A 111,512-nucleotide genomic window follows, 5' to 3' on the forward strand; every position below is an offset into this window, starting at 1 on the left:
GCGGCAGATCACCACCCTGGTGGCGGCCGTGCCGCAGGCGCAGGCGTGGCTGATGCAGAAGGGCATTCCCTGGTTCGAGCAGAAGACCGGCCTGGAAGTGATGCAGTGGATGGACCCGGACCGCCTGATCGAATGGGTGCGCAGCCATTGGCAGCAGGCCGGCGGCTTTGCCACCACGTTCATGGGCTACGTCTCGCGCTCGGGCTTCACCGTGGTGACCTGGGTGGTGAACCTGGCACTGCTGCCGATCCTGGCGTTCTACTTCCTGCGTGACTGGGACAAGCTGGTCGAGCGCGTTGCTTCGGTCATTCCGCGCAACCACATCGGCACCATCAGCAACCTGGCGCGCGAATCCAACGACGTGCTGGGGGCGTTCATCCGCGGCCAGTTCCTGGTGATGGTGGCGCTGGGCGTGATCTACGCCGCCGGCCTGTCGCTGGTCGGGCTGAAGCTGGGCCTGCTGATCGGCCTGGTGGCGGGCCTGATCAGCTTCATTCCCTACCTGGGCGCGACCACCGGCATCGTGATGGCGGTGGTGGCCGCGCTGGTGCAGGCGCAGGGCATCGACCTGAAGCTGTTGCTGCTGGTGGGCGTGGTGTTCACCGTGGGCCAGCTGCTGGAAAGCTACGTGCTGACCCCGCGCATCGTGGGCGACAAGATCGGCCTGCACCCGGTGGCGGTGATCTTCGCGGTGATGGCCGGTGGCCAGCTGTTCGGCTTCCTGGGCATGCTGCTGGCACTGCCGGTGGCGGCGGTGAGCAACGTGCTGCTGCGCTATGCCCACCAGCGCTACCGCCAGAGCGAGCTGTACGCGGGCGAGAAGCCGTCCATCGTGCTTGATGGCGTGGTCGATGCGCCCCATATCATCGTCACCCCTTACGAGAACGGCCCGGACCCCAGGTGATTGGTGTGCCGCAACTTCCGCTGGCCCTGCATTACCCGCGGGACCAGCGTCTGGAAACCTTCATCGGCGCGCCGGATGGCGCGCTGGCGCAGCTGCGTGCGATCGCGCTGGGCGCCAGCCACGATTGGGTGTACCTGGAAGGCGCGGCCGGCACCGGCAAGACCCACCAGGCGCTGGCCATGTGTTCGACCGCCGAACAGGCGGGCCGGCTGCCGACCTACGTGCCGCTGGCCAGCGTGGCGGGGCGGGTGCGGGTGGCGCTGGAGGGGCTGGAACAGCGCGAGTTGATCGCCCTGGATGGCCTGGATGCGGTGGCCGGCGACCGCGAGGACGAGGTGGCGCTGTTCGATTTCCACAACCGTGCGCGCGCGGCCGGGGCGACGGTGCTGTACACCGCGCAGGCGGCGCCGGGTGAGCTGGGCTTGCTGCTGCCGGACCTGCGTTCGCGGTTGGGCCAGTGCGTGCGCGTGCTGCTGCAGCCGCTGGACGAAGAGGGCCGCGCGGCGGTGCTGCGCGAGCGCGCGCTGCGGCGCGGGCTGGCCATTGATGAGGCGGCCATCGAGTGGCTGCTGTCGCACACCGGGCGAGAGCTGGGTGGGTTGATTACCCTGCTGGACTGGCTGGACCGCGAATCGCTGGCGGCCAAGCGCAGGATCACGGTGCCGTTCCTGCGCCAGGTGCTGGAAGAAGGCCGCCCGCGGTACTGAGGTTGGGGGTTTTTTTGCAGGGCTGCTGCCCTGCACCCGCTGAAGATCAAGTGCAACAGCTGGCTTCCTGGGGGATGCGGGGCGGTGTGGGCTTGCAGGACACGCCGTAAACCCGTCCATGGCGCCTGCGGTCCTGCAAGCCCACACCGCCCCGCCTCTGACAGCTCCCGGCTGCTGTTGGTAGGTGTCGACCTTGGTCGACACAGACGAGCGAGCGCAGCAAAGCGACCCGCTTTTGCTTTTCTTTTTCTTTTCCGTGGCTGGACGCCCACGGGAATTGTCCGTGGCCGGGCGAATGGGTTGCGCAGGGGCGCAGGCGCCATGGATGGCGCCTACGAGCTTACAAGGACGTACTTGCAGCGTCCCCTGCGCAGCCCATCCGCCCGGCCAGACGTCAGTGATCCCAACGCACCAGGCGACCAGCCACGAGGGGCTCAGCCGTTGGCGACCAACTCCGCGTCCAGCGCGCGCAGGCGATCGACCGTACCGACGTCGGTCCAGCGCCCGCGATGGTGCTGCCCCGTCATCAGACCTTGGGCCATGAAATGCTTCTGCAGTGGAACCACCGAGAACTTCGGCGGCACCCGTTCGCTGCCCGGCGCGTCGCCGATCACCGCACGCCAGTCGGCCACGATTGATGGGCGGTACACACCGATGCCGGCATAGGTCAGGCACGGCCCGGCACGGTCGTGATGCAGCAGGCCCTGCGCATCCAGCCGGTAATCGCCCTGCGGGTGCTGCGCCGGGTTGTCCACCAGCACCAGGTGCGCCTGGCCCTGCGGCTCGCGCGGCAGCGCGGCGAAATCGAAATCGGTCCAGATATCCCCGTTCACTACCAGGAACGGTGCATCACCCAGCTGCGGCAGGGCATTGAGGATGCCGCCGCCGGTTTCCAGCGGCGTAGCGCCTTCGTGCACGAAGTGCAGGCGCAGGCCCCACTGGCTGCCATCGCCCAGCGTGGTCGGGAACTGCTCGGCCAGCCACGCGGTGTTGACCACCACCTCGCGTACGCCCAGCGCCGCCAGGCGTTCCAGGTGCCAGACGATCAGCGGTTTGCCGGCCACTGCCAGCAGCGGCTTGGGCGTGTGCAGGGTGAGCGGACGCATGCGCTCGCCCAGGCCGGCGGCAAAGATCAGGGCCTTCATCGCAGCGCCTTCAGCGGGCCACGCGCAGCGGCGCGGCGTGTTCGGCCAGTGCCGGCTTGATCCGGGCATCCAGCAGCTGCTGCAGCGGCGCCAGCTCGCGGTAGCGCGGCAGCACTTCGTCCAGATAGCCGATGAAGCGCGGCACGTCGTCCAGGTAGTGGCCCTTGTTGTCGCGGTAGCGCAAGCGGCTGAAGATGCCCAGGCACTTCAGGTGGCGCTGCACGCCCATCCAGTCGGCGTCGCGCAGGAAGGTGGCGCGGTCGGGCACCGGCAGGCCGACCGCCTGCGCGCGCTGGTGGTACAGCGCCAGCCAGCCGTCCACGCGCGGCAGCGGCCAGCTCAGGAAGGCATCCTTGAACAGACTGACCGCGTCGTAGGCGATCGGGCCACGTACCAGATCCTGGAAGTCGAGAATGGCCGGGCCGTCGTCCACCGGCATCAGGTTGCGCGGCATGTAGTCGCGATGAGTCATCAGCTGCGCCTGGCCCAGCGCGTTGTCCATCAGCCGGCGCTGCACCAGCTGCAGTGCTTCGGCTTCGCCGCAGTCCAGGGTGATGCCCAGGTGGCGCTGCAGGAACCATTCTTCGAACAGGCCGGCATCGCGCTGCAGCAGGGCCTCACCGAAGCTACCGAAATCCTCGGGTACGGCAATGGCCTGCAGGCGCAGCAGCTGGTCGATCGAGCGCTGGAACCATGCATCGGCATTGCGTTCGTCCAGCACCTTGGCCAGGGTCGGCCCCCCCAGGTCTTCCAGCAGCAGGAAGCCTGCGTCCAGGTCCTGGGCCAGCAGGCCAGGCACGCGCAGGCCGTGGTCGTGCAGCAGCCCGCGCATGCGCAGCCAGGGCTGCGGATCTTCCAGACCGGGCGGGGCATCCATCACGATGTGGCTGCCGCGCGTGCTGGTGGTGCGCCAGTAGCTGCGCAGGCCTGCATCGACCGAAGCACGTTCGACCACCGCGTGGGCGTCGTCCAGCTGGGTGCGGGCCCACTGCAGGCGCTGCGCGCTGCGCTGGGGATCGGAAGCAGGTTCGGTCATGCAGGCGGTTCCGGACGCGCCAGGCGCGCCACGCTCAGGAAAGAGAAAAGGGGGATCAGCGGCGTGGGCTGAACAGGCGCATCAGGGCCAGCACGGCCACCGCGCCGACCACGGCACCGAGGAAGCCGGCCGGTTCGCCGGGGCGGTACCAGCCCATGTACTGGCCGAACCACCCGGCCACCAGCGCACCGACAATGCCCAGCACGATGGTCAGCAGGCAGCCCATGCGGTTGTTGCCGGGCATGAAGAAGCGCCCGAGCAGGCCGACGAAGAAGCCGACCAGCAGGATGTACAACCAGCTGCTGCTGCCGAAAAGACCATTCATGCGCGTGGTTTCCGCTGGGGGTGGACGCAGCCTAGCAAGGCCAGGCTGCGTCCGTCACGGTGTGCCCGAATCAGCAGCAGCCGTGGTCGCCGTGGCGGGTGCCACTGTCGGCGGCCACCGGCGAACCGCTGGTCTCGCCGCGCAGGCTGGCAGCGTAGTGTTCGCTGATGACCTTGGACACGCAGGCGGTGACCTTCTTGCCCATCGGAATGTGCAGGAATTCGTTCGGGCCGTGGGCGTTGGAGTGCGGGCCGAGCACGCCGGTGATCATGAACTGGGCGCCCGGGAACTTCTCGCCCAGCATGCCCATGAACGGGATCGAGCCGCCTTCGCCCATGTACATGGCCGGCTTGCCGAAGAAGGCCTGGCTGGCATCGTCGATGGCCTGGGTCAGCCACGGCGCCATGGCCGGGGCGTTCCAGCCGGTCGAAGCCTTTTCCAGGTCCAGGGTGACCTGTGCGCCGTTCGGCGGGTCGCGCAGCAGCGCTTCCTTCAGCAGTTCGCCGCAGGTCTTGCCGTCGGCGGTGGGCGGCAGGCGCAGCGACAGCTTCACCGAGGTCTGCGGGCGCAGCACGTTGCCGGCCGATTCCAGCGGCGGCATGCCGCCAATGCCGGTGACCGACAGGGCCGGGCGCCAGGTGCGGTTGAGCACCAGTTCGGCCAGGTCGTCGTTCATCGGCCGCAGGCCGTCGACCATCGGGAACTTCTCGAAGATCTCGGTATCGACCACTTCGGCGGCGCGCTTGGCCTGTTCCTGGCGCTCGGCCGGGATCTCCACGTTCATGCCGTCGATCAGGATGCGGCCGGTGTCCTGGTCCTCGATGCGCGACAGGATCTGGCGCAGCAGGCGGAAGCTGGACGGGATCACGCCGGAGGCATCGCCGGAATGCACGCCTTCGTTGAGCACCTTCACGGTGAAGTTGCCGCCGGTCAGGCCGCGCAGCGAGGTGGTGCACCACAGCTGGTCGTAGTTGGCGCAGCCCGAATCCAGGCAGACCACCAGCGACGGCTTGCCGATGCGGTCGGCCAGATGGTCGACGTAGGCCGGCAGATCGTAGCTGCCCGATTCTTCGCAGGCTTCGATCAGCACCACGCAACGCGCGTGCGGCAGGCCCTGGGCCTGCAGGGCCAGCACGGCGGCCAGCGAGCCGAAGATGGCGTAGCCGTCATCGGCGCCACCGCGGCCGTACAGCTTGTCGCCGCGCAGCACCGGAGTCCACGGGCCCAGGTCGTCGTCCCAACCGGTCATTTCCGGCTGCTTGTCCAGGTGGCCGTAGAGCAGGATGGTGTCGTCGCCGGTTTCCGCGCCTGTGGCCGGAATTTCCAGGAAAATCAGCGGGGTACGGCCTTCCAGACGGACCACTTCGACCTTCAGGCCGGGCAGCTGCTGGGCCTTGGCCCAGTTTTCCATCAGGGTGACCGCCTGTTCCATGTAGCCGTTCTGCACCCAATTGGCGTCGAACATCGGCGACTTGTTGGGAATGCGAATGTAGTCGACCAACTGCGGGACGATTTCGCTGTCCCACTTTTCATTGACGAATTGGCCGAGCTTGGCGCTGTCCATCTGAAACTCCGGTTGCATGGCTGATCCGCGCATTCTACGCCTGTGGTGGGGGTAGGGTTTTTCCTACACGACGTCGGGTAGTTGGCTGGCTTTTAGAAATCTGTGAAACCGATAGGCTGTGCACATGTGGTGACGGACACTGTTTCGGCCGACGGGATTGCCGGTCGGGACGGCCAGAACCACAAGGAGATACACGTCGTGCCTTGGAGTGTCGTGTTAAGGGCGCTGGTGCTGGGAATGTGGATGCTGGGGGCGCAAGCCGCCGAGCCCATCGACATCAACCGGGCCGATGCCCAGGCGCTGCAGCAGGGACTGTCGATGGTCGGGGCCAGGAAGGCTGCGGCAATCGTCGAGCACCGGCGCACACACGGCCCGTTTCACCGCGTAGAGGATCTGGCGCAGGTGAAGGGGATAGGGACAGGAATCGTTGAACGGAATCGACAGCGGATCACCGTCGGCAACAGGCTGTTGCCCGCGGATCCGGTACCCGGATCGGTACCGGTGCGAACCGTACCCAGGCGATGACAACAGGATCGTCGGAACCGGCAGGAGGCTGGTTCACTGGTCGCGGACAGGAAGGCCGTGACCACCGACCGTCGCACGGAGGCGACACCAATCACCAGGATGGTGGCATCACAGACCTGTGGAAGGGGCTGAGATACAAACAGGACAGACGCGGCCGCGTGCAGGACGCACCATTCCCATACCGCAGGACGCGGGGAATGGCAGCAGGCCGACAGGGACGTGACGATTGCCCGGTACGACACATGGTGGTGTCGCCGGGCAATTTCTTTTTCTGCGCACAGCCACGACGTGGCGATGGTGTAGCGTGGGGGCTCCCCATGGAATGGAGCCACCGGATGTCCCTTCATCGTCTTGCATTGCCGTTGGCGCTTGCCCTGGCCTGCGCCACCAGTGCGGCCAGCGCGGCCACGCCCGCCGCTGCAACGGCCACCGGCCCTGCCAGCGCCGAGGTGCGCGGGCCGACCGATCTGAAGCCCGGCGAGTATCTGTGGCACCCGGAAATCTCGCCGTCCGGCCCGATCGTGCTGGTGGTCAGCCTGGATGAGCAGCGCGCCTATGTGTACCGCAACGGCATCGCGATCGGGCTGAGCACGATCAGCTCGGGCAAGACCGGGCACGAAACGCCCACCGGTGTGTTCACCATCCTGCAGAAGGACAAGGACCACCGCTCCAACCTCTACAACAGCGCGCCCATGCCCTACATGCAGCGGCTGACCTGGGACGGCATCGCCCTGCACGGCGGCAGCCTGCCCGGTCACCCGGCCTCGCACGGCTGCGTGCGCCTGCCGCAGGCCTTCGCGCAGAAACTGTTCAGTGCCACCCAGCGCGGCGACACGGTGGTGGTGGCCGATGCCAAGAGCGCGCCGATGACGCTGGCCTACCCGGCCGTGCTGGCGCCGGTGAATGCCAAGGGGCAGGCGCTGCCGGACGGTGAAGCAGGCAGCGCTGCCGCGGCGTGGTGGAACGATGCCGCCGCGCCCGCCGGCCAGGTCGGCATCCTGGTCAGCCTGCAGGACCAGCGGCTGTATGTGCTGCGCGACGGGGTGATGATCGGCGAATCGCCGCTGCGTGCCGACGCGTTGCCGGCGTTCCAGGGCACCACGCTGTTCGTGATGGGGCAGGGCTACAGCGATACGCCCAGCCCGCTGGATGCACAGCAGCGGTTGCACCAATGGACGGCGTATCCGCTGCTGGGCCAGGACAGCGCGCAGGCCACGCCGGACCTGCTGGCCACGCCCTCGCTGCCGATGGCGCTGCCGGCCGATTTCGCCCACCAGCTGTACCAGGTGCTGGTGCCCGGCACGACCCTGCTGGTGACCTCGCTGCCGGCGGTACGCCCAAGCGCGGCTGAATCGGGCATGCAGCCGGTGTTGGAATCGGAGCCGGCCGCGCCCACGTCGAAGAAGTCCTGAGCAGATTGCCGTCACCCATGAACGTTTCACGCACGTGCTGGCGGGCCGCTGGCGGCCTGCTGGCGATCCTGGCCGGTGCGGCCTCTGCCGCCGCCGCATCGCCCGCGGCGGCCACCGCCAGCACCGAAGACCTGACCGCACTGCTGGCACGCACCGCGCCCAATGCCGACCGCCATGTACTGAAGCTGGCGGCCACGGCGTTGCGTTGTTCGCTGCAACGCCCCGAGCTGGGCGTCAGCGGTGAACGGCTGGCGGTGATCGATTACTCGCGGCCATCCACTGAACAGCGGCTGTGGGTGTTCGACCTGGCACGCCAGCGCCTGCTGTTCGAGGAATGGGTGGCGCATGGACGCAACAGCGGTGGCAACCGCACCGAACATTTCTCCAACCGCGATGGCAGCTTCATGTCCAGCATCGGTGCCTTCACCGCGAAGGAGACCTACATGGGCGGCAACGGCTATTCGCTGCGCCTGGATGGGCTGGAGCCGGGCTACAACGACCTGGCACGCGATCGCGCGATCGTGATCCACGGTGCGCCCTACGTGAACCCGACCGTGGCCCGGCTGCAGGGGCGACTGGGCCGCAGCCTGGGCTGCCCGGCGGTGCGGCTGTCGGTTTCGCGGCCGCTGATCGATTCGCTGCGCGGTGGCGCCCTGGTCTTTGCCTACTACCCCGATCCGGACTGGCTGAAACATTCCAAGCTGCTGGACGGTGGCTGTGGCGGCGCGAGCTGACACACGCACCTACAATGCGGGCATGGACACCGATTCCCTGCTGCACACCCCGAGCCAGGTGATTTCCAGCCTGGACTACCGCCGCGAACGCTGGCGCAATGGTCTGGGCTGGACCCGCGAGATCCTGCGCCTGCCGGCGCACGGCGATGATTGGGCGTTGCGCCTGTCGGTGGCCGAGATCGAGCAGGATGCCGCGTTTTCGGAGTTCCCCGGGGTGGAGCGCGAACTGGTGCTGCTGCACGGCAACGGCGTGCGATTGCGCTTCGAAGATGGCCACGTGGCCGAGGTGCTGCCGCCGCACGGGCGCGTGCGCTTTGCAGGCGAGCAGACGTTGCAGGGGGAACTGGTGGACGGCCCCACCCACGATTTCAACCTGATGTGGCAGCGCGATGTGCTGCAGGCCGAGCTGCTGCACCGGCCGCTGGTGGGATCGATGTTCTTCTTCTGCGAACCGGGCGTGGCCTGGGCGCTGTACCTGCTGGCCGGGCATGCCGGGTTCGGCGCCGACAGTGGGCTGCCGCCGATGCAGGCCGGGGATACCGCGTGGTTGGCCGCCGGTGAGCGGCAGCGCCACGCATTGCAGGGCGGTGGTGAGTTGTTGGCGATACGGGTAACGAGCGCCGGGTAGCGCCGGGCCATGCGTGGATGGGGTCAGAGCCCTTTTCTGCGGAAAGGGATCCGACCCCGTTGCGGTGGTTCGTGGATGGGGTCAGAGGCCTTTCCTGCGGAAAGGGATCCGACCCCTCAATACACGTCGCGGCGGTAGCGGCCGGCCAGCAGCAGGGCTTCCTTGCCCTCGGGACCCAGCACCTGCTCGATCACTGCATCCACGGCCGGGGCCATGCCCTGCAGGCTGCCACAGACCAGGATCGTGGCACCTTCATCGACCCACTGCCGCAGCGTTGCCGCTTCGGCCAGCAACCGGTCCTGCACGTAACGGTGCGCGCCGCCATCGCGGCTGAATACCGCATCCAGCCGCTGCAGCGTGCCGTCGCCCAGCATCGCCTGCAGTTCCTTGCCGAAGTGGAAATCGTGGGCGGCCGAGCGTTCGCCGAAAAGCAGCCAGGTGCGCTGCGCGCCGGCATGGGCGCGTTCGTGCAGGTGCGCGCGCAGGCCGGCGATGCCGGTGCCGTTGCCGATCAGCAGCAGGGGCATGTCGGCGGCCACCCCATGGAAGTTGTCGTTGCGGCGCAGGCGCAGTTGCACCGGTTCGCCGATGCCGGCGTGGTCGCACAGCCAGCCACTGCCGATACCCGCTGTGCCGTCGGCTCGCAGCTGGCGGCGCAGCAGCAGTTCCAGCGCACCGTCGGCCATCACCGATGCGATGGAATACTCACGATGCGGCAGCGGCTGCAGTGCCGCCAGCAGGCCGGCAAGGTCGCCGCGTGCGACCAGGTTCGGCAGGTGCGAACGCGCGACGCGGTCGAGCAGGGTCTGTCCGTCGTCCAGCTCCAGGGCCGGATCGAAGCCGTGCGATTGCAGCCAGTCGCGCGTGCTGTGCGCGGCATGCTGCGGGCCGACTTCGGCGATGTCGCCGGCCTGCCATGGCGCATCGCTGCCCGCCGGGGGCTGCAGGCGCAACCAGTACACCGGCCCGCCCAGGCTGCCCGGATTGAGGTGCTCGCGCTGCAGAAGCGTCCACGGCTGATACTCGGCCGGGCTCCAGTCGGGCAGTTCGCTGGCACCGCCGCCGATCTGCCCCAGCAACTGCTGCCAGTGGCGCAGTGCGGCCGGGTCGGCATTGTCGACCTCGACCACATCGAACATCGGATGGGCACCGTGCTGGCGCAACCACGTATCAAGCTGGTGGCCGAAGGCGCAGAAGTGCCCATAGCTGCGGTCGCCCAGTGCCAGCACGCCGTAGTGCAGGTGGCCCAATGCAGGCGAGGCGCTCATCGCGCCGCGCAGGAAGGGCAGGGCATGGTCGGGCGCATCGCCTTCGCCGGTGGTGCTGGCAATGAACAGCACGCGGGTGCTGGCGGCCAGCAGCGTGCCATCCACTTCATGCAGACCGCGCAGGCGCACCGGCAGCCCGGCCGCGCGCAGGGCCTCGGCGCTGCGTTCGGCCAGCTCGCGGGCGAAGCCGGTCTGGCTGGACCAGACCAGCAGCAAGGGCGTGGCACCATCGGCGCTGCGGTCGTCGCGGCGGCGGCCGCGCCACCACACCGCGGTGCAGGCCAGTGCGTACAGCACCAAGGCAATCAGCGCGGCATGCCAATGGCGCGGCGTGGGGGCGCCCTGCCACCAGGTTTCCCCCAGGTGCAGGCGCAGCAGGGCGATGGCGGCCACGGCCAGCATCGCCAGCACCAACAGATTTCCCAGCAGTGCGCGCGAAGGGCGGCTCATGCGGCCTGCTCGTCCAGCAGGCGCTGGAAGGCGCTGCTTAGCTGTTCCTGCGGGCCGCCGGTACTGCGCAGCAGATAACGCACGGCCAGCCCCTCGCGCTCGGCCAGCGTCATGCCAGCGGCCTGGCCCAGCACGGTGAGCGCGGTGGCCCAGGCATCGGCATGCATGGCGTCGTCGGCCACCACGGTGACGGCCGCGGCGACCTGGCGTACCGGCATGCCGGTGCGCGGGTCCAGACTGTGGCTGTAGGCCTGGCCGTCGGCGCTGTACTGGTGCCAGCGGTCGCCCGAGGTGGCCACCGCCTTGCCGTGCAGCGCGAGCACGCGCGGTGGAAGGTCACTGGCGGCATCTTCTTCCGGCGCCGATTCCACCAGCACACGCCATGGCTGCCCATCCGGTTTGCGGCCGTAGCCGGCCAGCTCGCCGCCCACTTCGATCAGCGCTGCATCGATCTGCTGGCTGCGCAGCCACGCCGCGACATGATCCACACCGAAGCCCTTGGCAATCGCCGACAGGTCCAATTCCAGCCCGCCCGGTTGCAGCAGCGCGTCGCCCTGCCACTGCAGGCGCTGCCAGCCACAGCGTTCGCGCGTGGCCTGCAGCACGTCGGTATCGGGCAGCGAACGTGGCCCCGCGTGCGCGCCGAAGCCCCACAGCGCCACCAGCGGGCCCACCGTGGGATCAAAGGCGCCCTCGCTGGCGGCGGCGATGGCCTGCGCACACGCCAGCACATGGCGGGTTTCAGCTGGCAGCACGCAGTACTGGCCCGCCGGCGCGCGGTTGTAGCGGCTCAGGTCGGAACCGGGTTCCCACGTGCTCATCTGCGCGACCACCGCGTCCAGGCGCGCCTGGATGCCTGCATGCAACGGATGCAGGTCGCGCTGGCGCGGCGCCACCAGCGAAACGCTCCAGGTGGTGCCCATGGTGGTGCCACCCAGGCGGGCGATGTCGAGCGAGGTATCGGTCATGTCAGGCGGTGCAGGCGGCGGTGCCGGAAGCATCCCGGCACCGTCGCGTATGGATTACTGCGGCAGGACTTCCAGCGTAGCGACGTAGCTCAGGCGGCGCTTGGCGGCCTGCTTCACCGAGGTCTTGTTGTCCTCGGTGCCGGTTTCCAGCCAGTACATGCCGGCTTCCGGCCAGGTCACCTTGATCTCGCCCTTGGCGTCGCTGGTCACCTTCAGTTCGTCCTGCGCATTGCGGTAACGGGTGGCGCCGCGCACGATCTCGAAGTCCAGGCCGGCGGCCGGTTTGCCATCGACCAGTACGCGGAAGGTCGATTGCTCTCCGGCGAACAGGTCATTGGGGCAGCAGCGCGTCGCCCTGCCACTGCAGGCGCTGCCAGCCACAGCGTTCGCGCGTGGCCTGCAGCACGTCGGTATCGGGCAGCGAACGTGGCCCCGCGTGCGCGCCGAAGCCCCACAGCGCCACCAGCGGGCCCACCGTGGGATCAAAGGCGCCCTCGCTGGCGGCGGCGATGGCCTGCGCACACGCCAGCACATGGCGGGTTTCAGCTGGCAGCACGCAGTACTGGCCCGCCGGCGCGCGGTTGTAGCGGCTCAGGTCGGAACCGGGTTCCCACGTGCTCATCTGCGCGACCACCGCGTCCAGGCGCGCCTGGATGCCTGCATGCAACGGATGCAGGTCGCGCTGGCGCGGCGCCACCAGCGAAACGCTCCAGGTGGTGCCCATGGTGGTGCCACCCAGGCGGGCGATGTCGAGCGAGGTATCGGTCATGTCAGGCGGTGCAGGCGGCGGTGCCGGAAGCATCCCGGCACCGTCGCGTATGGATTACTGCGGCAGGACTTCCAGCGTAGCGACGTAGCTCAGGCGGCGCTTGGCGGCCTGCTTCACCGAGGTCTTGTTGTCCTCGGTGCCGGTTTCCAGCCAGTACATGCCGGCTTCCGGCCAGGTCACCTTGATCTCGCCCTTGGCGTCGCTGGTCACCTTCAGTTCGTCCTGCGCATTGCGGTAACGGGTGGCGCCGCGCACGATCTCGAAGTCCAGGCCGGCGGCCGGTTTGCCATCGACCAGTACGCGGAAGGTCGATTGCTCTCCGGCGAACAGGTCATTGGGGTGGCCGACGGCGACCAGTTCGATGCCGCGGTTGGTCGGCTTCAGCGCGGTGTCGTTCGGCGCGCCGTTGGTGACGAAGGTTTCCACCCGGCCCACCGATTGGCTTACTTCCAGCTTCTTCGCCTCCTTGGGCAGTTCGCCGAAGGTGGCGGCAGTACCGCGCCAGCGCTTGCGCTCGCCGTTCAGTTCGTAGGTGGCGAACAGGCCATCGTTCACCGAGGCGATGCGGTAGGTGCCCTGCTGCTTCAGTTCGATGTCGAACACGCTGCGGTACTTGCCGGTGGCCGCGTTCTGCGGCTGCACGGTGCTGCCGTCCGGCGCGGTGATCACCAGCGATTCCAGGCGAAGCGGCACGTGGTTGAAATAGAACAGGTCGTTGGACACGGCGCCATCGACGGTGATCCACGGCGCGTTGCCGGCGATCACGGTCTGCGAGGGCAGCAGCCAGGCCTTGTGGGCCAGGGCGGAGAACGGAAGAGCAGCGGCCAGGGCGGCGGCTAGGACGAGCGTGCGCTTCATGCGGAAGACTCCAGTTGGAAGGGGGCGGATCCCTTTCCAGCGGAAAGGGCTCTGACCCCGGGGCGGGGCGGTAGGGTCAGAGCCCTTCCTGCGGAAGGGATCCGACCCCGTGGCAGACAATCAGGGCTTCACGGCCAGGGTGACCAGGCCCAGTTCGGTGGCGCCCTGCGCCTTGCCGTTCTGGGCGGCGGTGGCCGGCCAGGTGAAGGGGATCTTCAGCAGTTCGCGGCCGCCGACTTCGCGCACCGCTTCCACCACCAGGGTGTAGTTGCCGGGGGCCAGCTGCTTCAGCGCCGGCTGCTTGTCGCTGAACGACAGCGCGTGCTTGCCGGCCGGGCGGGTGGGGCCGGTCACGCCGTCCACGGGAACCTGCAGGGTGCGGCCGCTCTTGCGCCACCACTGGCGCAGGTCGGGCAGCCACTTGGTGCCGTGACCTTCGCTGTTGCTGGTCTGCTGGTACCAGACCGACAGGTTGGCGGCGACCTTCTGGTCGGCCCCTTCCAGCCACACGGCCACGTACGGGCGGTGGTATTCGGCCACGTTGAGCTTGGGCACTTCAACGTTGATGTCCAGCGTGGTGGCGTAGGCGGGGCTGGTGGCCAGCAGGCCGCTGAGGGCGATGGTGAGGGTGACGCGCATGGGGCGGCTCCGAAGGGAACGGTTGGAAGTCAGTGGATCAGCAGCAGGGCGATCAGCAGCGGGATCATCAGGCCCAGGCCGACCAGCGGCCAGGTCATGCGCCGCTGCCGCGCATGCAGGTGCAGCAGGAACAGGCCGGTGATGCAGAACACCAGGCAGGCCACCGCGAACAGGTCCAGGAACCAGCCCCAGGCCGGGCCGGCGTTGCGGCCCTTGTGCAGGTCGTTGAGGTAGGACACCACGCCGCGCGAGGTGGATTCGTATTCCACGGCGCCGGTTTCGCGGTCGATGCTGAGCCAGGCATCGCCGCCGGGGCGTGGCAGCGATAGATAGATTTCTTCGGGCGACCATTCGGCCGGGCGGCCGCCGATGGCGATGCCCAGCTGCTGGTCCAGCCACTGTCGCGCCGGGCGCGGGATCGGCGCGTTGCCGTCTTCGCGCGTGCCCAGCTGGGCCAGCAGTGCCTGCGGTAGTTCCAGCTGCTGGTTCTGCACCTGCGGTTTGGCTTCGATCTTCGCCGCATGGTTCAGGGTCAGGCCGGTGGCCGCGAACAGCAGCATGCCGATCAGGCACACCGCCGAGCTGATCCAGTGCCACTGGTGCAGGGTACGCAGCCAGAAGCCACGGCTCTGTTGCTGCTGCACGGTGGACGAGGCAGGACGGCTCACGGTGTTTTTCGGGGCAGGTGAAGACCACCCATTACAGCATTAATGAGAATGGCTCGCAATTAGGTGTCGTTGTGTATCCCGCGCGGGTAGATCCACGCCATGCGTGGATGGAGCGGTGCCAACCAAGGTGGGCGCCCACCACGGCAGGGCGGTGGGCACCCACCACCGCAGGGCGGCGGGTGCCACCACTCAGAAGCGGAAGTTCAGGCTGACCCAGACGCTGCGGGCCTTGTCCTTGTTGTTGTAGTCGTCCTCGAACAGCACTTCGTTGGTGTCATCGGTGTAGATGCCGTCGCCGTCCAGATCGGTGAAGAAGGTCTGGTAGGTGGTGAAGTCGCGGTCCAGCAGGTTGTTGATGCGGGCGTTCACCGTCAGCCACTCGGTGGCCTCGAACGAAGCGCCCAGGTGCAGCACGGTGTAATCCTTGTAGTAGCGTTCCTGGCCGGTCACGGTGCTGATGCCGCCATAGCGCTTGGAGCGCGCTTCGGCGGTCAGGAACACGTTGAAGCGGTCGCTGGCGCGCCAGTCGAAGGTGGCGTTGGCCATGTGCCGGGCGCTGTTGCCCAGCGGCCGGCCCTTTTCGGCGCCGCTCTTCTGCTCGCTGTCGGTGAAGGTGTAGTTGGCGCGCAGGCTGAACTGATCGCTGATGTTCCAGCGCCCGGCCACTTCGGCACCCTGGATCACCACCTCGTCGATGTTCACCGTGCGGGTGCTGCTGGCATAGCCCAGGTCGGCATATTCACCGGTGGAGCTGCACGACAGGGTCAGCGCCGCACCACAGGGCTGCGAGGCGATCTTGTCGTCGAAGCGGTTGTGGAAGGCGGTGGCGTTGAAGCTGTGCCCGGCCGGGTGCTGCCAGTACACGGCAAGTTCGGTGCTGGTGCTGGTTTCCGGCTTCAGGTCGGGGTTGCCGAACATTGGCGAGGTGCCCTGGCCACCGAAACCGATCACGCCGTCGTACAGCTGGGTGGTCTTGGGTGTCTTGAAGCCGGTGCTGATGCCACCCTTCACCGTCCAGGCCTCGTTGACGGTGTACACGCCGTACAGGCGCGGGCTGAGCTGGTCGCCGAACACTTCATGGTCGTCGTAGCGCAGGCCGTAGGTGATCGCCAGCGGGGCCAGCACGGTCCAGGTGTCCTCGGCGAACAGCGAGTACATGTTGTGGTCCTGGCTCAGGCCCGGCGTACCACGTTCGGTACCGAACACACCGTCGGTCAGTTCACCGCGGATCACCTGCGCGCCGACCACGGCGATGTGCTGGCCTGCCGCCTGGAACGGGATGTCCAGCTTGGCATCCAGGGTGTACTGCTCGCTTTCCAGAGTGCGCGCCGGGCGCGGCAGGAAGGTCGATTCGGCCAGCGCGCGGCGTTCGGCCAGCGGCAGCCCGGCATACGGGCCGGTGGCATCGATCATCTGCAGCAGCTGCACGCGCTCGGCCACGGTGAAGGGCATGGTGCGCCCGTTGTTGTTGGTGGCCACGTGCGAAAGCGAAACCAGGCTGTTGCCAAAGCCCCAGCGGCCTTCATGGGTGATCGCCCAGGCATCGCGGGTGAATTCCTGGCTGGGACTGTAGCCCACGCGCGGATCGGCGCGGCGCGACCAGGTGCCGCCGTTGTTGCGGCAGGCGTTGGCATTGGCGCCGCTGGCACCGCGGCAGAAATTGCTGCTGCGCCAGATGCTGCTGATGCTGTCCACGGTGCCGACCGGGTATTCCTCTTCGCCGGCATCGTTGATCTTGATCGCGTTGTCGTACTCCTGGCGCGAGGTGTCGTAATCCAGGGTCAGGCGCTGGGCATCGCTGATGTTCCAGTCCAGGCTGATGCCGCCGGCCTTGTTGGTATTGTCCACGGTCTTGCCGCCGCCACCGAAGCCCAGCGAGCGGTCATGGGCCACGCCGCTGGGGTCGAGCACCGGGCTGTATACCGGGTTGGAGGCATCGCGGTCGTACCAGCTGGCACGCGCCGACAGGTTCAGCACGTTGGGCACCAGGGGGCCGGTCACGTAGACATCGGCGGTGCGGTCGTCGCCGAACTGGTCGTCGGTCTCAAAGGTGCCGCCCAGCGTGGCCGAGCCGCTCCAGCGGTCCAGCGAGCGCTTGGTGATGATGTTGATGACGCCGCCCATCGCATCGGCGCCGTACAGGGTGGAGGCCGGGCCACGGATCACTTCGATGCGCTCGATCGCATCCAGCGGCGGGATGTGGTTGAACTGGTTGCCGCCGAAGTTGTTCGGGTAGATGTCGCCGTGGTTGTTCTGGCGGCGGCCATTGACCAGGATCAGCGTGTAATCCGAGCCCATGCCACGCATGGAAATGGTGCCCTGGCCGGTCTTGTCGCGGGTTTCGCCCACGTCCACGCCTTCCAGGTCGCGCACCGCGTCCAGCAGGGTCATGTAGGGGCGGGTGGTCAGCTCTTCCTGCGTGATGACGGAAATGCTGGCCGGGGCGTCGGTGATCTTCTGTTCGAAGCCCGAGGCGGTGACCACCACGGTATCCAGGGTCTGCGGTGCGCCGGCGGCGGCACCGTTGGCGTAGGCAGGGGCGGCGAAGGCAGCCAGCACGGCGCTGGTCAGCAGGTGGCGGGACAGGGACGAACGAACACGATGGCACTGGGCCATGGCAGGAACCTCGAAGGATGCGAGCGCGCGCGGAACCGCGCGGCAGGCGCGGTGGCGGCAGGAATGCCCGGTCAGGGGCGGCAGGGAACGAACACGCAGCGGCGCGCCGGCTGTACCGCCGATGCGGTCAGCCAGGGCCGGGGATCAGGCCAGCGGCGGCGCCTGGCCGCGTTGCTGGCGACGCCCGGGCGCGTCGGCCCAGGGCGTGTCCGGAGCGGCCAGTGGCCAGTCCGTCTGCGCGACGGCATGCGCCGGCGCGGTGGGGATCAACTGCAGTTCGCTGTGCAGCCACTGCCGCGCCAGCAGCAGGGGCGGCGACGTGTCGGTAGTCTTCTGCGGGGTTGCAGCGCAACGGCGCAGCTTGGCCGGGGCCTCTTCGTGCGCGCCGCGCTCACCGCCACGCTCTTCCAGCGGCTGCTGCTGCGCCTGGGCCAGGCCCGCGTGGGCAACCGGCAACAGCGGCAGGGTGCCCAGCAGCAACGCCAGCATCGCGATCCACGCCAACAGGCTGGCCAGTGCAGGCCGGCGGCCGCGCATGGCGGTACCAAGCTGCACGTGGCGAAGCGGGCGAGGGCGAAGCGGGCCAAGCAAGATGGGCAACCCTGGGAACGGCCGGAACCGCCGGCGTCAACGGGGCGTGATTGTAATGAGAGCGGTTAGCAGTTGCAAATGAGAATGATTGTCAGGCGGCCTCGCGCGCCGGGTACATCGCTCAGACCTCGCTCCAGCGCCGCAACAGGTTGTGGTAGACGCCGGTCAACTGCAGCACGGCACCGGGGTCGGCGCTGGTCTGCCGCAGGCGCTCGATGGAAGTATCCATTTCCCACAGCAGGCGGCGCTGGGCATCGTCGCGGATCATGCTCTGCACCCAGAAGAACGAGGCCACGCGCGCGCCGCGGGTGACCGGGGTGACCTGGTGCAGGCTGCTGGACGGGTAGACGATCAGGTCACCGGCGGGCAGCTTCACTTCGTGTTCGCCGTAGGTATCGCTGATCACCAGTTCGCCGCCGTCGTACTCTTCGGGGGCGGACAGGAACAGGGTGCAGGAAATGTCCGAGCGCAGCTGTTCGCCGTTGGCCAGGTTCATCACCGCGCCGTCCACGTGGAAGCCGTAGGTGCCGCCGCCGGTGTAGCGGTTGAAGCGTGGCGGCAGGATCTTCAGCGGCAGGGCCGCAGCGAAGAACAGCGGGTGGCGCTGCAGGGCGGCCAGCACGATGCTGCCCAGTTCGGCCTTCAACGGCGATGCATCGGGCAACTGCTGGTTGTGCTTTACCCGCGCGCCCTGCACGCCCACCGTTTCGCGGCCATCGGCCCAGTCGGCCGCATCCAGGCGCCGCCGCAGCTGGGCGACATCGTCGGAAGACAGGACCTGCGGAATGTGCAGCAGCATGGCGGTTCCTCGAAAGGCGCGGGGGAGGCGGGCTCCCCCGCGCGCTGCATCAGAAGCGGATGTCCGCGCTGAGCAGGAAGGTGCGCGGTGCACCCGGGGTGTAACGGTAGCCGCTCTTGTTGATGCTGGCCACGTACTGCTTGTCGAACAGGTTGTAGCCGTTCAAGCGCAGCGACACGTGCTCGTTCACGTCCCACGAGACCATGGCGTCGTACACCGCATAGGACTTGGTGAACGACGGGGTGCCCACCGCGCCGTCGGTGCCGCGGTGCATGCCGGCGGCGTAGCGCACGCCACCACCCACGGTGATGCCGTGCGGCAGCACGTAGCTGGTCCAGCCGGTGAACGTATCGTCCGGGGTGTAGGTCAGGTTGGTGGTGCCGTCGGCGGCCACCTTCGCGCCTTCCTTCACTTCGGTATCCAGATGGCTGAAGCCGGCGCTGACCGACCAGTTTTCGGTCACCCGGCCGACCGCCGACAGTTCCACGCCCTTCACCCGCTTGCTGCCGGTCTGGGTGGGGTTGCCGGCATCGTCCAGCACGGTGGTGTTGATCTCGTTGTCCACGTCGGTCTGGAACAGCGCCAGGTTCACCGCCAGTGCGTCATCCATGAAGCCCCACTTGCTGCCCACTTCGAAGGTCTTGGCCTTCTGCGGGTCCAGCTTGGGGTTGTCGGCGCTGCTGGCCGAGCTGCTCAGCTGGAAGTTGGCGCCGCCCGGCGGCTGCTGGGAAATGGCGTAGTTGGCGTACAGGCTGACCGTGTCGCCGACCTTGTACAGCGCGCCCAGCTTCCAGTTCAGCAGGGTGTCGCTGGCTTCCAGGGTGGGGTTGCGCAGCACGGTGCCGGTGGGGTTGCTGCCGCACACCGGGCCGCCACGACCGCCACACACCGACGCGCTGGCGTACTCGGTCCTGTAGTGGTCGGCGCGCACGCCGGCGGTCAGCAGGAAGCTTTCACCGAAGGACAGGGTGTCGAACAGGTAGACCGAGGAGGTGGTGGTCTTGCCGTGCGCGTCGGCACCGTTGTGCGCCCAGTTCAGACCGCTGACGTTCCAGTCCGGGTCGTACAGGTTGGCGGCCGGCCAGCTGGTGCCGGCAGCGGCGGCCTGGCCGTAGCTGTCCAGTTCCTCGCGGGTGAATTCCAGGCCGGCGCTGAGTGCGTGGCCGACCGCGCCGGTGGCGAAGTCCGCGCGCAGGTTCAGCTGATCGGTAAGGATCGTGTTGCGCTGGTCCTTGAAGGTCGGCAGGCTGCGCGCGATGGCGTAGCTGGAGAGGTCGGCCGGGTTGGTATAGGTGATGTTGCCGGTCGGGCGGCCGCCCGCGCCGCGCACGCCGGTGCCCATGAAGGCGGTGAGCAGGTAGTCCTGTTCGGTGCGGCCCCAGCGCGCGGTGTTGCTCAGGCGCACGCTGTCGTTGAAGTCGTGCTCGAAACGGAAGGTGGCCATCTGCGCGGTCACGTCATCGTGGTCGGCGCGGGTGCCGTAGAAGTTTTCCGGATCGACCGGGTGGCCGGCCAGCGCTTCCAGGGTCGGCTGCGGGGTCCAGCCCGGCAGCCCCAGGGTGGGCACGCCACCATCGGGCACGTTGTCCTGCTTCACGTACAGCAGGTTGAGGTAGTAACGGGTCGCGGTACCCAGACCGAAGGCCAGCGACGGTGCGATGCCCCAGCGCTTGTTCTGCACGTGGTCGCGGCCGGGCTGGTCGCTGTCCTGCCACATGCCGTTGATGCGCAGCGCGCTGGTGGCGCCCAGCGACTGGTTCCAGTCGGCGGTGGTGCGGCGCTGCTGATCGCTGCCCAGCGAAATGCTGGCCGAGGTGGCGTCCTGCAGGTTGGCCTGCTTGCTGACCAGGTTGATCGCACCGGTCGGTGCCGAACGGCCGTTGTCGGTGCCGGCCGGGCCCTTGGTCACTTCCACCTGTTCGATGTTGAACACATCGCGGGAGATCGAGCCCAGGTCGCGCACGCCGTCCACGTACAGGCTGTTGGAGGTGTCGAAGCCGCGCATGAACAGCGCATCGCCGGTGGTGGTGTTGCCGTTCTCGCCAGCATAGAAGGTGCCCACGCCGGGGCTGTTGCGCAGCGCTTCGGTGAGGGTGGTGGCGCCCTGCTGGTTGAACAGGTCGCTGGTGATGACCTGGATCGTCTGCGGGGTGTCCTGCAGGCGCTGGGTGAACTTCGGCGAGGCGACCTTGTCGGCCTTGTAGCCGCGCGTGGCGTGCACGTCGATCTTGTCCAGGGTACGTGCGTTGTCGGCCGCTTCGGCGTGGGCCAGGGCGGGCAGGGTGGCCAGGCCGAGGCCGGCGGCCAGGGTGGCCAGCGGCAGGGAACGAAGCGGGGTGGCGTGCTTGCGACTCTTGATGGGGCTCATGGGCATGGGAATGAAAGACAGGAATGGGCCGTCGGCGCGTGCGCGACAGGGGCGGGAACGAGGGCGGGAACAGGAACGCGCGCACCGCGGAGGCGGGCGAGAAACGACGATGCAGCGAAGCGCGCGCAGGCGCGCCGCGATCAGGCCAGGACGGCCGGAGGCGCGTGCGAGGGCGGCTGGCGCCGGTTGCGAGTGGCGACCGCCGTGGTGACTGCCGGGGCAACCTTCGTGTGCGGCGGCGCGACCGGCGGCGTGCGCTGGCAGAGCTGCGCAGGCGGCAGGGGTTCGTCTTCGGGCGCACCTTCGGCCGGCGCTTCGCTGCGCGGCAGGCGTTCGTCCGGGGGCAGGCTGCCATCGGGCGCGTGTGGCGCACTGTCCAGCAGGGTCGCCGGCGAGGCCGCCATCAGCGACGGTGCCGCGGCGCCCCGGCCCTCATGTAGGGCCGACCAGCCCAGCAGCAGGGTCAGCAGCGCTGCGGCAAGCAGCGGCCACCCCTGGCGGGCAAGCTGGCACAGCGTGGCGGTGGCCGCAGGCAAAGCCATGGCGCGGTGGCGTTACAAACCGTTACGAACGAGGCGCGCAGGATAACACCAACGATAATGATTCGCATCTGCGTGGTGGGCGGGCGTTCCTGAATGGGCCTGGGGCGGCCTGGCAGGCCCGTGGCGGCCAGTGCGGGTTCAATCCGCTACTGGGTGGATGGGCGCGCGCCAGGGCGCGCAACGCCCTTGCTGGGTCAATCGCGGTCGTCGCGGGTCCAGATTGCGTCGTGCTCGCGTTTCACTGGAAACTTCGGCACGGCGGTGTAAGCCGGGGCGCACAGGGCGCGACCATCGCGCACGTCGAACCGTGCGCCATGCAGCACGCACTCGATGCTGCCCTCGCTGGTGTTGAACTCACCCGAGGACAGTTCGAATTCCTCGTGGGTGCACTGGTCTTCCAGCGCGTACAGTTCGCCGTCCAGGTTGAACACGACGATGGGCGTGCCGGTCACCTCGTCGAACACGCTCTTCATTTCACCCGGCAGCAGTTCTGCGCCGGCGCAGACGAAGGTCCAGGCCTCGCTCATGCCGATGCCCCGGCCAGCGGCTTTTCCAGGATTTCAAAGCGCAGGTCGTCGCGCTTGGGAATGCCGAAGCGTTCGTCGCCATAGGGGAAGGGCTTCTTGATGCCGGTACGCTGGTAGCCCCGGCGCTCGTAGAAGGCGATCAGTTCATCACGCACGTCGATCACGGTCATCTGCATCACCGGCAGCTGCCACTCGCGCGCGGCATGGGCTTCGGCTGCTTCCATCAGCTTCTTGCCGACGCCGCCGCCCTGCTGCGCCGGGTCGACCGAGAACATGCCGAAGTAGCCCTTGCCGTCGACATCGGCGACATGGGCGCAGGCCACCAGGCGGCCCTCGCGTTCGGCCAGCAGGATGGTCGAACGCGGGCGGTCCAGGTCGGCCTGGATGCCTTCGGCGTCGATGCGGGCGCCGTCCAGCAGGTCGGCTTCGGTGGTCCAGCCCACGCGGCTGGCATCGCCACGGTAGGCGGAGGTGACCAGGGTGATCAGGGCGGGGATGTCGGCCGGCGTGGCGGCGCGGAAAGTCAGGGTGCTCATGCCGCCATTCTAGGTGGGGTGGGGGCGCCCGCAAATGGTCCGGGGCAATGGGATGGGGGCCAATGGGATGGGGGCCAATGGGATGGGGGCCAATGGGATGGGGTCAGATCCCTTTCGCAGCGCGAAAGGGCTCTGACCCCCTTGGCAATCGGAGACGCCCATGCCCCGCCCGCGCCGCATTGATGCACCAAGTTTCCCGCAGCACATCGTCCAGCGCGGCAACAACCGGCAGACGGTGTTCTTCAGCGATGGCGACCGCGTTGCCTACCTGCGTCTGCTGTGCAGCCAGGCGGATCAGCAGGCATGCCGGGTCCACGCCTACGTCCTGATGCACAACCATGTCCATCTGCTGGTAACACCTGATTCGCCCGGTGGGCTCTCGAGGATGATGCAGGCGGTGAGCCGTGCCTATGTGCGCCGGGTGAACGAGCGGCAGGGCCGAAGCGGCACCCTCTGGGAAGGGCGCTTTCACTCCACGCTGGTGGATTCGGATCGGTACCTGCTCGCCTGCCAGCGCTACATCGAGCTCAATCCGGTGCGGGCGGAGATGGTGGCGCATTCCGGGGACTACCGCTGGTCGAGCTACGGGGCCCATGCACAGGGCAGGGAGAACGCGCTGTTGGTGCCGCATTCTGCGTTTGAGGTGATGGCTGCCGATGTGGAGGAGCGGCGCCGGCGCTACGCCGCGTTCATCGAACAGGGCATTCCTGCGGGGGATCTGGCGTCGATACGGAAGGCATTGCAGTCGCAGCGGCGGTTGGCTGGTGTATTGACGGGGTCAGAGCCCTTTCGCGGTGCGAAAGGGATCTGACCCCGCTCCGTGGGCTCAGCCCAGCAGCTTGCGCACTTTGTTCAGTGCCACGATGAAGCGCTCGATTTCGGCGTGGGTGTTGTAGAACGCCAGCGAGGCGCGGCAGGTCGCAGCGACGCCGTAGTACTGCAGCAGCGGGTGGGCGCAGTGCTGGCCCGAGCGCACGGCAACGCCTTCCAGGTCCAGCAGGGTGGCCAGATCGTGGGAGTGGGCGCCGTCGATCAGGAACGAGACGACCGCGGCCTTGTCCGGCGTGGTGCCGAAGATGCGCAGGCCGTCGATCTTCTGCAGCTCTTCGGTGAAGTGCGCCAGCAGTTCGGCTTCGCGCGTTTCCACGTGGTCCTGGCCGAGCGCTTGCAGATAATCAGCGGCCACGCCCAGGCCAATGAAGCCGGAAATGTTCGGGGTGCCGGCTTCGAACTTGTGCGGGGCGTCGTTGAACACGGTGCCGTCGAAGCTGACTTCCTTGATCATCTCGCCGCCACCGAGGAACGGTGGCATGGCATCCAGATGTTCGCGGCGGGCCCACAGGGCACCAGTGCCGGTCGGGCCGCACATCTTGTGGCCGGTGATGGCATAGAAGTCGCAGCCGATCGCGGCCACGTCCACCTTGCGGTGGGGCACGGCCTGCGAGCCATCGACCACGGTGATGATGCCGCGTTTGCGTGCCTCGCGGCAGATCTCGCGCACCGGGTTCACCGTGCCCAGCACGTTGGAGACGTGGGCCACGGCCAGCAGCTTGACCTCGGCGGTCATCGCCTTGCGCAGCGCGTCCAGGTCCAGTGCGCCGTCGGGGGTGATCTCGGCCACGCGGATGGTGGCACCGGTGCGCTGGGCGACCAGCTGCCACGGCACGATGTTGGCATGGTGTTCCATGCGCGAGACCAGGATCACGTCACCGGCCTTCAGCCGCGGCAGTGCCCACGAATAGGCGACCAGGTTCAGCGCGAAGGTGGTGCCGCTGCACAGCACCAGCTCGCTGGCGCGGACGTTCAGGAAGCGCGCCAGCTTGGTGCGCGCCCCTTCGTAGGCGTCGGTGGCTTCGGTGCCCAGCGCGTGCACCGCACGGCTGACATTGGCGTTGTAGCGGCGGTAGAACTCGTCCACCGCGCCGATCACCTGCACCGGCTTCTGGCCGGTGTTGGCGTTGTCGAAATAGACCAGCGGTTTGCCGTGCACTTCGCGCATCAGCAGCGGGAAGTCGAGGCGGACGCGGTCCCAGTCCGGCGTGCCGGCAGGGGTTTCGATCGGGCGCGGCGTGGACAGGTTCATGCCACACCCGCCTCGGCCAGGGCCTTGTCCAGGCGGCGCGCCAGTTGCTCGCGCAGGGCTTCGGGCAGCACCTTCAGCGGCTCGTGGCAGAACGCGGCGCTCAGCAGGGCCTGCGCCTGGGCCTGCGGCAGGCCGCGCGAACGCAGGTAGAACAGCGCGTTGGCATCAAGCTGGCCCACGGTGGCACCGTGTGCGGCCTTCACTTCGTCGGCGTCGATCACCAGCACCGGCTGGGTGTCGATCTCGGCATCGGCCGACAGCAGCAGGTTCTTGTTGGACAGGTTCGCGTCGGTGCCGTCGGCGCCTTCGCGGATCTGGATGCCACCATGGAACACCACGCGGCTGCGGTTGGCCGCCACACCGCGCCACAGCAGCTCGCTGCTGGTATCGCGGGCGATGTGGTCGATGCCAAGGCGGGTGTCGACGTGGCGGCGGCCATTGCCGAGCAGCACGCCGTTGGCGGTCAGCTGGGCGTTGTCACCTTCCAGACGCACGTTCAGTTCATGGCGGCTGAGCGCGGCGCCCAGTTCCAGGTCGACGCGGTGGTACTGCGCATCGCGTGCCAGCACGGCATCGGTACGCAGGAAGCTGGTCTGGCGCGCGCTGCCGGCCTGCACGCGGGCGTGCTTGAGCACGGCGTTGCGGGCGACGTGGGCGTGCAGCACCGTGTTGTCCAGGTGCGCCGAGTCGCCCACGCTGAAGCGGTGCTCGACCACGCCCAGGCTGGCGCCGGCACGCAGTTCGATCAGGTGGCGGTGGTGCCAGGCCAGATCGGTCTCGCCGGCCACGCTGGCGAACACCAGCTGCAGCGGCACTTCAACCTGCACGCCTTCATCCACGCGCAGCACCACGCCTTCATCGGCCAGTGCGGCATTCAGGCGGGCGAACACTTCGTCGCTGCGCTCGTAGCGGCGGCCGAGGAATCGCGCGGCATCCTCACCTGCGGCCAGCGCCGAGGACAGCGCTTCCAGCTGCACGCCGGCCGGCAGGCCGTGGGTGTCGCTCAGGCCATCGTGCAGACGGCCGTTGACGAATACCAGGCGCGGTGCGGGAATGTCGGCCAGTGCCTCGGCATCCAGCGCGGCCGGCGCCTGCGGTGCGGGGGCGAAGGCGCGGCGCTCCAGCTGGCGCAGCGAGGTGTATTTCCAGGCTTCGCTGCGTGCAGCGGGCAGGCCGTCGCGCAGGGCAGCATCGAGCACGTCGCGGCGCGCATCGCTGCCGCAGAAGGCCTGTGCCATCGAGTCGAGCAGGGCGCTCATCAGACGGCCGCCTCGCGCACCACGCGGTCCTTCAGGAAGTCGTAGCCGTGGGCTTCCAGTTCCAGCGCCAGTTCCGGGCCACCGGTCTTGACGATGCGACCATCGGCCAGCACGTGCACCACGTCCGGCTTGATGTAGTCCAGCAGGCGCTGGTAGTGGGTGATGACCAGAAACGAACGGTCGGCCGCGCGCAGCGCGTTCACGCCGTCGGCCACGCTCTTCAGCGCGTCGATGTCCAGGCCCGAATCGGTTTCGTCCAGGATCGCCAGCTTCGGCTCCAGCACGGCCAGCTGGAAGATCTCGTTGCGCTTCTTCTCGCCACCGGAGAAGCCTTCGTTGACGCCACGGTGCAGCAGCTCGTCCTTCAGGTGCAGCACGGCCAGCTTCTGACGCACCAGCTTCAGGAACTGCATGGAATCCAGCTCGTCCTGGCCACGCGCCTTGCGCTGGGCATTCAGGGCTGCGCGCAGGAAGTAGGTGTTGTTCACGCCGGGGATTTCCACCGGGTATTGGAAGGCCAGGAACAGGCCGGCGGCGGCGCGCGCTTCCGGGTCCTGGTCGAGCAGGTCCACACCGTCGAACTGCACGCTGCCTTCGGTGACTTCGTAGCCGTCACGGCCGGCCAGGACATTGCCCAGGGTGGACTTGCCGGCGCCGTTGGGGCCCATGATGGCGTGCACCTGGCCGGGCTTCACGTCCAGCGACAGGCCCTTGAGGATTTCCTTGTCGCCGATGCGGGCGTGGAGGTTGTCGATCTTCAGCATGATACGAATCCAGTAGCGCCACGCCGTGCGTGGCTGAATAATCAGAACGAAGGCAGCAGGCGGGTCAACCCACCGAACCTTCCAGCGAGACTTCCAGCAGCTTCTTGGCTTCCACTGCGAATTCCATCGGCAGTTCGCGGAACACCTGCTTGCAGAAGCCGTCGACGATCATCGACACCGCGTCTTCCTGGCTGATGCCACGGGCGCGGCAGTAGAACAGCTGGTCGTCGGAAATCTTCGAGGTGGTGGCCTCGTGCTCGACGGTGGCGCCCGGGTTCTTCACCTCGATGTAGGGGAAGGTGTGGGCACCACACTGCTTGCCGATCAGCAGCGAATCGCACTGGGTGTAGTTGCGCGCGCCATCGGCGTTGCGGTCGACCTTGACCAGGCCGCGGTAGGTGTTCTGGCCGCGGCCGGCGCTGATGCCCTTGCTGACGATCTTGCTCTTGGTGCGCTTGCCGACGTGGATCATCTTGGTGCCGGTGTCGGCCTGCTGGCGGTGGTGGGTGAGTGCCACCGAGTGGAACTCGCCCACCGAATCGTCGCCCAGCAGCACGCAGGACGGGTACTTCCAGGTAATCGCCGAACCGGTCTCGACCTGGGTCCAGGTGACCTTGCTGCGCGCACCACGGCATTCGGCACGCTTGGTGACGAAGTTGTAGATGCCGCCCACGCCGTTCTCGTCGCCCGGGTACCAGTTCTGCACGGTGGAGTACTTGATCTCCGCATCTTCCAGCGCGACCAGCTCGACCACCGCGGCGTGCAGCTGGTTCTCATCGCGCATCGGCGCGGTGCAGCCTTCCAGGTAGGACACGTAGGCCTTGTCCTCGCACACGATCAGGGTGCGCTCGAACTGGCCGGTGTGGCCGGCGTTGATGCGGAAGTAGGTGCTCAGTTCCATCGGGCAGCGCACGCCCTTGGGAATGAACACGAAGCTGCCATCGGAGAACACCGCCGAGTTGAGCGCGGCGAAGTAGTTGTCGCCCACCGGCACCACGGTGCCCAGGTACTGGCGCACCAGTTCCGGGTGTTCCTTGATGGCCTCGGACATGGAACAGAAGATGATGCCCTTCTCGGCCAGTTCCTTGCGGAAGGTGGTACCGACGGACACCGAGTCGAACACGGCGTCCACCGCCACGCCGGCCAGCTTGGCGCGCTCGTGCAGCGGCACGCCCAGCTTGTCGTAGGTATCGAGCAGTTCCTTGGGCACGTCATCCAGCGAGGCGTACTTCGGGCCCTTCGGCGCGGAGTAATAGCTGAGCGCCTGCAGGTCGATCGGCGCGATCTGCAGCTTGGCCCAGTTCGGCATCGGCATGGTCAGGAAGTGACGGTAGGCGTCCAGGCGCCACTGCGTCATCCATTCCGGCTCTTCCTTCTTGGCCGACAGGGCACGGATGGTGTCCTCGTCCAGGCCAGCCGGAAGCGAGTCCGATTCGATCTCGGTGATGAAGCCGGCCGAATACTTGCGGCCAAGCTGCTCGTGGATCTCGCGGTTGGGGGTGTCGTCGTGGGCGACGGTTTCGATGGTTTCGGTGGCCATGGGGGGCTGCCTACGGATCAGGAGACGACGTCGACAGCGATGGTGCGGCGCTGTTCGTCATCGACAAGGGGAAGAGGGGGCAGGATCTGGGCCAGGCTGACAGCGCGCAGGGCCTCGGACACCACATCGTTGATCAGCCGCCAGCTGCTGCGCGCGCCGCACTTGGGCGCCATGCCGCACTGGTGGTGGTCGTGGCTGCATTCGGTCAGGGCCAGCGGCCCTTCCATCGCTTCGACCACCTCGAACAGGGTGATCTGCCCGGGCGCGCGGGTGAGCCGGTAGCCGCCGCGCACGCCGCGCAGGCCTTCCACCAGACCAGCCTGGGCCAGCGGCTTGAGCACCTTGCTGACGGTGGGCGGTTCCAGACCAGTGAATTCAGCCAGTTCGGTGGCACTGAGCACCTCGCCCGGGCGGGCGGCGAGCACGGTCAGCACGACGGTGGCGTAATCGGTGAGCTTGGTGACGCGCAACATGGGGATGCGAGTGGTTCTTAAAGCGGACTGAAATTGTACGCTTTTCTTCGCCGGCATCCAACCCGGCCATTCAGCCGGCGCTGGGCCGGCGGCGGGGCACCCCGGCGGCGGGGTGGGGCGACATGCTGCGGCATGGGGGTGATTTTCGCAATCACTGTGAATGGGTGAGAATCGGGGTTCCTATTGCTGCCAACCCCCTTGCCGATGCCCAAGAAGATCCAAGCCCGCAAGTCCGCCATCCATGGCAACGGCGTGTTCGCCGTGGCCCCGATCAAGCAGGGCGAGCGCGTGATCCAGTACAAGGGCCTGCTGCGCAGCCATGGCGATGTCGATGCCGATGACAGCGGCGATGTGGAAAGCGGCCACACCTTCCTGTTCACCCTGAACGATGACTGGGTGATCGACGCCAACTACAAGGGCAACGACGCACGCTGGATCAACCACAGCTGCGACCCGAACTGCGAGGCGGTGATCGAGGAAGACGAGGACGGTGACAGCCGTGGCGACAAGGTCTTCATCGAAGCGCTGCGCGATATCAAGGCCGGCGAAGAGCTGACCTACAACTACGGCATCGTGCTGGCCGAGCGCCACACGGCCAAGCTGAAGAAGATCTGGGAGTGCCGCTGCGGTTCGCCCAAGTGCACCGGCACGATGCTGCAGCCCAAGCGCTGACCGGTATCTGTAGAGTCGAGCTCGACTGCCTTGGCTGCCTTGGCTGCCTTGGCTGCTTTGGCTGTCGGCCGCCGCCGGGTGGAGTCGAGCATGGCTCGACTCTACAAGGGCCGCCTGCACCTGGCGTGCACGGTGGGGTCACCGGGGTGCAATGGGCCTTCAACGACCCTGTCTGCTCCCTTTCCGGAGCATTCGACATGACACAGCGACTTGGTGGCAAGCAGATTGCCATTCTTGCCACCCACGGTTTTGAACAGTCCGAACTGACCGAACCCAAGCGCCTGCTGGAAGCGCAGGGCGCCACGGTGACCGTGGTTTCCCCCGCGAAGGAAGCCAGTATCAAAGGGTGGAAGGACAAGGACTGGGGCGGCGTGGTGGCCGTGGACCTGCCGCTGGCCGACGCCGATGCAGGGCAGTTCGACGCACTGGTGCTGCCAGGCGGGGTGATCAATCCCGATTCGCTGCGCACCGACGAGGCCGCACTGGGCTTCATCCGCAGTGTGGCGGCGGCGGGGAAACCGGTGGCCGCGATCTGTCACGGCCCCTGGCTGCTGATCAACAGTGGACTGGCCGAAGGCCGCGAGGTGACATCCTGGCCGTCGCTGCGACAGGATCTTGCCAACGCCGGCGCACGCTGGCGCGACGCCGAAGTGGTGGTGGACGGCAATCTGATCACCAGCCGCAAGCCGGACGATATTCCGGCGTTCAGCGAGGCGGTGGTGAACGCGTTGGCGGCCTGACCGAAGGCGCCGGGCCAGGCCCGGCGCTACCTCAGTTGCCGAGCAGGCCGGCCGGTACCAGGCTGCCCAGGTTCTGGTTGAAGGTGACCACCAGCTTGCCATTCTTGACCTGTGCCGACTGCACCTGCAGCGCGCCCAGCACGCCGGCCACGCCCGGGTCCAGCTTGTAGATAGGTTCGCGGCGCGCGTAGTCGCTCAGGGCGGCGTTGAGCAGGGCGCGGGTGCGCGAATCCAGGCGCCCGCCCTGGCTGGCCGGGGTGAAGTCGTCCACGGTCGGGTCCTGCAGGTGGAAGCCTTGGCTTTGCGCGTCGTAGCGCAGGCCACTGCTGAGCTTCACTTTGCCCAGATTGGTCGGATTGCCGCCCGCCGTGGCCAGCGCCAGGTCCATGCCCAGGTTCAAGCGTTCGCCGGCCGGCAGGCTGAGCTGCGGGTGGCTCATGGTCAGGGCGATCAGTCCGCCGAGGGCGTCCTGGGTACGCGGGAAGCTGCCATCCAGGTACTGCTGGACGTCACTGGCACCGACCGACAGTTCGCGGCCGGAAATCGAGGGGGCTGCCTGCGCGCCGATGGCGGCGGCAATCAGGACGGTGGATGCAGCAACACGGGTCAGCAGGGGACGCAGGCGCATGGCGGTGACCGGGCAGGTGATGGGGTGGCTCACAGAGTAGCGGTGGACGCTGAATCGCGGGTGCACGTGGCAAACAGGATTCAGTCCAGCGTGGGTTCCAGCTTCGCCGACTGGATCTGCCAGCCCTGGCCATCGGCGCGTGGTTGTACGCGGTACCAGCCGTGGAAGCGGAAGGTGCCCTGGCCGGTGCTGGCACGCACCCGCACCGGCACTTCCAGCAGGCGGGAGGGGCGTTCGTTATCGCGGGGCAGGGGTGGTTCGCTGTCCAGGCGCAGGCTGTGCAGGTCCGGCAGCTGTCGCAGCAGCGCGTCGTCGGCGTGGCGTGGGTCAGCCGGGGCGAAGGCCCAGGCCGCATCACTGCCGCTGCGGTTGCCGTTGAGCAGGTCCAGGATGTAGCGGTTGAGCATATGCGCGGGTGCTTCGCTGCCGGCTGCGACTGCGCCGAACAGCGGGTCGACCGTCTGCGCTGCGAGGGCGCCTGGCGGAGCGTCGGCAGCAGGGGTAGTCGCGACAGTTGCATCGGCCGCTGCGGCGGTGGTGGCGGCCGACGCGGATGCGTCCGCCGGGGCGCGCGAACATCCCATCAAGGCAAGGGCAAGGCACCCTCCCACGATACTGCGCATGTCTGCCTCCTCCCCGAGGCCAATGGGAGGCGGCAGTGTATCGGCTGGGAGGGGATCAGCGCGATGCGATGCGCTGGTCCAAGGCCTGCAGCGCGGCAAGCAGGTCGGGCGCCACTGCCGCCAGGGCGTGGCCCTCGCTGTCGGCATGGCGCTGGACGATATCGCGCAGCAACTGCGCGGCGACCACCAGGGTGGCGCGTTCGTCACCGCTCAGGCCGGGCGTGCGCGGGGCGGCTTCCAGCAGCCGCATCAGGTCGCGGCTGGCGCGGTGTTCCAGTTCGATGGTGCAGCGCCCGGTGCACTGGTGCCCGTCCTTTTCGATGGGGGTCACCGAGATCCGGTAGCGGGTGGAGGGGCTGGCCATGGTGGGTGTGCTCGCCTGTCGGTGGTGGGATGGGCCCACCATAGGCAAGCCGGTGACCGGCGGCGACGGCCCGCGCTGCACGCAGTGTTCCACCCGGTCCGTTCCTGCGGCGGAAAACACCGGTTGCGGCCAATGCTGGTGCGGCTGTCAGCCAGCGCAGTGCACGCGCGGAAACGCTGTGTTGCGGTTTCCGTGCACCTGCCCGACAGGGCGGGCGGACGTGCAAAAAAAACGGGACGGCCTGCGCCGTCCCGTCAGAAGATCGCCGTGGGGCGCGCGCTTACAGCGCAGCGTCCTTGAGCTTCTTCAGCGGGCGAACCTTGAGCTTGGTGGTGGCCGGCTTGGCGGCGAACCACTGTTCTTCCTTGGTGAACGGGTTGATGCCCTTGCGCTTCGGCTTGGCCGGCACATTGACGGTGGAGATCTTCAGCAGGCCCGGCAGGGTGAAGGAGCCAGCGCCCTTCTTGTGCACCGAGGAAGCGACAGCGCTTTCCAGCGAGGCCAGCACCGCGCGCACGTCCTTGGCGACAACGCCGGACGCTTCAGCGATGTGTGCAACCAGGCCCGACTTGGTCAGCACTTCCTTGATCGGCTTCGGAGCGGCCGGCTTGGCGGCTGCCTTCGTCGCGACTTTCTTCACTGCCTTTTTCGGGGCAGCCTTCTTAGCGGTCTTTGCCATGGTTTCCTGTTCCGTGAACGGTTGGTTGTTTGGTCGGCGCCGAACCCCGTCGGCAAGCGCAATGTAGGGCAACTCGTGGGCGCCGCCAATAGCCCGCAGTGCTGAAAGTGCAGGTTTTTTCATATCCAGACCGATTCAGTACATGGCGCGCGGCAGGGGATTGCGCGGCTCTGGTGCGCTGCGGGATGCGGGCGATCCGCGCGAAAGTACTGAAAACAAGGGAAAAATGCGCCATCGCCTGGCGAAGAAGTGTCCACGGCGCTGGCCCGGGACAGCGTCTGCCACTGCGGCGGAGCGACGCAGGGCTAACGCTGGCCGTGGCAGGGTAAGCGTTCACCAACGCCACGCAGGAGCTGCACATGGGAATCTCGCGACACGCCACCGCGCACTGGGAAGGGGATCTGAAGTCGGGCAAGGGCCAGTTGAGCACCCCGCAGAGTGGATTGCTGGACAAGACACGCTACGGCTTCAACAGCCGCTTTGGCGAGGAAAAGGGCACCAATCCGGAAGAGCTGATCGCCGCCGCGCATGCGGGCTGCTTCACCATGGCGCTGTCGGCCAAACTGGGCGAGGCCGGGTTTACACCGACCTCGCTGGACACCGAAGCCAAGGTGGATCTGTCGATGGAAGGCGGCCCGCAGCTTTCGCAGATCCGCCTGAAAGTGAAGGCCGTGGTGCCGGGCATCGATGCGACCCAGTTCCGCGCCATTGCCGATGACGCCAAGCAGAACTGCCCGGTGTCCAAGGCGCTGAGTGCGGTGCCGATCAGCCTGGATGCCGAACTGGGCTGAGGCCGGGTAGCGCCGGGCCATGCCCGGCGCCCCACAACGGTCACCAGTCGATGGTTCCGGCGATCACGGTCTGCACCTGGCCGCCGGACCACACTTCGCCGTCTGCATCGACCCGCAGGGTCAGGCGCGCATCGTGGCCGACCTCGCGGCCCTGGCTGACTTCATACGGTTCGCGACCGCGCGGCAGCACCCCGCGCAGGTCCAACCAGGCTGCCAGCACGGCATTCGCCGCGCCCGACGCCGCATCTTCGAAGCGCCGCCCGTTGCCCACGAAGGCGCGCACCGCCAGATCGTAGCCCTCGTTGCCATCGCTGAAGGCGTAGGCGAACACGCCCATGCTGTCGGTGGATTCGGCCAGGGTGGAGATCGCGTCCCAGTCCGGCTGCAGCGCACGCAGGCGTGCTTCATCGGCCACCTGCACCACCCACCAGCTGCGGCCGCCCTGCATGCGTGCCGGCGGCAATTCGCCCAGCGGCCAGCCCTGCAACGCGGCCTGCAGGCGCGGATCATCGGCCTGCGCGGTTTCAGCCAGCTGCGCGCGTGGGGTACGGATGGCGATGCGCTGCCCGGCACCTTCGCCGATCACCTGCAGGGGCAGTGCGCCGGCGATGCCGTCCTGCACCAGCACGCCATCGACCGGTGCGGCCAGGCCGGCCTGCAGTACCGCATGGGCGGTGCCGACGCTGGGGTGGCCGGCGAAGGGCACCTCCTTCTGCGGGCTGAACATGCGCAGCCGGTAGCTGCTGCCAGCGGTCTGCGGCGCGAACACGAAGGTGGTTTCCGGCAGCCGGGTCCAGCGCGCGATGGCCTGCATGGCGGTGTCGTCCAGGCCCTCGGCATCGAGCACCACGGCCAGCGGATTGCCGGCGCCGGCGCGCGGCGAGAACACATCCAGTTGCAGGAAACGGCGTGCGGACATCAGGGAAAGCTCCAGGAAATGGGGAAATGGTAGCGCGGGGCCATGCCCCGCGAGCGCGTAGCGCGGCGCGGTGATGCCGCTGGGCATGGCCCCGCGCTACCAGCGGATCTGGCCGTCGATCACCGGCTGCACCTGGCCGCCGATCCACACCGTGCCTTCGGCATCGACGCGGACATGGACATGGCCGTCGCGGCCGACTTCGCGGCCCTGGCTGGCCACGTAAGCACCCGCGCCGCCGGGCAGGGCGCCACGTTCGCGCAGCCAGGCGCCGATCAGCGCATTGGCGCTGCCGGTCACCGGGTCCTCGGGCACGTTCACCGCATCACCGGGGCAGAACGCGCGCACCACGCGGCTGTGCCCCGCAGACGTCTCATCGGCGAACACCACCACGCCGGTCGCACCGGTAGCGTTGGTCCAGTCGCGCAGGGCGGCCATGTCCGGCGCCAGCGTGCGTACCGCGGCGGCATCGCGCAGCGGCAGCAGCCACCAGCGCGGGCCGTTGTCCCACAGCTCGGGCGCCTGACCGTCGGCGGCCCGTGCCAGCAGCGCGTCCGGCACCGCGCCGGGGGCGGTCTGCAGGCGGCGGGCCGGCGGGCTGGCCAGTTCGATGTGCGGGGCATCGGCCGCGCCGCTCACCCGCACCGGCAGCAGGCCGGCGGCGCATTGCTGGACCAGGGCGCCGCCCTCACCCGGCGTGGCCAGGCCGCAGGTGACCGCTGCCCAGGCCGCGCCGACGCTGGGGTGGCCGGCGAACGGCAGCTCGCTGCCCGGGGTGAAGATGCGGATGTGGTAGTCGGCACCGGCGGCGCTGGGCTGCAGGAAGAACACCGTCTCGGACAGGTTCAGCCAGGCGGCCAGGGCCTGCATGCGGGCCCCGGACAGGCCCTCGGCGCCCAGCACCACCCCCAGCGGGTTGCCGCTGCCGGGCTGGTGGGCGAAGACATCAAGCTGCAGGTAGCGGAAGGCGGCCATCGGCGGGTCCATTGGGCTTAGAATCGAAGGTTCCGCCCCCTCGGGCGGCTCCCCCACATTACACATAGCCTATCCATGTCAGCTTCCCCCCTTGTCGATCGTTGGATCGTACTGAAGTTCGGCGGCACCTCGGTGTCGCGTCGCCACCGCTGGGACACGATCGGGAAGCTGGCGAAAAAACGCGCGGAAGAGACCGGCTCGCGCGTGCTGGTGGTGGTCTCGGCGCTGTCCGGGGTGACCAATGAGCTGACCGCCATTGCCGATGGCGCGGCCGACAGCCGCGACCGGGTGGCCGCGCTGGTCGAGCGCCACCTGAGCTTCCTGGATGAACTGGGCCTGGGCCACGACGTGCTGGCCGAGCGCCTGGCCGTGCTGCAGGGCCTGCTGGACGATGCACGTGCCCCCGCCCGTACGCTGGACTGGCAGGCCGAAGTGCTGGGCCAGGGCGAGCTGCTGTCCTCGACCCTGGGCGCGGCCTACCTGCACGCGTCGGGCCTGGACATGGGCTGGATGGACGCCCGCCAGTGGCTGGACGCGATGCCGCCGCAGCCAAACCAGAGCGAGTGGTCGCAGCGCCTGTCGGTGAACTGCCAGTGGCGCGCCGACGCGGACTGGATGCAGCGCTTCCGCGCACAGCCGACCCGCCTGCTGATCACCCAGGGCTTCATTTCCCGCCACGCCGACGGCGGCACCGCCATCCTCGGCCGCGGTGGCTCGGACACCTCGGCGGCGTACTTCGGTGCGCTGCTCGGCGCCAGCCGCGTGGAAATCTGGACCGACGTGCCGGGCATGTTCAGTGCCAACCCCAAGGACGTGCCGGACGCGCGCCTGCTGACCCGCCTGGACTATTACGAAGCGCAGGAAATCGCCACCACCGGCGCCAAGGTGCTGCATCCGCGCTCGATCAAGCCGTGCCGCGATGCCGGCGTGCCGATGGCCATCCTCGATACCGAGCGCCCGGAACTGCCGGGCACCAGCATCGATGGCAGTGCCGCACCGGTGCCGGGCGTGAAGGCGATCAGCCGCCGCAACGGCATCGTGCTGGTGTCGATGGAAGGCATCGGCATGTGGCAGCAGGTCGGCTTCCTGGCCGATGTGTTCGGCCTGTTCAAGAAACACGGGCTGTCGGTGGACCTGATCGGTTCGGCCGAAACCAACGTCACCGTGTCGCTGGACCCGTCCGAGAACCTGGTCAACACCGATGTGCTGGCCGCGCTGTCGGCCGACCTTTCGCAGATCTGCAAGGTGAAGGTGATCGTGCCGTGCGCGGCCATCACCCTGGTTGGCCGTGGCATGCGCTCGCTGCTGCATAAGCTGTCGGACGTGTGGGCCACGTTCGGCCGCGAGCGCGTGCACATGATCTCGCAGTCGTCCAACGACCTGAACCTGACCTTCGTGATCGACGAAGCCGATGCCGATGGCCTGCTGCCGATCCTGCATGCCGAGCTGATCGACAGTGGCGCGATGCCGGTGGAAGAAACCGAAGTGTTCGGCCCGCGCTGGCGCGAGATTGCCGGCACCGTGCGCCCGCGCGGCACGCCGTGGTGGCGTGGCCAGCGTGCGCACCTGCTGCAGCTGGCCGACGCCGGCACGCCGCGCTACGTCTACCACCTGCCCACCGTGCGTGCCCGCGCCCGCGCGCTGGCCGCGATCAAGCCGATCGACCAGCGCTACTACGCGATCAAGGCCAACAGCCACCCGGCCATTCTGCAGCTGCTGGAAGCCGAAGGTTTCGGCCTGGAATGCGTATCTCACGGTGAGCTGAAGCACGTGTTCCAGCACCTGCCGGAACTGTCGCCCAAGCGCGTGCTGTTCACCCCCAGCTTCTGCCCGCGCGAAGAGTACGAAGCCGGCTTCGCGCTCGGCGTCACCGTCACCGTGGACAACCTGGAAGCGCTGCAGCGCTGGCCGGACCTGTTCCGCAACCGCGAAATCTGGCTGCGCGTGGACCTCGGTCGTGGCGAAGGCCACCATGCCAAGGTCCGCACCGGCGGCAAGGATTCCAAGTTCGGCCTGCCGATGGCGCGCGTGGATGAGTTCGTGCGCACCGCCACCGATCTGGGCACCCGCGTGGTCGGCCTGCATGCGCACCTGGGCAGCGGCGTGGAAACCGCGCAGCACTGGCGCCTGATGTGCGATGAACTGGCCGGTTTCGCCCGCCGCATCGGCAGCGTGCAGACCATCGACATCGGTGGTGGCCTGCCGATTCCGTACAGCGAGGAAGACGAGCCGTTCGACCTGGACGCCTGGGCCGAGGGCCTGGCCGAGGTCAAGGCGCTGCACCCGGCATTCCGCCTGGCAATCGAGCCGGGCCGCTACCTGGTGGCTGAATCGGGCGTGCTGCTGACCCATGCCACCCAGGTGGTGGAAAAGGACGGCGTGCGCCGCGTCGGCCTGGATGCCGGCATGAACACGCTGATGCGCCCGGCCCTGTACGACGCCTGGCACGACATCGAGAACCTCAGCCGCCAGGGCGGTTATGCCGAAGCGGCGTTCGATGTGGTGGGCCCGATCTGCGAGTCCAGCGATGTGTTCGGCAAGCGCCGCAAGCTGCCGGTGTCGACCGCGCCGGACGACGTGATGCTGATCGCCGACGCCGGTGCCTACGGCTACGTGATGTCCAACACCTACAACCAGCGGGCGATGCCGCGCGAAGACGTGATCGAGTGATCGCTGCCCTCCGCGCCCTGCACCCGCCCACCGACACGTCCTGCGCCTTCGCGCGGGGCGTGCCTGACCGCGCTTGAACTGGATCCACCATGACTGCTTTCGATAAACACCAGGTTTCCCGCTTCCGCTTCGTCCGCTGCGAGTTCGCTGCGGACACCGGCGTGGCCAAGCTGGTCTACGCCTTCGACGATGGCCCGGAGATGGTGGAAACCATCACCGTGCCGGGCGCTCCGTTCGTGCTGGACGAGGCACGCGCGGCCGCGGTGCAGCGTGCACTGCAGCTGCTGCACCTGATCGCCGGCGTCAGCTACTACAAGGCGGGCGTGCCGGAGACGGTCAGCATCGACAGCTATGCCATCGATGCTGAGACCGCGGCGCTGGTGGAAACGGTCTACCTCAACGGCCTGGGCGAATTCGCCTACCGCAACGGCCTGAACCTGCGCGGGCGTTTCCGCCTGCCGGTGCAGGGCCAGGCGGTGCAGGCGCCGGCACTGGGCCTGCAGCCGCACGCGCTGGTGGCCATCGGCGGCGGCAAGGATTCGCTGGTCAGCATTGAAGCGCTGCGCCGTGCCGGCGTGGACGAGACGGTGACCTGGATCGGCGGTTCGCAGCTGATCCGCGCCTGTGCCGAGCGCACCGGCCTGCCGACCCTGAACCTGGGCCGCGCGCTGGCACCGGAACTGTTCGAGCTGAACCGCCAGGGCGCCTGGAACGGCCATATTCCGGTCACTGCGGTGAACTCGGCGATCATGGTGCTGGCCGCGCTGCTGCAGGGCGTGGACCAGGTGGTGTTCTCCAACGAGCGTTCGGCCAGCTATGGCAGCCAGATTCCCGGCACCGGTGAAGTGAACCACCAGTGGTCCAAGGGCTGGGCCTTCGAGCAGGCCTTCGGCAACCACGTGCAGCAGCAGGTGGCCGCCGATCTGCACTATTACTCGCTGCTGCGCCCGATGTCCGAGCTGGCGGTGGCCCGCCAGTTCGCCAAGACCGATTTCTACGACGCGCATTTCTCCAGCTGCAACCGCAATTTCCACATCCTGGGCGAGCGCCCGGTGAACCGCTGGTGTGGCGTCTGCCCGAAGTGCCATTTCGTATTCCTGGCGCTGGCCCCGTTCATGCCCAAGACGCGCCTGGTGCGCATCTTCGGACGCAACCTGCTGGACGATGCGGAGCAGGCCGCGGGCTTCGATGCGCTGTTGGAATTCCAGGACCACAAGCCGTTCGAATGCGTGGGCGAAGGCCGCGAATCGCGCGCGGCGATGGCGACCCTGGCGCAGCGCCCGGAATGGAAGGAAGACGTGCTGGTGAAGCGCTTCTGCAACGAGATCCAGCCGCAGCTGGATGCCGCTGAACTGGAACTGGCACCGCTGCTGCAGCTGCAGGGCGAGCACCGCATTCCGGCCGCGCTGTGGGAACAGGTGCGTGAAGATTTCGCAGCTTGAAGGAAAGCGCGTTGCGCTGTGGGGCTGGGGGCGTGAGGGCCGTGCGGCATTTTCCGTGCTGCGCGCGCGCCTGCCCGCGCTGGCCCTGAGCCTGTTCTGCCCGGCCGCCGAGGCCGAGGCGGCGCGTGCGGAAACGCAGGGGTTGCTGGACGTGCGCGGTGAACCCACCGCCGAGGCGTTGGCTGCGTTCGATGTGGTGATCAAGTCGCCCGGCATCAGCCCGTACCAGCCGATCGCGCTGGCGGCGGCCGCGCAGGGCACGGTCTTCATCGGCGGCACCGCGCTGTGGTTCGCCGAACACGCCGGTGCCGATGGCATCGTGCACGACACCGTGTGCGTGACCGGCACCAAGGGCAAGAGCACCACCACCGCGCTGGTCGCGCACCTGCTGCGCGCCGCTGGTTACCGCACCGGACTGGTCGGCAACATCGGCCTGCCGCTGCTGGAAGTGCTGGACCCGCAGCCTGCCCCCGACTACTGGGCGGTGGAGCTGTCCAGCTACCAGACCGGCGAAGTGGCGCGCAGTGGCGCCCGCCCGCAGGTGGCGGTGGTGCTGAACCTGTTCCCGGAACACCTGGACTGGCACGGCAGCGAGCAGCGCTACATCGAGGACAAGCTGCGGCTGGTGACCGAGGCCGCGCCGCGCATCGCCGTGCTCAATGCAGCTGATCCGCATCTGGCCGCGCTGTCGCTGCCCGACAGCGAAGTGGTCTGGTTCAACCAGCCGCAGGGCTGGCACATGCGTGGCGACATCGTGCACCGCGGCGAGCAGGCGGTGTTTGATACCCGCAACACGCCGCTGCCTGGCCGCCACAACCGCGGCAATCTGTGCGCGGTGCTGGCCGCGCTGGAAGCGCTGGGGCTGGATGCGGTGGCGCTGGCACCGGCGGTTCAGGATTTCCAACCGTTGCCCAACCGTCTGCAGCGCATTGGCGTGGCCGATGGCCTGACCTACGTCAACGATTCGATCAGCACCACGCCGCACGCCAGCTTGGCGGCGCTGGAATGCTTCGCTGGGCAGCGCATCGCGCTGCTGGTGGGCGGGCACGACCGTGGCCTGGACTGGACCGATTTCATGCAGCACATGGCGCACGACGTGCCGCCGGTGGAGATCGTGACCATGGGCAGCAACGGCCCGCGCATCCACGCCATGCTGCAGCCGCTGGCCGATGCCGGCCGCTTCGGCCTGCACGCGGCGCGCGATCTTCCCGAGGCAATGGCGCTGGCGCGTACCGCGCTGGGCGCGCAGGGCGGGGTGGTGCTGCTGTCACCGGGCGCGCCGAGTTTTGGTGCCTATCGCGATTACGTGGCGCGTGGCCGCCACTTTGCCGAACTGGCCGGATTCAACCCGGACAGCATCAGCGCGATTCCGGGGCTGGGCATCGGGTAGGGCAGGCCCAGGGGTCAGATCCCTTTCCGCAGGAAAGGGCTCTGACCCCTATCCACGCATGGCGTGGATCTACTCCAGGGGCGCGTTACCATCGCTGCATTCCCGGACGGACCCGGACGCCCGCATGTGCACCTTCATTACCGTGTTCCTGCCCACTACGCTGGCCCACGACACTGCCGCCGCGGTCTTCAGCCGCAGTGGCCGGCGCCTGTTCGCGCAGGCCTCGCCCAGCCTGCAGGCGGCGGTCGGCCCCGGCTGGCAGCCCTGGCTGAGCGCCGCGCACTGCGATTGCGGCACGGCGCTGGCGTCGGCGCGGGCCGAGCCGGAATGGAAGGGCGATGCCGACCGCTGGCGCAAGAAGGGCTGGAGCGAGGCGAAGATCGCCCGCGCGCTGGCCGAGCAGCGGGCGCGGCACGAGCAGGATCAGCAGGTGCGCCGGGAACAGGCGCTGGGCGATGCCGGGCAGTGGCTGCAGCGGATTGATGCGCTGCTGGGCGCAGGCGCGGCGCGTATTGGCCTGCTGGTGCGCGATTACGACGGTGCGGTGGGGGCCCGGCAGCCGAAGCCGCCGGAGCGTCGCTGGTCGCGCGCGCAGCTGGCGGCGGCCGATCTGCTGGCGTTCGAACCGGGAACGTTGCAGTGGATCGAACGCGGGTGAAAGCGCGTGAGCCCCATCCACGCATGGCGTGGATCTACTCGATGAAGCTGTAATCGCGTTCGATCAAGTCCTGCAGGTAGGCATCGAAGCTGGCGGCGATGACCGTGTAGCTGTCCGGATCGTGCAGGTAGCGCACTACCTGGCCGACGGTGCCGCCCGGAGCGGGATCGAAATCCAGATACAGCATCGAGGTGCCGCCGTTGTTCATGCAGTGCGAGAAGCACAGGCGGCGGTTCATCGGCAGATCGCCGTCGATGCCGGCGCCGAGGATGTCCGGCTCGTCGTCCAGCCATTCCTCGTAGATGGAACGGATGCTGTCGTGCCACTGCCGCTGGTCTTCGAAGATCTGTTCGACCGAGCGCAGGAAGTACGGGTAGTCCCCTACGTCCGAGCCCAGCACCAGCACGCAGACCTCACCACCGGGGTACTCACGGTAGTGCGTGCCATCCACGCGCGACAGCAGCTGCACCAAGCTGTCGGGCACCTGCGGCCACTGCGAGCGCAGGCGTTGCAGGTCGTCGGCGCTGGCGCCCTGCACGTGGGCCCACTGCGGGGCGTCATCTTCCGGCAAGCGGGCAACAAGGCCGGACAGGAAACGGTCTACCAGGTTCATTCAATTGCTGGGAAGCAGGAACAGGGGGTTATCCAACCACACCTGCGTCACGCCGCCAATGCAGAATGCGCACTGGCAGGCGTGGACGCTGTGCAGCCTGCTTCCCTTCTTTCTGGAGCAGGCGCATGAACAGCTGGCGGTATGGTGTAGCGATGGTGCTGGGGCTGGCGGCGATGCCGGCGTGGGCGGCGATGAAGACCCAGCCGGTGGAATGGACGCACCAGGGCACGACCTTCAGTGGTGTGCTGGTCTACGACGACGGCGACAGTGACAAGCGCCCCGGCCTGGTGATGGTGCCCAACTGGAAGGGCGTGAACGCATCGGCGATTGAGAAGGCCAAGCAGTTGGCCGGCGATGACTACGTGGTGCTGGTGGCCGATGTGTACGGCAAGGGCGTGCGGCCGAAGACCGATGCCGAGGCCGGCCCGGTGGCAACCAAGCTGCGCAACGACCGGCCCCTGCTGCGCGCACGCGCGCTGGAAGCGGTGAACGTGCTCAAGGCGCAGGCCGGCAAGGCACCGCTGGATGCCAGCCGGATCGGTGCGGTCGGCTTCTGTTTCGGTGGCACCACGGTGCTGGAATTGGCCCGTGCCGGTGCGCCGCTGGCCGGTGTGGTCAGCCTGCACGGCGGCCTGGGCTCACCCCTGCCTGCACGGGCCGGTGGCACGCACCCTTCTGTGCTGGTGCTCAATGGCGCCGACGATACCAGCGTGACGGCCGAGGACATCGGCAGTTTCCAGAAGGAAATGGACGCGGCCAAGGTCGACTGGGAATTCACCAACTACAGCGGCGCGGTGCACTGCTTTGCCGAGCGCGATGCCAACAGCCCGCCGGGGTGCCAGTACAACGAACGCGCGGCCAAGCGCGCGTGGAAGGCGCTGGATGAGTTCTTCGAGGAACGGTTTTTGTAGAGTCGAGCCATGCTCGACTGGTGAGGGCGTGCCGACCAAGGTCGGCACCTACCGATGCTTCTGTGCCGACCAAGGTCGGCACCTACCGATGCTTCTGTGCCGACCAAGGTCGGCACCTACCGATGCTTCTGTGCCGAGCAAGGTCGGCACCTACCGATGCTTCTGTGCCAACCAGGGTCGGCACCTACCGATGCTTCTGTGCCGACCAACGGTCGGCACCTGCCGGTCATTGTGTGTGCCGACGTTGGTCGGCACGCCTTCACCGATCAATGCGAGCGCTGCACCGCGTAGCGGGCCAGGCCGCGCAGGGCGGCGACCGCATCGTTGTCGCCCAGGCCATCAAGCGCGCGCTCGGCGGCTTCGGCGTATTCCTCGGCGCGGCGGCGGCTGTATTCCAGGCCACCGGTGGCGCGGATCGCGGCCAGCACTTCCGGCATGGCCGAGGCGTCGCCGTCCTGCACGATGGTGCGCAGGCGCTCGCGGGTGGCCGGGTCGGAGTGGGCCATGGCGTGGATCAGCGGCAGGGTGGCCTTGCCCTCGGCCAGGTCGTCGCCCAGGTTCTTGCCCAGTTCCTCGGCATTGGCCGAGTAATCGAGCACGTCATCGGCAATCTGGAAGGCGTAGCCCAGGTGCATGCCGTAGTCGTACAGGGCCTGCTGGGTGGCTTCGTCCTGGCCGCTGGCCAGCGCGCCCAGGCGGGTGCCGGCGGCGAACAGCACCGCGGTCTTGCGCTCGATCACGCGCAGGTAGGCCGCTTCGTCGGTGTCCGGGTTGTGCACGTGCAGCAGCTGCAGCACTTCGCCTTCGGCGATGCGGTTGGTGGTGTCGGCCAGGATCCGCATGACCGGCATGCGGTCCAGTTCCACCATCAGCTGGAAGCTGCGCGAGTACAGGAAATCGCCCACCAGCACGCTCGGCGCATTGCCCCACAGGGCGTTGGCGGTGCTGCGGCCACGGCGCAGGCTGGATTCGTCTACCACGTCGTCGTGCAGCAGGGTCGAGGTATGGATGAACTCGATGATGGCCGCCAGCTGGTGGTGCTCCGGCCCGGCCTGACCGACCGCGTGGCCGGCCAGCATGACCAGCATCGGGCGCAGGCGCTTGCCGCCGGCGGAGATGATGTGGTCGGCGATCTGGTTGATCAGCACCACGTCCGAGGACAGCCGGCGCCGGATCAGGGCATCGACGGCGGCCATGTCGGCCGCAGCAAGCGACTGGATCTGGGGCAGGCCCAGGGCGGGACGGGTGTCTTCAGTGATGGTCATGCGATCAGGCTTTCAGGCTCCCCCCGATTATAGGCGCTGGCCGTGAATTCGGGCGGAAACCGGACCGACCGGTCTTTTCGCGGGCCGCTGGCCGGCCCTGCGGCGTGAATACGTATGCAGCCAGCGCCATCGCCGGGAGGCCGCCGCTAAGCTTGCCGGAGTTGCTTTTCGGCCCGCTTCCGGCGGGTCCCGCATGCCCGGAGGGGGGCTGTCGATGTCGCACAATCCATGGTGGCGCGGAGCCGTCATCTACCAGATCTACCCGCGCAGTTTCCTCGACGCCAACGGCGACGGGGTAGGCGACCTGCCGGGCATCATCGAGCGTCTGGACTACATTGCCGCGCTGGGCGCGGATGCGATCTGGATCTCGCCGTTCTTCCGATCGCCCATGGCCGATTTCGGCTATGACATCGCCGATTACCGCGATGTGGACCCGCTGTTCGGCAACCTGGACGACTTCGACCGCCTGCTGGCCAAGGCACACGGTCTGGGCCTGAAGGTGATGATCGACCAGGTGCTGAGCCATACGTCGATCGAGCACGCCTGGTTCCGTGAAAGCCGCCAGGACCGCAGCAACCCGAAGGCGGACTGGTATGTCTGGGCCGACCCGCGCGAAGACGGCACCCCGCCCAACAACTGGCTGTCGCTGTTCGGCGGCGGCGCCTGGCAGTGGGAACCGCGCCGCGAGCAGTACTACCTGCACAACTTCCTGGTCGACCAGCCGGACCTGAACTTCCACAACCCGGCGGTGCAGCAGGCCACGCTGGACAACGTGCGCTTCTGGCTGGACCGCGGCGTGGATGGGTTCCGCCTGGATGCCATCAACTTCTGTTTCCACGACGCGCAGCTGCGCGACAACCCGCCCAAACCGGCGGACAAGCGGGTGGGCCGCGGCTTCAGCCCGGACAACCCGTACGCCTACCAGTACCACTACTACAACAATACCCAGCCGGAAAACCTGCCGTTCCTGGAACAGCTGCGCGCGCTGCTGGACCAATACCCGGGCGCGGTGAGCCTGGGCGAGATCTCGTCGGAAGATTCGCTGGCCACCACTGCCGAGTACACCCAGTACGGCCGCCTGCACATGGGCTACAGCTTCGAGCTGCTGGTGGACGACTACAGCGTGGCCTATATCCGCGATACGGTCTCGCGCCTGGAAGCGGTGATGACCGAAGGCTGGCCGTGCTGGGCGGTGTCCAACCACGATGTGGAGCGGGCGGTCAGCCGCTGGGGCGGTCACCCGGCCGACCCGCGTCTGGCCCGCATGCTGGTGGCCATGCTGTGTTCGCTGCGCGGCTCGGTCTGCCTGTACCAGGGCGAGGAACTGGGCCTGGCCGAAGCCGAGGTGCCGTTCGAGGACCTGCAGGACCCGTATGGCATCACTTTCTGGCCCAACTTCAAGGGCCGTGACGGCTGCCGCACGCCGCTGCCGTGGACCGATGCCCCGCTGGCCGGCTTCACCACCGGCAAGCCGTGGCTGCCGATTCCGGCCGAGCACCGTGCCGCCGCGGTGGCGGTGCAGCAGGCCGACCCGCACTCGGTGCTGAGCGCCTTCGGCGATTTCCTGGCCTGGCGGCGCAGCCAGCCGGCCCTGCTGCACGGCGACATCCAGTTCCTGGACAGCGCCGAGCCGGTGCTGCTTTTCCAGCGTATGCTTGCAGATGAAACTCTCCTGCTGGCCTTCAACCTGTCGGCAGCGCCGGTCAGCCATCCGCTGCCGGCCGGCCGTTGGGAACAGGTGGCGGTGCCGGGCCCGGATGCGGGCACGGTGGAAGGCAACGAACTGCGGCTGCCGCCGCGCGCGGTGTATTGCGCCCGACGCAGCTGACCGATTTCTCCGGTGGCGGTACTTGCGGGGACGGGGCCGAAGCGCCCCGTCCCTTTTTTGTGCGTGGGGGCCGGGGTTGGCGTATCCACGCATGGCGTGGATGGGCATTTCCAGTGGATCCATGCCATGCGTGGATGGGCAGGGCCAACCCTCCGCCAACGCCGACGCAAAAGAAAACCCGCTGCCTGCGCAGCGGGTTTCCTGTGGCTTCCACGGCGTGGGTCAGAACTTGTAGTTCACGCCCAGCACGTAGGTGCGGCCCCACTCGATGTATTCCAGCGGACGATTCTTGGTGCCGGCGTAGGTGCGGTACGGCTCGTTGGTCAGGTTGCTTCCCTGCAGCAGCAGGGTCAGGCCACGCAGGGCGCTGCTGTCGCTGAAGGTGTAGCTGACCTGCGCATCGGTCACGTTCTCGCCCACCACGTAACGCAGCGTGCGGTTACCGTTGAAGTTGCCGATTTCACCGATGAAATCCGAACGACGGCGCTGGCTCACGCGTGCTTCGAAACCATTGCGCTCGAAGTAGGCGGTGAAGTTGTACACGCGGTCGGACAGGCCCGGCAGGCTGATCGGATCGGTACCCACGCTGGAGGCGCTTTCCGGGTCCAGGATCTCGATGTCGCTCTTGTTGAAGGTGGCGCTGGCCTGCACGCCGAAGCCGCGCAGGCTGTCGGTCAGCATGTCCAGCGGGAACGATGCGGTCAGTTCCAGGCCCTTCAGCGTGCCGCCCTTGCCGTTCTGCGGCGAGGAGAACGTACCGGTGGTCAGCACCGGCACAGTCATGCCCGGCGGCGGCACGTAGCTGCCCAGCAGGTCGGTGAAGTCGTAGTTGTCCACCGACTGGGTGTACACGTAGCTCTTCAGGTCCTTGTAGAAGACAGCGGCGGCCACGTAGGCCTTCTCACCGAAGTACTTTTCGTAGGACAGGTCGATGGCGGTGGCGCGCCACGGGTCCAGCAGCGGGTTGCCGCCGCTGCCGCCGGGCTTGCCGGTGGCGGTATCCACGCCGAATTCCAGGCCGGCGCGCATCTGGTCCACGCGCGGGCGGGCGACCTGCTTGGCCACGGCGAAGCGCAGGGTCTGCTCATGCGGGAACATGAAGGCCAGGTTCAAGCTGGGCAGCCAGTCGTTGTAGGTCTTGCCATTGGAATACGGCTGGATGTTGCTGCCGGCCGGCTGCGAGCTGTCCCAGTAGCGCGAATCCGAACTCTGGTCGGTGTGCTGCATCTGCACGCCGATGTTGCCGCGCACGCCCACCACGCCGATGTCGGTGTTGATGTTCAGGCGCGCCCAGGCGGTGGTGATCTTCTCTTCCACCACCCACGACTTGGGAATCAGGTAATCCAGGTTGTCGACCGGATCGAAGGTCATGTAGCGGGCCACGGCGGCCGGCACGTTCCAGGCCGGAATGTTGCCGATGCCGGCAAAGCCCAGGTTCACCGGCGAATACTGCAGGTCCGAGGCGATGTTGGCATCGCCCTGGGCGCCCAGCAGGATGTTGCCTTCGGACTGGGTCTTGGTCTTGCGGCGGTCGGCGTAGTTCACGCCGATGTCCAGGTCCGGTGCCCACGACGCCATCGCTTCGGGCAGGGTGATGGTGGCCGCCAGCTTGCCGCCCTTCAGGCGGTCTTCCACCTGCGGCACCTTGCCGTAGCCGGAACCGTAGATGGTGTTGGTCAGGAACAGCGCATCGGGGTTGGAATAATCCAGGCCCGGCGAGATCTGCGAAAAGCCGTTCGGGTTCACCACCAGGCCGATGGTGTCCAGCTGCGGCATCGGGGTCAGCTGCAGGTTGTTTTCCAGGTTCAGCTCGTCACGGGTGGCCTTGGAGTAGTTCAGGTCGGCCACCAGCTTCACGCTGCCGAAGGTGAACTCGTTGTTCCAGCCAAACGCATCGATCTTGTCCTTGCGCTTGTTGTACATGCCGCGCACCAGCGGGTACACGCCGCTGGCGGTGCCCCCGGTGAAGGTGCCATCGGCATTGACCTGCGGGTTGCTGATCAGCAGGCCCGGGGTGTAACCGCCGTTGTAGTTGCTGAGGTTGACCTCGAACTGGTTGGCGGTGTCGATCTGTTCGGCTTCGGTGTGGAACGCATCGAAGGTGCTGGTCCAGGCGTTGTTCGGCCGGAACTGGATGGTGGCCATCACGCCGTCGCGCTTGTTGTTGCCGGTACGGCGCAGGGCCTTGATGCCATCGGAGAAGTAGGTGCCAGCGGCCAGACCCGGGCGGTTGCCGTTGGTGGTCTGCTCGGTGGTCCACGGTTCGTACAGGCCCACCTGGTTTTCCTGGATCGGGTTATCGCTGTGCGCGTAACCGATCGAGATGCCCAGGGTCTTGTCGAAGAACTGGTCGATGTAGCTGGCGCTGAAGCGGTTGCCGAATTCATCGACGTTGGCCGCTTCGCCCAGAGAACTCTTCTGCAGGCGGCCGCTGACGGCGATCACGCGCTCGGGGAAGCTGAGCGGGCGCACGGTCTGCATGTCGATGGTGCCCGACAGGCCTTGGCCGACCAGGGCCGCGTCCGGGGTCTTGTACACAGTCACGCCGTTCACCAGTTCCGACGGGTACTGGTCGAACTCAACGCTGCGGTTGTCGCCGGTGCTGACCACTTCACGGCCGTTGAGCAGGGTGGTGGCGAAGTCGGGCGACAGGCCGCGCACGCTGATGACCTGGGCACGGCCAGCCACGCGCTGGGCGGCCAGGCCGGGCAGGCGGCCCAGCGATTCGGCGATGCTGACATCGGGCAGCTTGCCGATGTCTTCGGCGGAAATCGCTTCGACCACCGAAGTGGCGCTCTGCTTCACCGCAATGGCGTTTTCGATGCCGCGGCGGATGCCGGTTACCTGCACGGTGTCCAGGTTGGTGGCGGACGGATCGGTGGCGGTGGCTTCGGTGGACTGCGCCGATGCCAGCGACGGCACCAGTACGACGGCCAGCGCCAGACTCAGCGCGCTGCGCTTGTGGTTCAACATTTTCCCCTCCCAGGCAATGTTGTAGAGCATTTTGTGGTCGTCCCGGCGGGGCCGGAAACGTGCGACGCGGTGGCCGCTGTCGTCGCCGCTATGGTAGGCAGCGCGTTGTTCGGCGGAATCACCCTGCATACGTATTCAATGGCGTTTGCAGCGTTGTAAACGATTCCATGGTCCCCTCCCGGCAGCGCCGGGACGCGCCCGGCGTGCGCAGGAACGGTGGTTCAGTGGATCGGCGTGAAACGAATTGCCTGGCCACCGCCCGGTGCCAGCACCAGGGTCAGGGCATCGGCGCTGGTGACTTCACGGGTCTCGCGCTTGAACGCGAACGGGTTGCTGCGGAAATCCGCGCCTTCGCCATCGCGGTAGATCTCGGCGCGGTAGCGCACGCCCGGCTCCAGGAAGCCCAGCGACACCGGCAGCACGCGGCCGTGTTCATCGGTGATGCTGCCCAGGAACCAGTCACGGCTGTTGCGGTCGCGGCGCACGATCGTCACGTAGTCGCCCACTTCGCCATCGAGCACGCGGCTCTGTTCCCAGTCCACCGCCACGTCCTCGATGAAGCGGAACGCCTCGCGGTGCTGCAGATAGTGCTCGGGCAGATCGGCGGCCATCTGGATCGGGCTGTACAGCACCACGTACAGCGCCAGCTGGCGGGCCAGCGTGCTGGGAATGGCCTGGCCGTGGCGGCCCTTCAGGCTGAGGATGCCGGGCGTGTAGTCGAACGGCCCGGCCAGCATGCGGGTGAACACCAGGTTGACCTCGTGTTCGGGCGGGTTCGGCGGCTGGCCCCAGGCGTTGTATTCCATGCCGCGGGCGCCTTCGCGCGAGATCCAGTTCGGGTAGGTGCGGCGCAGGCCGGTGTCCTTGATCGGCTCGTGCGGGTTCACCGACAGGTGCCGCTGTGCGGCTTCCTGCACCACCTTCAGATGATGGCGGGCCATGAACTGGCCGTCGTGCCACTCGCGCCACAGCGGGCCGCCGGCCGGATTGCGGCGGTCGATCTGGCCGTCATCGCAGACGTAGCCGGTCTTGAACTGGTCAATGCCCAACCGCGCATACAGGTCCAGCGCGGCGCCCAGCTGGTCCTCGTAATGCTCGATGGCGCAGCCGGTTTCATGGTGGCCGATCAGGTGCACGCCCTTTTTCAGGCCGTAGGCGGACAGTGCTTCGATATCGAAATCGGGCGTGGCGCGGGTGAAATCGAAGTCGTAGCCGTTGCCCACCCACATGCCGTCCCAGCCGGGATTCCAGCCTTCCACCAGCACGCCGCGGAAGCCGTGCGCGGCGGCGAAGTCGATCACCTTCTTGGTTTTGGCCGTGGTGGCCGCATGCTTCGGGCCGGTCGCCCAGCTTTCGTTGTCCAGGTGCATCGACCACCACACGCCCAGGTACTTGGCCGGCTTCACCCAGGTCACGTCGCCCAGCGCATTGGGCTCGTTGAGGTTGAGGATCAGGTCCGACTCGACCAGGCCACCGGCACGGTCGGCGATCTGCAGGGTGCGCCACGGCGTGGCGAAGGGCAGGGCGCGGCGCACTTTCCAGCCTTCCGCCGACGGCGAAAGCTGCGCGCGCAGGCGCTGGCCCTCGGTGCGGCGCAGCCACATGCCGGCGTAGTCCACCAGCGCGGCCTCGTGGATGGCCACGTGCAGGCCGTCGTGGCTGCGCAGGGTCATCGGCGTATGCACCAGCGGTACTTCGCGCAGCGGCGTGCGCTGGTACAGGTATTCGTAGTGGATCGGTTCGCCGGCCGGAATCCACCAGGCGGTGGAGTCGGCCGCGATGGCGAACTCGGTCAGCTCGTCATCGATGATCGCCTCGCGCAGGTTGGGTTGCTCGGGGAACACGTAGCGGAAACCCAGCCCGTCGTCGTACACGCGGAACACCACGTCCAGGCGGCGCTTGCTGCCGGTGGTCTCGGCCAGCTGCACGGTCAGTTCGTTGAAGTGGTTGCGGGTGACCCGGCGCTCGCCCCAGGGCTGTTCCCAGGTCTCGTCCACGCTGCGCCGCTGTTCGCCCAGCTGGACGAAATCACGATCCAGGCGGCCATCGCGCAGCACGAAGCCCAGCTTGGAATCGTCCACCACGGGCGCGCCCAGGCGTTCCACCCGGTAGCGCGCGGTACCGCCATCGAGCACCAGGCTGACCGCCAGCACCTTGCCCGGCGATTCCACCCGGGTGACCTGCGGCGCGGCCTGGGCCACCACCGCCAGACCCAGCAGGGCCATGCCGAACACCGGCGCGAACATCGCGCGGACTGCAACAGAAAAAGCCGGCATTTCCCCTCCCAAGGCGCCTTTGGCAGACCCGGACCATAAGCCAGCACGGCGCCCAGTCTTCACGCGGTAGCCATGAATACGTATGCAACTGGACGCAGGCCATGGCGCCGCGTCTACCATGGGGCAAGGCACCTTGAGGGAGGGGCCGCGCCCGCGCACCGGTTCCGGTGGCGCGGACCCACAACGGTGCAGAGAGGGAGGGAGGTCGACGGGCGCAAGCCGGTCTGCCGCTTCGATGCTGAAGATCATTTGCCTGACAGCTGCCCTGGGGGCAGCGCTGGGTACGACCGCGCACGCGGCCGACCTGGAATTCAACGGCCGCCACGCGCGTGCCGAAGCCGCTGCCAAGGGCAGCTTCGTGCTGCATGCGCCCAAGGGTGACGTGCAGATTGCTGCCGCGCCCATGCGCAGCCAGACCGCCAGCGTGATGTTCGATGCGCTGTTCGCCCTGGCCCAGCAGGAAATGGACCAGGACCGCGTGGATGCGATCCGCGATCCGGCCTTCGATGAAGGCCGCCCGGTGCCCTGCGAGTGCTTCCAGACCGGCGCGCGCTGGCCCTATGTGTGGACCCGCGATCTCAGCTTCGCCGCTGATCTGGCGCTGGCGAAGCTGGACCCGCAGCGCACCCGGCAGTCGCTGCAGTTCAAGCTGTCGCCGGCGCGCGATGGCCATACGCCCGGCCTGTTCGTGGCCCAGGACACCGGCTCGGGCGGTAGCTGGCCGATCAGCAGCGACCGCGTGGTGTGGTTCCTGGCCGCGCGCCACCTGCTGGATGATGCGGCCTTCGCCGACCAGGTCTGGCAGGCGCTGCAGGGCACGTTGGCGCAGGACCGGGCGATGGTGTTCGACGCGCAGATGGGCCTGTACCGCGGCGAGACCTCGTTCCTGGATTGGCGCGAGCAGACCTACCCGGACTGGACGCGCGAAAACGTGCGCTTCATCGGCGATTCCTACGCGCTGTCCACCAACGTGCTGCACTACCAGGCCCTCCGCCTGGGCCAGCAGATGGCTGCGCAGCTGGGCGATGAGCGCGCCGAGCAGTACAAGGCCTGGGCCGATGCGCTGGCGCTGCAGATCGATGCACGCTTCTGGCGCGAGGATATGGGCCAGTACATGAGCTACATCGGCGAAGCGGCGCACCCGGTGCCCTACGCCAAGGTCGACCTGCTGGGCCTGTCGCTGGGCATCCTGGCCGAGGTGCTGCCCGCCGAACGCGCGCAGCGTGCGCTGGCCGCCTACCCGATGGGGCCGGCCGGCAGCCCGGTGGTGTGGCCGCAGGAAGCGCAGCAGCCGATCTACCACAACCGCGCCATCTGGCCGTTCGTCAGCGCCTATTCGCTGCGCGCCGCGCGCAAGCTGGACGATGCCCCGCGCATCGCCGCCGAGATCCGCTCGCTGATGCAGGGCGCGGCGCTGGCCGGTTCCAACATGGAAAACTACGAACTGGTCACCCAGGCCGTGCACGTGGACGAAGGCGCGCTCAGTGGCCCGGTGGTCAATTCCGAGCGCCAGCTGTGGTCGGTGGCCGGTTATCTGGCCATGGTCACCGAAGGCGTGTTCGGCGTGCAGGACGATGGCCGCGTGCAGCCCAAGCTGCCGGCGGCGCTGGTGCCCGAACTGTTCGGCAAGCAGCGCCGCATCACCCTGGACGCCAACGGCAAGCGCTACGTGCTGGAGCGGCCCAAGCAGGTGGGTGATGGCCTGCTGGTGGCCGGCAAGGTGAAGACGCGCGGCACCACCACCACGGTGCAGCTGGTGGCCGCGCCGCCGCGCGCGTTGCCCGCCAGCACCGCCGATGCCAATGCGCGCGCGCCGGCAACCCCGGCCGCACCGCAGGCGCGGCGCAGCGGCAAGGGCTGGACCGTGCCGGTGGCCGAAGGGCAGGTGCTGTGGCAGGACGGCCGCGCGGTGACGGCGATCAGCAAGGGCGTGGCACGCCTGGGCGATGACGGCCTGCAGCACTGCCTGAGCCTGACCCGGCGCGACGGTGCGCTGGAATCGCTGCACAGCCCGATGCTGTGCGTGGGCCCGCAGCAGGTGCTGCGCGGCGCGCGCCAGTGGCAGTTCACTGCGGCCAAGGCCGGGCCTGTGCGGTTGCGCCTGCAGTACAACAACCCCAATGGCCCGATCAACACCGGGGTGACGGCTGCGGTGAAGCAGCTGGCCGTGCAGTGCGCCGGCCAGCCCGCGCAGCGCCTGACGGTGACGCTGCCGCACAGCGTGGCCGCGCAGGATTCCACCGCCGCCACGTTCAGCGTGCCCAAGGGACGTTGCACGGTGAAGCTGGAAGAGGGCTTCAACATGAGCGCGCTGCAGCACTTCGCGCACTACACCGGCGGCAAGGGCGGGCGCGATGGCGTGCTCAACCAGGCCCAGGTGCAGGCGCTGAAGGTGGCGCCGGTGGCCGCAGTCGAGGGCAGTCGATGAGCCGTCCTGCCAAGCCCCAGTTGTCGTTCTGGCAGATCTGGAACATGTGCTTCGGCTTCCTTGGCATCCAGTTTGGTTTCGCCCTGCAGAATGCCAATGCCAGCCGCATCTTCGAAACGCTGGGTGCGGACATGGAGTCGGTGCCGGGGCTGTGGATCGCCGCGCCGCTGACCGGTCTGCTGGTGCAGCCGGTGATCGGCTACCTGTCCGACCGCACGTGGACGCGCTGGGGGCGACGCCGGCCGTTCTTCATGATCGGCGCGGTGCTGACCACGCTGGCGCTGCTGGTGATGCCCAATTCGCCCACGCTGTGGATCGCGGCAGGCACGCTGTGGGTGCTCGATGCCTCCATCAACGTATCGATGGAACCGTTCCGCGCGTTCGTGGGCGATCAGTTGGCGCCGCGCCAGCGGCCCACCGGCTACGCCATGCAGAGCTTCTTCATCGGCGTGGGCGCAATCGTGGCCAGCTTCCTGCCGTTCATCCTGGCCCACTTCGGTGTGGCCAACACGGCGGCCGCCGGCGAAGTGCCCGATACGGTGCGCTATGCGTTCTACTTCGGTGCCGTGGTGCTGTTGGCGGCGATCACCTGGACCGTGGTCAGCACGCGGGAGTATTCGCCCACCGAGCTGGCCGGTTTCGATGACGCCGAACCACCGGCACACCACGCCGCGGCCGCAGTGAACGGCCCCGCGCCGTGGTCGCAGGTGGCGCTGTGGCTGGGCGTGGGCCTGCTGCTGGCGGTGCTGATCGCCTGGCGCCAGGGCGACAAGATGCTGTACGTGCTGGCCGGCCTGTGCGCGGGCTACGGCCTGCTGCTGGCGGTGGCCCGCTCGCTGCCGGGCACCCACATGCTGGCAGCAATCGTCGACGATCTGCGGGCGATGCCCATCACCATGCGGCGCTTGGCCTGGGTGCAGTTCTTCTCGTGGTTTGCGTTGTTTGCCATGTGGATCTACACCACGGCCGCGGTGGCCGGCACCCATTTTGGTTCCACCGATCCGCAGTCGGCCGCCTACAACGAAGGTGCCAACTGGGTGGGCGTGCTGTTTGGCGCGTACAACGGCTTTGCCGCGCTGGCCGCGCTGGTCATCCCGTTGATGGTGCGCGCCGTGGGCCTGCGCTGGAGCCACCTGGTGAACCTGTGGCTGGGCGGCGCCGGTCTGATCTCGCTGATGTTCATCCGCGATCCGCACTGGCTGCTGCTGTCGATGGTGGGCGTGGGTTTTGCCTGGGCGTCGATCCTCTCGCTGCCGTATGCCTTGCTGTCTGACAGCGTGCCGGCCAGGAAGATGGGCGTGTACATGGGCATCTTCAATTTCTTCATTGTGATCCCGCAGTTGGTCGCGGCCAGTGCGCTGGGCTTCGCCCTGCGCGCATGGCTGGGTGGCCAGCCGATGCACGTGCTGGTGCTGGGCGGCTGCAGCCTGCTGCTGGCCGGTGTGTGCGTGCTGCGGGTTCCGTCGCGTTCGGAGGTGGTGTGATGCGTGCTGTGTTGCCTGTTGCTGTCTGTGTAGCCCTGTTTGCCGGCCAGGCCGTGGCCGCGCCGCGCCCGGCGTATGTCGGCACCACCGAACCGTTCGCCAGCGATGCGGTGTACTTCGTGGTGACCGACCGCTTCGTCAATGGCGATCCGTCCAACGACCATCGCGACCAGGGGGGCAGGCACCGCACCTTCGATATTCCGGTGCCGTGCCCGGACAAGGTGGACGGCAACATCGGCTACCTGGGCGGTGACTTCCGCGGCGTGCTGGACAACACGCAGTACATCCGCAACCTGGGCTTCGGCGCGGTGTGGATCACCCCCATCGTCGACAACCCCGACGAAGCCTTCACCGGCAGCAAGGCCATCAGCTGCACCAGCACGCTGACCGACCGCGGCAAGACCGGCTACCACGGCTACTGGGGCATCAATTTCTACAAGCTCGATGAGCACCTGCCCAGCAAGGATCTGGATTTCGCCGGCCTCAACAAGGGCCTGCACGCTGCCGGCCTGAAGGTGGTGCTGGACATCGTCGGCAACCATGGTTCGCCGGCGTGGACCATGCCCAAGCGACAGGCGCAGTTCGGCCAGATCTTCGACAAGGACGGCAAGCTGATTGCCGACCACCAGAACCTGCCGCCGCAGAAGCTGGACCCGCAGCACAACCCGCTGCACGCCTTCTACAACAACATCGGCCCGGTCGACAGCAAGAACGGCTCGATCTTCGACGGCAACCTGGCCGAGCTGTCCGACTTCAACCAGGACAACCCGACGGTGATGGACTATCTGGTGGGGGCCTACCTGCAGTGGACCGCGCAGGGCGTGGATGCGCTGCGCATCGACACCATCGGCTGGCTGCCGCACCCGTGGTGGCATGAATTCGTCAGCCGTATCCGTGCGCAGCACCCGGGCATGTTCATGTTCGGCGAGGCCTTCGACTACAACGCGGCCAGCATCGCCGAACATACCTGGCCGGCCAACGCCAACGTCAGCGTGCTCGATTTCCCGCTGCGCGGCGCGATGGAGCAGACCTTCGGCACCGCCGGCAAAGGCTTTGAAACGCTGGCCGAACCGCTGCACCTGAGCGGTGGACCGTATGCCAACCCGTACGAGCTGATGAGCTTCTACGACAACCACGACATGCCGCGCCTGCAGGCCAGCGACGATGGCTTCATCGACGCGCACAACTGGCTGTTCACCGCACGCGGCATTCCGGTGGTCTATTACGGTTCGGAAACCGGCTTCATGCGCGGTCGTGCCGAACATGCCGGCAACCGCGCCTACTTCGGCCAGGCACGCGTGGATGCCGCGCCGCAGAGCCCGATCTTCGCGCCGCTGCAGCGCATCGCCAAGCTGCGCGAGGCGACCCCGGCCCTGCAGCGCGGCCTGCAGGTGAACGAGCGCCTGCAGGGCGACGAGGCGGTGTTCTTCCGCGTGCTGCAACACGGTGACGTGGCGCAGACCGCGCTGGTGCTGCTGAACAAGGGCGAAGCCGCGCGCAGCTTCGAAGTGGATCGCTACCTGCAGTCCGGCACCTGGCGCGACGCGCTGGGCGGCGGCGAAGTGAAGGTGAAGGGCCGCCTGCAGACCAACGTGCCCGCGCACGGGGTGAAGGTGTATGTGCTGGATGCGCAGGTGAAGCAGCCAGCGCTGCAGGCCGAACTGGACAAGGCCATGGCCGACCAGCAGGCGCGGGACCAGCGACTGGGACGTTGAGGGTGCCGCCGGGCATGGCCCGGCGCTACCTGGCAGGTGCCAACCCTGGTTGGCACGCCGGCTCCGGTAGGTGCCAACCTTGGTTGGCACGCCCGCTCTGGTAGGTGCCAACCTTGGTTGGCACGCTCTTCGAGCAGTCGAGCAAGCTCGACTCTACAATGGCCCCCCTGATTGCCTGCCGTACCGTCATGACCGACCTTGCCCCGCAGACCCCGATCGAAACCCTGCTGAAGGCGGCCATGGACGGCGCCGTGCCGATCCGCGCCTTCATGCAGGCGTTCGTTGCTTCCGAAGTGGTGCTGCTGACTGGCAGCCTGGTGACCCCCGACGGCAGCGGCTTCGACCCGCTGCTGTTCGACAAGCAGGGTACCCTGCACGTGGCGGTGTTCACCGATCCTGCGCGGGTGGGCATCTACAACCAGCAGGCGCCGCACCAGATCCGCTGGCGGATGCTGGACGTACTGCGCCGCGTACCGGGGGGCTACGGTGTGGTGATCAACCCCGGCACCTCGCTGGGCTTCGAGGTGTCCCCGAGCGGCGTGGGCGAGATCCTGAAGGACTTCGCCCAAGGTTGACGCATGGCTTCGTAGCGTCGAGCTTGCTCGACTGCTCTGGCTTTGCTTCTACCGGTTACCGGTGCAGCGAGGACTCGCGCGCGACCAGCTTCACCGGAATGCTCAGGCCATCGACCGGTTGGCCGTTGATCAGCGCCAGCAGTTTTTCCACCAGCAGCTGGCCGGCCTGCTTGGTGTCCTGCTGCACGGTGGTCAGCGGCGGCGATACCGAGGCTGCCAGCGGAATATCGTCGAAGCCGGTCACCGCCACGTCCTGCGGCACGCGCAGGCCGCGTTCGCGCAGCGCACGCAGCGCGCCAATGGCGATCAGGTCGCTGGCCGCGCAGATGGCATCGATCGGGCCGCCGCTGCCCAGCAGCTGCAGGCAAGCCTCGTAGCCGGATGCTTCGGTAGTGATCGCATCGTGCTGCAGGGCCGGTTCGGCACGCAGCCCGCGCGCGTGCAGCGCTGCCACGTGGCCGCGATAGCGCTCCTCGAATTCGGGGTAATGGCTGGACGCGTGGCCGAGGAAGGCGATGCGGCGGCAGCCCTGGTCCAGCAGATGGGCGGTGATGTCATGCCCGCCCTGGAAGTTGTCGCTGCCGATCGATACCCCGGGCTGGCCGGGCAGGGCGGCGCCCCAGCGCACGAAATGCGTGCCCTGTTCCACCAGCCGCTGCAGGCGGTCGCGCGACTGGTGGTAGTCGCCGTAGCCGAGCAGGATGATGCCGTCGGCCTTGTTGCTGTCTTCGTAGTCGGCCTGCCAGTCGGTGGACAGCTGCTGGAAGGACACCAGCAGGTCCTGCCCGTGCAGGGCGCAGGCGCGGGTGATCGAGCCCAGCATGGAATGGAAGAACGGGTTGATCAGCGAATCGTCGTTGGTCGGGTCTTCGAAGAACAGCAGGGCCAGGGTGCCGGCATTGCGCAGGCGCAGGCTGGAGGCGTTCTTGTCGACCTTGTAATTCAGCTCGCGGGCGATGCGCAGGATGCGCTCGCGGGTTTCCGCATTCACCATCGGGCTGCCACGCAGGGCGCGCGACACCGTGGGCTGGGATACCCCGGCCAGGTGGGCGATGTCCAGGGAAGTGGCTTTGCCTTTGATCGTCATTGTCCGGGTGGGGAAGAACGGGCGGTGCAGGACGCATGATGCCATGCGGTGGGCCCGGCCGAGACAGGCGTTGGCCCGCTCATGACCGTGCCGCATCTGCCATGGCCGTGGCGCAGGTCGCGTGCTGCGCCACTGTCTGCATCGAACCGGCCCGAACGCGCGCCGGGCGGGTCACGGCGGCCCGTAGAGCCCCGGTTCTTCAGCCGCAAATCATTGCCCTGCAACGATTTTCCCGGGTTCCGCCCGGCCGCGCCGGTCGTCGCAGGGCAGGCGCTGGCCGGTGGCGATGTTAAGATGTACCGTTCTTGCATCCCCCAAATTTCACCAAGGGTGGCCCCGGCCACGGCATGCCCGGTCACGGCGTGCTATCACTGGCGGCCTGCCCTTGGACAACGGACGAAGGTACCTATGGCGCGCGGCATCAACAAAGTCATCCTGGTCGGCAATCTCGGCAACGACCCGGACGTGAAGTACACCCAGGGCGGCATGGCGATCACCCGCATCAGCCTGGCCACCACCAGCGTCCGCAAGGACAAGGACGGCAACCAGCAGGAGCGCACCGAATGGCACCGCGTGGTGTTCTTCGGCAAGCTCGGCGAAATCGCCGGCGAATACCTGCGCAAGGGCAGCTCGGTCTACGTCGAAGGCAGCCTGCGCTACGACAAGTACACTGGCCAGGATGGCGTGGAGAAGTACTCCACCGACATCATCGCCGACGAAATGCAGATGCTGGGCGGCCGCGGTGAAGGCGGCGGTGGTGGCAACTACGGTGGCGACCGTCCGCAGCGCCAGCAGGCCCCGCGCCAGGAGTACGGCGGCGGTGGCGGCGGCCAGCGTGGCGGCCAGGGCGGTGGTTACGGCAACCAGGGCGGTGGCAACCAGGGTGGTGGCTACGGCAACCAGGGCGGCAACCAGGGTGGCGGCTATGGCAACCAGGGTGGCAACCAGCGCCCGCAGCCGCAGCAGGCACCGCCGATGGACGACTTCGCTGACGACGATATTCCGTTCTGATCGAACGCTCGTCTGCGGAAGATAAGAAAGCCCCGCTCATGCGGGGCTTTTCTTTTTCCACGATGTCATCGCACTGGTGCCCCGCAGCATGCGTTTTCGTGCACCGCGTCTTGCAAAAAAAATACTTCCTCCCGTATGGTGCAATCGATTGCATTGCGGTGAATCGTTTGCGTTTGCTACCGGTTGGGAGGCCGGGAAGTGGATGGCCATTCATTCAAGCGGACCGGCACCGGCGCCGGGGTTCACACGCCGGGACGCATTGCGTGTCGCACTTGCCGGGGGTGTGGGACTGGGTGTTGCCGCTGCAGGCGCGTTGCCAGTCCTCGCCGATGCTGGCCCCCTCAACGGCCGGCTGAAGCACTCTGTTGCTCGCTGGACCTTTCCGCAGTTGTCGGTCGCCCAGCTCTGCCAGACAGTGAAGGGTCTAGGCTTTGCCGCCATCGACCTGGTCGGCCCGGAGGACTGGCCCACCTTGAAGGCCCATGGCGTGGACAGCTCGATGTGCAACGGCGCCGAGCTGGGCCTCACCAAGGGTTTCGCCGGCAGCGAGTTCCACGATGAACTGGTGGCGCGCTACACCCGGCACATCGACCGGGTCGCCGACGCCGGCTATCGCAACCTCATCTGCTTCTCCGGCAACCGCAACGGCATGGATCCGCAGCAGGGCATGGCCAACGCCGAAGCCGGCCTCAAGCGCATCCTCGGCCACGCCGAGAAACGCGGCGTCGTACTGGTCATGGAGCTGCTGAACTCCCGCGTGGACCATCGCGACTATCTGTGCGACCACTCGGCCTGGGGCATGGAGCTGTGCAAGCGGCTCGGCTCGGACAACTTCGGCCTGCTCTACGACATCTACCACATGCAGATCATGGAGGGCGACATCATCGCCACCATCGGTCGGGACCATGCGTACTTCAAGCACTACCACACCGCAGGCGTGCCTGGCCGGCACGAGATCGGCGACCAGCAGGAACTGAACTATCCGGCCATCTGTCGCGCGATCCGCGACACCGGTTTTGATGGGTATCTGGCGCAGGAATTCATGCCTGCAGCGCCCGATCCCGTTGGCTCATTGCGCGAGGCGATCCGTCTCTGCGACGTCTGAAACGATATCCACCCAGGTGATAGACCCATGGCAGATAATCATTACGACGCCATCGTTGTTGGCTCGGGAATCAGTGGCGGTTGGGCGGCGAAGGAACTGACCGAAAAAGGTCTCAAGGTCCTGATGCTGGAGCGCGGGCGCAACATCGAGCACGTGAAGGACTACGTCAATGCGATGAAGGAACCGTGGGACTTCCCGCATCGCAACCGACCGACCCAGGCGATGAAGGCGGCCTTCCCGGTGCTGATGCGTGACTACGCGCTGGCCGAGAACCTGGAAGGCATGTGGGCCGACGAACAGGACTCGCCCTACATTGAAACGAAGCGCTTTGACTGGTTCCGCGGCTACCACGTGGGTGGGCGCTCGCTGATGTGGGGGCGGCAGAGCTACCGCTTCTCTGATCTGGATTTCGAGGCCAACCTCAAGGACGGCATCGCCACCGACTGGCCGATCCGCTATGCCGACATCGCGCCGTGGTACGACCACGTGGAAAAGTTCGCTGGCATCGCCGGCACGCGCGAAGGGCTGGATGTGCTGCCTGATGGCGAGTTCCTGCCGCCGATCCCGCTGAACATTGTCGAAAAAGACGTGGCCGCGCGCATCCAGAAAGCCTTCGGCGGCACGCGCCACATGATCCATTCGCGCACCGCCAACATCACAAAGCCGATGCCCGAGCAGGGCCGGGTCAACTGCCAGTACCGCAACAAGTGCATTCTCGGCTGCCCGTTCGGCGCCTACTTTTCCACCCAGGCAGCGACGCTGCCGGCGGCGATGAAGACCGGCAATCTGACATTGCGTCCGTTCTCGATCGTCAAGGAAGTGCTCTACGACAAGGACCGCAAGCGTGCGCGTGGCGTACAGGTCCTGGACGCCGAGACCGGCCAGACCTACGAGTACACGGCCAAGGTCATCTTCCTCAACGCGTCCTCGTTCAATTCGACCTGGCTGCTGATGAACTCGGCGACCGATGTCTGGGAAGGGGGCCTGGGGTCCTCGTCCGGCGAGCTGGGGCACAACGTGATGGACCATCACTTCGGCGCGGGCGCATCGGGGCGCGTGGAAGGCTACGACGACAAGTACTACTTCGGCCGGCGTCCCTGCGGGTTCTACATTCCGCGCTTCCGCAACGTGGCATCGGACAAGCGTGGCTACCTGCGCGGCTTCGGCTACCAGGGCGGTGCCAGCCGCAACGGCTGGTCGCGCGAGATTGCCGAGCTGAATATCGGTGCAGACCTGAAGGAAGCGCTGAGCCTGCCGGGTGACTGGCGGATCGGCATGACCGGCTTCGGCGAAATGCTGCCGCACCACGACAACACCATCCGCCTGGACCACGAACGCAAGGACAAGTGGGGGCTGCCGGTGCTGGCCATGGATGTGGCCATGCGCGAGAACGAGAAGGCGATGCGCAAGGACATGGCGGCCGATGCGGCGGAGATGCTGGAAGCCGCCGGTGTCAAGGACGTGGAAATGCACGACAACGACTATGCGCCCGGCAAGGGCATCCACGAAATGGGCACCGCGCGCATGGGCCGTGATCGGAAGAGCTCGGTCCTCAATGCCAACAACCAGGTCTGGGATGCGCCGAACGTCTATGTCACCGACGGCGCGTGCATGACCTCCAGTGCCTGCGTGAACCCGTCGCTGACCTACATGGCGCTGACCGCGCGGGCCGCCGACCATGCCGTGCGCGAACTGAAAGCGGGGAACCTGTGATGGACCGTCGTGAACTGTTGAAGATGATTGTCGCCGCTACCGGCGCGGCCATGGTCGGCCTGCCTGCGCTGGCCAGCGGCAAGCTGCCAGCGGCCGCGGCGGGCGTGCCCTTCACCGACGCCGAGATCGCCACGCTCGATGAGATCGCCGAGACCATCCTGCCACGCACGCAGACACCGGGCGCGAAGGACGCGGCAACCGGCGCCTTCATGGCCCGGTTCGTGACCGACTGCTACACCGCCCGGCAGCAGGCGACGTTCCGTGCGGGCCTGGCCGACATCGACAAACGCGCCGGCGGAAGCTTCGTGGCCCTTGCGCCCGAGGCGCGCACCGGACTGCTGCGCGCGCTGGATGCCGAGGCCCGCAAGTGTGCGGTGGAGGTGAGCGAGACCGGCACCGGGGAAACCCCGAAGGCGATGCCGCATCCGTTCACCATGATCAAGCAGTTGGCCATCTTCGGCTTCTTCACCTCGAAACAGGGCGCGACCGAAGTGCTGAAGTACGTCGCCGTGCCCGGACGCTACGACGGCGACATGGCCTACGCGCCAGGCACGCCGGCCTGGGCCACCAGCTGATGGAGTACGACAGGATGATCAGACCTTTCTTGATGGCCGCGGGCGTGCTGGCGGCGGTGCCGGCGTTCGCGCAGGCAGCTGCGGAGCGTGATCCGGCGAAGACAGAGGTATGGGCAGTGGTGCCTGCCGTCGCAACCCCAGTTGGCGCGGCGCCGTCCGATGCGATCGTGTTGTTCGATGGCAAGGATGTGTCCGCCTGGGAGGCCGAGCAGGGCGGCCGCGTGCCGTGGACAGTGGCCGACGGTGCGATGACCGTGGTGCCGGGCAGCAAGGGCATCCGCACCCGGCAGCGTTTCTGCGACATGCAGCTGCACGTCGAGTGGCGCACGCCCACCGAAACAAAGGGTTTCGATGGGCAGGACCGCGGAAACAGTGGCATCTTCCTGCAGGAGCGCTACGAACTGCAGGTACTCGACAGCCACGACAACCCGACCTACGCCAATGGCCAGGCCGGCTCGATCTACAAGCAGGCCATGCCGCTGGTGAATGCCTCGCGTGCGCCCGGCCAGTGGCAGGCCTACGACATCATCTGGAAGGCGCCGCGGTTCTCCGCCGGTGGTGGGCTGACCTCGCCGGCGCGCATTACCGTGCTGTATAACGGCGTGCTGGTGCAAAACGACACCGTGCTTGCGGGCCTGACCGAATACATCGGTGCACCGTCGTACTCGCCACATGGCTGCGCGCCGCTGTACCTGCAGGAGCACGCCTCCAGGGTCAGCTACCGCAACATCTGGGTGCGCGAGCTGTAACGCCCGCGCCTACTTCGCCAGGAAGCTGGCGATGTCATCGATCTCCTGCGCGGACAGCTGCGGGAAGGGCGGCATCAGCCCGCCGCCCTTGCTGATCTTTTCCTTGATCTGGGCAGGCGGCAGCCGCTTGCCGATGTCGGTCAGCGCAGGGAACGCGCCGGGCATGCCCGCACGGTCCGCGCCGTGGCAGGCCACGCAGTTGGTCGCGTACAGCTTGGCACCGGCAGCGGGATCTTCCTTGCACCAGGCGGGGAGTGCAGCGGTCGCCGTGCACAGGGTCAGGGCCAGGGTCAGGACAGTTTTCAAACGAAGCTCCTTGGCGGGCTAGCGCGAAGCGCGGGCGGGCAGGCTGACGGTCAGGTGTTCACGCAGGTAGTCGGCGCCGGTCTGGAGCACCTTGGCCGGGTCACGCGGCTGGTCGTGCTCGACGATGTACCACGTCACGCCCGCACTGGCGGCAGCCGGCAGGATCGCGTTCCAGTCGAGCACGCCCTGGCCGACGGCGGCGAATCCGCCTTCGTCTTCGGCCTGGCCCTTGGGCGCGTTGTCCTTGGCATGCACCGCGAACAGGCGGCCGCTGAACTTGCCCAGCATCACCACCGGGTCGTGGCCGGAGCGGGCCACCCAGGCCAGGTCCAGCTCGGTCTGCAGGTCCGGGCCGGCCGCTTCGAACAGCAGCTCCAGCGCGGTGCGGCCATCGAAGTCGACCAGCTCGAAATCATGGTTGTGGTAGGCCAGGCGCATGCCCTGGGCCTGCACCTGTTTGGCGATGCGCCCCAGTTCCTGGCCCAGCGCGGTCCAGCCTGCGGCATCGCTCGGGCGGTCCTTGCTGTCCAGGTAGGGCACCACCAGCGTGGTGTTACCGATGGCACGGTTGAAGGCCACCACGTTGTCGAGGTCATTGCGCAGGTCGGCCAGCGCCGTGTGCGAGGAGATCGCCTTGATCCCGTACTTGTCGAGCAGCTGCTTGAGCTCAGCCGCGCTGACGTCCTGCGTGCCGACCGTCTCCACCGCATGCACGCCTGCGTCGTGGACGATCTTCAACTGCTGGTCGAGCGTGCCGGCGTTGCGCAGCGTGTACATCTGCACCGCTATGGGTTTCTGTGCGCCGCCGGTTTCCGCAGCGAAGACGGGCAGGGTGGCGAGCAGCAGCAGTGCGGCGGTGGCGATCCTGCGTGTTGGAGCCTTCATCCGTACATCCTCCGGGGATTCATTCAAGGGTGGCCCAGGCGCGCGACCTGGCCGATGCGATGACGCGGTCGACGATCCGCGCCGAGCGCAGGCCGTCTTCGAAGGTGGGCAGGCCTTGCGGCCGCTCGCCATCAATGGCGCGATAGGTGTCGGCGACGAACGCCTCGAAGCACTGGGCGTAGCCCTGCGCATGGCCGGGCGGCAAGGCCGACAGCCGGCGCTGCTCGGCGCTGCCGGCGCCTGGGCCGCGCACGAAGGTCTCCTCGCGCTGGTCGGGCCGGCCGATCCACAGCCGCTCGGGATCTTCCTGGTTGAAGGCCACGCTGGCCTTGGCACCGTCGATCTCGAACCAGAGGCGGTTGTGCCGCCCCGCCGAGACCTGGCTGACGGTCAGCGATGCCAGTGTGCCTGCGCCGGTGCGGAACATCGCCATGGCCACGTCCTCGCTGGACACCGCCTGCGTGGCACCGCCCGCGGCGGGTGTGCTGAAGCTCTGTGCGCCCTCGGCGCTGCGCTCGGCGATCACCGTGGCGAAGGCCGCGCTGACCTCGGTGAAGCGCTCGCCGCTGACCCATTCCACCAGGTCGCACCAGTGCGAGCCGATGTCGGCGAACACGCGCGAGGTACCACCCAGTGCCGGATCGACGCGCCAGTTGTTGCTGGCCGGGTCCAGCAGCCAATCCTGCAGGTAGCTGCCGTGGATGAGGTGCAGGGGCCCGAGGTCGCCGGCCGCGATGCGTGCGCGGGCCTCGCGGACCACCGGGTGGTAGCGGTAGACGAAGGGCACCGTGGCGACCAGGCCGCTGGACGCGGCCAGCGATGCCAGCGCCTGCGCATCGTCGAGGGTCGTGGCCAGCGGTTTTTCGCAGATCACGTGCTTGCCGGCTTCCAGCGCGGCCTGCGCCATCGGCCGGTGCAGGTGGTTGGGCGTGCACACATGCACCACCTGCACCTGCGGATCGGCGACGACCTCGTCGATATCGCGGTAAGCGCGCGTCACATTCCACGCCTGCGCTACTTCCTGCGCACGCTGCGGTGAAGACGCGGCCACGCCGCGTACTTGGGCACCGGCGAGCAGGGCGGCACGGCGGTGCACCGCGGCGATCATCCCCGTGCCAACGATGGCGATTCCAAGCTTGGGCATCGACGGCGGTCCTCAGTGCGTGGTGGGCGCCGCCGCGGCGGCGGGGCGGTCGCGGAACAGCAGCAGGAAGGCGATCAGCACCACCAGTGCAACGCCTGCCGGGAACAGCCAGATCTGCTGCCAGTCCGGCCCTGCGGCCGTGGTGTAGTGCTCCACCACCGCGCCGGACAGGAAGGTGCCGATCAGCATGCCCACGCCGTAGGTGGCCAGGGTGATGAAGCCCTGCGCGCTGCTGCGCGCGGCCGGGCCGGCATGTGCATCGGTGTAGATCTGCCCGGTGACGAAGAAGAAGTCGTAGCAGATGCCGTGCAGCACGATGCCGATCACCAGCAGCGAGAAGCCGCCACCGGCATCGCCGAAGGCGAACAGCGCATAGCGCACCACCCACGCGGCCATGCCGACCGCCAGCATGGTCTTCACCCCCAGCCGCACGAACAGGAACGGCATCGCCAGCATCAGCAGCACTTCGGACACCTGGCCCAGCGACTGCAGCCCGGCCGCGCCGCGCACGCCCAGATCGTTGAGGTACGGGTTGGTGAAGTTGTAGTAGAACGACAGCGGGATGCAGATGGCGATGGAGGCCAGGAAGAACACCAGGTAGGCGCGTGATTTCAGCAGGCGCAGCGAGTCCAGGCCCAGGATCTGCCCGAGCCCGGCGTCGCGCTGCTTCGCCAGTGGCGGCGTGTGCGGCAGGGTGAAGGCATACAGGCCCAGCAGCAGCGACGCGATCGCCGCCATCCGGAAGGTGAGTTCAAGCCGGTGCGCCTGTTCCCAGCCCAGCCAACCGATCAGCACGCCGGCGATGATCCAGCCGATGCTGCCGGCCACCCGCACCAGCGGGAACTGTTTCTCGGGCGACTGCATGTGCCGCATCGCCACGCTGTTGGCCAGCGCCAGCGTCGGCATGAACAGCAGCATGTAGCCCATCACGCAGGCGGAGAACATGCTGAAGCTGGTCGCGGTGGAGGCCAGCCACATCAGCACCGCGCCGGCAAGGTGCAGTACCGCCAGGATGCGCTGCGCGGCGAAGTAGCGATCGGCGATCAGGCCGACCAGGAAGGGAGCGACGATCGCGCCGATGGACTGGCTGAGGAAGGCCGTGGCCACCTGGCTGGCGCTGGCCTGCAGCGGCCCCTGTACCAGGTAGGTGCCGAGGGTCACGAACCACGCTCCCCAGATGAAGAACTGCAGAAACATCATCGCGCCCAAGCGCGACATGGCGTGCGTCATGGCTTGCCCTCCCGGGGCGGTGTCAGCTCAGATTCCCAGCATGCGGTGCAGTGATGCGGCGTCGGTGCCGCTGTCGGCGAAGTCGTCGAAGGCGCGCTCGGTTACCCGGATGATGTGGTCGCGGATGAAGGCGGCGCCCTCCCGTGCGCCGTCCTCGGGGTGCTTCAGGCAGCATTCCCATTCCAGTACCGCCCAGCCGGGGAAGTCGTACTGCGCGAGCTTCGAGAAGATGCCTTTGAAGTCGACCTGCCCATCGCCGAGAGAACGGAACCGGCCTGGCCGATCGATCCAGTCCTGGTAGCCGCCATAGACGCCGCTGCGGGCGCTGGCGTGGTACTCCGCGTCCTTGACGTGAAAGATGCCGATGCGCGCGTGGTAGCGGTCGATGAAGCCGAGGTAGTCCATCTGCTGCAGCAGCAGGTGGCTGGGGTCGTAGAGGATCTTGGCGCGGGGGTGGTGGTCGACCACGTCGAGGAAGCGCTCGAAGGTCGCACCGTCGTGCAGGTCTTCGCCTGGATGGATCTCGAAACACAGGTCCACGCCGCAGGCATCGAAGGCATCCAGGATCGGGCGCCAGCGGCGGCCCAGTTCGGCGAAGGCTGCGTCTACCAGACCGGCCGGGCGCTGCGGCCAGGGATACAGGTAGGGCCAGGCCAGCGCGCCGGAGAAGGTGGCATGTGCGGTCAGCCCGAAGCGCTGGCTGGCCTGCGCCGCCAGCAACAGCTGATCGACGGCCCAGGCCTGGCGGGCGGCAGGATCGCCGCGCTTGTCTGCCGGGGCAAAACCGTCAAACAGGCTGTCATAGGCGGGGTGGACGGCGACCAGCTGCCCCTGCAGGTGGGTGGACAGTTCGGTGATCTGCAGACCGTGCCCGGCCAGCATGGCCGCGACGTCGTCGCAGTAGGCCTGGCTGCGCGCCGCCTCGGCCAGATCGAACAGGTGGGGCGCGGTAGTGGGCACTTGTACGCCAGAATAGCCCAGGCCCGCAGCCCATCCGGCCAGCGTGTCCAGCCGATCAAAAGGAGCGTTGTCGCCGATGAACTGCGCCAGGAAAAGCGCCGGACCCTTGAGCGTCTTCAAGGTGATTCACCCCGCATGCAATCGATTGCATTACCCTAGCATGGGCTTTCCGCAGACCCGTTGTGCAGTGCACAGCCGCAACCAGAGCTGACTCCATGGCCACCATCTACGACATCGCAAAACACGTAGGCGTGTCGGCCGGCACGGTGTCGCGGGCCTTGTCGCGGCCGGACAAAGTGCTGCCCGCCACCCGGGCGCGCATCGAACAGGCCGCCGCCAAGCTGGGCTACGTGCCCAACACGGTGGCTCGAACGCTGAAGACCCAGCGCAGTGGCAAGATCCTGGTCACCGTGCCGGACATCGCCAATCCGTTCTTCGCGCAGATCCTGCAGGGTGCCGAAGATGCGGCGCAGGCTGCTGGCTACGCCGTGCTGCTGGGTGATACCCAGCACCAGCCCGATCGCGAAGAGCGCTACGCGCAGATGCTCCGGCGCAACGAGGCCGATGGCCTGATCGTGCTCGGCCACCGCCTGCCGCCCACCGCGCGCGAGATCGTGCGGGCGCTGGGCGTGGCCGCGCCGGTGGTCAATGGCTGCGAATTCGATCCCGCACTGGGCATTCCCAGCGTGCACATCGACAATGCCGCTGCTGCCCGTACGGTGATGGAACACCTGTATGCCCTCGGCCATGAGCGCATCGCCGTGGTCGGCGGCCCGCCCGACAACCCGTTGCACCAGCAGCGGCTGGAAGGCGTGCGCGCGGCGGGTAAGGCGCGTGGCCGGCTGCGCGGCCTGAGCGTCGTCCCCGGTGATTTCTCGCTGGAGTCCGGTCATGCGGCGGCCACGGCACTGCTCGCGCGTCCGCTCGCGCCGACCGCGGTGTTCTGCTTCAGCGACCAGATGGCGCTGGGTGCGCTCTCGGCCTGCCGCGATCTGGGCATCGGCGTGCCGGACCAGGTGTCCATCGTCGGCTTCGACGACCTGGCCTCGTCGCGCTTCCTGACGCCGCCGCTGACCACCATCCGCCAGCCGATGCGGGACATCGGAGCGCGTGCGGTCAGCCTGCTGCTGGCTATCATCGAGCGCGTCGATGTTCCTCTGCAGCAGACGCTGGATTTCAGCCTGATGCTGCGCGGGTCGACGGCCGCCCCGGCCAGCGGCTGAGCGGCGGCCGCCAGGGCGTGCGACTACTTCAGGTGCGCCTGTGCGCAGGCCAGCACGTGGTTGTAGTCGCTGGACATGCACTGGTAGAAGTCGCGCTGGCCACCGCTTGCATTTTCGCAGTCGGCTTCGGTGATCTGCGGCAGCAGTTCGCGCATCGGCGCGGCCATGGCCTCGTACTTCGCCGCATCGATGTAGCCGCCGGCGGCGTTCTTCGCCCCCACCTCCAGCATGGTCTGCAGGCCGTAGCGCGCGTTCTCCACCGCCTTCGGGCAGGACAGCGCGACGTCGCTGCGCTGCACCTTCAGCAGTTCGCGGGCGACGGCTTCCATGTCGGCCTGCACCTGCGGCGGCACGGGCGTGGTATCGGCGGCGAAGCTGCTGCCGGCGGCGAGCGCAAGCAGGGGGATGCACAGCAGGCGGTACATGGGGCGTCCTTGCGGCAGGGTGGGGCGCCAGTGTGCGCCGGCCGTGCCCGCACAATCCACTACCATGGGCCACCCCGCCGGAATGCACCGCCATGAACGACGCCGTCCTTGCCCTGCCCAGGCCCCCTGCCGCGCGCATCGCCGCCTGGCTGCTGATGCTGCTGGGCATGTGGCTGGCCCTGAAGCTGGGCCTGGTGGTCACCCTGCTGTCGGGCCTGCTGGTGTTCCAGCTGACCCACGTGCTGGCCAATACCGTGGAAGGCAAGCTGCCGCCCGGTCGCGCACGCGCCTTCGCGGTCATCCTGCTGTCGGCGGTCATCATCGGTGCGCTGGTGCTGGCCGGCATCGGCGTGGCCTCGTTCTTCCGTAACGAAACCGGTGGCCCGGACGTGCTGCTGGCGCGGTTGATGGACATCCTCAACACCTCGCGCCACCAGGTGCCCGCGCTGCTGCAGCCTTACATTCCCGAAGATTTGACCCGGCTGCGCGAGGCGCTGAACGAATGGGCCGCCGAACACCAGCGGCAGCTGGGCGTGGCCGGTACGTCGGTGGTGCAGGTGGGTGTGCGCGTGCTGATCGGCATGGTGCTGGGCGCGATGATCGCCCTGTACGACGAACTGCCGCTGCCGAAGATGGGCCCGCTGGCGCAGGAGCTAATCGGCCGCACCACGCGCCTGGCGGTGGCCTTCCGCCAGGTGGTGTTCGCCCAGGTGAAGATCTCGCTGCTCAACACGGTGTTCACCGCGGTGTTCCTGCTGGGCGTGCTGCCGCTGTTCGGCGTGCACCTGCCGCTGTCGAAGACGCTGGTGCTGATCACCTTCCTGGCCGGCCTGCTGCCGGTGGTGGGCAACATCATTTCCAACACCGTCATCACCATCGTGGCGCTGTCGGTGTCGTTCTACGTGGCCGTGGCGGCGCTGCTTTACCTGATCGTCATCCACAAGCTGGAGTATTTCCTCAACGCGCGCATCGTCGGCGGTGAGATTCAGGCCCGTGCATGGGAACTGCTGCTGGCGATGCTGGTGATGGAAGCGGCCTTCGGCCTGGCCGGGCTGGTGGCCGCACCGGTGTTCTACGCCTACGTGAAGCGCGAGCTGCTGGACCAGCGCTGGATCTGATCCTGGTCTGGCGGGCGCGTGAAATCCGCCGCGACGGACCTGCACGCCCGCCTTACCTGCGCCGGCGGACGCTGGCCGCACGCCCCAGGAGACCAAACCATGACGACGCTGACCCTGCCCGAACTGGCCAGGAAGATGGCCGGCATCGATTTTGCGATGCTGCAGACCCATGCCGCCGGCGAGATCGACGGCCGCCCGATGAGCAACAACGGCGACGTGGACTATGACGGCGACAGCTGGTTCTTCGCTCTGGAAAGCACGGACATGGTGCGCCAGATCGAAGCGGACCCCAAGGTCGCGCTGGGTTTCACCGGCAGCAAGTCGCTGCTGGGAAAGCCGCCACTGTTCGTGCACGTGAAAGGCCGCGCCGCCATCATCCGCGAACGCGCGGTGCTGGCCGAACACTGGGTGAAAGACCTGGAGCGCTGGTTCGAGCAGGGCGTGGACACGCCGGGCCTGGTGTTGATCCATGTGCACGCGCAGCGCATCCACTACTGGGATGGCGAAGACCAGGGCGAGCTGGTGGTCTGAACGCCCGCGGGTAGCGCCGGGCCATGTCCGGCGGCTCAGCCCGCCACTGGCGCGCCCCCATTCGCCCAATCCGCCAGCTCCGGCGCCAGCGCGTGTTCCACTGCACGGCGCAGCAGGGCCGGCGCGATGTAATGGCGGTGCACGCTGTCGATCAGCGCCATGTACAGGCGGCCGAACCGATTGTGGGTCTGCACGCGCGAGCCCAGGCTGACCTGCACGCTGCCATCGTCGGCCAGCTGCACGCGTACGCTGCTGCGGAAACGCAGGTGGCGATCATCCGCACCCAGCAGCACTTCGGCGCTGCGGTCCTGCGCATCCACCGTTGCATCCAGCACCGGGAAGCGGCCGGCGAACAGTCGGCTGCGATCGGCGGACAATAGCGACGACACCGGGCAGCCCAGCGGCGAGGTACGCAGGCGCAGCGGCGCCACCAGCCGATTGCGCAGGGCCATCAACTGGCCCACGCCGCCTGGAGGATTGCGCAGGAAGCCGTCCAGTACATCGGCCAGCAGGGTCGATGCCGAGTGTCCCGCACATTGTCCGGGGCGCAGCTGCAGCACGGTCAGGTCGTGGTAATCGCTGTGGGGCAGGGCGCGGTACAGCATGCCCTGCGTGGCCGCCGCAGCATGGTGCACCGAATAGCGCGGCGTGCTGCGTTCGACGAATCCACGCAGCGGGCGCAGGTTGATCCGGCGCAGCGGTCCCAGCAGCGCACGGGTCTGCGCGCACAGCCGCGCGCACACGCTGGGCGGCGCGGCCTGCAGTGACAACTGCAGCAGGGGCGCGCTGGCCAGTGTCGCGGCGCTGGGCCAGCACGCCTGCGGCAATACGTCGGTCAGGCTGGGGATGTCGGCCTGGTTGGCCTGCACCTGGGCGCGGGCGACATCGCTCATCGCGCCGGCCAGTTCATTGCTGTGGCACGACAGCGCGAACAGTGCCGGGTGTGCCCGGTGGCTGGAGGCGAACTGATGCCAGGTGCCGCCACCGAAGCGCACGGTGAACAGGCAATCGGGTGGAATGCGGATGCGCCGCAGGCTGCGCTGGAAGCTGGCCGGATCGGCGGCGATCTGCGCATCGCTGGCGGTGGCAAAGCGCAGCTCCGCGCCGGCGCTGCCGGCAATGGCGGTGAACATGCGCGGGCCGGCATGGCGGTGGAACGGGTGGCCGCCGGCACCCACCACGAAGCTGTACAGCGATGACGCATCTCCATGCTGCAGATGCATGCCGCCCAGCCGCGCCGACGGTTCATCCAGCGCATCGATGAAGGCCGGATGGTGGCGCTGGCGTTGCCCGGCGTCGTTCACCAGCGCATCGCCGGCACCGATGCCGAGTTGGGCGATCAGCATCACCTCGATGGGGCTGGCGCCGTCCTGTGCGGGCAGCTGGACACCTGGAAACGAACGGCTGTTGCGGGTCGGACCAGGCATCGTCGTGCTCCTATCAGCGGGCAGGGGACTTGCGGCGTGCGCGGGCTTCGCGCTTCAGCGGGCCACCGACCGGACACACTTCGGCCGCCCAGGAAAACAGGGTGTTGGCCAGGCGCTCGGGCACCTGGCGGAAGTACACGAACTGCCCGCGCTTCTCGCGTTCGATCAGGCCGGCGTCTTCCAGGATGCGCAGGTGGCTGGACAGCGCCGGCTTGCTGAAATCGAAGCGCTCGGCCAGCTCGCCCGCGCTCAGTTCGCCGGCACTGAGGTAGGCCAGGATCTGCCGGCGGGCGCCGGAGGCGAGGGCTTCGAAGATGCGGTCCATGGGATGTTAATTAACTAATTCGTTAACTGATGATCCTGCGCGGCGGCGGCGGTGTCAAGCCGGCGCCGGCATTGCACTGCGCCCCCGGCTTTTGCCATCCTCCCCGCAGTTTTCCCATGATGGAGTTGCGATGCGCCTGGCGCCCTGGTTGATGGCCGGTCTGCTGCTGCCCGTGCTGGCCGCGGCGCAGCCGGCGCGCGCGCCGAAGGCGGCGGCGGCCACACAGGACCCCTTCAGCGAACTGTTCGACACCGCCTGCATGCAGCACATCGGCGCGCCGGCCCGGCTGCAGGCACTGATGGATGCCAACGGCCTGAGCCCGCTGCCGCCGGCCGAGGCCGCCACGCTGTTGCAGGGGCAGGGCGGGGTGGCCTGGATGGTGCCGCTGGCCAGTGGCCGCTATGCGGTCAGCTGGGCCGACGATGGCACCTGCACGGTCTATGCTGAGAAGGCCGAACCGGCGGTGGTGCAGAAGGGCTTCGCACGGCTGATGCAGGCCGCGCCGAAGCCGCTGCAGGTGCGCTCGCTGCCCGGCCGCGGGCCGCTGTCGGCCGACCAGGTGGCGATCCAGTACGGCTGGGCCACGCCTGGGGAAAGCGCATTGCGGGTGCGCTTCCGCCTGGTCACCCGGCAGGCGGCCGAAGCCGGGGTGCAGGCCATGGCCTCGGCCACGCCGGGCGAGGCCATGCGCCAGGACGCAACGCCGCCAGCGGTCGCCAAGTAGCGGTTCAGCCACCCTGGCCCGGATGTGGTATATCGTTTATCGATAAATCCACCGGGCAGGTGATCTGCCCCATGCCGGAGGCTGCTTGACCGCTCGTTCTGCCCGCGCCCGACCTGCGCGCGGTGTATTCACCCTGGCCCAGACCGCCGTGCAGGCGGTGCGGGCAATGTGCTGGCTGGGCATCCTGGCCGCGCTGCTGGCGGTGCCGCTGGTCGCCTACGACCGCCGCTGGCTGATGGATACCGTGCACGACGCCACGGCGGCCGCCCTGCATGGCAACGACCTGTTCCTGCATTTCTGCCTGGGCCTGGGCACCATCGTGGCGCTGTTGGTGCTGTGCCTGGTGTTCCTGCGGCACCTGGCGCGGCTGCTGCGTTCGGCCGCGCGTGAGCGCCCGTTCAACCACGCCAACGCGCTGCGCCTGCACCGCATGGCCTGGTTGATGCTGGCCATGGAAACCCTGTCGATCATCATCGGCATCTACGCCAGCTGGATGGGGCCGGATTTCGCCTGGATGGAAGTGGGCGGTGGCATGTCCATCACCGGCCTGCTGGCGGTGCTGATGCTGTTCGTGCTGGCGCGCGTGTTCGCCGTGGGTGCGGCCATGCGGGACGACCTGGACAGCGTGATCTGATGGGCGCGCATTGATGGCCATCATCATCACCCTGGACCGCATGCTGCAGGCGCGCGGCATGACCCTGTCCGAGCTGGCCGGGCGCATCGACATCACCCTGGCCAACCTGTCCATCCTGAAAACCGGCAAGGCGCGCGCCATCCGCTTTTCCACCCTGGATGCAATCTGCCGCGAGCTGCAGTGCACGCCGGGTGACCTGCTGGGGCACGACCCCAGCCAGGCCCAGCAGGACGACTGAGCGCTGGTGTTTCTTCCCCTACTACTGAACAAACGGAACTGAAATGGAATGGTTGGCTGACCCCTCGATCTGGATGGGCCTTGCAACCCTGATCGTGCTGGAAATCGTGCTGGGCATCGACAACCTGGTGTTCATCGCGATCCTGGCCGACAAGCTGCCCCCGCACCAGCGCGACCGCGCACGGGTGATCGGCCTGGCCCTGGCCCTGCTGATGCGCCTGGTGCTGCTGGCGGCATTGTCATGGATCATGAAGTTGACCGAGCCGCTGCTGGTGCTGTTCGAGCACAGCTTCTCCGGGCGTGACCTGATCCTGCTGGGCGGTGGCCTGTTCCTGCTGTTCAAGGGCACCATGGAACTGCACGAACGGTTGGAGGGCCGCCAGCACCACGACGATGGCAAGAAGGTCTACGCCAGTTTCGCCATGGTGGTGGCGCAGATCGTGGTGCTCGATGCGGTGTTCTCGCTGGATTCGGTGATCACCGCCGTCGGCATGGTCGACAACCTGGGTGTGATGTACGCCGCGGTGACCATCGCCATGGCGCTGATGCTGCTGGCCAGCAAGCCGCTCACCCGCTTCGTCAACAAGCATCCGACAGTGGTGGTGCTGTGCCTGGGCTTCCTGCTGATGATCGGCTTCAGCCTGGTGGCCGAAGGGCTGGGCTACAAGATTCCCAAGGGCTATCTGTACGCGGCCATCGCGTTCTCGATCCTGGTGGAGGCCTTCAACCAGTGGGTGCGTTTCAACCGTGAGCGCAACGAGCGCCGCCAGCCGTTCCGCCAGCGCACCGCCGACGCCGTGCTGCGCATGCTGGGGGCACGCCCGGCCAACGGCCACGACGATGGCCACGGCGAGGAAGAACACGCAGACGAGGAACGCCTGCAGCCGGCCGAGCACGAGATGATCCGCAGCGTGCTGGGCCTGGCCGATCGCCCGGTGTCCAGCGTGATGACCGTGCGCGCCGACGTGCAGTGGATCGACCTGGCCCGTGGCCACGAGGATGTGGTGGCGCGGCTGGTGGCATCGCCGCATACACGACTGCTGGTGGGCGAGGGCGACCTGGACAGCCTGCGGGGCGTGGTGCAGAGCCGCGACCTGCTGGCCGACCTGCTGCAGGGCCGGCCCTTGCAGCTGGAGGCCAACCTGCGCGCGCCGCAGTACGTGCTGTCCAGCGCCAGTGCATTGCAGGCGCTGGAACTGATCCGCCAGCACCCGGTGCCGCTGGCGGTGGCGGTGGACGAGTACGGCAGCGTGGAAGGCCTGGTGACCGCCAATGATCTGCTGGCGGCCATTGCCGGCGATCTGGCTGACACCCAGGACGAACGCTACGGCGTGGTGGCGCAGGGCGAGGACGAATGGGAGGCTGATGGCGCGCTGACCCTGGATGACCTGCAGCGGATGACTGGCGTGGCCCTGCCGCGCAGCGCCGACTACATGACCATCTCCGGCCTGGTGCTGGACCAGCTGGGGCGCCTGCCCGACGTGGGCGACAGCGTGGACGTGGCCGGCTTCCGCATCACCGTGCTGGCCATGGAAACCCGCCGCATCGCCCGCCTGCGCGTGCAAAGGCTGGCCGGCGCCTGACGTAGAGTCGAGCCATGCTCGACTGTTTTTGCCTTTCGTAGAGTCGAGCCATGCTCGACTGTTTTTGCCGCAGCCGAGCATGGCTCGGCTCTACAGGTGAAGCAGCCGGGCATGGGCTCGGCTCTACCCATTGCAACCTCCACCCGTCACCATGGCGGGCCCCACGTTCTGGAATGCCGCAGTGCTGAGTACGATTGGTTTGTTGATGGGCCTGTACGTGGCCTGGCGCCTGTTCTGGCCGCTGCGGCTGCCGCTCTGGGCCAAGGCGCTGGCGTCGCTGTTGCTGGTGGCGCTGGCAGTGCAGCTGCGCATTGTCGCCACCTTCTGGGGCACGATGGCCTCGCCGGAAATTCCCAAGCTGGCGATCGCCGTGCTGGCCACCGGTTCCACCGCCGTGCTGCTGCTGGCGCTGGCCCTGCTGGTGATGGATACGGGCCTGCTGCTGGCCCGCCTGCTGCGCTGGCCGCGCGTAGTGACAGCGCTGCGCGCCCGCATGCTGCGGCCGCTGGCGGCCGGCCTGGCCCTGCTGCTCAGTGGCTACGGTGTCAGCCAGGGCATGGCGGTACCGAAGGTGCGGCAGATCGAAGTGAACATGGCCGGGCTGCCGGCGGCGTTCGACGGCTACCGCGTACTGCAGCTCACCGACATCCACGCCAGCCGCCTGCTGACCGGCGACTGGGTGCGCCGGGTCGTGGCCGAAAGCAATGCGCTGAAGCCGGACCTGATCGTGATCACCGGCGACCTGATCGATGGCACGGTGGCTGCGCGCCGCCATGATTTCCAGCCGCTGGGTGAACTGCAGGCCCCCGACGGAGTGATCGCCATCACCGGCAACCACGAGTACTACGCGCAGTACCGCGAATGGATGCAGGCGTTCCGCGCGCTGCACATGCAGGTGCTGGAAAACAGCCATACCCAGGTGCGTCGTGGCGATGCAGCGATCACCATCGCCGGTGTCACCGATCCGGTCGCGGCCCGCTACGGCCTGCCGCTTCCCGATCTGGACGCCGCGCTGGCCGGTGCCGACCCGGCCGCGCCGGTGATCCTGCTGGACCACCGCCCGCGCAACGCGCGCGAAGCGGCCGAGCGCGGCGTGCAGCTGCAGTTGTCCGGGCATACCCATGGCGGCCAGATCATCGGCATGGACCAGCTGGTGAAGCGCGCCAATGGCGGTTACGTATCCGGCCGCTACGCGGTCAATGACATGACCCTGTACGTCAGCAACGGCGCCGGCCTGTGGGCGGGCTTCCCCGCGCGCATCGGCGTACCCTCGGAGATCACCCTGATCACCCTGCGCCCGCGGTCGGACCCCTTGGCCAAAGGCCAAGGGCTCTGACCCCAATGTTGAGCACACCACGGAAAACATGGCCCGCCCCCGCGCCCCGCTGGAACGACTGATCCGCGCCAACGCCGATGAAATCAATCGGCTGCAGCCACCGCCTATCTCGCCGCGCGGTTGAGTACGGGCATTGGGGTCGGAGCCCCTTCCCTGCGGGAACGGGATCCGACCCCCAGTCCGTCACGCCGCCCGCAACGGGCGCGTACGCGCACTGCGCTTCAGTGACTGCCCACGCTTGGCGATGGCGCGCACCACGAAGGCAGTGAACAGCAGTGCCGACGGCACGGCGTACCAGAAGTTGGCCGGTACGCGCTTGTAGTACGAGTAGGTGAACACCGCGGCGATGATCCACATGCCGGTGGTGTGCAGGCGTCGCCATGCAGTGGGCCCCATGCGCCGGGCGATGCCGCGGTGCGAGGTGATCGCCAGTGCCAGGATCGCCACGTAGCCCACCGTGCCGGGCAGGTTGGCCAGGGCCGAGCGCGCCGGCCAGAACGCCGGGTTCAGAATGCCGAACGTGGTGATCGCCACGGCATGCAGCAGGTGCGAGAACGCGAATGACAGGCCGATGATGCGGCGCTCGCGCAGCAGGAAGTGGGTGGTTGGCCCGGGCAGTAGGCTGGCGAACGATGACGCGGTGAACGCGGCCAGGAACAGCACGAACGAGGTGCGTGCGGTCACCCGGATGGCCGCGCGGCTGCCCTCCACGACGTCGGGTTGCAGAGCGGATGCGGCCATTGCGAAGGCGATCAGCACCACGGCGATGGCCACGAACAGGCGCCAGCCGTGCAGGAAGGAAGGGGTTGAAGCAGCCATGGTCAGACCTCGATGAAGGAAGATGGGAAGCGCGGCCGGTGGCCGCAGGGTTCAGGCGGTGCGCGCTGCGACCAGCACGCCGGTCGCGCACAGGTGGGCGAGCAGCGGTGCGGTGGCGGCCTGCAGTTCGCCGCGGTCGACGCCGTGCGCGTCGGCCAGCGTCTGCAGTGCCTCATCCACGCGCGCACCGTCATTGCCCAATGCGGTCAGCAGGGCGTAGGCCAGCGGTGCCAGCACCTGCGTGTGCAGGCTGAAATCGGCGTGGCGATGCAGCAACAGCAAGGTAGGCGCCGCCTCGGGCCGCGTAGTCAGCGCCTCGTCCTGGTGCACCGGCCACTGATAGCCCAGCACGCGCACGTGTGCGGACAGTGCAAGCGCATGCACGCCCGTTGCGGCCTGTTCGAGCACCTGCCCGGGATCGCGCGCCTCGATATGCAGTGCCTGCTGCGTGCTTTCATAGTGCGCCAGTTCTGCGGCCCAGCCTGGCAGGGCCAGCGTGTCCTGCATCGCCAGCCAGGCGGCGAACTCGCCGGCAATCTGCGGGAACAGCGGGGTATGGCAGGCATGGCGGGCGTAGTAATGCTCGACCATGCCGCGCCAGCGCGGCCCGCCCAGGTGTTGCTGCAGACGTGGCAGGCTGCCGGCCAGCAGACTGTCCAGGCTGTCGATGCACAGACGGCGATAGACCGCCAGCCGCCGCGCGTCGATGCCCGCCGGTGCCGGCATCGACGGGTCACGCACATGCCCGGCCCAACGCTGCTGCAGGGTGGCCAGCGCATCAGCCATGGGACACCTCGGGCTGCAGCACATCGACCTGGGCCTGGCGGATCTGCTCCACCTCGGCCAGCAGCTCGGCCAACGGCGGGAAATTGAAATCGCGCTCCAGCAGCGTGGGGCGCACGCCAACACGCGCATACGCCTCGCGCAGCAGCGCCCACACCACGCCTTTCACCGGCGCGCCATGGGTGTCGATCTTGAAGCCGTCGTCTTCGTCGAAGTGCCCGGCCACATGCAGCGATGCCACGCGGTGGGCCGGTACGCGGGCGAGGAAATCGAAGGCGTCGTAGCTGTTGTTGCAGGCGTTGACGAATACATTGTTCACGTCCAGCAGCAGGTCGCAGTCGGCTTCGCCCAGCACGGCATTGATGAAGTCGATCTCGCTCATGTCCGCGCCCGGCACGGCGTAGTAGGAAATGTTTTCCACCGCGATGCGCCGCCCCAGCACGTCCTGAACCTGGGCGATGCGGCCGGCGACGTGGTGCACCGCTTCGGCAGTGAAGGGCAGCGGCAGCAGGTCGTAGACATGGCCGCCGGCGGCGCAGTAGCTCAGGTGTTCGCTGTACAGCTGTACCTGGTGCAGATCGAGGAAGGCGCGGGTCTGCGCCAGCAGGGTCTGGTCCAGCGGGTCCGGCCCACCCAGCGACAACGACAGGCCATGGCAGGTCAGGCGATGGCGTTCGCTCAACTGGCGCAGCGCGGCACCGTGGGCGCCGCCCACGCCAATCCAGTTGTCCGGCGAGACTTCCAGGAAATCGATGGCATCGGCCGGCATGGCCAGCAGTTCATCGATCAGGCCGCGGCGCAGGCCAAGACCGGCGCTGGCAGAGGGCAGGGGCGTGTGCATGCGCTTATTCCAGGGAAGGGGCGCCGCCATTGCGGCGGCACCGGGTGGGGGGCAATCAGTCGTTGACGCGCGAGAACAGACCCTTCGGCATCGGCTTGCCGTGGGCGGTGTAGACGCTGCGCAGGTAGTCGTGCGCTTCCTGTTCGCTGATGTAGCCGTCGTGGTTGGTGTCGATGCGATCGAACTCGGCGGCGCGCTCGCCGGCCACGGCGTTGAACTCGGCCCGCGACACGCGGCCGTCGTGGTCACGGTCGGTGCGGGCAAACGAGGCATCGCCACACTTGCCTTCACCGCACTGGCCTTCGGCCACCTTGGCCTTGCCGGCGGGCTTGCTGGTGCTGGCCTTGTTGGCCCCGCACTTGCCTTCACCGCACTTGCCTTCGGCGGCGGCACTCACGGCCACGGCACTGATCGCCAGCGGCTGGATCGCAGCGGCCTGGCCGGCCAGCAGCAGGCCACCGGCCAGGGCGATGCCAATGGCGCCGATGCGCGGCAGGCGGGAAGCAGAGGTGTTCTTGGTCGAGACGGACATGGTGGTGACTCCTTGGGATTGCACGCAGGGCGTGCGGGATGGACGCCGCATGGCGCGACGGAAAGCGAAAGGGATGCGCAGTGAGTGCGGTGGATCAGGCGCTGCGGCGACGGCGCAGCGCGTAGGCCAGCAACAGGGCCCCGCCGAGCGCGGCACCGCCGAAACCAATGCCGGGCAGCAGTGCGGCGACGGGCAGCAGCAGGGCGATCAGGCTGACGCCCCAGCCCAGGCCGTCATCGCCAACCGTGGCACGCTGTCGGCCGGCCAGCAGCTGGTCCAGGCTGAGTGCACCGCCGCCGTTGAGGATCAGCGGCAGCAACATGGCCAGGAACAGCAGCGGCAGCTTGAAGTTGCCGTAGCCCTGGTCGGTGATCGCATAGCCCTGCCAGAGTTCGCCCAGGCCGTTCCACTGGTCGGGCCAATGCACGGCGGCAATGGCGACGATGGTCAGCACCCAGAAGATGTAGGCCACCGACCGCGTGGCCAGGCCCAGCAGCAACAGCACCGCACCGACCAGCTCCAGCCAGGTGGCCAACTGCCAGTTCAGCGATGCCGGCAGGGTGGAGAACGGGAACGGGAAGCGCCCGTCCAGATCGGCGAACCAGTTCTGCCCGCCCAGCTTCTCGCGGCCGGATTCGAAGAATTCCCAGGCCAGCAGTGCACGCAGGGCCAGCGGCGAGAGCCAGCGGCCAACGGCATCCAGGCGGGGGGTATAGCGCGAAGCGGCGGTGCTGATCATGGAAGTGTCCTGCGGGCCAGTGGTCGATGGAGGTCATTTCGAGCCACGCAGGTATCGGCAACGTGTGCCGTTGCCCGCGGTTTTGTCAGCCACTGTGGCCGCGGCAGGGGTTTCGTACAGTCCGATACAAAGATGCCGCGCCGCGCGTTCGCCGGGCGTGGCCCGGCGCTATCGGGTGGAAAAGGTTCCGCGCACGTACGCGCGGGGACGCCCCGCGGCCGAATGTATCCCACTGTAGGAACCCGCTACCGCCCTACAGTCCGGTACAACTCCGGCCCGCAGCGAAACAGCGCCGATACACCCGCAGGCGGAAATGGCCACTCCCAACCCTGGAGTGCTCCCATGATCCGCACCACCCTGCTTGCCGCCGCCCTGGCCCTGGCCGGCGCCACCACCCCCTCCTTCGCCGCGCAGGCCGATGCCGGCGCGCCGCCCACCGTCATCCTGGTGCACGGCGCCTTCGCCGATGGCTCCAGCTGGAACAAGGTCATCACCACGCTGCACGACTGGAAGGTACCGGCAGTGGCGGTGCAGAACCCGCTCACGTCGCTGGCCGACGATGTCGCGGCGACCCGTCGTGCGATCGCTGCGGCGCCCGGCAAAGTGGTGCTGGTCGGCCACAGTTGGGGTGGCACGGTCATCACCGAAGCGGGCAACGATCCCAAAGTGCAGGCGCTGGTCTACGTGGCCGCCTTCGCACCCGATGTCGGCCAATCGTCGGCACAGCAGGGCGAGGGGTTCCCGGTGGGCCCGGGCCTGACCCGCCTGCAGGACCGCGATGGTTACCTGAGCCTGCCGGCCGATGCCATCGCCCAGGACTTCGCGCCGGACGTGATGAAAAAGACCGCAGCGCTGCTGTACAGCACCCAGGTGCCGCTGAAGGCCAGCGCCCTTGGCGAAGCCGTCACCACCGCCGCCTGGCGTGGCAAGCCGAGCTGGTACGTGCTCAGCCGCGACGACCGTATGCTGTCGCCGCAGCTGCAGGCCGCCACCGCAAAGCGCATCGGTGCACAGCTGCAGTCGGTCGGCAGCAGCCACGTGTCGCTGCTCTCGCACCCGGCCCAGGTGGCCGACACCATCCTGGAAGCGGCCGGGGTGAAGCCGGCCGAGCTGCCGCTGGCCGAGCAGGGGGGCTGAGCGATGGCCACGCTTCGTGCCTATACCGTGCCGCTGCTGCTGGCCCTGCTCGGCGCTGCCGCGCTGCTGCTGGCCTGGCCCAGCCCCGAAGCCGGTGCACAGACCGCGGAGGCCGCACCCACAGCGGGATTCAGCGGCGGTGGGCCATGGCACAACAGCCCGCCGCTGCGCCTGGAGCAGTTGCGCGGGCAGGTGGTGCTGGTCGAGTTCTGGACCTATGCCTGCAGCAACTGCCTGAACGTGGCGCCCTACGTGCACCAGTGGCACGCACGCTACGCACCGAAGGGCCTGCGCGTGGTGGGCGTGCACACGCCCGAGTTCGCCTACGAGGGACTGCAGGGCAACGTGCGCCACGCCATCGGTCGCCTGGATATCACCTGGCCGGTGGTGCAGGACAACCAGTACCGGATCTGGAACGCATGGGGCAACCGCTTCTGGCCAGCGCTGTACCTGGTCGACCGGCAGGGCCGGGTGGTTTACCGGCACTACGGCGAAGGCGACTACGCACGTACCGAAAGCGAGATCCAGCGCCTGCTGGCCAGCCCCTGAGCCGCGCTACCATGGCCGCGCCGCGCGGCCTTTCCCTGTCTTCATCGAGAACGCCATGAACCACGTACCGCACATTCTTGTCGTCGACGATGACAGCGACATCCGCCAGATGCTGGCCGACTACCTGCAGCGCAACGGCCTGCGGGTCAGCCAGGCCGACGGCGGCCGGGCCATGCGCGCGCTGATGGATACCCACGCGGTGGACCTGGTGGTGCTGGACGTGATGATGCCCGGCGAGGACGGCCTGAGCCTGTGCCGCAACCTGCGTGCGGGCAAGCATCGTGCGGTGCCGGTGGTGCTGCTGACTGCGCGCGATGATGAAACCGATCGCATCATCGGCCTGGAAATGGGCGCCGATGATTACGTGACCAAACCGTTCTCCTCGCGCGAACTGCTGGCGCGCATCAATGCGGTGATCCGCCGCACGCAGATGCTGCCGCCGAACCTGCAGGTGAGCGAAGCGGGGCGCCAGTTGGCCTTCGGCGAATGGCGGCTGGATACCACCGCACGCCATCTGCTGGATGCGCAGGACACCGCTTATCCGCTCAGTGGCGCGGAATTCCGCCTGTTGCGCGTGTTCCTGGACCATGCCAACCGCGTGCTCAGCCGCGACCAGTTGCTCAGCCTTACCCAGGGCCGCGATGCCGAGCTGTTCGACCGTTCCATCGATCTGCTGGTCAGCCGCGTGCGCCAGCGCCTGGGCGACGACGCGCGCGAGCCGACCTACATCAAGACGGTGCGCAGCGAAGGCTATGTGTTCAGCGTACCGGTGCAGTTGCTGGGGCCGCAGGAATGACTGCCCGCACGCGTCGCCTGCGATGGCCACGCACCTTGTCGGCGCGCCTGCTGCTGCTCTTGCTGGGCGGACTGACCCTGGCACACGCATTGTCCTTCGGCCTGTTGTTCTTCGAGCGCTACCAGGCCACCCGCAGCATGATGCTGCGCAACCTGGACGAGGACGTGGCGGTGAGCGTGGCCCTGCTGGAGCACCTGCCGGCCCGTGAGCGCGCGGCCTGGGTGCCGCGGCTGGAGCGTCGCACGTATCGCTACCTGCTGCGCCCGGCGGCCGCGGGGCCGGCGCTGGAAACCGAGCGTGCGCGCCAGGTCACCGCGATCATCGACGACAGTCTGGAACACCGCTATCCCCTGCAGGCGCGCCAGGTTGCGCGCCTGCCGGAGCGCTTCGAAGTGGAGCTGAAGCTGCACGACGGCACGCCGTTGACCATCGAAGTAACCCCTTCGGGACTGCCGCTGGCGCGCTGGCTGCCGGCGGTGCTGCTGCTGCAGCTGGCCCTGTTGCTGGCGTGTGCATGGTTGGCGGTGCGCCTGGCCATGAAGCCGCTGGCGCGTCTGTCGCAGGCGGTTGAACAACTGCAGCCGGGCAGCGATGCCGCACCCCTGGCAGAGGATGGGCCGGCCGAAGTAGGCGCCGCCGCCGCGGCGCTCAATGGCCTGCAGGCGCGTATCCGTGGCCATGTAAGCGAGCGCCTGCAGATCCTGGCGGCCATCTCGCACGATCTGCAGACGCCGATCACGCGGATGAAGCTGCGGGTGGAAACGCTGCCGGAAGATGCCACCCAGCAGCGCCTGTTGGATGACCTGGACCACCTGGGGCAACTGGTGCGCGAAGGCGTGGCCTATGCACGCAGCAGCCACGTGGCCAGCGGCGCGCCAGTGGCGATGGATCTGGGCGCGTTCCTGGCCAGTGTGGTGGGCGACTATGAAGACATGGGCAAGCCGGTTACGGGTGGCGCGCCCGCCGGCCTGACCGTGCAGACCTGGCCGCAGCCGCTGCGGCGGGTGGTCGGCAATCTGGTCGACAACGCAGTGCGCTATGCCGGCAGCGCCGAGATCGAGGCCGGTCGCGATGCGGCGGGCAGGGTGTGGATCGCCGTGTCCGACCGCGGTCCTGGCATTCCCGCGGCCGAGCTGCAGGCGGTACTGGCGCCGTTCCACCGCCTGGAGCAATCGCGCAACCGCGATACCGGCGGCACCGGGCTGGGGTTGGCCATTGCCGTGCAGCTGGCGCAGTCGCTGGGCGGTTCGCTGCAGCTGCGCAACCGCGAGGGCGGCGGCCTGCAGGCGCTGTTGCAGCTGCCGGGGTGAAGCGCAGGGGTCAGATCCGTTTGCCACGGCAAAGGGCTCTGACCCCACAACCGACCCCGGTGCACCGCGCCGTCACTGCGCGCGTGACACCCTGCGGCCATGAATGAAATGACGGCGGCGCGGCAGCGTTCGATGTGGGTGGCTGGCCTGTCCACCGTGGTGGAGTGGTACGACTTCACCCTGTACCTGTACTTCGCCACCGTGCTGTCACGGGTGTTTTTCGGTGGCGGTGAGCAGGCCATGCTGGTCACCCTGGCCGGCTTCGCGGTCTCCTATCTGATGCGTCCGCTGGGCGCATTGTGCTTCGGCCACCTGGGCGATCGTCTTGGCCGGCGCTGGATGCTGCTGGCCTCGATGGCATTGATGGCCGCGGCGATGCTGGCCACCGCACTGCTGCCCACGGCCGCCACCGCAGGCGCTACGGCCGGCGTGCTGTTGCTGATCCTGCGCTGCGTGATGGCGTTTTCGGTAGGCGGCGAATACACCGGCGTGGTGGCCTACCTGCTGGAGAGCGCACCGGCGCGGCGGCGCGGCCTGGTCACCTCGTTGGCGTCGGCCGCCAGTGAGGTCGGTGCGCTGCTGGCGGTGGCCATTTCTGCGGTGACGGTGGCGCTGCTCACGCCCGCGCAGCTCGATGGCTGGGGCTGGCGCATTCCGTTCTTCGTCGGCGCCGCACTGGCGCTGCTCATCCTCATCGCACGCTCGGGCATGCACGAATCCCCTGAATTCGAGCGGCAGCGGCGCGAGGGCAGCATTCCGTCCACGCCGCTGCGCAGCGTACTGCGCCACCATCCCGGCGCAGTGGCGCGCACCTTCGCGATTTCCGCACTCGGTTCGATCACCTACTACGTGGGCATCACCTATGTGCCGGCCTTCCTGCATGCGCAGGGGCACGATGAAGGCGATGCGCTGTGGTTGTCGACAGTGGCCGCAGTGGCGGTCATCGCCATCACGCCGCTGTGCGGACTGCTGTCCGACCGTTTCGGGCGGCGTCCGCTGCTGCTGGTACTCACCGCGCTGGCGGCGCTGCTGCCGCTGTCGATGTTCGGCGCGATGGCGCAGGCCTCGCCGCTGGGCATTGCGCTGGCGGCGGTGGTGCTGGCCTGCGTGGCCGGCGGCGTGAGCGCGGTGGCCGCGCCGGCCACGGCCGAGCAGTTTCCCGGCGAGGGCCGGGTGAGCGGGCTGGCGTTGGGGGTGACCATGGCCACGGCGGTGTTCGGCGGGGCGACACCGTGGCTGGCGCAGTGGTGGGTGGAACGCAGCGGCTGGGCGGCGGCGCCGGGCGCGATGATCGCGCTGGTGGCCGTGCTGGTGTTGCCGGTGCTGTGGACCCTGCCCGAGACAACCCCGGGCAGGGCCAGACGCTAGGCGATCAGACCTTCAGGGTCTGCGCGATATCGTCCAGTACCGCCGCCGCATCCACGCCGATGGCGATGGACTGCAGTACGTGGCCATCCCACACGCTGGGGCCGAAGGCCAGGCCTTCCGGCTTGGGAATGGTCATGCCGCGGGCCACGCCGTCGGTGGCCACGCGCACGCTGGCGCGTTCGAACTGGAACAGCTCCGGGCGGGTCAGCGCGATGCAGGCGCAGCAGTCGTGCACCACCATGCCCTTGTGCCCGGCCTGCAGGTAGAAGTCCACGTAGTCCTGCGACAACGCGCGCACCAGTTCGGCCTCGGCACCGCCGATGGCGGCCAGCTGGTCCAGGCCATCGCGGTCCATTTCCACGCGGGTGGTGACATCCAGGCCAATGGCGGTCACCGGCCACTGCGCGGTGAACACGATGTCGGCCGCTTCGGCGTCGCCCCAGATGTTGGCTTCGGCCGCCGGGGTGATGTTGCCGTTCACATGGAAGGCGCCGCCCATCAGCACCACGCCGCGCACCAGGCCGGCGATATCCGGTGCCTGCTGCAGGGCCAGGGCCAGGTTGGTCATGCGGCCCACCGCCACCAGGGTCACTTCGCCCGGGTGCGCGCGCACCAGGTCGATGATCAGCTGGTGCGCCGGGCGCGCATCGGCGGCCACGTCCAGCGTGGCGGGCACCGGGTGGTTGCCCAGCCCGTTGTGGCCGTGGATGTGCACCGGCCAGGCTTCCGGGGTGGCCTCGGGCTGCAGCGGGCCGCCCGCGCCACGCGCGACCGGGGCGGTAAAGCCCCAGGCCTGCTTCAGGTACAGCGCGTTGTGGGTGGTCGATTCCACCGAGGCGTTGCCGAAGGTGGTGGTCACGCCCACCAGGTCGATCTGCGGGTGCTTGTGCAGGTACAGCAGGGCCAGGGCGTCATCCACGCCCGGGTCGGTATCGAAAATGACTTTCAGCATGTTGTTGTTCTTCTTCTTCCGTGTGGTGCAAGGGGGCCGGCGGACCCACGGGGCCGGGCCGGCGCGCCCTACATTGTCCCATCTTCATGACAGGCAGGGCGAACCGGCCGTCCGGCCGGGGGCATAATGCTGGCAACCCCGCGCAAGGAGCTGCGCCATGCTGGTCGTAACCGTGATCCTGATCGCCCTGGTGCTGGGCCTGAACCTGGTCGCCACGTTCGTGGTGGTGGGCCGCGATGAGCTCTCCGTTGGGGGACGGCTGGTGCAGCTGCTGCTGGTCTGGCTGCTGCCGCTGCTGGGCGCGATCCTGTGCATGGCGGCGTCCACGTCCGATGGCTCCAGCAGCCGGGCCGATGGCAGCGGCGGTGGCAGCTACACTTCCTCGGACAGCGGTTCCTCCGCCAGCTCGGACTGCGGCAGCGACAGCGGCAGCTGCAGTGATTGAGGCGCAGGCATTTTGTAGAGTCGAGCCATGCTCGACTGCCTGTGGCATTTGTAGAGTCGAGCCATGCTCGACTGCCCCGAAAAAGCAGTCGAGCATGGCTCGACTCTACTGAGCAGCGGTCAGCCGTGGATTGTCGTGGCGGGCCACATAACAGCGGTCAGCCGTCGTTCGTCGTGTCGGGCCATACCCGCTCAGCCGCCGCCTTCGGTCGGCAGCGGGGCCGGCACGTTCAGCAGCCCACCACTGGCCACATAGGCGGCCAGCGCCTGGCCCTGGCTGAGCAGGTGGCGTTCCATGGTGCGCTCGGCCGCGGCCGCGTCGCGGCGCCGGAAGCAGTCCATCAGTTCGCGGTGCTCGGCCAGCGACTGTGCGGTGCGCCCCGGGGTCAGCAACTGTCGTCCGCGGTGCATCTTCAGGATGCGGTGCAGATCGTGGGTGATGCGGATCAGCCACGGGTTGCCGGCGTAGTGCTGCACGGTCTCGTGGATGAGGTAGTTGTTGCGGTAGTACTCGGCAATGTTGCCATTGGCGGCCGCCGCTTCCATCGCCGCATGCAGTGCTTCCAGATGCTGCACGCCGGCATCGTCGATGTGCTTGACCGCCTCGTGCGCGCAGCGGCCTTCCAGCATCGCCATCACCGGGAACAGCTGGTTCAGGTCTTCCAGGGTCAGCCGGGTGACCCGCGCGCCGCGGCCGGCATCGATCTGTACCAGGCCTTCGGCGGCCAGCAGTTTCAGCGCCTCGCGCAGCGGCGTGCGGCTTATTCCCAGTTCCTCGCACAGCGCCGGTTCGTCGATCCACTCACCGGGCGGCAGACGGTAATCGTAGATGCGCTCGCGCACATGCTCGGCCACCTCTTCATACAGAGGTGCGCGCTTCTTCGGTGAACGCGGGGCAGGAGCGATGGCCATGGTGGAAAGTGTACTGCCTCCCTGCGTGGAACCCGTAACGCGATACGGCCGACCCGGAAAATGACGGGCAAAATCGACGGAAAAAACCGAAGGGGTAGAGTCGACTGTCAGTCGACTATCGCGCGAAGCGCGGGGTTCTGCGGCATCAATGCGAGAAGCAGTCGACCAACGGTCGACTCTACCCAGCCGAATCCGCCCGGCCGAACCCATCCCGTCGAACCCATCCGGCAGGAGGGCGCCGGAATCGTCCGGCGCCCCTCGCACTCACATCCAGCCCGGTACCACGAACACCAGCCAGGCCAGCAGCGGGCCGAACACCACCACCAGACCGCTGTAGACCAGGAAGCGGCGGAACAGGGTTTCGCGTTCTTCCTTCGCGGCCGAGGCCACCACCAGCGCGCCGTTGGTCGAGAACGGGCTGACATCGACGATGGTGGACGACACTGCCAGCGCGCAGATCACGCCGGCCGCACCCAGGTGGCCCTGCATCAGGAACGGCACCGCCAGCGGAATGGTCGCGCCCAGCACCGCGGCCGACGAAGCGAAGGCCGACACGATGCCGCCCACGTAGCAGACCAGCAGCGCGCCCAGCAGCGGAATGCCGATGCTGGAAACCCCATGGCCGATGAAGTCCACCGCGCCGGCATGTTCGAGCACGCCGATATAGGTCACCACGCCGCAGATAAGCAGCACCGTCGACCAGCTGATGCCATCCACCGCGCCCTTCTGGCTCTGCGGCGACAGCAGCGCCAGCGCCACGGCCACGGTGATCGACACCAGGCCGACGTTGAGGTTGTAGATCAGCGCGGCCACGCCCAGGCCCAGCAGGCCGATCAGGGTGAACAGGCGTTCGCGGGTGAAGCCGACGGCTTCCAGCGCCACCGGATCGTTCGACAGCGTGCCGCCGCCGGCGGCCACCAGTGCGCCATGGCCTTCAATGGCGAACTGCCGCGACGAGGCCTGCGGACCACCGGCCATCGCCAGTTCCGCCGAACCCACGCCGCCGGTGGCAGTGATCGAGCCGCGGCGCAGCAGGGCGATGCCGCCGAACGCCACGAAACAGATGATCGCCATCATGAAGTTGAAGCCCAGGCTGGTCAGGAACACCGCCATTTCGGTCACTTCCAGCCCGGCCTTCTGCACCACGCCGTTGGTGATGCTGCCGTACACGCTGATGGGCGAGAAGCCGCCGGCCTGGGCGCCATGGATCACCAGCAGGCCCATCATCAAGGGATTGATGTTGTACTGCTTGGCAAAGCGCAGCGCGACCGGGCCGATGATCGCCACGGCAGCCGGGCCCAGCGCACCGAAGGCGGTCAGCACGGCGGTGATGACGAACATCACCCACGGAATGGCCACGATATGGCCGCGCACCGCTTTCACTGCCCAATGCACCAGCAGATCGATGGTGCCGTTCTTCTGCGCGATGGCGAACAGGTAGGTAATGCCGACCAGCGTCAGGAACAGGTCGCCGGGGAAGCCGGCAAGCACTTCCTTGCCGCCCATGTCGACCCACAGGCCACCGATGATGAAGGCCAGCGCGAAGGCCACGGCGCCCATGTTGATCGGCATGGCGGTGGCGACGATGAACATGATCACCAGGCCGATGATCGTTGCGATTTGTGGACTCATGCGCCCTCCCAGACACGTGACTCGCGGTACAGCTCGGATGGAGACCCGCCATCCCGGGGTAAGGCGTCGTACTGCATGCTGCGTGCTACGTACTGCTCGAACCCGTTACTGCTGCCGGTCCAGCGCGTTGCGGACCCATGCCGCTGCGCCGCCCAGGCCCTGGAACTCTTCCACCGCGCGCACCTGGCAGCACGGGTAGGACGCGGCCACCATGCGCGCCAGCGCGGTGCCCGGGCCCAGCTGCAGGAATACCCTCGCGCCACGCTCGAAGGCCTGGCGCATCACCTGTGCCCATTCGATGGTCTGTGCCAGCTGTGCCGACAAGGTGTGGATCACCTCCGCGCGATCACGCACGGGGCGCGCATCGATGCCGGCCAGCACCGGTACCGCCGGCGCGCGCACCGACGCCGCCTCCAGCGCTGCGGCGAACGGTGCAACAGCGGTCGCAAGCAGCGGCGTATGCGCGGCCACGTGCACCGGCAGCACGCGCACCTCTGCACCCTGCGCGCGCGCGACAGCGGCCAGAGTGTGCAGTGACGCCTGCGTGCCGCCCACGACGAAGTGATCGGCGCCGTTGGCGATGGCGATGTGCACGGCGTGCGCATCGCACAGCGCCTGCAGTGTTTGCCGCTGCAAGCCCAGCACCGCCAGCAGGCCGCTGTCGGCCGGGCTGGCAGCGTCCATCAGCTGCGCGCGGCGGGCCGCCAGCTGCAGGCATGCGCGGGCATCCAGGCTGTCAGCCACCGCATGCGCGGCCAGCTCGCCGATGCTGTAGCCGGCCACCAGCACCGGTGCCGGCAGCGCATCGCGCAGGCCCTGCCAGTGCGCCAGCGTGGCCGCGCACAGCAGCGGCTGCGCCAGTGCGTTGTCGAAGCGTGCCTCATCGGCGGCGGCCGCAACGACATCGCGGCCCAGCACCGCCTGCGCGGCATCCAGCACATCACCCGCGGCAGGCAGGTCGCGCACGCGATCGAACATCGCCGCGTGCTGCGCGCCTTGTCCGGGGCAGAGCAGGGCCAGGCTCATGCGCCCTCCTGCTGCAGCAGGAACCAGCTGCAGGCCAGCAGATCGGCACTGCCACCGGGGCTGAGGCGACGCGCCACGAAACCCTCGCCGATGCGGTGCAGGCGTGCCTGCCAGCCAGCGGCGAACGCACCGCCGCCGTCAACAAAACCGCGTGCCTGCTGCTGCGCCCAGGCCAGGCCATCGGCACCGCCGCGGTGCAGCAGGTTCAGGTCATCCACGCGTGCAACCAGCTGCATCAGGGTCTGGCACAGCGCTGCATCGCGCGGCAGCCCCGCGTGCAGGGCGTGGCGCAGGGTGGGCACGGCCAGCTCGCGCAGCACGGGGTAACCGGCGGCGGCCTGTTCGCGCACGCCCGGCACGCCATGGTGTCGGCGCGCGCGCTGGCCGGGGCTGTTCGAATCCAGTGGCGCGGCGGCGAAGTCATCCGCCCAGTGCTGTACCGCCAGGCACACCTGCGCAGCGGGCACGCCGTGGCCGTGCTGGCGGCGGCAGCGTGCAGCAGCGGCCACCAGCAGCCCAAGGCTGAAGATGGCACCGCGATGGGTGTTGATGCCGCCGGTGGCGCACAGCATGGCCGCTTCCGCGCCGATGCCCAGCGTGCGCAAACGTGCAAACGGCGCGTCGGTCGCGCCCGCGCGGGCAATGTCGGTGAAGTAATGGCGCAGCGCGAACAGGCTGCGCAGGAACGTGCCGGCATCCATGTCGTCATGGCTGCCGGTGCTGAAGGGGGTCACCAGGCCCGGCTTGGGCGCGCACGCCAGTTCGGCGTGCAGGCTGGCGATGGCCAGGCGGCCCAGGCGCGCGCTGTCGACATCGCGCGCAGCAGGTGGCAGCACGTGAGCCAGGGCGCTCATGCGGCCACTCCGGTGGCAACGAACAGGCGCTCGCGCGGTTCCAGTGCGGCGCCGTGCAGGCGCTTGACCAGTACCTGGCGGCTGCCACCGGCGTACTCGCGCCAGTTCACTGCGCCGCCGTCGGCCAGGCACAGTTCGCCATCCACCCGGCGCCCCTGTGCACGTTCCCAGGCCTGCAGGCGATCGACCAGGGCCTCGGCCTCCGCGCTCACAGCCACCTGCCACAGCAGGTCGATGTCCGAGCCGGCATGCACGTAGGGTAGGCCGCTCAGATGCTGCCAGGCAAAGGCGCCGAACACGCGTGCCGGTGCAATCCGGGCCAGCGCCAGCAGTGCGTCTTTCCACTCGGCGGGAACGCCGGCGGCCAGAACCTCATCCAGCGCAGGCGGGGCCTGCATGCGCTGCACGTCCTGCAGCGGTACGCGCAGCGCCAGCCGTTGTTTGCCCTCGCTGGGCGGCAGCGGCACGCCCAGCCGCAGCCGCGGGTCGGGATCGTCCACCGCACGCCGCGCCACCATCGCCGGCAGCCCCAACGCGAACCACGCCGCCAGGCGCGGCTCGCACGCGGCGACGTCGGCCCGCCAATCGGCGTGCGCCGACAGCCAGACCAGCGTGTGGCGGGCGGGCCGGTCAGGCATCGCCGCGGGCCACCGCAATGGATACCTCAGCGGCCAGTGCACGGCCGCCACGCTGCGCACCCAGCGCTGCGCGCCGGTCGCCGTCGGCGGGGGTACGCAGGGCCTGCAGCAGGTGCTGGGCCAGCTCACCGTCCCACAGCGATTCGACGGCGCCCATCGCCACATAGTTGCCCACGCCGGGTGCGAACACCGGCGAGCTCTGGCTGAGCGCCTGCAGTTTTTCCAGCGGCTGCTTGGTCACCCGCGCCATCGCGCGCAGGTCCATCACCCGCACCTGCGCGTCGGGCAGGGCATGGATGTGATCGGCCATCAGGCCGAAGGAGAGGAACCCGCCGCTGACTGATTCACCGTAGACCAGGGTCACCAGGCGCGCACCGCGCCGGCGTGCCAGGTCCAGCGTCTGCGCCAGGTGGGCGAAGTAGCCGTTGATGCCCAGCATTTCATCGCGACGCGCCAGGCGCTGGCCAGCGGTATCGGCCAGCATCACGATCGGCCGCTGCGGGTGGGCGGCGGTGCTGGCCAGCACCGTATCGGCCAGCGCCAGCGCGTGGTCAACGCCCACTTCGATGCGGTCGGTGGTGCCGATCACGGTCACCTCGCCATCGTCGGTGGTGGCGCTGCCCGCGAGCACCGAAGCGGTCACGGCAACGGCATGGCCGCGCGGGAACAGGGCATCCAGCAGGGTGTTCAGCGGCGGGGTCATGGCAGTCTCCGCTGGGCGGTGGCGGCAAGGAAGTCGGCGGTGTCCAGCAGCGGCAGACGCTCGGGTTCGGCAATGCCCTGCAGGGCCCAGATCTGCAGGCCATCGTTGCACTCGCCCCACGCCTGCACGCGCGCCTTCAATGCGGCGTGGCGTGCCTGCAGGGCGCTCAACGCGGTGTCGGTGTCGGCGCTCATGGTGTCAGCCTGCAGCGCATCCACGGCGGCCTGCGCGAAGGCCTGCAGGGAATCGGGTACCAGCACCTGGGCCTGGTCGATCAGGTAACGGTGCTTGCCGCCGGTCACCCGCCATACCAGGGCGCGGTCGCGTGCATCGAACTCTTCCACGCCGCGTACGGTTTCGATCACTTCCGGTCCGGACAGCGACAAGCGGCCTTCTTCGGACATGACCACGGTCGTGCAGCAGCGGGCGACGATGCCCATGCCGCCGAACGCGCCGTTGCCGCTGCCGATCAGGGCCACGACCGGAACGCCTGCGGCACGCGCGTCCAGGGTGGCGCGCATGATCTCGGAAATGGCGATCAGCCCGGCGTTGGCTTCGTGCAGGCGCACGCCACCGGTATCGAGCAGCAGCAACACGCCGTCCGGGCGCGTCTGCGCTGCTCGGTGCAGCAGTCCGGTCAGCTTGGCACCGTGGACTTCGCCCACGCCGCCGCCCATGAACTCGCCCTGCTGCGCGGCCAGCAGCACGCGCTTGCCCTGCAGCGTGGCTTCGCCCACCACGATGCCGTCGTCGAAGGCGGCCGGCTGGTCGAGCTGGGCCAGGTGCGGGCTCATCACTCGCCGGGTAGGGCCCAGGAATTCGTGGAAGGAGCCGGCATCGACCAGGCCGGCGATGCGGCCGCGTGCGTCGGCTTCGTAATAGCTGTGGCGTTGCAACGGGATCATGGCGCGCCTCCGCCCAGCAGAGTTTCCACTGCCTGGTCCAGGCGCAGGCTGACCACCGCAGGGGTCGCGCCGGCGTCATTGATCGATACCCGCACGTCGCGCAGCGGATGGCGCTGGGCGAAATCAGCGATCACCGCCTGCCAGATGGTGCCGAAGCCCTGCGCTGCGGTGATGACGCGCACGGTCAGCGCGCCGTCCTGCGCTGCCGGCTCCAGCAGGATTTCCAGATTGCCCGAGGCCAGGACGCCCACCAGCACCGCATCGTGCGGGAACTGCACCGGCCGGCTGCCGTCGAATCGATAGTCGAGGGTTTCCATGCTCTGTCCCTTACCAGTTGCGGAAGCGCTTGGGCGGGTCGTACAGGCCGCCGGACCAGCGCACCAGGTCCTTCACCGAACGCGCGGCCAACAGGTCGCGGCTGGCATCGCGCACGTTGATGCCCAGGTCATCCGGGCGCTGGATCACGCCGCGGTCGCGCAGGTTTTCCACCATCGCGCGGTCGCGGCCCAGGCCCACCGCGGTGTAGCCGGCCACGCCGCGGATCGCCTGTTCGCGTTCCTCCGGCGTGCGGCACAGCAGCAGGTTGGCAATGCCTTCTTCGGTCAGCACGTGGCTGACATCGTCGCCGTAGATCATCACTGGCGGCAGCGGCATCTGCGCGCGCTCGGCCAGCTCCCAGGCATCCAGGCGGTCGACGAAGGCCGGCGCCATGTGTTCGCGGAAAGTTTCCACCATCTGCACCACCAGCTTGCGACCGCGCGGCATTTCGCCGGGCCGCGCGGCCTGCTGGCCGGCCTTGATCCAGGCATCGCTGGCATGGCGGCGGCCACGTGCATCCGACCCCATGTTCGGTGCGCCACCGAAGCCGGCAATGCGATCGCGGGTGGCGGTGGAACTGTTGCCCTGCAGGTCGACCTGCAGGGTCGAACCGATGAACATGTCACACGCGTACAGGCCGGCGGTCTGCGAGAACGCGCGGTTGGAGCGCATCGAACCGTCGGCACCGGTGAAGAACACATCGCCGCGTGCCGCGATGTACTTCTCCATGCCCAGTTCCGAACCGAACGAATGCACCGATTTGACGAAGCCCGATTCAATGGCCGGAATCAGTGCCGGGTGCGGGTTCAGCGCCCAGTGCTGGCAGATCTTCCCCTTCAGTCCGAGCGATTCGGCGTAGGTGGGCAGCAGCAGTTCGATGGCCGCGGTGTCGAAGCCGATGCCATGGTTGAGGCGGTTGACGCCGTACTCGGCGTAGATGCCTTTGATGGCCATCATCGCCATCAGCACCTGGATCTCGGAGATCTGCGCCGGGTCGCGGGTGAACAGCGGTTCGATGTGGTTCGGGCGCGGCGCCTGCACCACGAAGTTGACCCAGTCAGCGGGGATATCGACGCGGGGGAGGGTGTCGACGATTTCGTTGACCTGGGCGATGACGATGCCGCCGCCGAAGGCGGTGGCCTCGACGATCACCGAGGTGTCTTCGGTGTTCGGGCCGGTATAGAGGTTGCCGTGGCGGTCGGCGGCCTGCGCGGCCACCAGGGCCACGCGCGGGGTCAGGTCGATGAAGTAGCGGCCGAATAGTTCCAGGTAGGTGTGGATGGCACCGATCTGGATGCGCCCTTCGGCCACCAGGTTGGCCAGGCGCACCGATTGCGGGCCGGAGAACGAGAAGTCCAGTTTCGAGGCGATGCCGCGCTCGAACACATCCAGGTGTGAGGGCAGGGACAGCACCGACTGCACCATGTGCAGGTCGTGCACCCGCGCCGGGTCGAGGTCGGCCAGCGCCTGGGCCAGGAAATCGGCCTGCTTCTGGTTGTTGCCTTCCAGGCAGACCTTGTCGCCCGGTTCCAGCAGGGCATGCAGCAGGTCGGCGACGTCGGTGGCGGCGACCTGGCGGCCCCGTGCCCAGGGCGCGGCCCGTTCCAGGCGGGCCTGGCGGCTGCGTTGCAACGTGTCCCAGCTCGGGTTCATCGACCGGCTTCCGATTGGCGTTGAGATAATTACGCCATAATTACGGAGTGGTGTGCAACTCGCAGTGCAGCAAAAAAGGAAGGGCCCGCGCGCAGGCGGGCCCATTCAGGTCGTGGCGCTGGGGCGAGTGCCGACCAACGGTCGGCAGTCCACGCCATGCGTGGATGGAGCCCGGCGGTGGGGTCGGAGCCCTTTCCTGCGGAAAAGGATCCGACCCCGGTGCCTGCCTTAGAACTTCCAGCGCAGGCTGGCGGCCACGAAGCGCGGTTCGCCGTAGTTGTTGTAGTCCAGGTTGGCCCAGTAGGTCTTGTCCAGTGCGTTGCGCACGCTCAGCGTGGCCGTCCAGTTGTCGCTGATGCGGTAATTGGCGTTGAACTGCACCAGCGCGTAGGCCGGCTGGTTCACCGTGACCGTGCCACCCAGCGGGTAGGGGATGTTGTAGCCCTGCACCTTGCTCTGCCACTGCACGCCGGCGCCCACGCTCAGGCGTTCCAGTGCGCCGCGCAGGCGCAGCTGGGTGTTGATCTGCAGCAGGTCTTCGGCGGGGTTGGCATACAGCAGGTCGGTGGCCGCGCGGGTCACCTTTACGTGGGTAAAGCCCGCGTTGACGGTCCAGCCCGGCAGGATCTCGCCGTTCACGTCCATCTCCCAGCCACGCGCCTTGGTGCCGTTCACACCGATGTAGGCCGACGTGCCATCGCTGAGCGAGTTGTCCGGTACGCTCATGTCGCGCACCGCGTAGTTGTCCTGCTTGGCCTCGAACACCGCGGCATTGGCGGTCAGGCGGCCGTCGAACCACTGGGTCTTCAGGCCCGCTTCCAGGTTCGAACCCTGCACCGGCGCCAGCAGGTTCTCGTTCTTGTCCTTGTAGTTCTGCGGATTGAAGATTTCGGTGTAGCTGGCATACGCAGAGACATTCGGGGTGATGTCGAAGACCAGGCCCACGTACGGGGTCACTTCGTCGCTCACCTTGTAGGCGCCGCTGGTGCCGGTGTAGGTGCCGGCCGCGTTGAACGCGCGGGTACGGGTTTCCCAGCGGCTCAGGCGTGCGCCGGCAATCAGCGAAAGCGGCTCGGCCAGGTGCAGGCGCGCGGCCAGGTACACGCCGCTCTGCGTGGTCTTGGCCACGCGGCGCGCACCGGTACGGGTGTAGGTCACCTCGGAAATATCGCCGTTCCAGTCGTACACGTTGGGAATGTAGTAGCAGCGTTCGCTGCCGCAGCGGGCCCAGTCGGTCGGGAAGTTCAGCGTGGTGGTGTTGGTGGTCGCTTCCAGGTCGGCCCACTGCGCGCCGAAGGTCAGGTCGTGCTGCTGGTTGAACAGCTCGAACGTGCCGGTCAGGTAGGCATCGATGTTGCGACGGGTGTCTTCGGCATCGCCGGCGGCGGCGCGCAGGAAGATGCCCGAGCCGGTGGCGGGGTTCGGGTTGCCGGTGCCGTACAGGCGCACGTTCTGCACGTTGCCGCGGGTGTAGGCGGTGTTGATCTTCAGCAGCCAGTCGTCGCCGAAACGCTGTTCCAGGTTGGCGAACACGGTGCTGGTCTCGCGCTGCCAGTAGCTCCACTTCGGCGACAGGTTGGTCGAGCGCGGCAGGTGGGCGAAATTGCCCTGGCTGTCGAAGAACGGCACGGTGCCCCAGGTGGAACCCACCGGGTTGTTGTCCTGGGTCTGGTAGCCCAGGGTGACCGTGGTGCTGTCGGTCACATCGCCTTCCAGCACGGCCATGCCGGCCATCTTGTTTTCCTTGTAGCGGTCGTAATAGAAATCACGATCGGTATAGGCCGCCACCACGCGGCTGCGGAACCGGCCGTCGCTGGTCAGCGGCGCGTTCACGTCTGCTTCCATGCGGCGGTAGTCCCAGCTGCCGGCACTGACCGCGAACGAGGCATCGAACTCCTTGCCCGGGCGCTTGCGCAGCAGGTTCACCGTGGCCGACGGCACACCAGCGCCGCTGAGCAGGCCGTTGGCGCCGCGGATCACTTCCACGCGGTCGTAGAAGGCGGTGTCGTATTCCTGGTTGGTCGAGCCGCTGTAGGTGGGAATGCCGTCGACCTGGAAGTCGGTGATGGCGAAACCGCGCGCGTAGTACAGCGGGCGCTGGGTGTCATAGAAGGACACGCTGACGCCGGTCACGTTGCGCATCACGTCGTTGATGCTGAACAACGATTCGTCCTGCAGGCGCTGCAGGCCGATCACGGTGGACGACTGCGGGGTTTCCTGCAGGGTGATCGGCAGGCGCGTGGTGCTGGCCGGGGCGGCCTTGTCGGCGCGCACGCTCACCTTGTCCAGGGTCTTGGCGTCGGATGCATCAGCGCCGGCATCGGCGGCGAACGCCGAAGGGGCCGACATCAGCAGGGCGGACAGCAGCGCGGCCGACAGCGGCGCGCGGCGGGGCAGGCGGGAAGCGTAGAGGGACATGGAGGGCTCGGGGCGGGAAGGGAAAGGGAGGGCGGCAACAGTCATCCGGCACCCGAGCGGCGGCATCGGGCGGGGTCAGGTCCATCTGCGGGAGGGCGCAGGTCAGTTGCGCGGGGTGCAAATGTAAATCGTTCTTAACAACATTACAATTCGTGACAGTGGAATCTGATCCCCTTCCGGCGCACAAACGCGAACGGCCACCCGAAGGTGGCCGTCCGTTTCTACTGCGTGGGAAACTCCAAGCTTACAGCGCCTGCAGTTCCTCGTTGGCGTTGCGCTTTTCCTTCGCCGCCGCCGGGGCCGGCGTGGCCGCCGGCACGAGCGCCGGGGCGGCCGCAGCATCGGCCGGCACTTCCAGGTAGGGAAGGTGCAGGGTCTGGCTGGTCAGCGTGCGGATCTCGTTGGTCAGCGCCGCGCTTTCATTCAACTTGCGGCCATACGAGGGCACGATCTCACGCAGACGGGTTTCCCAACCGGCCTTCATCTGTTCCGGGAAGGCCTTGGCCATCAGGTCCAGCATGATCGGCGGCGAGGTCGACGCGCCCGGCGAGGCGCCCAGCAGCGCGGCGATGGTGTGGTCCTTGTCGGTCACGATCTCGGTACCGAACTGCAGCACCGGGCCCTTCAGCGGGTCGCGCTTGATGATCTGCACGCGCTGGCCGGCGGTGATCAGCTTCCAGTCGCCCGGCTTGGCGTTGGGGAAGTACTTCACCAGTTCCGCCTGGCGATCGGCGTCGTTCAGGCGTGCCTGGGCCATCAGGTACTGCACCAGGTCCAGGTTGTCCTTGCCCACTTCCAGCATCGGGCCGACGTTGTTGTGGTTCACCGACGAATACAGGTCCCACCATGAGCCGTGCTTGAGGAACTTGGTGCTGTACAGCGCGAACGGTCCAAACAGCACCACCGGCTTGCCATCCAGCTTGCGCGCATCCAGGTGCGGCACCGACATGGGCGGCGAACCGGTTTCGGCCATGCCGTAGGCCTTCACGCCGTGGCGCGAGGTCACGTCCTGGCCCTGGAAGGCCAGGAACTGGCCGCCCACCGGGAAGCCGGCGTAATCCTTCGATTCGGGAATGCCGGACATCTGCAGCAGCTTCAGCGCGGCGCCACCGGCACCGATGAAGACGAAGCGGGCATGGGTGGTGGTTTCGGTGTTGGCCTTCAGGTCCTTCACCGTCACGTTCCAGCTCTTGTCGGCGTTCTGCCGCAGCGCGCTCACTTCATGGTTCAGGTGCAGCTTGAAGTTCGGGCTGCGCTGCAGGCCGGCGGTCAGCTGGCGGGTGATCACGCCGAAGTTGACGTCGGTGCCCAGCGGCATCCAGGTGGCGGCCACCTTCTGCTTCGGGTCGCGGCCTTCCATCAGCAGCGGGGCCCATTGCTTGATCTGCGCCGGATCTTCCGAGTACTGCATGCCGTAGAACAGCGGGTTCTTCACCAGCGCCTGCTGGCGCTTGTGCAGGTAGGCAATGTTGTCATCGCCCCAGACGAAGCTCATGTGCGGGGTCGGGTTGATGAAGTCGCTGGGCTGGCTCAGCCGGCCTTCCTTCACCTGGTGCGACCAGAACTGGCGCGAGACCTCGAAGCTTTCGGCAATGCCGACCGCGCGCTTGGTCTCGATGCTGCCATCGGGCAGCTCCGGGGTGTAGTTCAGTTCGGCGAAGGCCGAATGGCCGGTGCCGGCGTTGTTCCAGCCGTCCGAGCTTTCGTTGGCCACGCCGTCCAGGCGTTCATAGACCTGGATGTTCCAGTCCGGCTGCAGTTCCTGCAGGTAGGTGGCCAGGGTGATGCTCATGATGCCGCCGCCGACCAGGACGACGTCGACGGGTTTGTCGTTGCTCGCCGCCGGCACCGAGCGCTGGGTCAGCGGCCAGTACAGGAACAGCGCGGCTACCAGCAACAGCAGCACGAGCAGGGCGAGAAGGGCCTTGCCAAATTTCTTCATGGGGGTGACTTATGGCGTGGGGAAGGGGTTCAGGATGCGCGCCGGGTAGGGAAAGGGCGTGAAGAAACAACGCCTTGCAGCATCCAAGGGGCGGATTCTAACCCTTTCGGGTCCGGATTTGGTGCAACGCAGCATCCGGCCACCCTGGCGCGGCAGCGCCGGGTCACGGCCCTCAGACCAGCTCGAGAATCTCGTCCCCGGCCTCGTCCAGCTCACCGGTGGCTTGCCAGCCCAGGTGACGGTAGAACCCGTAGGAGCGCGATCGGGGATCGGCCGAGCAGGCCAGGAACAGCCGGCCATGCCCGGCAGCGCGCGCGAGTTCGACCACGTCCTGCAGCAATCGCTGGCCGATGCCGCGACGTTCGTATTCCGGCAGCAGGGCCAGTACCAGCACTTCGCCGCTGTCACGGTCGGCAAAGCCGTAGCCGACCATGGTGCCGTTGTCCTCGGCGATGCGGCCGATGAAGTCGCCCTGTGCAATGCCCTCGGCCCAGCTCTCGGCGGTGATGCCCAGCTCGGCCAGTTGCGCCGCACTGAAGGCGTTCTCGCGGGTACGCCCGCGCAGGTCGATGCAGGCGGCCGCATCATCGGGCCGGGCAGGGCGGTAGTGGATCGTCATGTCTGTTCCTTTGGCAGCGCCGGGCCATGCCTGGCGGGTCCCTTCAATCACTGCCAATAGTGAAGTATTCGGCCGCGAAATAGGCCACCTGGTAAACCAGCGCCACCGCGGCCAGCAGCAGCTGCGCGCGGGCGCTGCGCAGGTTCCAGCCCAGCACGCAGACCACCAGCATCAGCGCCGAATGCAGCGGATAGGCCTCGCCCAGCAACTGCCAGCGGCTGCGCCCCTTGATCGCAGTGTCCACCAGATCCAGCAGCGTCAGCACCGCGATCACGCCGAATATCCAGCGCCGGCGCTGCAGCAGGTAGTGGCCGTAACTGCCGTAGTCGCGCAGGTCATCGGGAAACAGCAGCGCGCACAGCAGGAACCAGGTTGCGCTGTAGGCGATCACGAACAGATAGGTTTCAAACGTCCAGCGGTGCACTTCGATCAGGCGGAATTCCCACCACCAGAACGTGACCAGCGACACCAGGGTCCACGCCACCCAGCACAGGTGCAGGGCCGAACAGCCGCGCCGCTGCGGGTGCTCGATGATCTGCGCCAACCCCTTCAGCAGGGTGGTGATCGACAGGCCCAGGATGATGCCCATCACCACGCGGATATGCAGGAACAGCGGATCGCTCCCCATCGCCCAGCCCCCCAAGGTCGGTTGCCGCGATGCTGGCACAGAAAAAGGCCCCGCAGAAAGGGGTCAAAGCCCGTTGCGCAGCAACGGGATCCGACCCCGGTCCGTTCCAACAACTCGCGGAAAACCATCGAAGGCGGGGTGGGTCCGGTTGCGGGGGCGTGAGCGCCATGGATGGCGCGACCGAGGCTACATGGACGTACTTGCGCCGTCCCCCGCAACCGGACCCACCCTGCCTACCCATGGATAGCACGCTGTTGCTCCGGCTCCGGCTCCGGCTCCGGCTCCGGCTTCAGCTTCTGCAGGTGCAGGGCGCAGCCCTGCCGCCTCAGCGCTTCCGCCGTACCAACGCGGTCGATGCGTCCAGCACGGCGCGGGTCAGCAGCGCCATGGTCTGCACATCGCCCTTCCAGTGCTGCCAGTACAGCGGCACGTCTTCCCAGGCGCGCTGGCGCACGTAGACCAGGCGGCCGGCATCCAGGTGCCGCTTCACCAGCGGCAGCGGGTTCATGGTCCAGCCCAGACCGCCCAGGTTGGCCTGCACGAACGCGCGGGTGGAGGGAATCCACCAGGTCGGCGCGGTGCTGGGCAGCTCATCGCCGGCCATGCGCCGGGCGAACCGGGCCTGCATGTCGTCCTTGCGGTTGAACACCAGCACCGGGGCCTGCGCCAGCGCCTGCGCGGTCACGCCCTTGGCGAAATGCTGGTCGCGGAACTCCGGGGTGCAGGTGGCCGCGTAACGGATGCTGCCCAACGCATGGATCTGGCAGCCCTGCACCGGTTCGTCCAGCGTGGTCACCGCGCCCAGCACCGTGCCCTGGCGCAGCAGTTCCACGGTGTGGTCCTGGTCTTCCACGCGCAGGTCCAGGGTGGTGCCGGTGCCCTGGGCAAAGGCGTGCGCAGCCTGCGGAAACCAGGTTTCCAGGCTGTCATGGTTCACCGCCACCGGAATGCTGGCCTGCGGCAGGTCCTCGTCGGCCAGGCCCATGCGGTGCAGCGCGTCGTGCTCCAGCAGGGCAGTCTGTTCGGCCAGCTGCACCAGCAACTGGCCTTCGGCGGTGGCGGTGGCCGGGGTGCCGCGCTTCACCAGCAGGCGGCCGATGCGGTCTTCCAATGCCTTGACCCGCTGCGAGATGGCCGATGGGGTGACATTGAGCGCCTGCGCGGCGCGGTCGAAGCTGCCTTCGCGGATCACCGCGGCCAGGGCCCGCAGCTGGGCGTGATCGATACGCATCAGATTAAGTTCCGCTAATGTTGGTTTAGTAAGTTTAGCTCGTCTTCTTAATGTTGCGGCGCGACAATGGCGCCCGTACCGGTGCTGTCCGCCTTCGCGAGGCACCGTTCCCCCAGCAAGAAAAGGCAGTGAATCCCATGTTCTCGGTCATCTCCGCCAGCACCGGCCTCGGTGCCTGGTTCTCTGGTGCAGCCACCGGCATCGGCCTGTTCGCCGTGGTCGGTGCCCAGAGCGCCTTCATCCTGCGCCAGGGCATCCTGCGCAAGCACATCGTGCCGGTGGTGGCCACCTGCGCGGCCATCGATGCGTTCTTCATCTTCGCCAGCGTGGCCGGCCTGCGCACCCTCACCACGGCGCTGCCGTGGCTGACCACCGCGGTGCTGTGGACCGGCGTGGCCTTCCTGGCCTGGTATGCCATGAAGTCCGCGCGCCGTGCCTTCGCCGGTGGCGGTGGCATGGGCGAGGCCGACAGTGACGACGGCAGTCGCCGTGCGGTGCTGATGGCGGCGGTCGGCTTTTCGCTGATCAATCCGCATTTCTGGCTGGACATGATGGTGATCGGTTCGATTGCCGAAAACTTCGGCAATGCACGCATGGCGTTCGCTGCCGGCGTGGTCACCGCCAGCTGCCTGTGGCTGACCGCGCAGGGCCTGGGCGCGCGCCTGCTGGCACCGCTGTTCACCAAGCCCAGCACCTGGCGGGTGCTGGACGGCACCATCGCCGTGATCCTCAGCATCCTGGCCCTGACCCTGGCGGTGCGCGGGGTCCACTGACCCACCGCGCACGCCCCCCGAACCCACGTCCTGACTCTCTCTCCAAGGTAGTGGCCATGACGGCACCGGCAACGGTGCCGTCTTTTTTTGTCGCCGCCAGCACTGGCGGGCGGGAATCGGCCGTGCCTAGAATCGACGATGCGGACAGGGTGTCCGCTTCAAGGGGGAAGGATGCGCAAGTGCTTGTTGGCTGCCCTGGTGGCTGCCGTGCTGTTGCCGGGGAAGGTGATGGCGGTCGATGTGGATGCGTTCGTGCGCCAGGAGGCGTTCGGCGATCTGAAGATTTCACCCAGTGGCCAATACTACGCCACCACCGTGCCGGGCGAGGATTTCACCGCGCTGGCGATCCTGCGGTCATCGGACAATTCCGTGGTCAGCAGCATGCGGCCACCGAGCAACAACCACGCCACCGATTTCCACTGGGTGAACGACTCCCGCCTGCTGATCGGCGTGGCCGAAAAGTTCGGCAGCCTGGATGAGCCCTCGCCCACCGGCGAGCTGCTGTCGATGAACGCCGAAAGCGGCCGCACCGAACTGCTGGTGGGCTACCGGGTGACCAGCAACGGGCCGGGCACGCGCATCCAGCCGAAGAAGGTGGAGGCCATCGCTGCCTTCCTTTCCGATGACCTGCCGGACGACGACCGCAACGTGGTGATCGCGGTGTGGCCCTTCAGCGAAGATCCCTACACCCGCGCCGAGCGCCTGGACGTACAGAGCGGCAAGCGTACCACGGTGGCCCGTTCGCCGGTGCGCCGCGCCGACTTCACCACCGATGCACTGGGCCAGGTGCGTTTCGCCCACGGCGCGGGCACTGACAACGTCAACAAGCTGTACTACCGCGCCGCCAACGGTACCGATTGGGTCCTGGTGAACGATGAAAGTGTGTCTGCGCGCATCGAAACCGCGATCGGCTTTTCCGAAGATGGGCAGCTGGCCTATCTGAAGAGCGAGCAGTCCAGCGGTCCCGATGCCATCGTCAGCTGGAACCCGCAGACACGGGAGCGCAAGACCGTGCTGCGCGACGAGGTGGTCGATCCGTACCGCATCATCGTCCGCCCCGGTACCCGCATTCCGGTGGGCGCGCTGTACCTGGGCGACACGCCGCGCACGCGATTCTTCGACGAGACTTCGGCCGATGCGCGCCTGTACCGCAGCCTGGAGGCGGCGTTCCCCGGCCAGGCGGTGTTCATCACCTCCAGCACCCGCGACGGCAACAAGGTGCTGGTGCGCGTCTGGTCCGGCTCCAACCCCGGCGACTTCTATGTCTACGATATCGCCGCGCGCAAGGCCGATTACCTGATCAGCCGCAGCGACTGGATCAACGTGGAAAAGACCGCGACGGTCAAGCCGTTCAAGCTGCAGGCGCGCGACGGCCTGCCGCTGCACGGCTACCTGACCGTGCCGCATGGCAGCGATGGCCGTAACCTGCCGATGGTGGTCATGCCACATGGCGGACCGCTTGGCATCTACGACGATGGCAGCTACGACCGCGAAGCGCAGATGCTGGCCGCGGCCGGCTATGCGGTGCTGCAGGTCAATTTCCGCGGCTCGGGCAACTATGGCCGCGCCCATGGCCAGGCGGCGGCCGAGCAGTGGGGCAAGGCCATGCAGGATGACGTGACCGATGCCACCCGCTGGGCGATCAGCCAGGGCGTGGCCAACAAGGACCGCATCTGCATCTATGGCGCCTCCTACGGCGCGTATTCGGCCATGATGGGTGCCGTCCGCGAGCCCGGTCTGTACCAGTGCGCAGCCGGCTATGTGGGCGTGTATGACCTGCCCATGATGTTCAACCGCGGCGACGTGCAGGACCGCAAATCGGGCATGACCTACCTGCGCGAATGGTTGGGTGACCCCGCCAAGCTTGGCGCCGTATCGCCGGTCAACCTGGCCGCGCAGATCAAGGTGCCGGTGTTCCTGGCCGCCGGCGGCGAAGACAAGCGTGCGCCGATCCAGCACACCGAACGCATGGAAGCGGCGCTCAAGCGTGCCGGAACGCCGGTGGAAAGCCTGTATTACAAGACAGAAGGCCACGGCTTCTACACGCTGGAACACAAGCGCGAGTACTACGGAAAGCTGCTGGCCTTCCTGTCGCGCAGCCTGGGCGGGGCGACGGCCAGCGCCAGCGTGCCGGCGGACAAGGGCAAGGCGCCCTGAGGCATTGCCCGCGGGCGCGCAAGCGCCCGCGGGATGTTCACTTCAGCGGAAGCGATAGCCAAACTGGAGGTCGGCGCGTACATCGCGCTCACCCCACTGGCGCAGGCTGGACAGTTGTGCGCCGAAGCCCAGGTTCGAACGCTCGTAATCCAGCCCCAGCTGAAGCCGGTGGTCCACGCCGCTACGGCGCACGCCGGGCAGGGTGAATGCATTGCCCGATGCGCCCAGCAGGTACGCAGTGCGTGCCTGCTCGCGCAGTGCCAGCGGCCGGCTGGCCGCCACGTCGGCCTGCAGACGCCACTGCGTGCCAAGCGCGCGCTGGAATGCGCTGCCCACTTCCAGCTGCACGCCCTGCAGGTGACCTGCCGCCACTGCCAGGCCGAAGCCGTTGGAATGCTGTTCGTGGAAAGCGCCTTCCTGCTGGTCGAAAGCGCTGGCCTTGATGCGCGGCTGCCATTGCACCTTGCCCAGCGATGTCGCCATGTCCAGCGTAGTGGCCAGCATGGTCCTGCCCAGCCGACGCTGGCTGTGCGCGGTTTCGCGGGTCTGGCCCCAGCTTAGCTGGCGCTGGCCCTGCAGCTGGTGCTGCTCGTGGCCAAGCTGGTGGCGCAGCTGCAGCGCACCCCACTGCTGGGCCAGGCCGATACCGGCGAACCGTGAATGCAGGCGATCCTGGCCACTCGCTGCGGGCAGGTCAGCGGACAGTGCCGCCGTGGCCAACTGCAGTACCTGGCCGCCGCGCAGCTGCACCGCGACCTGCATCGCGCCGCCATCGCCACGCACGCCGAACGCATTGGTCTGCCCGCCGCCGAAGGCCAGGGCGCGCGATTGCCCGGCCGGTTGAGCCGCCAGCTGCGACCACAACGCATCGGCGTTGCTGGCAACGCGCATTGCGTCGCTTGCCAGGCTGGCACCGGACAGCTGCTGCAGCGCGTTCTGGAAGGTGCGCTGATCGGCCACTTCCAGGCTGTGGAACAGCGCGTCATTGCGATAGGCATGCTCCAGTGCGGACGCGACCTGCTGCTGGTTGTCGCCGGCCAGCTCGCGATAGTCACGGCGCTGCATCGTCACATCCACGTTGCCCTGCGCATCACGCTCGGCTTGTGCACGCCAGACCACACTGGCACTTCGGATATTCTTCTCGCCGCCTTCAGCGCCGCTGACCACATCGCGCAGTACGACGTGCGAGGCGTCGGTGCCGCGGGTGAAGCCGGTGTCCACGGCGACGTCCTGCAGATGTCCGCCGCCATGCAGCACCAGTTGGCCCGCGCTGCCATCGGCATTCGTGCCGACCGTGTAGCCGCTGATGCCACGCGGTGCCTGCCAGCCGAGATCACTGCCCGCGCGGTCGGCGGCGGCTGTGTCCGCGTCGGCATGCGCGGCGCTGCCCTGGCCGTAGACGTTCACCACGCCATTGTTGATCAGGCGGCCGCTGCCCCCCGGGGCAATCTGGAAGGCAAACGAGTCGGCAGAGTGGATGTTGATCACACCGCTACGCCGGTTGTTCAGCGTTGCACTGCCATCGGACTGCATGGCGATCATGCCGCGGCCCTGATTGTCGGTGGCCGTGCCCAGGTTGATCACGCCGTCGTTGATCAGGGTGGCGCCACGCGCGCCGCGCATCGCCACGGCGCCATCGCCGGTGACGGTCAACGTGCCCTGGTTGAGCAGGGTGGCATGCGCGCCCTCTGCATGCAGCAGGGCACTGTTGCGGGCCGAACTCTGCATGCTGGCACCGCTGCGGTTGAGTGCGTGGCTGGCGTGGCTGTCGGCCACCAGCCGCAGCACGCTGCCATGGGCGCCGTCGAGCTGGATATGGCCGCGGTTGTCGAGCACATCGATCGCATCGCGATCGGTGCCCCACGGACCCGTCACGGCATCGAACAACGCACTGCCTGCGACGAGGTCGCGTGCCAGGATTCGGCCTTCATTCTCGACTTCAGCGCGGTCGCGCAATGCAATGCTGGCGCCACTGATGTCGAGCACGCCATTACGGCTGTTATCGAGATCCGAATCCTGGTTGAAGGACCACTGGCCGCCCACGATCTGCATCGCGCCGTTGTTGTCGATCTCAGCCTCGCCTATGGCCTGTACACGCGCACCGATGAAGTCGGCGCGGTTGAAGTTCTCCAGGCTGCCATCGCCGGCGAGCTGCAGCGCGCCTTCAACGCGCAGCGTGCCATGGTTGTCCAGATCCGCATCGCCGTCGATGCGCAGCGTGCTGGCACTTCCAGCGTCCAGGCTGCCGGTGTTGCGCAGCTCGCCTTCACCCACCAGGTGCAGCGTGCCCGCCAGCAGCTGCAGGTGGCCTTCGTTGCGCGCGCGCCCGGTGACGCGGGTAGTCACTGGCTGCTGCCAGTTCACCTGGGTGCCCGCCGCGGCCAGGACCTGGTTGTTGCCGAACTGGCCACCTTCCTGGCCGGGCGGCACCGTGCCACCGCCACCACCGCCGCCACCACCGCCGCTACCACCGCCGCTACCACCGCCGCCGCCGCCAGCTGCTGCGGCACCCAGGCCGAGCGCCGCCAGGCCGCCCCACCACCAGCCGGAAATACCGGCGTCGGCATCGCAAGTGACCTGGTCAGTGTCCTTGCAGGAATCGGACGTGTCGCCTGCGAACGCCGGAACCGGGGCGAGCAGACAGGTCGAGATGAGCAGGGCCAGCGGGGGGCGTGTGAACGTGGAAGCGTGCATGTCAGGAGAGAAGGAGTCAGGGGAGGCCGCATCGTGCCCCCTGCTTAGCCTGCTTGACATGCAATTTGTACGAAAATGCCCGTCCCGCCAGCGCGGCACTGGACGTAGACAGGCGATGTGACGTTCTTGGCCTTATTTCACTCCGTGCATCATCCGCTTCAGCAGCGGGGCGGCAACGAAGGCCGCCACCGCACAGCCCAGGCCGATCCACATCAGCAGCCAGAACAGGTGCGCATAGGCACCGGCGGCGGCCGCCATGTCCAGCGCTTCGCCTTCGGGCACCTCGATCGCGGCCAGCTTGCCGAACAGCGCGGCCAGCGTTTCGGAGAACGCGGTGGCCAGGAACCAGGTTCCCATCATCAGGCTCATCACCCGTGGCACGGCCAGCTGGGTCACCGCCGACAGGCCGACCGGCGACAGGCACATCTCGCCGCTGGCCAGCAGGAAGTAGGCCAGCACCAGCCACCACACGCTGGCCATTTCGCCGGTGGCGCCCACCTGCTGCGCGGCCAGTGCCAGCGGCACGAACGACAGCGCACCGATCACCAGTCCCCAGGCCGATTTCACCGGCTTGCCCGGCTCCCAGCCGCGGCGGTCCATCCAGGTCCACAGCGCGGCGAACGCCGGCGCCAGCAGCACCAGGAACAACCCTCCCAGGTAGGTGAGCGAACCGGCGGTCTGCGGAATCACCAGGCAGTCGCGCACCAGCAGCACCAGCATCAGCGCCACGATGGCAATGAAGAACGCACGCGGTGCGTTGGATCCCGGCCGGCGTTCGGCCAGGCGCGCGCTGACCACGAAGCCCAGCGGCGCCAGCAGCAGCGACACGATCGACCACGGCAGCGGCGTGCCGTCGGTGATCACCAGCGCCGGCACGATGTCCTTGGTCAGCAGCCGGTCGGTGAAGGTGACCCACGACCCGTACGACTGCTCGTACATCGTGAAGAACACCAGCGCCATGAAGATCAGCACCATCAGCGCGATCATCTGCTGGCGCTGCACCGGCGTGCATTTCGTGCCGGTGAACCAGGCGAACCAGACCAGCACGCCGCCCAGCACCACCAGCATCAGCATCAGCGCCAGGCTGATTTCACCGCCCAGCGCGAAGGCGCCGTTGCCGGCCGCCCACATCAGCCAGGCAACTGGCAGCACGCCGACCACCGCGCACAGATAGATCAGCCACTCGCGCGGCAGACCCAGCACCTTTTCCTTCAGTGCCGCCGGCTGCGGCGGCTCGGCGTGGCCGTGAAGGTATTTCTGCCCCCACAGGAACATGGCCAGTCCGGCCAGCATGCCGATGCCGGCCGCGCCGAAGCCGTACTTCCAGCCGTAAGCCTCGCCCAGGAAACCGCAGACCAGCGACGAGAACAGCGCGCCCAGGTTGATGCCGGCATAGAACAGCGAGAAGCCTGAATCGCGGCGCGGGTCGTCCTTGGGGTAGAGCTTGCCGACGATGGTGGAAATGTTCGGCTTCAGGAAGCCCACGCCCATGATGATCAGCGCCAGCGACAGATAGGTCACCGCCAGCGCCGAGGTATCGCGCACCACTTCGCCGTTCACCCGGTACGCCGCGTGGCCTTCGAAGGCCATGCCCAGGTGGCCCAGCACCAGCAGGATGCCGCCGAACAGCACCGCACGGCGCATGCCCAGCCAGCGGTCGGCCAGCATGCCGCCGAACACGGGGATGCAGTACACCAGGCCACCGTAGGCGCCCAGCAGGTCCAGCCCGGCCTTGTCACCGAACAGGTGGTACTTGGTCAGGTAAAGCAGCAGCAGCGCCTTCATGCCATAGAAGGAGAAGCGTTCCCACATTTCGGTGAAGAAGCAGACGTAGACGCCCTTGGGGTGGCCCAGGAAGTCGTCGGAAGCAATCGCGGTGGAATTCATCGGCGGATTATAGGCGCGTGCCGCAGGCACGCGCCGGGCCATGCCCGGCGGCCACGCTCAACGCCGGGCATGGCCCGGCGCTACCGTTCAAAGGTAGCGCAGCCAGGCCAGATCGCGCCGCCGCGCCTTGAACCGCCCGAACGCGCGCGTGGCCGGGTACAGCGCCACCGCCAGCGCACAGGCCACCAGCAGCAGGCCGGCCACCGAATCCAGCGCGTACAGGCTGCCATGGGTCGGCCCCCAGATCGCCAGCGCGGCCAGGTACATCAGCTTCAGCACGTACAGGTGCAGCAGGTAGAAGAACATCGGCGCGGCGCCAATGTCAGCCAGCGGCTGCAGGGCGCGCGCCATCGGCGCCCACTCATACAGGCGCAGCAGCAACAGGCCGATGCCCAGGGTCAGCAGCAGGAACTGCAGCGACGGCGGGTACTTGGTCACGTTGAACACGCTCATCCAGGTGCGCAGCGTGCTGTCCTGGTACTGCCACGGCGCTTCGCCATAGCCGTTGGCCAGGCGCAGCAGGGCGAACGCCGCCAGCGCACCCAGCCCGGCCCACAGCAGCCAACGCTGGCGCTGCGCCGGGTCGCGGTCGCGGGCGAACCACGGCCCC

The 111,512-nt window shown here is 67.8% G+C and carries 104 protein-coding genes and 2 pseudogenes (2 of these 106 running past the window's edge); 41 read left to right on the top strand and 65 right to left on the bottom strand.

All coding sequences use genetic code 11. The features are described 5' to 3' along the window. Both C1922_RS05370 and hda read left to right on the top strand, forming a co-directional pair. Positions 1–904: the 3' portion of an AI-2E family transporter gene (locus C1922_RS05370; protein ID WP_108748819.1), read on the top strand. It extends 269 nt beyond the left edge of the window; only the last 904 of its 1,173 coding nucleotides appear in the window; the start codon falls outside the window, past its left edge; it ends in the stop codon at positions 902–904. Then, a complete protein-coding gene (hda, locus tag C1922_RS05375) occupies positions 904–1,611 on the top strand; it encodes a DnaA regulatory inactivator Hda (protein ID WP_108751488.1) in 708 nt (235 codons plus the stop codon). The genes C1922_RS05370 and hda overlap by 1 nt, the downstream gene beginning before the upstream one ends. 434 nt (positions 1,612–2,045) lie before the next feature. On the opposite strand, the gene murU is transcribed toward hda, so the two are convergent. From murU to C1922_RS05395, 4 genes are all read right to left on the bottom strand, one after another. Further along, positions 2,046–2,756: an N-acetylmuramate alpha-1-phosphate uridylyltransferase MurU gene (gene murU / locus C1922_RS05380; RefSeq protein ID WP_108748820.1), complete on the bottom strand. Its 711-nt coding sequence runs from the start codon at positions 2,754–2,756 to the stop codon at positions 2,046–2,048. 10 nt (positions 2,757–2,766) lie between these two features. Beyond that, the gene (locus C1922_RS05385) at positions 2,767–3,792 is read right to left on the bottom strand and encodes a phosphotransferase (RefSeq protein WP_108748821.1); all 1,026 of its coding nucleotides are present in this window, start codon (positions 3,790–3,792) and stop codon (positions 2,767–2,769) included. A gap of 55 nt (positions 3,793–3,847) precedes the next feature. Continuing rightward, positions 3,848–4,117, bottom strand: coding sequence for a GlsB/YeaQ/YmgE family stress response membrane protein (locus tag C1922_RS05390; RefSeq protein WP_108748822.1), 270 nt, complete (start codon positions 4,115–4,117; stop codon positions 3,848–3,850). 70 nt (positions 4,118–4,187) lie between these two features. After that, positions 4,188–5,681, bottom strand: coding sequence for a M20 family metallopeptidase (locus C1922_RS05395; protein ID WP_108748823.1), 1,494 nt, complete (start codon positions 5,679–5,681; stop codon positions 4,188–4,190). 129 nt (positions 5,682–5,810) lie between these two features. Between C1922_RS05395 and C1922_RS05400 the strand changes: the two genes are divergently transcribed. From C1922_RS05400 to C1922_RS05415, 4 genes are all read left to right on the top strand, one after another. Further along, a complete protein-coding gene (locus C1922_RS05400) occupies positions 5,811–6,206 on the top strand; it encodes a helix-hairpin-helix domain-containing protein (RefSeq protein WP_234412307.1) in 396 nt (131 codons plus the stop codon). A 335-nt stretch (positions 6,207–6,541) separates the two neighbouring features. Next, positions 6,542–7,618, top strand: a complete 1,077-nt coding sequence (locus C1922_RS05405) for a L,D-transpeptidase (RefSeq protein ID WP_108748825.1) — start codon at positions 6,542–6,544, stop codon at positions 7,616–7,618. A gap of 17 nt (positions 7,619–7,635) precedes the next feature. Continuing rightward, a complete protein-coding gene (locus tag C1922_RS05410) occupies positions 7,636–8,352 on the top strand; it encodes a murein L,D-transpeptidase catalytic domain family protein (RefSeq protein WP_108748826.1) in 717 nt (238 codons plus the stop codon). A gap of 22 nt (positions 8,353–8,374) precedes the next feature. After that, positions 8,375–8,980: a HutD family protein gene (locus tag C1922_RS05415; protein ID WP_108751489.1), complete on the top strand. Its 606-nt coding sequence runs from the start codon at positions 8,375–8,377 to the stop codon at positions 8,978–8,980. Between the two features lie 116 nt (positions 8,981–9,096). Here the strand turns inward: C1922_RS05415 and C1922_RS05420 are convergent, their stop codons facing one another. From C1922_RS05420 to C1922_RS05485, 14 genes and pseudogenes are all read right to left on the bottom strand, one after another. Further along, a complete protein-coding gene (locus C1922_RS05420) occupies positions 9,097–10,698 on the bottom strand; it encodes a sulfite reductase subunit alpha (RefSeq protein ID WP_108748827.1) in 1,602 nt (533 codons plus the stop codon). Continuing rightward, entirely contained in the window at positions 10,695–11,666 is a 972-nt protein-coding gene (locus C1922_RS05425) for an FAD:protein FMN transferase (protein ID WP_108748828.1), read from the bottom strand. Before C1922_RS05425 ends, C1922_RS05420 begins: the two co-directional genes overlap by 4 nt. A gap of 54 nt (positions 11,667–11,720) precedes the next feature. After that, positions 11,721–12,005, bottom strand: a pseudogene (locus tag C1922_RS05430) (DUF4198 domain-containing protein); the annotation flags it as partial. Position 12,006: 1 nt separating this feature from the next. Continuing rightward, positions 12,007–12,435 (bottom strand): annotated as a pseudogene (locus C1922_RS05435) (FAD:protein FMN transferase); the annotation flags it as partial. A 54-nt stretch (positions 12,436–12,489) separates the two neighbouring features. Beyond that, entirely contained in the window at positions 12,490–13,293 is an 804-nt protein-coding gene (locus C1922_RS05440) for a DUF4198 domain-containing protein (protein ID WP_108748829.1), read from the bottom strand. 120 nt (positions 13,294–13,413) lie between these two features. Next, positions 13,414–13,932, bottom strand: coding sequence for a DUF2271 domain-containing protein (locus C1922_RS05445; protein ID WP_108748830.1), 519 nt, complete (start codon positions 13,930–13,932; stop codon positions 13,414–13,416). A gap of 29 nt (positions 13,933–13,961) precedes the next feature. Then, positions 13,962–14,600 (bottom strand): PepSY-associated TM helix domain-containing protein, encoded by a 639-nt coding sequence (locus C1922_RS05450; RefSeq protein WP_108748831.1) that lies wholly within the window; start codon positions 14,598–14,600, stop codon positions 13,962–13,964. 189 nt (positions 14,601–14,789) lie between these two features. Further along, a complete protein-coding gene (locus C1922_RS05455; protein ID WP_108748832.1) occupies positions 14,790–17,216 on the bottom strand; it encodes a TonB-dependent receptor in 2,427 nt (808 codons plus the stop codon). A 144-nt stretch (positions 17,217–17,360) separates the two neighbouring features. After that, entirely contained in the window at positions 17,361–17,753 is a 393-nt protein-coding gene (locus C1922_RS05460; protein WP_108751490.1) for a hypothetical protein, read from the bottom strand. A 175-nt stretch (positions 17,754–17,928) separates the two neighbouring features. Beyond that, positions 17,929–18,606, bottom strand: coding sequence for a Fe2+-dependent dioxygenase (locus C1922_RS05465; RefSeq protein WP_108748833.1), 678 nt, complete (start codon positions 18,604–18,606; stop codon positions 17,929–17,931). Between the two features lie 49 nt (positions 18,607–18,655). Further along, positions 18,656–20,974, bottom strand: a complete 2,319-nt coding sequence (locus tag C1922_RS05470) for a catecholate siderophore receptor Fiu (RefSeq protein WP_108748834.1) — start codon at positions 20,972–20,974, stop codon at positions 18,656–18,658. A 140-nt stretch (positions 20,975–21,114) separates the two neighbouring features. Continuing rightward, positions 21,115–21,516 carry a hypothetical protein gene (locus tag C1922_RS05475; RefSeq protein WP_108748835.1) on the bottom strand — a complete coding sequence of 134 codons (402 nt, stop codon included), beginning with the start codon at positions 21,514–21,516 and terminating at the stop codon, positions 21,115–21,117. A 194-nt stretch (positions 21,517–21,710) separates the two neighbouring features. After that, complete coding sequence (locus C1922_RS05480; protein ID WP_108748836.1) at positions 21,711–22,043, bottom strand: non-heme iron oxygenase ferredoxin subunit; 333 nt, start codon at positions 22,041–22,043, stop codon at positions 21,711–21,713. Further along, the gene (locus C1922_RS05485; RefSeq protein WP_108748837.1) at positions 22,040–22,579 is read right to left on the bottom strand and encodes a GNAT family N-acetyltransferase; all 540 of its coding nucleotides are present in this window, start codon (positions 22,577–22,579) and stop codon (positions 22,040–22,042) included. The genes C1922_RS05480 and C1922_RS05485 overlap by 4 nt, the downstream gene beginning before the upstream one ends. A gap of 160 nt (positions 22,580–22,739) precedes the next feature. Here C1922_RS05485 and C1922_RS05490 point away from each other — a divergent pair, with 160 nt between their 5' ends. After that, positions 22,740–23,390 carry a transposase gene (locus C1922_RS05490; protein ID WP_108748838.1) on the top strand — a complete coding sequence of 217 codons (651 nt, stop codon included), beginning with the start codon at positions 22,740–22,742 and terminating at the stop codon, positions 23,388–23,390. 15 nt (positions 23,391–23,405) lie between these two features. Here C1922_RS05490 and C1922_RS05495 read toward each other — a convergent pair whose 3' ends face one another. The 5 genes from C1922_RS05495 to C1922_RS05515 all read right to left on the bottom strand — a co-directional run bounded on the left by C1922_RS05495 (position 23,406) and on the right by C1922_RS05515 (position 28,698). Then, positions 23,406–24,662, bottom strand: coding sequence for a cysteine desulfurase (locus C1922_RS05495; protein ID WP_108748839.1), 1,257 nt, complete (start codon positions 24,660–24,662; stop codon positions 23,406–23,408). Then, on the bottom strand, positions 24,659–25,921 hold the full coding sequence (gene sufD / locus C1922_RS05500; protein WP_108748840.1) for a Fe-S cluster assembly protein SufD: 1,263 nt from the start codon (positions 25,919–25,921) through the stop codon (positions 24,659–24,661). The genes C1922_RS05495 and sufD overlap by 4 nt, the downstream gene beginning before the upstream one ends. Next, the gene (gene sufC, locus C1922_RS05505; RefSeq protein ID WP_108748841.1) at positions 25,921–26,685 is read right to left on the bottom strand and encodes a Fe-S cluster assembly ATPase SufC; all 765 of its coding nucleotides are present in this window, start codon (positions 26,683–26,685) and stop codon (positions 25,921–25,923) included. Before sufC ends, sufD begins: the two co-directional genes overlap by 1 nt. Before the next feature lie 64 nt (positions 26,686–26,749). Continuing rightward, positions 26,750–28,225, bottom strand: a complete 1,476-nt coding sequence (gene sufB / locus C1922_RS05510; RefSeq protein ID WP_108748842.1) for a Fe-S cluster assembly protein SufB — start codon at positions 28,223–28,225, stop codon at positions 26,750–26,752. 17 nt (positions 28,226–28,242) lie between these two features. Then, the gene (locus C1922_RS05515) at positions 28,243–28,698 is read right to left on the bottom strand and encodes an SUF system Fe-S cluster assembly regulator (protein ID WP_108748843.1); all 456 of its coding nucleotides are present in this window, start codon (positions 28,696–28,698) and stop codon (positions 28,243–28,245) included. 204 nt (positions 28,699–28,902) lie between these two features. Here C1922_RS05515 and C1922_RS05520 point away from each other — a divergent pair, with 204 nt between their 5' ends. Then, a complete protein-coding gene (locus C1922_RS05520; protein WP_108748844.1) occupies positions 28,903–29,370 on the top strand; it encodes an SET domain-containing protein-lysine N-methyltransferase in 468 nt (155 codons plus the stop codon). 197 nt (positions 29,371–29,567) lie between these two features. Then, entirely contained in the window at positions 29,568–30,110 is a 543-nt protein-coding gene (locus tag C1922_RS05525; protein ID WP_108748845.1) for a type 1 glutamine amidotransferase domain-containing protein, read from the top strand. 31 nt (positions 30,111–30,141) lie between these two features. On the opposite strand, the gene C1922_RS05530 is transcribed toward C1922_RS05525, so the two are convergent. From C1922_RS05530 to C1922_RS05545, 4 genes are all read right to left on the bottom strand, one after another. Next, on the bottom strand, positions 30,142–30,738 hold the full coding sequence (locus C1922_RS05530) for a DUF1439 domain-containing protein (protein WP_108751491.1): 597 nt from the start codon (positions 30,736–30,738) through the stop codon (positions 30,142–30,144). An 80-nt stretch (positions 30,739–30,818) separates the two neighbouring features. Continuing rightward, entirely contained in the window at positions 30,819–31,361 is a 543-nt protein-coding gene (locus tag C1922_RS05535) for a hypothetical protein (protein WP_108748846.1), read from the bottom strand. A gap of 55 nt (positions 31,362–31,416) precedes the next feature. Beyond that, positions 31,417–31,725: a DUF3861 family protein gene (locus C1922_RS05540; RefSeq protein WP_108748847.1), complete on the bottom strand. Its 309-nt coding sequence runs from the start codon at positions 31,723–31,725 to the stop codon at positions 31,417–31,419. A 280-nt stretch (positions 31,726–32,005) separates the two neighbouring features. Next, a complete protein-coding gene (locus C1922_RS05545) occupies positions 32,006–32,404 on the bottom strand; it encodes an HU family DNA-binding protein (protein WP_108748848.1) in 399 nt (132 codons plus the stop codon). A 359-nt stretch (positions 32,405–32,763) separates the two neighbouring features. Here C1922_RS05545 and C1922_RS05550 point away from each other — a divergent pair, with 359 nt between their 5' ends. Then, a complete protein-coding gene (locus C1922_RS05550; RefSeq protein WP_108748849.1) occupies positions 32,764–33,195 on the top strand; it encodes an OsmC family protein in 432 nt (143 codons plus the stop codon). Positions 33,196–33,235: 40 nt separating this feature from the next. Here the strand turns inward: C1922_RS05550 and C1922_RS05555 are convergent, their stop codons facing one another. Further along, positions 33,236–34,114, bottom strand: coding sequence for a PhzF family phenazine biosynthesis protein (locus C1922_RS05555; protein ID WP_108748850.1), 879 nt, complete (start codon positions 34,112–34,114; stop codon positions 33,236–33,238). A gap of 96 nt (positions 34,115–34,210) precedes the next feature. Continuing rightward, positions 34,211–35,086 carry a PhzF family phenazine biosynthesis protein gene (locus C1922_RS05560; protein ID WP_108748851.1) on the bottom strand — a complete coding sequence of 292 codons (876 nt, stop codon included), beginning with the start codon at positions 35,084–35,086 and terminating at the stop codon, positions 34,211–34,213. Positions 35,087–35,161: 75 nt separating this feature from the next. On the opposite strand from C1922_RS05560, the gene C1922_RS05565 reads away from it, so the two are divergent. From C1922_RS05565 to C1922_RS05580, 4 genes are all read left to right on the top strand, one after another. Next, entirely contained in the window at positions 35,162–37,756 is a 2,595-nt protein-coding gene (locus C1922_RS05565; protein WP_108748852.1) for a bifunctional aspartate kinase/diaminopimelate decarboxylase, read from the top strand. Positions 37,757–37,845: 89 nt separating this feature from the next. After that, positions 37,846–39,198, top strand: coding sequence for a UDP-N-acetyl-alpha-D-muramoyl-L-alanyl-L-glutamate epimerase (gene murL / locus C1922_RS05570; RefSeq protein WP_108748853.1), 1,353 nt, complete (start codon positions 37,846–37,848; stop codon positions 39,196–39,198). Further along, a complete protein-coding gene (gene murD / locus C1922_RS05575; protein ID WP_108748854.1) occupies positions 39,179–40,588 on the top strand; it encodes a UDP-N-acetylmuramoyl-L-alanine--D-glutamate ligase in 1,410 nt (469 codons plus the stop codon). Before murL ends, murD begins: the two co-directional genes overlap by 20 nt. A 124-nt stretch (positions 40,589–40,712) precedes the next feature. Next, a complete protein-coding gene (locus C1922_RS05580; protein WP_108748855.1) occupies positions 40,713–41,246 on the top strand; it encodes a hypothetical protein in 534 nt (177 codons plus the stop codon). A gap of 34 nt (positions 41,247–41,280) precedes the next feature. On the opposite strand, the gene C1922_RS05585 is transcribed toward C1922_RS05580, so the two are convergent. Next, the gene (locus C1922_RS05585) at positions 41,281–41,859 is read right to left on the bottom strand and encodes an SMI1/KNR4 family protein (protein WP_108748856.1); all 579 of its coding nucleotides are present in this window, start codon (positions 41,857–41,859) and stop codon (positions 41,281–41,283) included. A gap of 125 nt (positions 41,860–41,984) precedes the next feature. On the opposite strand from C1922_RS05585, the gene C1922_RS05590 reads away from it, so the two are divergent. After that, positions 41,985–42,770: a dienelactone hydrolase family protein gene (locus C1922_RS05590; RefSeq protein WP_108748857.1), complete on the top strand. Its 786-nt coding sequence runs from the start codon at positions 41,985–41,987 to the stop codon at positions 42,768–42,770. A 266-nt stretch (positions 42,771–43,036) separates the two neighbouring features. Here C1922_RS05590 and C1922_RS05595 read toward each other — a convergent pair whose 3' ends face one another. Further along, complete coding sequence (locus C1922_RS05595; RefSeq protein WP_108748858.1) at positions 43,037–44,035, bottom strand: polyprenyl synthetase family protein; 999 nt, start codon at positions 44,033–44,035, stop codon at positions 43,037–43,039. Between the two features lie 214 nt (positions 44,036–44,249). Between C1922_RS05595 and C1922_RS05600 the strand changes: the two genes are divergently transcribed. Further along, entirely contained in the window at positions 44,250–45,863 is a 1,614-nt protein-coding gene (locus C1922_RS05600; protein ID WP_108748859.1) for an alpha-glucosidase, read from the top strand. 222 nt (positions 45,864–46,085) lie between these two features. Here the strand turns inward: C1922_RS05600 and C1922_RS05605 are convergent, their stop codons facing one another. Both C1922_RS05605 and C1922_RS05610 read right to left on the bottom strand, forming a co-directional pair. Continuing rightward, complete coding sequence (locus tag C1922_RS05605) at positions 46,086–48,836, bottom strand: TonB-dependent receptor (RefSeq protein WP_199912229.1); 2,751 nt, start codon at positions 48,834–48,836, stop codon at positions 46,086–46,088. 221 nt (positions 48,837–49,057) lie between these two features. Continuing rightward, entirely contained in the window at positions 49,058–51,112 is a 2,055-nt protein-coding gene (locus C1922_RS05610; RefSeq protein WP_108748860.1) for a glycoside hydrolase family 97 protein, read from the bottom strand. Between the two features lie 235 nt (positions 51,113–51,347). Here C1922_RS05610 and C1922_RS05615 point away from each other — a divergent pair, with 235 nt between their 5' ends. From C1922_RS05615 to C1922_RS05630, 4 genes are all read left to right on the top strand, one after another. Then, positions 51,348–53,540 (top strand): Six-hairpin glycosidase-like protein, encoded by a 2,193-nt coding sequence (locus C1922_RS05615; RefSeq protein ID WP_108748861.1) that lies wholly within the window; start codon positions 51,348–51,350, stop codon positions 53,538–53,540. Next, complete coding sequence (locus tag C1922_RS05620) at positions 53,537–55,024, top strand: MFS transporter (protein WP_108748862.1); 1,488 nt, start codon at positions 53,537–53,539, stop codon at positions 55,022–55,024. The genes C1922_RS05615 and C1922_RS05620 overlap by 4 nt, the downstream gene beginning before the upstream one ends. Then, a complete protein-coding gene (locus C1922_RS05625; protein ID WP_108748863.1) occupies positions 55,024–56,739 on the top strand; it encodes an alpha-amylase family glycosyl hydrolase in 1,716 nt (571 codons plus the stop codon). Before C1922_RS05620 ends, C1922_RS05625 begins: the two co-directional genes overlap by 1 nt. Positions 56,740–56,927: 188 nt before the next feature. Further along, positions 56,928–57,314, top strand: coding sequence for an SseB family protein (locus C1922_RS05630; protein WP_108751493.1), 387 nt, complete (start codon positions 56,928–56,930; stop codon positions 57,312–57,314). Positions 57,315–57,369: 55 nt separating this feature from the next. Here C1922_RS05630 and C1922_RS05635 read toward each other — a convergent pair whose 3' ends face one another. Continuing rightward, positions 57,370–58,401: a LacI family DNA-binding transcriptional regulator gene (locus C1922_RS05635; protein ID WP_108748864.1), complete on the bottom strand. Its 1,032-nt coding sequence runs from the start codon at positions 58,399–58,401 to the stop codon at positions 57,370–57,372. Positions 58,402–58,809: 408 nt separating this feature from the next. Here C1922_RS05635 and ssb point away from each other — a divergent pair, with 408 nt between their 5' ends. From ssb to C1922_RS05660, 5 genes are all read left to right on the top strand, one after another. Beyond that, complete coding sequence (ssb, locus tag C1922_RS05640) at positions 58,810–59,412, top strand: single-stranded DNA-binding protein (protein ID WP_108748865.1); 603 nt, start codon at positions 58,810–58,812, stop codon at positions 59,410–59,412. A gap of 202 nt (positions 59,413–59,614) precedes the next feature. Next, positions 59,615–60,517: a TIM barrel protein gene (locus C1922_RS05645; RefSeq protein WP_108748866.1), complete on the top strand. Its 903-nt coding sequence runs from the start codon at positions 59,615–59,617 to the stop codon at positions 60,515–60,517. Positions 60,518–60,544: 27 nt separating this feature from the next. Then, complete coding sequence (locus tag C1922_RS05650; RefSeq protein ID WP_108748867.1) at positions 60,545–62,230, top strand: GMC family oxidoreductase; 1,686 nt, start codon at positions 60,545–60,547, stop codon at positions 62,228–62,230. After that, the gene (locus tag C1922_RS05655; RefSeq protein ID WP_108748868.1) at positions 62,230–62,805 is read left to right on the top strand and encodes a gluconate 2-dehydrogenase subunit 3 family protein; all 576 of its coding nucleotides are present in this window, start codon (positions 62,230–62,232) and stop codon (positions 62,803–62,805) included. The genes C1922_RS05650 and C1922_RS05655 overlap by 1 nt, the downstream gene beginning before the upstream one ends. After that, a complete protein-coding gene (locus C1922_RS05660) occupies positions 62,805–63,554 on the top strand; it encodes a DUF1080 domain-containing protein (RefSeq protein WP_199912230.1) in 750 nt (249 codons plus the stop codon). Before C1922_RS05655 ends, C1922_RS05660 begins: the two co-directional genes overlap by 1 nt. 9 nt (positions 63,555–63,563) lie before the next feature. On the opposite strand, the gene C1922_RS05665 is transcribed toward C1922_RS05660, so the two are convergent. The 5 genes from C1922_RS05665 to C1922_RS05685 are packed head-to-tail and all read right to left on the bottom strand — an operon-like array spanning position 63,564 to position 68,199. Further along, a complete protein-coding gene (locus C1922_RS05665) occupies positions 63,564–63,860 on the bottom strand; it encodes a cytochrome c (RefSeq protein WP_108748870.1) in 297 nt (98 codons plus the stop codon). Positions 63,861–63,878: 18 nt separating this feature from the next. After that, positions 63,879–64,745, bottom strand: a complete 867-nt coding sequence (locus C1922_RS05670; RefSeq protein ID WP_108748871.1) for a sugar phosphate isomerase/epimerase — start codon at positions 64,743–64,745, stop codon at positions 63,879–63,881. A gap of 19 nt (positions 64,746–64,764) precedes the next feature. Next, positions 64,765–65,889, bottom strand: a complete 1,125-nt coding sequence (locus tag C1922_RS05675; RefSeq protein ID WP_108748872.1) for a Gfo/Idh/MocA family oxidoreductase — start codon at positions 65,887–65,889, stop codon at positions 64,765–64,767. A gap of 12 nt (positions 65,890–65,901) precedes the next feature. Next, positions 65,902–67,119 (bottom strand): nucleoside permease, encoded by a 1,218-nt coding sequence (locus C1922_RS05680; RefSeq protein ID WP_108748873.1) that lies wholly within the window; start codon positions 67,117–67,119, stop codon positions 65,902–65,904. Between the two features lie 27 nt (positions 67,120–67,146). After that, the gene (locus tag C1922_RS05685; protein WP_108748874.1) at positions 67,147–68,199 is read right to left on the bottom strand and encodes a sugar phosphate isomerase/epimerase family protein; all 1,053 of its coding nucleotides are present in this window, start codon (positions 68,197–68,199) and stop codon (positions 67,147–67,149) included. A 95-nt stretch (positions 68,200–68,294) separates the two neighbouring features. Here C1922_RS05685 and C1922_RS05690 point away from each other — a divergent pair, with 95 nt between their 5' ends. Next, positions 68,295–69,302: a LacI family DNA-binding transcriptional regulator gene (locus tag C1922_RS05690; protein ID WP_108748875.1), complete on the top strand. Its 1,008-nt coding sequence runs from the start codon at positions 68,295–68,297 to the stop codon at positions 69,300–69,302. A gap of 23 nt (positions 69,303–69,325) precedes the next feature. On the opposite strand, the gene C1922_RS05695 is transcribed toward C1922_RS05690, so the two are convergent. Further along, positions 69,326–69,727: a hypothetical protein gene (locus tag C1922_RS05695; RefSeq protein WP_108748876.1), complete on the bottom strand. Its 402-nt coding sequence runs from the start codon at positions 69,725–69,727 to the stop codon at positions 69,326–69,328. A 92-nt stretch (positions 69,728–69,819) separates the two neighbouring features. Between C1922_RS05695 and C1922_RS05700 the strand changes: the two genes are divergently transcribed. Then, complete coding sequence (locus tag C1922_RS05700; protein WP_108748877.1) at positions 69,820–70,845, top strand: AI-2E family transporter; 1,026 nt, start codon at positions 69,820–69,822, stop codon at positions 70,843–70,845. Between the two features lie 99 nt (positions 70,846–70,944). Beyond that, positions 70,945–71,376, top strand: coding sequence for a pyridoxamine 5'-phosphate oxidase family protein (locus C1922_RS05705; RefSeq protein ID WP_108748878.1), 432 nt, complete (start codon positions 70,945–70,947; stop codon positions 71,374–71,376). 35 nt (positions 71,377–71,411) lie between these two features. Here C1922_RS05705 and C1922_RS05710 read toward each other — a convergent pair whose 3' ends face one another. Continuing rightward, positions 71,412–72,803, bottom strand: a complete 1,392-nt coding sequence (locus C1922_RS05710; protein WP_108748879.1) for a DUF2867 domain-containing protein — start codon at positions 72,801–72,803, stop codon at positions 71,412–71,414. A 13-nt stretch (positions 72,804–72,816) separates the two neighbouring features. Further along, on the bottom strand, positions 72,817–73,128 hold the full coding sequence (locus C1922_RS05715) for a metalloregulator ArsR/SmtB family transcription factor (RefSeq protein ID WP_108748880.1): 312 nt from the start codon (positions 73,126–73,128) through the stop codon (positions 72,817–72,819). Between the two features lie 130 nt (positions 73,129–73,258). Here C1922_RS05715 and C1922_RS05720 point away from each other — a divergent pair, with 130 nt between their 5' ends. The 5 genes from C1922_RS05720 to C1922_RS05740 all read left to right on the top strand — a co-directional run bounded on the left by C1922_RS05720 (position 73,259) and on the right by C1922_RS05740 (position 77,642). Further along, positions 73,259–73,852, top strand: a complete 594-nt coding sequence (locus C1922_RS05720; RefSeq protein WP_108748881.1) for a hypothetical protein — start codon at positions 73,259–73,261, stop codon at positions 73,850–73,852. 166 nt (positions 73,853–74,018) lie between these two features. Beyond that, on the top strand, positions 74,019–74,486 hold the full coding sequence (locus C1922_RS05725; RefSeq protein ID WP_108748882.1) for a DUF2975 domain-containing protein: 468 nt from the start codon (positions 74,019–74,021) through the stop codon (positions 74,484–74,486). Positions 74,487–74,499: 13 nt separating this feature from the next. Next, complete coding sequence (locus tag C1922_RS05730) at positions 74,500–74,724, top strand: helix-turn-helix transcriptional regulator (RefSeq protein ID WP_108748883.1); 225 nt, start codon at positions 74,500–74,502, stop codon at positions 74,722–74,724. Positions 74,725–74,767: 43 nt separating this feature from the next. Beyond that, a complete protein-coding gene (locus C1922_RS05735) occupies positions 74,768–76,306 on the top strand; it encodes a TerC family protein (RefSeq protein WP_108748884.1) in 1,539 nt (512 codons plus the stop codon). A gap of 151 nt (positions 76,307–76,457) precedes the next feature. Then, positions 76,458–77,642 carry a metallophosphoesterase gene (locus C1922_RS05740; RefSeq protein WP_108748885.1) on the top strand — a complete coding sequence of 395 codons (1,185 nt, stop codon included), beginning with the start codon at positions 76,458–76,460 and terminating at the stop codon, positions 77,640–77,642. A gap of 183 nt (positions 77,643–77,825) precedes the next feature. Here C1922_RS05740 and C1922_RS05745 read toward each other — a convergent pair whose 3' ends face one another. From C1922_RS05745 to C1922_RS05765, 5 genes are all read right to left on the bottom strand, one after another. Next, a complete protein-coding gene (locus C1922_RS05745; protein ID WP_108748886.1) occupies positions 77,826–78,461 on the bottom strand; it encodes a ferric reductase-like transmembrane domain-containing protein in 636 nt (211 codons plus the stop codon). 51 nt (positions 78,462–78,512) lie between these two features. Beyond that, positions 78,513–79,247, bottom strand: a complete 735-nt coding sequence (locus C1922_RS05750; RefSeq protein ID WP_108748887.1) for a putative DNA-binding domain-containing protein — start codon at positions 79,245–79,247, stop codon at positions 78,513–78,515. After that, positions 79,240–80,085, bottom strand: a complete 846-nt coding sequence (locus C1922_RS05755) for a DUF692 domain-containing protein (protein WP_108748888.1) — start codon at positions 80,083–80,085, stop codon at positions 79,240–79,242. Before C1922_RS05755 ends, C1922_RS05750 begins: the two co-directional genes overlap by 8 nt. A 55-nt stretch (positions 80,086–80,140) precedes the next feature. After that, positions 80,141–80,617: an EF-hand domain-containing protein gene (locus C1922_RS05760; RefSeq protein WP_108748889.1), complete on the bottom strand. Its 477-nt coding sequence runs from the start codon at positions 80,615–80,617 to the stop codon at positions 80,141–80,143. A gap of 94 nt (positions 80,618–80,711) precedes the next feature. Beyond that, the gene (locus C1922_RS05765) at positions 80,712–81,356 is read right to left on the bottom strand and encodes a DoxX family protein (RefSeq protein WP_108748890.1); all 645 of its coding nucleotides are present in this window, start codon (positions 81,354–81,356) and stop codon (positions 80,712–80,714) included. Between the two features lie 342 nt (positions 81,357–81,698). Between C1922_RS05765 and C1922_RS05770 the strand changes: the two genes are divergently transcribed. The 5 genes from C1922_RS05770 to C1922_RS05790 all read left to right on the top strand — a co-directional run bounded on the left by C1922_RS05770 (position 81,699) and on the right by C1922_RS05790 (position 86,516). Then, on the top strand, positions 81,699–82,493 hold the full coding sequence (locus C1922_RS05770; RefSeq protein WP_108748891.1) for an alpha/beta hydrolase: 795 nt from the start codon (positions 81,699–81,701) through the stop codon (positions 82,491–82,493). 3 nt (positions 82,494–82,496) lie between these two features. Then, complete coding sequence (locus tag C1922_RS05775) at positions 82,497–83,042, top strand: redoxin family protein (protein WP_108748892.1); 546 nt, start codon at positions 82,497–82,499, stop codon at positions 83,040–83,042. A gap of 55 nt (positions 83,043–83,097) precedes the next feature. Continuing rightward, a complete protein-coding gene (locus C1922_RS05780; RefSeq protein WP_108748893.1) occupies positions 83,098–83,838 on the top strand; it encodes a response regulator in 741 nt (246 codons plus the stop codon). Then, positions 83,835–85,148, top strand: coding sequence for a HAMP domain-containing sensor histidine kinase (locus C1922_RS05785; protein WP_108748894.1), 1,314 nt, complete (start codon positions 83,835–83,837; stop codon positions 85,146–85,148). The genes C1922_RS05780 and C1922_RS05785 overlap by 4 nt, the downstream gene beginning before the upstream one ends. Before the next feature lie 108 nt (positions 85,149–85,256). Continuing rightward, complete coding sequence (locus C1922_RS05790; RefSeq protein WP_108748895.1) at positions 85,257–86,516, top strand: MFS transporter; 1,260 nt, start codon at positions 85,257–85,259, stop codon at positions 86,514–86,516. A 4-nt stretch (positions 86,517–86,520) separates the two neighbouring features. Here C1922_RS05790 and C1922_RS05795 read toward each other — a convergent pair whose 3' ends face one another. Further along, the gene (locus tag C1922_RS05795; RefSeq protein ID WP_108748896.1) at positions 86,521–87,468 is read right to left on the bottom strand and encodes a nucleoside hydrolase; all 948 of its coding nucleotides are present in this window, start codon (positions 87,466–87,468) and stop codon (positions 86,521–86,523) included. Between the two features lie 157 nt (positions 87,469–87,625). Between C1922_RS05795 and C1922_RS05800 the strand changes: the two genes are divergently transcribed. Beyond that, positions 87,626–87,913 (top strand): hypothetical protein, encoded by a 288-nt coding sequence (locus C1922_RS05800; RefSeq protein ID WP_108748897.1) that lies wholly within the window; start codon positions 87,626–87,628, stop codon positions 87,911–87,913. A gap of 191 nt (positions 87,914–88,104) precedes the next feature. Here C1922_RS05800 and C1922_RS05805 read toward each other — a convergent pair whose 3' ends face one another. The 14 genes from C1922_RS05805 to C1922_RS05870 form a co-directional block, all read right to left on the bottom strand. Beyond that, positions 88,105–88,824, bottom strand: a complete 720-nt coding sequence (locus C1922_RS05805) for a GntR family transcriptional regulator (RefSeq protein ID WP_108748898.1) — start codon at positions 88,822–88,824, stop codon at positions 88,105–88,107. A 264-nt stretch (positions 88,825–89,088) separates the two neighbouring features. Beyond that, a complete protein-coding gene (locus C1922_RS05810; protein WP_108748899.1) occupies positions 89,089–90,456 on the bottom strand; it encodes an SLC13 family permease in 1,368 nt (455 codons plus the stop codon). A 105-nt stretch (positions 90,457–90,561) separates the two neighbouring features. Continuing rightward, positions 90,562–91,482: a malonate decarboxylase subunit epsilon gene (mdcH, locus tag C1922_RS05815; protein WP_108748900.1), complete on the bottom strand. Its 921-nt coding sequence runs from the start codon at positions 91,480–91,482 to the stop codon at positions 90,562–90,564. After that, positions 91,479–92,336 (bottom strand): triphosphoribosyl-dephospho-CoA synthase MdcB, encoded by an 858-nt coding sequence (mdcB, locus tag C1922_RS05820; protein WP_108748901.1) that lies wholly within the window; start codon positions 92,334–92,336, stop codon positions 91,479–91,481. Before mdcB ends, mdcH begins: the two co-directional genes overlap by 4 nt. Next, complete coding sequence (gene mdcG, locus C1922_RS05825; protein WP_108748902.1) at positions 92,333–92,974, bottom strand: malonate decarboxylase holo-[acyl-carrier-protein] synthase; 642 nt, start codon at positions 92,972–92,974, stop codon at positions 92,333–92,335. The genes mdcB and mdcG overlap by 4 nt, the downstream gene beginning before the upstream one ends. Then, on the bottom strand, positions 92,967–93,677 hold the full coding sequence (gene mdcE / locus C1922_RS05830) for a biotin-independent malonate decarboxylase subunit gamma (protein WP_108748903.1): 711 nt from the start codon (positions 93,675–93,677) through the stop codon (positions 92,967–92,969). The genes mdcG and mdcE overlap by 8 nt, the downstream gene beginning before the upstream one ends. Then, entirely contained in the window at positions 93,674–94,582 is a 909-nt protein-coding gene (locus tag C1922_RS05835) for a biotin-independent malonate decarboxylase subunit beta (RefSeq protein WP_108748904.1), read from the bottom strand. Before C1922_RS05835 ends, mdcE begins: the two co-directional genes overlap by 4 nt. Beyond that, positions 94,579–94,899, bottom strand: coding sequence for a malonate decarboxylase acyl carrier protein (gene mdcC, locus C1922_RS05840; RefSeq protein ID WP_108748905.1), 321 nt, complete (start codon positions 94,897–94,899; stop codon positions 94,579–94,581). Before mdcC ends, C1922_RS05835 begins: the two co-directional genes overlap by 4 nt. Before the next feature lie 10 nt (positions 94,900–94,909). Then, a complete protein-coding gene (mdcA, locus tag C1922_RS05845; RefSeq protein WP_108748906.1) occupies positions 94,910–96,553 on the bottom strand; it encodes a malonate decarboxylase subunit alpha in 1,644 nt (547 codons plus the stop codon). 228 nt (positions 96,554–96,781) lie between these two features. Next, positions 96,782–98,971, bottom strand: a complete 2,190-nt coding sequence (locus tag C1922_RS05850; RefSeq protein ID WP_108748907.1) for a TonB-dependent siderophore receptor — start codon at positions 98,969–98,971, stop codon at positions 96,782–96,784. Positions 98,972–99,215: 244 nt separating this feature from the next. Further along, entirely contained in the window at positions 99,216–100,913 is a 1,698-nt protein-coding gene (gene mqo, locus C1922_RS05855; RefSeq protein ID WP_108748908.1) for a malate dehydrogenase (quinone), read from the bottom strand. A gap of 172 nt (positions 100,914–101,085) precedes the next feature. Then, a complete protein-coding gene (locus C1922_RS05860) occupies positions 101,086–101,532 on the bottom strand; it encodes a GNAT family N-acetyltransferase (protein WP_108748909.1) in 447 nt (148 codons plus the stop codon). Positions 101,533–101,575: 43 nt separating this feature from the next. After that, positions 101,576–102,160, bottom strand: a complete 585-nt coding sequence (locus tag C1922_RS05865; RefSeq protein ID WP_108748910.1) for a hypothetical protein — start codon at positions 102,158–102,160, stop codon at positions 101,576–101,578. A 325-nt stretch (positions 102,161–102,485) separates the two neighbouring features. Beyond that, complete coding sequence (locus C1922_RS05870; RefSeq protein WP_108748911.1) at positions 102,486–103,391, bottom strand: LysR family transcriptional regulator ArgP; 906 nt, start codon at positions 103,389–103,391, stop codon at positions 102,486–102,488. Positions 103,392–103,528: 137 nt separating this feature from the next. Between C1922_RS05870 and C1922_RS05875 the strand changes: the two genes are divergently transcribed. Further along, entirely contained in the window at positions 103,529–104,164 is a 636-nt protein-coding gene (locus C1922_RS05875) for a LysE family transporter (protein WP_108748912.1), read from the top strand. A 171-nt stretch (positions 104,165–104,335) separates the two neighbouring features. Further along, complete coding sequence (locus tag C1922_RS05880) at positions 104,336–106,321, top strand: prolyl oligopeptidase family serine peptidase (RefSeq protein WP_108748913.1); 1,986 nt, start codon at positions 104,336–104,338, stop codon at positions 106,319–106,321. Between the two features lie 42 nt (positions 106,322–106,363). Here the strand turns inward: C1922_RS05880 and C1922_RS05885 are convergent, their stop codons facing one another. The 3 genes from C1922_RS05885 to C1922_RS05900 all read right to left on the bottom strand — a co-directional run. Next, positions 106,364–109,015, bottom strand: a complete 2,652-nt coding sequence (locus C1922_RS05885) for a hypothetical protein (RefSeq protein ID WP_199912231.1) — start codon at positions 109,013–109,015, stop codon at positions 106,364–106,366. Between the two features lie 132 nt (positions 109,016–109,147). Beyond that, positions 109,148–110,902, bottom strand: a complete 1,755-nt coding sequence (locus tag C1922_RS05895; RefSeq protein WP_108751494.1) for an oligopeptide:H+ symporter — start codon at positions 110,900–110,902, stop codon at positions 109,148–109,150. An 87-nt stretch (positions 110,903–110,989) separates the two neighbouring features. Next, a protein-coding gene (locus C1922_RS05900) for a heparan-alpha-glucosaminide N-acetyltransferase domain-containing protein (RefSeq protein ID WP_108748916.1) crosses the window boundary here: on the bottom strand, positions 110,990–111,512 show its end. It continues 626 nt past the right edge of the window; 523 of the gene's 1,149 nt are visible here — the last part of the coding sequence; its start codon lies off the right edge, out of view — the gene reads right to left on this strand; it ends in the stop codon at positions 110,990–110,992.

It is taken from the genome of Stenotrophomonas sp. ZAC14D2_NAIMI4_7 (assembly GCF_003086675.1).
Lineage (GTDB): Bacteria > Pseudomonadota > Gammaproteobacteria > Xanthomonadales > Xanthomonadaceae > Stenotrophomonas.

What these genes read in the sequence shown, in the direction of transcription:
- murU (WP_108748820.1), bottom strand. Translation starts at nt 2,756, where the DNA reads ATGAAGGCCCTGATCTTTGCCGCCGGCCTGGGCGAGCGCATGCGTCCG.
- C1922_RS05385 (WP_108748821.1), bottom strand. Translation starts at nt 3,792, where the DNA reads ATGACCGAACCTGCTTCCGATCCCCAGCGCAGCGCGCAGCGCCTGCAG.
- C1922_RS05390 (WP_108748822.1), bottom strand. Translation starts at nt 4,117, where the DNA reads ATGAATGGTCTTTTCGGCAGCAGCAGCTGGTTGTACATCCTGCTGGTC.
- C1922_RS05395 (WP_108748823.1), bottom strand. Translation starts at nt 5,681, where the DNA reads ATGGACAGCGCCAAGCTCGGCCAATTCGTCAATGAAAAGTGGGACAGC.
- C1922_RS05405 (WP_108748825.1), top strand. Translation starts at nt 6,542, where the DNA reads ATGTCCCTTCATCGTCTTGCATTGCCGTTGGCGCTTGCCCTGGCCTGC.
- C1922_RS05410 (WP_108748826.1), top strand. Translation starts at nt 7,636, where the DNA reads ATGAACGTTTCACGCACGTGCTGGCGGGCCGCTGGCGGCCTGCTGGCG.
- C1922_RS05415 (WP_108751489.1), top strand. Translation starts at nt 8,375, where the DNA reads ATGGACACCGATTCCCTGCTGCACACCCCGAGCCAGGTGATTTCCAGC.
- C1922_RS05420 (WP_108748827.1), bottom strand. Translation starts at nt 10,698, where the DNA reads ATGAGCCGCCCTTCGCGCGCACTGCTGGGAAATCTGTTGGTGCTGGCG.
- C1922_RS05425 (WP_108748828.1), bottom strand. Translation starts at nt 11,666, where the DNA reads ATGACCGATACCTCGCTCGACATCGCCCGCCTGGGTGGCACCACCATG.
- C1922_RS05440 (WP_108748829.1), bottom strand. Translation starts at nt 13,293, where the DNA reads ATGAAGCGCACGCTCGTCCTAGCCGCCGCCCTGGCCGCTGCTCTTCCG.
- C1922_RS05445 (WP_108748830.1), bottom strand. Translation starts at nt 13,932, where the DNA reads ATGCGCGTCACCCTCACCATCGCCCTCAGCGGCCTGCTGGCCACCAGC.
- C1922_RS05455 (WP_108748832.1), bottom strand. Translation starts at nt 17,216, where the DNA reads ATGGCCCAGTGCCATCGTGTTCGTTCGTCCCTGTCCCGCCACCTGCTG.
- C1922_RS05460 (WP_108751490.1), bottom strand. Translation starts at nt 17,753, where the DNA reads ATGCGCGGCCGCCGGCCTGCACTGGCCAGCCTGTTGGCGTGGATCGCG.
- C1922_RS05465 (WP_108748833.1), bottom strand. Translation starts at nt 18,606, where the DNA reads ATGCTGCTGCACATTCCGCAGGTCCTGTCTTCCGACGATGTCGCCCAG.
- C1922_RS05470 (WP_108748834.1), bottom strand. Translation starts at nt 20,974, where the DNA reads ATGAGCCCCATCAAGAGTCGCAAGCACGCCACCCCGCTTCGTTCCCTG.
- C1922_RS05475 (WP_108748835.1), bottom strand. Translation starts at nt 21,516, where the DNA reads ATGGCTTTGCCTGCGGCCACCGCCACGCTGTGCCAGCTTGCCCGCCAG.
- C1922_RS05480 (WP_108748836.1), bottom strand. Translation starts at nt 22,043, where the DNA reads ATGAGCGAGGCCTGGACCTTCGTCTGCGCCGGCGCAGAACTGCTGCCG.
- C1922_RS05485 (WP_108748837.1), bottom strand. Translation starts at nt 22,579, where the DNA reads ATGAGCACCCTGACTTTCCGCGCCGCCACGCCGGCCGACATCCCCGCC.
- C1922_RS05490 (WP_108748838.1), top strand. Translation starts at nt 22,740, where the DNA reads ATGCCCCGCCCGCGCCGCATTGATGCACCAAGTTTCCCGCAGCACATC.
- C1922_RS05495 (WP_108748839.1), bottom strand. Translation starts at nt 24,662, where the DNA reads ATGAACCTGTCCACGCCGCGCCCGATCGAAACCCCTGCCGGCACGCCG.
- sufD (WP_108748840.1), bottom strand. Translation starts at nt 25,921, where the DNA reads ATGAGCGCCCTGCTCGACTCGATGGCACAGGCCTTCTGCGGCAGCGAT.
- sufC (WP_108748841.1), bottom strand. Translation starts at nt 26,685, where the DNA reads ATGCTGAAGATCGACAACCTCCACGCCCGCATCGGCGACAAGGAAATC.
- sufB (WP_108748842.1), bottom strand. Translation starts at nt 28,225, where the DNA reads ATGGCCACCGAAACCATCGAAACCGTCGCCCACGACGACACCCCCAAC.
- C1922_RS05515 (WP_108748843.1), bottom strand. Translation starts at nt 28,698, where the DNA reads ATGTTGCGCGTCACCAAGCTCACCGATTACGCCACCGTCGTGCTGACC.
- C1922_RS05520 (WP_108748844.1), top strand. Translation starts at nt 28,903, where the DNA reads ATGCCCAAGAAGATCCAAGCCCGCAAGTCCGCCATCCATGGCAACGGC.
- C1922_RS05525 (WP_108748845.1), top strand. Translation starts at nt 29,568, where the DNA reads ATGACACAGCGACTTGGTGGCAAGCAGATTGCCATTCTTGCCACCCAC.
- C1922_RS05530 (WP_108751491.1), bottom strand. Translation starts at nt 30,738, where the DNA reads ATGCGCCTGCGTCCCCTGCTGACCCGTGTTGCTGCATCCACCGTCCTG.
- C1922_RS05535 (WP_108748846.1), bottom strand. Translation starts at nt 31,361, where the DNA reads ATGCGCAGTATCGTGGGAGGGTGCCTTGCCCTTGCCTTGATGGGATGT.
- C1922_RS05540 (WP_108748847.1), bottom strand. Translation starts at nt 31,725, where the DNA reads ATGGCCAGCCCCTCCACCCGCTACCGGATCTCGGTGACCCCCATCGAA.
- C1922_RS05545 (WP_108748848.1), bottom strand. Translation starts at nt 32,404, where the DNA reads ATGGCAAAGACCGCTAAGAAGGCTGCCCCGAAAAAGGCAGTGAAGAAA.
- C1922_RS05550 (WP_108748849.1), top strand. Translation starts at nt 32,764, where the DNA reads ATGGGAATCTCGCGACACGCCACCGCGCACTGGGAAGGGGATCTGAAG.
- C1922_RS05555 (WP_108748850.1), bottom strand. Translation starts at nt 34,114, where the DNA reads ATGTCCGCACGCCGTTTCCTGCAACTGGATGTGTTCTCGCCGCGCGCC.
- C1922_RS05560 (WP_108748851.1), bottom strand. Translation starts at nt 35,086, where the DNA reads ATGGCCGCCTTCCGCTACCTGCAGCTTGATGTCTTCGCCCACCAGCCC.
- C1922_RS05565 (WP_108748852.1), top strand. Translation starts at nt 35,162, where the DNA reads ATGTCAGCTTCCCCCCTTGTCGATCGTTGGATCGTACTGAAGTTCGGC.
- murL (WP_108748853.1), top strand. Translation starts at nt 37,846, where the DNA reads ATGACTGCTTTCGATAAACACCAGGTTTCCCGCTTCCGCTTCGTCCGC.
- C1922_RS05580 (WP_108748855.1), top strand. Translation starts at nt 40,713, where the DNA reads ATGTGCACCTTCATTACCGTGTTCCTGCCCACTACGCTGGCCCACGAC.
- C1922_RS05585 (WP_108748856.1), bottom strand. Translation starts at nt 41,859, where the DNA reads ATGAACCTGGTAGACCGTTTCCTGTCCGGCCTTGTTGCCCGCTTGCCG.
- C1922_RS05590 (WP_108748857.1), top strand. Translation starts at nt 41,985, where the DNA reads ATGAACAGCTGGCGGTATGGTGTAGCGATGGTGCTGGGGCTGGCGGCG.
- C1922_RS05595 (WP_108748858.1), bottom strand. Translation starts at nt 44,035, where the DNA reads ATGACCATCACTGAAGACACCCGTCCCGCCCTGGGCCTGCCCCAGATC.
- C1922_RS05600 (WP_108748859.1), top strand. Translation starts at nt 44,250, where the DNA reads ATGTCGCACAATCCATGGTGGCGCGGAGCCGTCATCTACCAGATCTAC.
- C1922_RS05605 (WP_199912229.1), bottom strand. Translation starts at nt 48,836, where the DNA reads ATGTTGAACCACAAGCGCAGCGCGCTGAGTCTGGCGCTGGCCGTCGTA.
- C1922_RS05610 (WP_108748860.1), bottom strand. Translation starts at nt 51,112, where the DNA reads ATGCCGGCTTTTTCTGTTGCAGTCCGCGCGATGTTCGCGCCGGTGTTC.
- C1922_RS05615 (WP_108748861.1), top strand. Translation starts at nt 51,348, where the DNA reads ATGCTGAAGATCATTTGCCTGACAGCTGCCCTGGGGGCAGCGCTGGGT.
- C1922_RS05620 (WP_108748862.1), top strand. Translation starts at nt 53,537, where the DNA reads ATGAGCCGTCCTGCCAAGCCCCAGTTGTCGTTCTGGCAGATCTGGAAC.
- C1922_RS05625 (WP_108748863.1), top strand. Translation starts at nt 55,024, where the DNA reads ATGCGTGCTGTGTTGCCTGTTGCTGTCTGTGTAGCCCTGTTTGCCGGC.
- C1922_RS05630 (WP_108751493.1), top strand. Translation starts at nt 56,928, where the DNA reads ATGACCGACCTTGCCCCGCAGACCCCGATCGAAACCCTGCTGAAGGCG.
- C1922_RS05635 (WP_108748864.1), bottom strand. Translation starts at nt 58,401, where the DNA reads ATGACGATCAAAGGCAAAGCCACTTCCCTGGACATCGCCCACCTGGCC.
- ssb (WP_108748865.1), top strand. Translation starts at nt 58,810, where the DNA reads ATGGCGCGCGGCATCAACAAAGTCATCCTGGTCGGCAATCTCGGCAAC.
- C1922_RS05645 (WP_108748866.1), top strand. Translation starts at nt 59,615, where the DNA reads ATGGCCATTCATTCAAGCGGACCGGCACCGGCGCCGGGGTTCACACGC.
- C1922_RS05650 (WP_108748867.1), top strand. Translation starts at nt 60,545, where the DNA reads ATGGCAGATAATCATTACGACGCCATCGTTGTTGGCTCGGGAATCAGT.
- C1922_RS05655 (WP_108748868.1), top strand. Translation starts at nt 62,230, where the DNA reads ATGGACCGTCGTGAACTGTTGAAGATGATTGTCGCCGCTACCGGCGCG.
- C1922_RS05660 (WP_199912230.1), top strand. Translation starts at nt 62,805, where the DNA reads ATGGAGTACGACAGGATGATCAGACCTTTCTTGATGGCCGCGGGCGTG.
- C1922_RS05670 (WP_108748871.1), bottom strand. Translation starts at nt 64,745, where the DNA reads ATGAAGGCTCCAACACGCAGGATCGCCACCGCCGCACTGCTGCTGCTC.
- C1922_RS05675 (WP_108748872.1), bottom strand. Translation starts at nt 65,889, where the DNA reads ATGCCCAAGCTTGGAATCGCCATCGTTGGCACGGGGATGATCGCCGCG.
- C1922_RS05680 (WP_108748873.1), bottom strand. Translation starts at nt 67,119, where the DNA reads ATGACGCACGCCATGTCGCGCTTGGGCGCGATGATGTTTCTGCAGTTC.
- C1922_RS05690 (WP_108748875.1), top strand. Translation starts at nt 68,295, where the DNA reads ATGGCCACCATCTACGACATCGCAAAACACGTAGGCGTGTCGGCCGGC.
- C1922_RS05695 (WP_108748876.1), bottom strand. Translation starts at nt 69,727, where the DNA reads ATGTACCGCCTGCTGTGCATCCCCCTGCTTGCGCTCGCCGCCGGCAGC.
- C1922_RS05700 (WP_108748877.1), top strand. Translation starts at nt 69,820, where the DNA reads ATGAACGACGCCGTCCTTGCCCTGCCCAGGCCCCCTGCCGCGCGCATC.
- C1922_RS05705 (WP_108748878.1), top strand. Translation starts at nt 70,945, where the DNA reads ATGACGACGCTGACCCTGCCCGAACTGGCCAGGAAGATGGCCGGCATC.
- C1922_RS05710 (WP_108748879.1), bottom strand. Translation starts at nt 72,803, where the DNA reads ATGCCTGGTCCGACCCGCAACAGCCGTTCGTTTCCAGGTGTCCAGCTG.
- C1922_RS05715 (WP_108748880.1), bottom strand. Translation starts at nt 73,128, where the DNA reads ATGGACCGCATCTTCGAAGCCCTCGCCTCCGGCGCCCGCCGGCAGATC.
- C1922_RS05720 (WP_108748881.1), top strand. Translation starts at nt 73,259, where the DNA reads ATGCGCCTGGCGCCCTGGTTGATGGCCGGTCTGCTGCTGCCCGTGCTG.
- C1922_RS05725 (WP_108748882.1), top strand. Translation starts at nt 74,019, where the DNA reads ATGTGCTGGCTGGGCATCCTGGCCGCGCTGCTGGCGGTGCCGCTGGTC.
- C1922_RS05730 (WP_108748883.1), top strand. Translation starts at nt 74,500, where the DNA reads ATGGCCATCATCATCACCCTGGACCGCATGCTGCAGGCGCGCGGCATG.
- C1922_RS05735 (WP_108748884.1), top strand. Translation starts at nt 74,768, where the DNA reads ATGGAATGGTTGGCTGACCCCTCGATCTGGATGGGCCTTGCAACCCTG.
- C1922_RS05740 (WP_108748885.1), top strand. Translation starts at nt 76,458, where the DNA reads ATGGCGGGCCCCACGTTCTGGAATGCCGCAGTGCTGAGTACGATTGGT.
- C1922_RS05745 (WP_108748886.1), bottom strand. Translation starts at nt 78,461, where the DNA reads ATGGCTGCTTCAACCCCTTCCTTCCTGCACGGCTGGCGCCTGTTCGTG.
- C1922_RS05750 (WP_108748887.1), bottom strand. Translation starts at nt 79,247, where the DNA reads ATGGCTGATGCGCTGGCCACCCTGCAGCAGCGTTGGGCCGGGCATGTG.
- C1922_RS05755 (WP_108748888.1), bottom strand. Translation starts at nt 80,085, where the DNA reads ATGCACACGCCCCTGCCCTCTGCCAGCGCCGGTCTTGGCCTGCGCCGC.
- C1922_RS05760 (WP_108748889.1), bottom strand. Translation starts at nt 80,617, where the DNA reads ATGTCCGTCTCGACCAAGAACACCTCTGCTTCCCGCCTGCCGCGCATC.
- C1922_RS05765 (WP_108748890.1), bottom strand. Translation starts at nt 81,356, where the DNA reads ATGATCAGCACCGCCGCTTCGCGCTATACCCCCCGCCTGGATGCCGTT.
- C1922_RS05770 (WP_108748891.1), top strand. Translation starts at nt 81,699, where the DNA reads ATGATCCGCACCACCCTGCTTGCCGCCGCCCTGGCCCTGGCCGGCGCC.
- C1922_RS05775 (WP_108748892.1), top strand. Translation starts at nt 82,497, where the DNA reads ATGGCCACGCTTCGTGCCTATACCGTGCCGCTGCTGCTGGCCCTGCTC.
- C1922_RS05780 (WP_108748893.1), top strand. Translation starts at nt 83,098, where the DNA reads ATGAACCACGTACCGCACATTCTTGTCGTCGACGATGACAGCGACATC.
- C1922_RS05785 (WP_108748894.1), top strand. Translation starts at nt 83,835, where the DNA reads ATGACTGCCCGCACGCGTCGCCTGCGATGGCCACGCACCTTGTCGGCG.
- C1922_RS05790 (WP_108748895.1), top strand. Translation starts at nt 85,257, where the DNA reads ATGACGGCGGCGCGGCAGCGTTCGATGTGGGTGGCTGGCCTGTCCACC.
- C1922_RS05795 (WP_108748896.1), bottom strand. Translation starts at nt 87,468, where the DNA reads ATGCTGAAAGTCATTTTCGATACCGACCCGGGCGTGGATGACGCCCTG.
- C1922_RS05800 (WP_108748897.1), top strand. Translation starts at nt 87,626, where the DNA reads ATGCTGGTCGTAACCGTGATCCTGATCGCCCTGGTGCTGGGCCTGAAC.
- C1922_RS05805 (WP_108748898.1), bottom strand. Translation starts at nt 88,824, where the DNA reads ATGGCCATCGCTCCTGCCCCGCGTTCACCGAAGAAGCGCGCACCTCTG.
- C1922_RS05810 (WP_108748899.1), bottom strand. Translation starts at nt 90,456, where the DNA reads ATGAGTCCACAAATCGCAACGATCATCGGCCTGGTGATCATGTTCATC.
- mdcH (WP_108748900.1), bottom strand. Translation starts at nt 91,482, where the DNA reads ATGAGCCTGGCCCTGCTCTGCCCCGGACAAGGCGCGCAGCACGCGGCG.
- mdcB (WP_108748901.1), bottom strand. Translation starts at nt 92,336, where the DNA reads ATGAGCGCCCTGGCTCACGTGCTGCCACCTGCTGCGCGCGATGTCGAC.
- mdcG (WP_108748902.1), bottom strand. Translation starts at nt 92,974, where the DNA reads ATGCCTGACCGGCCCGCCCGCCACACGCTGGTCTGGCTGTCGGCGCAC.
- mdcE (WP_108748903.1), bottom strand. Translation starts at nt 93,677, where the DNA reads ATGACCCCGCCGCTGAACACCCTGCTGGATGCCCTGTTCCCGCGCGGC.
- C1922_RS05835 (WP_108748904.1), bottom strand. Translation starts at nt 94,582, where the DNA reads ATGATCCCGTTGCAACGCCACAGCTATTACGAAGCCGACGCACGCGGC.
- mdcC (WP_108748905.1), bottom strand. Translation starts at nt 94,899, where the DNA reads ATGGAAACCCTCGACTATCGATTCGACGGCAGCCGGCCGGTGCAGTTC.
- mdcA (WP_108748906.1), bottom strand. Translation starts at nt 96,553, where the DNA reads ATGAACCCGAGCTGGGACACGTTGCAACGCAGCCGCCAGGCCCGCCTG.
- C1922_RS05850 (WP_108748907.1), bottom strand. Translation starts at nt 98,971, where the DNA reads ATGTCCCTCTACGCTTCCCGCCTGCCCCGCCGCGCGCCGCTGTCGGCC.
- mqo (WP_108748908.1), bottom strand. Translation starts at nt 100,913, where the DNA reads ATGAAGAAATTTGGCAAGGCCCTTCTCGCCCTGCTCGTGCTGCTGTTG.
- C1922_RS05860 (WP_108748909.1), bottom strand. Translation starts at nt 101,532, where the DNA reads ATGACGATCCACTACCGCCCTGCCCGGCCCGATGATGCGGCCGCCTGC.
- C1922_RS05865 (WP_108748910.1), bottom strand. Translation starts at nt 102,160, where the DNA reads ATGGGGAGCGATCCGCTGTTCCTGCATATCCGCGTGGTGATGGGCATC.
- C1922_RS05870 (WP_108748911.1), bottom strand. Translation starts at nt 103,391, where the DNA reads ATGCGTATCGATCACGCCCAGCTGCGGGCCCTGGCCGCGGTGATCCGC.
- C1922_RS05875 (WP_108748912.1), top strand. Translation starts at nt 103,529, where the DNA reads ATGTTCTCGGTCATCTCCGCCAGCACCGGCCTCGGTGCCTGGTTCTCT.
- C1922_RS05880 (WP_108748913.1), top strand. Translation starts at nt 104,336, where the DNA reads ATGCGCAAGTGCTTGTTGGCTGCCCTGGTGGCTGCCGTGCTGTTGCCG.
- C1922_RS05885 (WP_199912231.1), bottom strand. Translation starts at nt 109,015, where the DNA reads ATGCACGCTTCCACGTTCACACGCCCCCCGCTGGCCCTGCTCATCTCG.
- C1922_RS05895 (WP_108751494.1), bottom strand. Translation starts at nt 110,902, where the DNA reads ATGAATTCCACCGCGATTGCTTCCGACGACTTCCTGGGCCACCCCAAG.